Source organism: Thalassospira sp. ABL2_045, from assembly GCF_056161285.1.
Genome location: NZ_JBSWYV010000004.1, coordinates 229,218 through 336,055 on the forward strand (window position 1 = coordinate 229,218; position 106,838 = coordinate 336,055).

Consider the following 106,838-nt stretch of genomic DNA (forward strand, 5'->3'; position numbering starts at 1 on the left):
CTTGGGCTTGAACATGTACTTCAAGGTGAGCGCCATTCCCGAAACGAGTTCCGCGAGCAGGAAGCTCCGGGCCGTCCGATCTATAAATGACATCGTTTACCTCTCTCTTTCCGATGCGCGGCGATCAGGCCGGGACCTTGTCAAAAACAACGAGGAACGTGGCAACCAGCATGACCCAGGCGAATGACAGCGGCAGGAAGATTTTCCAGCCCAGACGCATCAGTTGGTCATAGCGGTAACGCGGGAAGGTTGCACGGACCCACAGGAAGATGAACAGAACCAAGCAGATCTTGAGAATGAACCAGATTGCGCCCGGGATGAATTCAAGGAACGGCAACGGCGCGCTCCAGCCCCCCAGGAACAGAACAGCGCACAGGCCGCTCATCAGGATCATGTTGGCGTATTCACCAAGGAAGAACAGCGCAAAGGTCATTGCCGAATAGTCGACGTTATAACCCGAGACCAGTTCGGCTTCCGCTTCGGGAAGGTCAAACGGTGCGCGGTTGGTTTCTGCCAGAATGGATACGATGAAGACGATGAACATCGGGAAGTGATACAGGAAGTTCCACTCCCAGATACCACCGACCTGTCCGCGGACAATGTCGCTGAGGTTCAGCGAGCCGGTCGTCAGCAGGACCGAGATGATGATCAGGCCAATCGAAATCTCGTAGGACACCATCTGGGCGCCGGAACGCAGCGCACCAAGGAAGGCGTATTTGGAGTTCGATGCCCAACCGGCCATCACGATACCGTACACACCCAGCGAAGAAATCGCGAAGATGTAAAGAATACCGACATTCAGATCGGCGAGAACCATGCCTTCGTCGAACGGAATAACCGCCCAGGCGATGATTGCCAGAATAAAGGTCAGCATCGGAGCGATAATGAACACGCCCTTGTTCGCGCTGCTCGGAATGATTGTTTCTTTTAGAAACAGTTTCAAACCATCGGCAAGCGGCTGCAGCAGCCCAAACGGCCCCACAACGTTCGGGCCCTTACGGAGCTGAATAGCACCGATAACCTTACGCTCGGCGTAGGTCAGATAGGCGACAGCACCCAGCAGCGGCAGGACAATCGCCAGAATTTTGGCGACGATCCAGACGAGCGGTTCAATATATCCGTCCCAAAGAAGTTCCATCGGTCAAACCGTATCTTTTGCGTTTCGTCCCAAAATTGGGACACCCCCTTGCGGGATGAGCGACGATCAGATCGTCGCTCCCCTTACTCAGGCAACCTTCTCGGCAGCCGCATCCTTGACAAAGGCCTCAGTACATTTGGCCATCGTCACCGATGCACGGCTGATCGGGTCGGTCATATAGAAATTGCGAACCGGCGATACGAAGCCATCGGACTTCATGTCGCCTGCCTTGCCGAAATCGGTCCATTCCGCCTTGGTCGGAACATTCAGCGACGCGAAGGTCGGGCTGAGTTCCACCATGCGTTCACGAACAGCATCGATATTGTTGTATGGCAGGGTCAGATCGAGCGCACCGGAAAGTGCACGGACAATCGCCCAGTCCTCACGCGCGTCACCAACCGGGAAGATCGCACGCCAGCCCTGCTGGGCGCGGCCTTCGGTGTTGACGTACGTTCCGTTCTTTTCGGTGTAAGCAGCACCTGGCAGGATCACGTCTGCGGCCTGTGCACCGGCATCGCCCATCGCACCCTGGTAAATGACAAATGCCTTTTCCAGTTTGCTCATGTCGACTTCGTCAGCACCCAGAAGGTAGACAACCTCGATATCGCCTTTGGCAGCGCCATCAAGAATGTCGTTGGTCGCAAGGCCGCCCTCACCCGGCACGAAGCCAAGATCAAGACCACCAACACGCGATGCCGCAGTATGCAGAACGTTAAAGCCGTTCCATTCACCGGCAACCATGCCGAATTTCTCGGCAATTGCGCGGGTCGCAGCGAGAACTGCCTCACCGTCTTCACGGCTGAGCGCGCCCATACCGACAATGATCATCGGCTTTTCAGCAGCTTCGAGAACCTTGGCGAAGTCGTTCTTGCCATCCAGAACTTCCTGGAGGGTGTCCGGACCGGCACCGAGATAATCGTTCTTGTAGGTCGGATCCCACTGTTCACCAATGATGCCGACTTTGAAATCGCCAGCCGTCGAACGCCAGCGCTTGCGCAGGCGGGAATTGATGATCGGCGCTTCGGCACGCACATTGGCACCGACGATCAGGCAGGCATCTGCCTCGTCAATGCCGGCAATGGTGCTGTTGAAGAGATAGGAAGCACGCGGGCCACCGATCTTCGAGCCGTCCTGACGACAATCAAGGTTCACAGAACCCAGCTTGCCCATCAGATCTTTCAGTGCCGTCATCGATTCACAATCGACCGTGTCACCGGCAAGTGCGGCAATCTTTTTGCCATCAAGCCCGGAAACCTTCGCCTTGATTGCAGCGAATGCTTCGTCCCAGCTTGCCGGCTGGAGCTTGCCATCCTTGCGAACATAGGGACGGTCAAGGCGCTGACGCTTCAGGCCGTCAATGGCGTAACGGGTTTTGTCCGAAATCCATTCTTCGTTGATGTCTTCGTGGGTCCGCGGCAGAACGCGCAGCACTTCGGACGTACGGGCATCGATACGAATATTGGATCCAACGGCATCCATAACATCGACGCTGTCAGTTTTCTTGAGCTCCCACGGACGCGCGGTGAACGCATACGGCTTGGAGGTCAATGCACCGACCGGGCACAGGTCAACCAGGTTGCCCGACAGTTCGGAGTTGATCGACGCTTCGATATACGGTCCGACTTCGGTGTCTTCACCGCGATAGACAGCACCCATGGTGCCGACACCGGCGACTTCTTCGGAGAAGCGAACGCAACGGGTGCAGTGAATGCAACGGGTCATGATCGTTTTGACGATCGGGCCCAGTTCCTTGTCCTTCACGGCACGCTTTTTCTCGGCGTAACGCGACGCGTCAAAACCATAGGCCATTGCCTGGTCCTGCAGGTCACATTCACCACCCTGGTCACAAATCGGGCAATCCAGCGGATGGTTGATCAGCAGGAATTCCATCACGCCATTGCGTGCTTTCTTGACCAGATCGGAATCGGTTTTGATCACCATTCCATCTGCCGCTGGCATGGCACAGGATGCGACCGGTTTCGGCGCACGTTCCATTTCCACCAGGCACATACGGCAGTTACCGGCGATTGACAGGCGTTCGTGATAGCAGAAACGCGGGATTTCCTTACCGGCCTCTTCACAGGCCTGAAGGACTGTCGCCCCGGCTTCTACTTCAACTTCAATACCGTCAACTGTTAGTTTCGGCATGTCTCAATCCCTCTCAACAGGCCTCTCTCAGGCCGCGATCCGTGCGCGATATTCCTTGATCCGACGTTCCATTTCGGGACGGAAGTGACGGATAAGGCCCTGAATTGGCCATGCAGCTGCATCGCCAAGCGCACAAATGGTGTGGCCTTCGACCTGTTTGGTCACATCCCACAACAGATCAATCTCATCGAGCGTGGCTTCGCCGCGAACCATGCGCGTCATCATACGCATCATCCAGCCGGTACCTTCACGGCACGGCGTGCACTGACCACAGCTTTCGTGTTTGTAGAATTCCGACAGACGCGCGATCGCGTAGACAATGTCAGTCGACTTGTCCATGACGATCACAGCCGCCGTACCAAGACCCGAGCCCACTTCACGCAGACCATCGAAGTCCATCAGAACGTCGTCGCAGACGTCTTTTGGCATCAACGGAACAGAAGAACCGCCCGGGATCACCGCAAGAAGGTTGTCCCAGCCGCCACGCACGCCGCCGCAATGCTTTTCGATCAGTTCCTTGAGCGGAATGCTCATGGCTTCTTCGACCGTGCACGGCTTTTCAACGTGACCGGAAATGGCAAACAGCTTGGTACCGTGGTTGTTTTCACGGCCAAAGCTTGAGAACCACGAACCGCCGCGACGCAGAATGGTCGGAACAGCGGCAATCGATTCAACGTTGTTCACCGTGGTCGGGCAACCATACAGACCGGCGTTGGCCGGGAATGGCGGCTTCAGACGCGGCTGACCTTTTTTACCTTCAAGGCTTTCGATCAGGGCGGTTTCTTCGCCACAGATGTATGCGCCAGCACCAAGGTGCAAGTAAATGTCAAAATCCCAACCCGAACCGCAGGCATTTTTGCCCACCAGACCGGCTTCATAGGCCTGGTCGATGGCAATCTGCAGGTTGGACGCCTCGTGATAGAACTCACCGCGGATATAAATATATGCCGCATGGGCGTTCATCGCGAAGCTGGCCAACAGGCAACCTTCGATCAGGGTGTGCGGATCATTACGCATGATCTCGCGGTCTTTACAGGTGCCCGGCTCCCCTTCGTCGGCATTCACCACGAGGTAGCTCGGACGACCATCAGATTCCTTGGGCATGAAGGACCATTTCAGGCCGGTCGGGAAGCCAGCGCCCCCACGACCACGCATACCGGATGCTTTCATCTCATCGATGATCCAGTCGCGGCCCTTTTCGATCAATGCCTTGGTACCATCCCAGTTACCACGGGACTGCGCGCCTTTGAGGCCGAAATCCTGGAAACCATACAGGTTGGTAAAGATACGATCCTTATCCTGCAGCATATCAGGCGTCCCCTTCGCTTGCATCAGCGTCCTGCGGGGCTGCACCGCAGCCACAGAATGCCTTCAGAACCTTCGGACCATCGATCGGCTCACACCCTTTGCGGCCGCTTTGCGGGCCGGCTTTCGGCTTCTCGCCCTTTTTGAGGGCATCAAGAATAGCCTTGGTGCTGTCCGCAGTCAGGTCTTCGTAATAATCGTCGTTAATCTGCATCATCGGTGCGTTCACACACGCGCCAAGGCATTCAACTTCGATCATGGTGAACTGACCGTCTTCGGTGGTTTCGCCAACACCGATGCCGAGTTCCTTTTTGCAGGTATCGACAACGTCAGCAGAACCGCGAAGCCAGCACGGGGTCGTAGTGCAAACCTGGATGAAGTTCTTACCCACCGGGGCAAGGTTATACATCGTATAGAAGGTCGCGACCTCATAGACACGAATGGCCGGCATTTCGAGCATGTCGGCAATGTAATCCATTGCGACGGTCGGAACCCAGTTACCCTCGGTCTGACGCTGTGCCAGATCAAGCAACGGCATGACCGCGCTCTGCTGGCGGCCTTCCGGATACTTGGCGATGATCTTCTTTGCCTTTTCCTGATTTTCAGGGGTAAACGCAAAGCTGGTCGGTTGAAGCTCTTTCGGAGCTGGTCTTCTCAAATGGCTCATCGGTCAATCTCACCGAACACGATATCTAGCGACCCGATATTGGCAACGACGTCGGCCAACATGTGACCTTTGGACATAAAGTCGAGGCCTTGGAGGTGCGGGAACCCCGGGGCGCGGATTTTGCAGCGATACGGACGGTTCGAGCCATCCGAAACAAGATACACACCAAACTCGCCTTTCGGTGCCTCGACCGGAGCATAGCATTCGCCAGCCGGAACGTGGAAACCTTCGGTGAAGAGTTTGAAGTGGTGAATAAGGGCTTCCATCGAACGCTTCATCTGCGCGCGCGACGGCGGTGCCACTTTGTTGTTTTCAACAATCACAGGACCATCAGGCATGTTTTTAACGGCCTGCTTGATGATGCTGAGCGACTGCCACATTTCCTCGAAACGGACCAGGAAGCGATCATAGCAATCGCCATTCTTGCCGACAGGAATGTCGAAGTCGAAATCTTCGTACGAGTCATAAGGCTGCGATTTGCGCAGATCCCATGCCATGCCCGACGCACGAATGTTCGGACCGGTGAAGCCCCAATCAAGGGCCTCTTCCGCACTGACGACGCCGATATCAACCGTACGCTGTTTGAAGATACGGTTACCAACCAGGACACGGTCAAAGTCTTTCATGAAGGTTTCGAACTGTTCAGCCCAGTCCGAAATATCATCAAGAAGGCCAGCCGGCAGATCGGCAGCAACACCGCCCGGACGGAAATAGTTGGCGTGAAGGCGCGCACCACAGGCGCGCTCGTAAAACTCCATGAGCTTTTCACGTTCTTCGAACGCCCAAAGCAGCGGAGTCATCGCACCAACGTCCAGTGCAAAGGTCGTCAGGTTCAGCAGGTGGTTCAGGATACGACCGATTTCCGCATACAGAACCCGGATATATTGCGCACGCTTGGGCACTTCGACGCCCATCAGCTTTTCAATGGCCAGGCAATATGCATGTTCCTGGTTCATCGGTGCGACATAGTCGAGACGGTCGAAATACGGGGTTGCCTGAATATAGGTCTTATATTCGATCAGCTTTTCCGTACCACGGTGCAGAAGACCAATATGCGGGTCGGAACGTTCGACGACTTCGCCGTCCATTTCCAGAACCAAACGCAGAACGCCGTGCGCCGCAGGGTGCTGCGGGCCGAAGTTCATGGTCATGTTTTTGATTTTTTGTTCGGACATCAGGCGTTGCCCTCCGCCTTTTCATCACCCGGAAGAACATGCTGGATGCCTTCCCACGGGCTTTCGAAATCGAAATTACGGAAATCCTGAACCAGTTTGACCGGTTCGTAGACAACACGTTTCTGTTCATCGTCATACCGCACTTCGACATACCCGGTCAGCGGGAAGTCCTTGCGCAGCGGATGACCCTCGAAACCATAGTCGGTCAGGATACGGCGGGGATCCGGATGATCGGCGAAGAAGATACCGTACATGTCCCAGGTTTCGCGCTCGAACCAGTCGGCGGCGCTGAAAAGTGAGACAGCACTTGGTACCGGAGTGTCTTCGTCGGTACGGACCTTCACACGAATGCGCAGGTTATGCTTCAGAGACAGCAGGTGATAGACAACATCGAAACGCTCGGAACGTTCCGGGTAATCGGCACCACAAACATCAATCAGCTGCTTGAACAAACAGCCGGTATCATCCCGAAGGAAGGTCAGAACTTTAAGGATATCATCGCGCTTGGCGACGATGGTCAACTCGCCGTAACGAATCTCGCTTTCGAGGATTTCGTTGGCCAGCTGGGACGCCACCAGATCTTTCAGATCGTTCAAAGCAGCGCTGTTATCGCTGAGCAGTTCGCTCATGCAAGCCCCCTATTACGGATCAGCGTGTCAGGACACCGGTACGGCGGATTTTCTTTTGCAGCTGCATCACGCCGTAAATCAGCGCTTCGGCTGTCGGCGGGCACCCGGGAACGTATACGTCCACCGGCACAACGCGATCACAACCGCGAACCACCGAATAAGAATAGTGATAGTAACCGCCGCCATTGGCGCACGAACCCATCGAAATAACCCAGCGCGGCTCTGCCATCTGGTCATAGACCTTACGCAGTGCCGGGGCCATTTTGTTGGTCAGTGTACCAGCAACGATCATCACGTCCGACTGACGCGGGCTTGGGCGGAAGACCAGACCGTAACGGTCAAGGTCATAACGCGACGCAGCGGAATGCATCATCTCAACAGCACAGCAGGCCAGACCGAAAGTCATCGGCCACAGGGAACCGGTGCTTGCCCAGCTGGCAAGTTTATCGAGATTGGCAAGGACAAAGCCCTTGTCGTTCATCTCGTCAAACACGCCCTTAAGCAGTGCATCCTGATCCGAACCGGGTGCCAGGGGTGCGCCTGTATTGGTGCTCACTCCCATTCCAAAGCTCCCTTCTTCCATTCGTAGATAAAGCCGACCGTCAAAACAGCCAGGAAGATCACCATCGATACAAAGCCGAACGTCCCGATATCACCGAGGGTCACAGCCCACGGGAACAGGAAGGCGACTTCGAGGTCGAAAATAATGAACAAGATTGCGACCAGATAGAACCGGACGTCGAACTTGATGCGCGCGTCTTCGAACGGCGCAAACCCGCACTCATATGCGGACAGTTTCTCAACATCCGGTGCCTGCTTGGCAAGAACCAGCGACGCGATGACGATTACCGCCGAAAGACCGACGGCGATCCCGATGAACACCAGGATCGGAAGATATTCCGAAAGAAGCTCTTGCATCTCTCTGACCTCTCAAGAACAGGCCTTTTGACCCGACCAGGTCCCCACCTGGCCCATTACGGCGCACCATAACGTATGCACCGCACAAGTTCCAGCCCTCAAGCGCGTTTAAGACGCTCAAAGAACGGAAACTTTCTAAATCTTTCTACCGTTTACTATCGTCCGATATCGGGCTGGACGTCGAGATGATCAAGACCCAATCGTGCGAAGCAGCATTAGCAACACATGAAAAGGCGACCGCGGAAAAGACAATTCGCCCTACAAAAGACAACAGATGATGGGTCATGGCGCGAGCGACGAGACTTGAACTCGCGGCCTCCGGCGTGACAGGCCGGCGCTCTAACCAACTGAGCTACGCCCGCTAAATGACCATCAATCGGCGCGCCTTTGTTAGACCACCCCCCAAACCAAGTCAAGCAGCTAGCAACGTTTTCAACCCATTCGACAATTGCGTCTGCACACATCACCCCCTGTGGGGCAATTTGACCCGGATTTGTACGGCATTAATCAATTCTGTACGTTTAGGCCACTTTATTGCGATGGGGCTTTGCAATGGGGTGTCAGCTTTTATAGAATTGTTGACAAATAACCCCTATCTTACGGTGCGATAGAGGCAGGTTCGGGAGTCAGGTTCCACTTCCGACCAGAGTCATTATGACGGAGAAGACCACCCGTGGGGCGCGTTAAAGAAGAATACAGATCACTTGCCGGACCTGAAAAGGCAGCGATTCTCATGCTTGCTCTTGGGGAAGAGCACGCAACCAAGATGTTCAGCATGATGGATGACGAGGAAATCAAAGAGATTTCCCAAACCATGTCGAGCCTTGGCACGATCAATTCCAATATCGTTGAGCGCCTTTTTGTCGAGTTCGCCGATCAGTTGTCCTCGACCGGTTCGCTTGTCGGTTCGTTTGATACCACCGAACGCCTGCTGTCCAAGGTTCTGTCCGAAGACCGTGTCAACGGCATCATGGAAGAGATCCGCGGCCCTGCGGGCCGTACCATGTGGGACAAGCTTAATAACGTGAACGAAGCGGTTCTCGCCAACTATCTGAAAAACGAATATCCGCAGACCGTGGGCGTGGTTCTTTCCAAACTCAAGCCCGCACATTCTGCGTCTGTTTTGTCGCTTTTGCCGGAAAACTTCTCGATGGAAGTCATCATGCGTATGTTGCGCATGGAAGCCGTTCAGAAGGAAGTCCTTGATAACATTGAAAAGACCCTGCGTACCGAGTTCATGTCGAACCTTGCGCGCGGCTCGCGTGGCGACAACCACGAACTGATGGCAGATATCTTCAACAGCCTGGACCGCCAAAGTCAGGACCGATTCCTTACTGCGCTTGAAGAACGTAACCGTGACTCCGCTGAGAAGATCAAGGCCCTCATGTTCACCTTCGAAGACCTTGCCCGTCTCGACAACAACGGTGTTCAGACGCTGCTGCGTCAGGTCGAAAAAGACAAGCTTGCCCTGGCACTGAAAGGTTCGACCGATCAGATGCGCGACCTGTTCTTCAAGAACATGTCCGAACGTGCCGGCAAGATGATGAAGGAAGATATGGATGCGCTTGGCCCGGTCCGCCTGTCGGACGTCGAAGAGTCGCAAATGATGATCGTCCAGCTGGCCAAGGAACTGGCCGCACAGGGGCAGATCGTTATCTCCGAAGGCGGCTCCGAAGACGAAATGGTCTTCTAAACCCGCTGGAGACCCAACCGCGCAAACACCAAAGGGACAGCCGCTGCTGTCCCTTTTTTTGTTTTGGCACGCACCCTGGCAAACGATCAGCCCGAGTCACCGATGCGAGGCACCCTGCCCTAGCCCAGAATGACGTTTGGCGTCGGGTCGGTAATCGAATTGATTTCCCAGCGCAGGCGGTTCTGGCCGCTGACTTCACGGAACTCTGCCGCGTTGTGGCTCCGCACCCCGGCGGTCGTGCGGACCTCGATCTTGCCGGTCATCTGGTAGCCCAGGGCGGTCAGACGGTCCTGATACTGATCCGGGACAAAGCCGCCACGAATTTCTACGGTGTTTCGCTCTGAATGGAAGAACATTTCCAGTATGCGTGATTGGCGACGTACAAAGACGAAGCTTTTTTCACGCATGATGTTACCGCGCTTCTCATAGACGATGTTAAACACCCCGCGTCCACTATAGGTCAGCTGGCGAACCCCCGAATCGCGCGTGAGATCGGCCAGAACTGCGGCGACCTTTTCCTGCTCCGCCTCGGCATCCAGACTTTGATCAAGCAGCCCCTGGGTGATGTTTGGCTGAACCAGCAACCCACGATAGCTCAGGCGATAATCACCATTGCGCTGCATCGAGAGATCAATAGTGAAGGCCTCTGGCAGATAGCAACTGGCAAGCACCAGTGGCAGGCACAAAACCAGCAACAGACGCCTCAACCTCGCCCAGACCGGCGCCACACGCGCCTGTGACGCCACATCGCGCAACGCGCAAGCAGTTTGAGACAAAGGACGGGCCGGCGTGCTGTTCATCTTGAAAGGTTCCGATTCTTTTGACCGAGAGATCAACAGTGCCCGCATGCCGACCAAGCGTCAACTTTTACAGGCGGTTATGAACCGCTTCGCTGCTGGCAAATCGACAAAGCCAGCAGGCTCATTTTCAGAGGATATCGGAATGATTGATCCGGCTGACCCGGAAATGAAAAAAGGCAGCCTTTAGGGCTGCCTTCATCATGGTGGGTGATGAGAGATTCGAACTCCCGACCCTCTCGGTGTAAACGAGATGCTCTAACCAGCTGAGCTAATCACCCTTTTGCAAACCGCACTGTTCTGCGGAAGCGGGGCGGAACTTACCATGGTTTTCCCAAAAAGCAATGCCCACTTTGCATAAAAATGTAACTTCTATTTCAGGGCGGATTATCGTGGGTGAATGGTCAACCAAAACCCGCTATTCGCACCTGATGTTACGCCATTTTCAGCGTTCAATTGCCCTTTGGCACATGCATTTGAAATGCCGTGGCAAGACGGGATGATTCGGCACGGGCTGAAAACAAAAAAGGCAGCCTTTAGGGCTGCCTTTATCATGGTGGGTGATGAGAGATTCGAACTCCCGACCCTCTCGGTGTAAACGAGATGCTCTAACCAGCTGAGCTAATCACCCTTGCTTTGGGAGTCACGGCTCCGAAGCGGAGCGGAACATAGCATGGTTTTCCCAAAAAGCAATGCCGGTGACACAGGTCACCGGCATTTATTTCAAAGAACTTCGTCAAACTTAGTTGACGGCGTCCTTAAGGCCTTTACCAGCCTTGAACTTCGGCTGTTTCGATGCCGGAATGTCGATTTCTTCACCGGTGCGCGGGTTGCGACCTTTTGAAGCAGCGCGAGCAGCGACAGCGAAGGTACCGAAACCAACCAGACGAACTTCGTCGCCGGATTTCAGAGAATCGGTGATGGAATCGAAAACAGCGTCAACCGCTTTTGCAGCGTCAGCTTTGGACAGATCAGCTTTAGCAGCTACACTTCCAACGAGATCGTTTTTATTCACTTCCTGGCCCCCTTGTTTGGACGTTCGGAGTTATGAGGAAATTTGGTTTGCCCCAAACCTGTTGCACGGGCAGTGTAAGCAGGTCGCAAACATCTCGTCAATGCGAGAGACGCAGTTTTCTGCGGTTTTTGACGTTTTTTTCGATTTTTTGCGCTTTACACCATTGCCGACATGTTCCTGCACCGATTCTTGGACAAAGTTATCCACAGAAAAAGGGGAACGACATGGTCGTTCCCCTTATTTTCTGCCGGTTATAACGGACTTTAGTGAGTCGTCACACCGCCGATATCCGATTCTTCGCCGTCCTTGGATTTGACAGCAACATCATCAACCTCTTCTTCCCACTCGATCGGGACAAGCGGATTGGCCAATGCGTGGCTGAGAACCTCGTCAACGTGGGAGACCGGAATGATCTCCATACCGCGTTTGACATTATCAGGAATGTCTTCGAGATCCTTCTCGTTCTCCTGCGGGATCAGTACGGTTTTCACCCCGCCGCGCAGTGCTGCGAGAAGCTTTTCTTTCAAACCGCCAATCGCAAGCACACGGCCACGCAGAGTAACTTCACCCGTCATCGCGACGTCTTTGCGCACCGGGTTTCCGGTCAGAACCGACACAACCGAGGTCACCATACCGACACCGGCCGACGGGCCGTCTTTCGGGGTGGCACCTTCTGGTACGTGAACGTGAATATCACGCTTCTGGAACAGGGTCGGCTTGATCCCGAAATCAACCGCACGCGAACGAACAAACGATGTCGCCGCCTGAATGGATTCCGTCATGACTTCACCGAGTTTACCGGTGGTTTTCATGTTGCCCTTACCCGGCACAGTGACAGCTTCGATCTGAAGCAGATCGCCACCAAACTCGGTATAGGCAAGACCGGTAACCACACCGACCTGATCTTCACCCTCGGTCTCGCCATAGCGGAACTTGCGAATGCCGGCATATTTGCCAAGGGTGCGCGGGGTCACACGAACCGTTTTCAGGTTTTCAAGCATGATACGCTTGGTTGCCTTACGGGCCAGTTTGGCCAGTTCACGTTCGAGGCTACGCACACCGGCTTCGCGGGTGTAATAGCGGATCAGATCCCGAAGCGCGTCATCCGAAATGCTCCATTCCCCTTTCTTCAGGCCGTTATCCTTGACCTGCTTGGGAATGAGGTGACGTTTGGCGATCTCGACTTTCTCGTCTTCGGTGTAACCGGAAATCCGGATGACCTCCATACGGTCCAGCAGCGGCTGCTGCATGCGAAGCGAGTTGGCCGTGGTCACGAACATCACATCCGAAAGATCGTAATCGACTTCGAGATAGTGGTCGTTAAAGGTCGAGTTCTGTTCTGGATCCAATACCTCGAGCAGGGCCGAGGCCGGATCACCGCGGAAGTCCGAACCCATCTTTTCGATCTCGTCGAGAAGGAACAGCGGGTTGGAATACTTCGCCTTTTTCATGCCCTGGACAATCTTGCCCGGCATGGACCCGATATAGGTCCGGCGGTGACCGCGGATTTCAGATTCATCACGCACCCCACCAAGCGACATACGCACAAAGCTGCGTCCGGTCGCATTGGCCATCGATTTACCCAGCGAGGTCTTACCAACACCGGGAGGACCCACCAGGCAAAGGATCGGACCTTTGACCTTTTTGGTACGCGCCTGAACCGCAAGATATTCAAGGATGCGTTCCTTGACCTTTTCCAGACCGTAATGCTCTTTGTCCAGAACCTTCTTGGCCTTTTTCAGGTCATGGGAAACACGCGAACGCTTGTTCCACGGAATGGACACCATCCAGTCAAGATAGTTGCGCACCACGGTGGCTTCTGCCGACATCGGGCTCATATTGCGCAGTTTCTTGAGTTCTGCCTGTGCCTTTTCCTTGGCTTCCTTGGGCATTTTGGCCTTGTTCAGCTTCTCTTCGAGTTCAGAAGCTTCATCCTTGCCATCTTCGCCCTCGCCCAGTTCCTTCTGAATGGCTTTGAGCTGCTCATTCAGATAGTACTCGCGCTGGGTTTTCTCCATCTGGCGTTTAACGCGGTTGCGGATTTTCTTTTCAACCTGCAACACGCCAATTTCGGATTCCATGAAGCCGAAAATACGTTCCAGACGGTCACCGACAAGCTTGGTTTCCAGAAGCTCCTGCTTTTCGGAAATCTTGAGCGACAGGTGGGAGGCCACCGTGTCGGCAAGCTTGGCCGGTTCTTCGATCTGATTGACCGAGACCAGAACTTCAGGCGGAATTTTCTTGTTGAGTTTGATGTACTGTTCAAACTGGGTGACGACAGAACGGGCCAGCGCTTCGAGTTCGCTGTCATCCTCGTCACTGTCTTCACGCACAGCGCCATAGGCCTGGAAGAATTCCGGGTTATCAACGTAGCCGGTAATGTCGGCCCGTTTTCCGCCTTCAACCAATACCTTGACGGTTCCGTCCGGCAGCTTGAGAAGCTGCAAGACAGTTGCGACAGTACCAATTTCATAGAGATCTTCGACAGCCGGGTCATCAAGACCGGCGTCTTTCTGGGTAACAAGCAGGATCTGCTTGTCTTCGCGCATCACATCTTCGAGCGCACGCACCGATTTTTCACGTCCCACAAACAGCGGAACAATCATGTGCGGGAACACGACAATGTCACGCAACGGCAGCACCGGGTATATTTCGCCACGCGCCAATTCGACCATTATGTTCTATTCCCTACTCTGAGCCGTAACGTTTCTGGGGTCCTGTCATAGGCCCCGCCAGCAACGCGAACATGTTTTAGATATTCGTTAGATAAGCTGAATTTCCCGCACCGCAATAGTTGCCGGTGCGGGAATTAGGTTCAGGCCGTGTTTTCAACACCTTCGCGGCGTTCAGCATGGATCAGCAACGGTTTTGCCTTTCCTTGAACGACGTCGGCATTGATCACGATTTCCTCGACACTTTCCATGGTCGGCAGATCGAACATGGTTTCAAGCAGGATGCCTTCCATGATCGAGCGCAGACCACGTGCACCGGTCTTGCGTTCGATCGCCTTGTCGGCAATCGCCTTGAGCGCGTCCGGCTGGAAGGTGAGTTTGACATCTTCCATATCGAACAGGCGCTGATACTGCTTGATCAGTGCGTTTTTCGGCTCGGTCAGAATCTGAACCAGAGCATCATTGTCGAGGTCTTCAAGCGTTGCCAGAACCGGCAGACGACCAATGAATTCCGGAATAAGACCGAATTTCAGAAGATCTTCCGGCTCCACATCACGCAGGACATCACCGGTGCGACGGTCATCAGCACTCCGCACATCGGCACCAAAGCCGATTGCGCTGCCTTTGCCGCGCTGGGAAATCACCTTGTCCAGGCCAGCGAACGCGCCGCCAACGATGAACAGGATGTTGGTGGTGTCGACCTGCAGGAATTCCTGCTGCGGATGTTTCCGGCCGCCCTGCGGCGGGACGGAAGCAACAGTGCCTTCCATGATCTTGAGCAATGCCTGCTGCACGCCCTCGCCCGAGACATCGCGCGTGATCGACGGGTTGTCGGATTTACGCGAGATCTTGTCGACCTCGTCAATATAGACGATGCCGCGCTGGGCGCGCTCGACATTGTAGTCAGCGGCCTGCAGCAGCTTCAGAATGATGTTTTCGACATCTTCACCCACGTAACCGGCTTCGGTCAGGGTGGTGGCATCTGCCATGGTGAATGGTACATCAAGAATGCGGGCCAGGGTCTGGGCCAGAAGCGTTTTACCGCAACCGGTCGGACCGACCAGCATGATGTTTGATTTCGCCAGCTCGATGTCTTCATTCTTGCTGGAATGGTGCAGGCGCTTGTAATGGTTGTGAACCGCTACCGAGAGAACTTTCTTCGCATGGCCCTGACCGATGACATAGTCATCAAGGACCTTGCAAATCTCTTGCGGAGAAGGCACCCCGTCTGCCGATTTGACGAGATGTGTTTTGTGCTCTTCGCGGATGATGTCCATGCAAAGCTCTACGCATTCATCACAGATGAACACGGTTGGACCGGCGATGAGCTTGCGAACCTCGTGCTGACTCTTTCCGCAGAAAGAACAGTACAGAGTATTCTTGGAGTCCCCGCTATTCGATTTGCTCATACAAACCCCAATTACGTTTGACGTTATCTTTTATCGCCATGTTAGCCGGTAAACGATACCGATCTCAACGTTTAATCTGCGTTTTTCGGCTTTATGGCGTCTCGTTTGATATGGGTTCGCCACCTTAGTTGCGAAACCCCCTGCTTTAATCACCCAAACGTTCGGATGGGCTGCAAGTTCCAAACAAACACGCCAAAGCCAGCGCATATACTTGTCTATGACTTAAAAGTGCCATGAAGCAAGACATAAAAAAACGCCCCGGCGTATCACCGGGGCGTTTTCACCAATCACAGCTAAGTGATCAGTCTTTCTTTTCATCACTTTCCGACTTCGGACGCGATGTCACGACCTCATCGATCAAACCAAATTCCTTGGCCTGATCCGGTGTCAGGAAGTTATCGCGCTCCATTGCGTCTTCGACGGTCTTGAGATCACGGCCGGTATGTTCGACATAGATCTCGTTAAGACGCTGACGCAGAGCCAGAATTTCACGGGCGTGAATTTCGATGTCCGATGCCTGACCCTGGAAGCCGCCTGACGGCTGGTGGATCATGACACGTGCATTGGGCAGGCAGTAACGCTTGCCTTTTGCACCGGCCATCAGAAGCAGCGAGCCCATGGATGCCGCCTGCCCCATGCACACCGTTGAGACATCACAACGGATGTACTGCATGGTGTCATAGATGGCGAGACCCGAGGTCACAACACCGCCCGGTGAGTTGATGTAAAGCGAAATATCCTTGTCCGGATTTTCCGATTCGAGGTGCAGAAGCTGCGCACAGATCAACGACGACATGCCATCATGGACCTGACCGTTGATGAAAACGATGCGCTCCTTGAGCAGCCGCGAAAAGATGTCATAGGCACGCTCGCCACGGCTGGTCTGTTCGACGACCATCGGCACAAGCGAATTCATCTGTTCTTCAATCATCAACTGCAATCTCCCTGCATGATCCTAAACCGTTTCCGGTCGGATTACTTGTCCTCGGATTTGTCAGCAGCTTTTTTAGCGGCCGGCTTTTTGGCTGCAGTTTTCTTGGCCGGGGCTTTTTTAGCCGGAGCCTTTTTCTCTGCTGCTTTTTTCGCCGGTGCCTTTTTGGCAGCCGATTTCTTCTTCGGAGCTTCTTCTTCCTCTTCCGGCTTCAGAAGTTCTTCGACCGAGACGGTCTTTTCTTCAACCTTCGCGAGTTCGATGATGTAATCAACGACCTTGTCTTCATATACAGGGCCCTGAAGCGCCTGCAAGGCCTGCGGGTTATTTTTATAGAATTCAATAACCTGCTGTTCCTGACCCGGATATTTCTGGGCTTCGGCAACGAGGACCTTGTTGACGTCTTCCTGAGTGACCTGGATGTCGTTCTCACGGCCGACTTCTGCCAGAAGCAGACCCAGAAGAACGCGGCGTTCTGCGATTTCGCGGAACTCGGTGGTCAGCTCTTCTTCGGACTTGCCTTTGGTTTCTTCGTCTTCCTGACCAGCTTCACGGGCCTGTTTGATCTGGCCGATGATGCCTTCCAGTTCGTTGTCTACCAGCGATGCCGGCAGTTCGAAGCTGTGGTTTTCAGCCAGGGCGTCGAGAAGCTGACGCTTCATTTTCTGACGGGAGACCGATTCGTATTCGCGACCAAAGTCATTGCGGATCGCGTCTTTAAGGGCATCAAGGCTGTCCTGACCGAGTTTCTTGGCCAGTTCGTCATCCAGCTCAGCCGGTTTCTTTTCCTTGATTTCCTTGACCGTGACGTCGAACTCGGCGTCTTTGCCGGCCAGTTCTGCTGCACCATATTCGTCCGGGAATTTCACTTTGACGACGATCTCGTCACCAGCGTTCACACCGGTCAGCTGATCTTCGAAACCTTCGATGAAGGAACCGGAACCAAGTTCGAGTTCGTAATCTTCGGCTTTGCCGCCTTCGAATGCTTCACCGTCGATTTTGCCCAGGAAGTCGATGACAACAACGTCACCAGCTTTGGACTTGCGCTTACGCTTGAGCGGCTCGGCTCTGCCCTGTGCGCTTGCGATGCGCTCGAGGGTTTCGTTCACCTTGCTGTCGTCAAGTTCAACAACTTCACGGGTCAGCTTCAGCTTTTTGAAGTCCATCGCTTCGATGGCCGGAATGATTTCGACAGCGATGTCGAATTCCAGATCACCACCTTCGTCGAATTTGGTGACTTCGATTTTCGGCTGAACAGCCGGACGCAGGTCATTGTCGTTCAGAACCTTGCCGGTGTTTTCGTTCACAGCGGCTTCAAGGACTTCACCCATGACGGCCTGGCCATAACGCTGACGCAGGAGTTTCGCCGGGATTTTACCCGGACGGAAGCCCGGCAGGCGAACCTGATCCTTGATTTCGTCAAGCTTGGCGACGACTTTTTCTTCGATGTGTGCGGCGGGCACGACGACTTTGAACTCGCGCGCCAGGCCTTCGTTTTTGGTTTCAGTAACCTGCATAGATAACTCTTTTGCTTGGTTCGAATAATGTCCGTTACGCGACGCAGTCCGGACGTCAGAAAGTCAATATGACTAAACGAATATGGTCTCGATCAAATTTTCAGCTGCTTATGGTACGGGTGAAGGGACTCGAACCCCCACGGATTGCTCCACTGGAACCTAAATCCAGCGCGTCTACCAGTTCCGCCACACCCGCACACAAGCATAGTAATCACTCCGGTCACACCGGAATGAGTGCGCCTTAATACAAACTTCGATCCGCTCATGCAAGCATCGCCTTTTCGACAATCGCAATCTTGTCGAAAATAACCGTCAAACCGGGCCCGAATTGAGGGTAATCAAGCGATTTCCGATATTGAATGGCTCAACGCAGAAGCCGTTTTACCGCACTGGAAACCGCAATCTTGCCCTGCCCGACATAACTTTCGTGGTTTTTTTCGATGGTGGAGAGGTCATAAAGATAGTTCACCATCATCCCGAACGACTGGTTCCAGCCATTTTCCTTGCCATTGCCGTTCCAGTTCAGGCGCTCAACCCGTGCACCGTTACTCAGATGAAAATGCGCCACCGGATCAAAGGCCGCCTCCATCCCCGGCCGCTTGGCATTCAACAAGTACCAGGCGGTCAGATATTCGATATTGGTCTTTGTGCGCTCTGACACGCCATCGGGGCTGATGGCCGGCGGCTTGGGGCCCATCAGATCATCACAGTCATTAAGCGCGGCCTCAATCGCCTTGGGCAGGCCAGTTTCATGGCCCTTGGCCATTGTATCAAGCTGGCGGTCCATCCAGCTGCGCAGGGCCGGGATTGGCGACAAGGTCGAGAATTGCTTGAGTTGTGGCAGATCACGTTGCAATTCGGCGACAACGCGCTTGATCAGGAAATCGCCAAAACTGATCCCGGCCAGCCCCGCCTGCGCGTTCGAGATTGAATAGAAGATCGCCGTATCGGCCTTGGGCCCGTTATCGCCGCCATCCGAAATGTCATCCCGGCTTTGGATCAGGACATCGACATTGCCGGCAATGCCGTTCACCAGCGCGACCTCGACAAAAATAAGCGGCTCGTCAGGCATGCCGGGATGGAAAAAGGCGAAGCAGCGCCGGTCGGATGCCAGACGGCGTTTCAAATCATCCCAGCTTTGAATGGCATGAACGGCTTCATAAGCGATCAGCTTTTCCAGAAGGGCCGCCGGGGAATTCCATGTGATGCGGCTCAGTTCCAGAAAGCCGATATCAAACCAGCTTGCCAGCAATGTCTTGAGGTCTCGTTCGAGAATGGCAAGTCCGGGGGCCTCTTTGCGCCACCGCAAAAGATCGGCTCGCAGATCAACCAGAAACTTCACACCTTGCGGTAAGGAATTGAATTCCTTGAGGATTGGTCGAAATGGCGGCACCAGGGCCGCACGCAATTCGGTTTCAAGCAATGCCTGTTCCGCCAGATCATCGGCCGCCGTCCAGTCGGACATCACCGCTGCCACCCGGTCGCGATCCACTCCGAATTCATTGACCAGAAGGTGCAAGAATTCGCGTTTGCCGGCATCATCAAGACGCAGGAAATCATGACCAAGGGTGGCCGCCCGGGCACGCGCCGAAACCGCCCCACCGCGCCCTGCCAGACAATCGGCGATCTGTTCGCGCCAGCGATCCTGACGGCTTTGGCTTTCATCAAAGCCAAGACCGCGCACCACCGGGCTATCGCGTAACTCGCGCCATGCGCCGCGCAGATTACCAAGCGTTCTGTCGAGAAATGTCTGAGACATGCCTGTCTCCCACTCCGATATCAGAAGAAATTCAAACCGTTTCCTCAGTGCATGATGCCCATATCATCACGCCATATCGTTTTTATATCGGGTCATTATACATCAAGTGCCAGCGTGGACAGAGACTTCTTGTCCAATTCGCCTCAGCCCATTTTGCGGGACGCCAGCCAAAGTTCACGCAACACCCCGGGAAGATGTTCGGGGATATCCTCGGCAATCAGGCCGGGGCCGATATCCGCCCCGCTTCTGGCATGCAGCCAAACACCCATGCAGGCCGCATCAAAGCTGTCCATGCCTTGTGCCATTAACCCGCCAATAATCCCGGCCAGAACATCGCCCGAACCGGCCGTTGCCAGCCACGGCACATCCACCGCACTGATCGCAGCCCGCCCATCGGGGGCGGCGATCACGGTATCGGCCCCCTTGATCAGAACGGTCGCCCCGCAGCGCTTGGCAGCAGCGCGCGCCCGACACAGCTTGTCCCTGGTGATATCGGGGAACAGCCGGGCAAACTCGCCTTCATGCGGGGTGAGCACGGTCGGGCCTTGCACGGCAAAGCACAAGGTAGACGGATCTTCGGCAAAACTTGTGAGCGCATCGGCATCAAGAACTGTCGCACGGCAAAGATGAAGCAATTTCAGGACTAGCGCACGGGTATCGTCCCCCACACCGAAGCCAGGCCCAATGACAAAGGCATTATGGCGGCAATCATTGACCAATGTATCCACCGCCGACATCGGGGCTGTCATGTTGCCCGGCGCGTCCGATGCATAAACCGGAAGAGCCCCCGCCTCTGCAACAATCGTCAGCAGCCCGACACCCGATCGTCTTGCAGCACGGGCGACAAGCCGGGTCGCGCCGGTCATAGCACTGCCGCCAAAGGCCAGAAGATGGCCGCGATGGTATTTGTGACCTTCAAGGCCCGGCCAATGGATTCCGGCCCGCCAGAGCACCGGATCGTTGCGCCAACAGGCCGGGGCAATATCAAGCACCGTCTGATCGGTAATGCCGATATCGCGCACCGCAAGTTCACCGCACATGAGACGACCGGGCAAAAGATAATGCCCCGGCTTTGCCCGACAAAACGTCACAGTCAGGTCGGCCTTGACGCCAACGCCCAGAACCATGCCGGTATTGCCATCAACCCCGGACGGCACATCGACCGAGACGACACTGCACGGGCTTGAATTGATTGTCGTGACCAGTTCGGCCAGTTCACCAGAAATCGCGCGGGCCAGTCCGGCACCGAAGATGCAATCGACCACCAGATCGGCACCCACCACTAGCGCAGGTGACAAACGTTCGGTCGCCCCGTCCCAGCGGGCGGCATGCAGAGCCGCATCACCCTTGAGATCAGCAACATCGCCCATCAGACCCAGGCGCACTGACCAGCCCTCGTCACGCAGCAGCTTGGCAATCGCAAAGCCATCACCGCCATTATTGCCGGGGCCACACAAAACAGAGACAGCGCGCGGCGACCAGTGGCGTATGATTTCCTCAAACACGGCACGTCCGGCATTTTGCATCAGCACGTCGCCGGGAACGCCGCCTTCGATTGTGCGGCGGTCGGCCTCATACATCTGATCGGTTGTGAGAATTTCAAACATTTCACCCCGTCATGCCTGTCGCGATCCCATCCTGTCGGCTAGCATTTAAAACAGGTCCAGTCGACTGTAGCCAATTAAATTTCACCCCACTATATTGCAGCCAAATTCGCAAGTCTGATAGTTGGCAGAAAGGCTGACACACAGATACGCCGCCCAAAAATTTTCGCAGCAAGGCTTTGCCCGCATGCATGTTGTCGTCATGGGCGCCGGGGTCATCGGGACAACGGCGGCCTGGTATCTTTTGCAAAATGGCCATCAGGTAACGGTGGTTGATCGCCAGCATGCCAGTGCGCAGGAAACAAGCTTTGCCAATGGCGGTCAGATTTCCGCCTGTCACGCGACGCCGTGGGCAAATGCCAACACCCCGAAACAGATTTTAAGCTGGCTTGGGCGCGAAGAAGCACCGCTTCTGGTACGGATGCGCTTTGACCCACAGCTGTTTGCATGGGGATTACGCTTCTTGCGCAACTGCACGGATGCGAGGGCCAGGATCAATCTGGAAAAGGCACTTCGGGTTGCGGTCTATAGCCGTGATTGCCTGCGGGCGCTGCGCGATGAACTTGATATCAATTACGATCACAGCACGCGTGGGATCCTGCATATCTGCCGCAATGAGCAGGACATGTTTGCGGTCGAAAAGGCCACCGCCCAGATGCAGGAATATGGCCTGAACCGGCGGCTTGTCACGCCTGAGGAATGCCGCGCCATTGAACCGGCCTTGCGTGATGCCACCGCCCCGATCATTGGTGGCAGCTTTACCCCCGATGATGAAAGCGGTGATGCGCAAAAGTTCACCGAAGCTCTCACACAGCATTGCATCGATAAAGGCGCATCATTTCAGTTCAACACCAACATCACCGGCTTGATCCACGATCAGAGCAAGATCACAGCAGTGCAAACCGATCGGGGTGAAATCAAGGCAGATGCCTTTCTGGTCTGTCTTGGCAGCTATAGCCCTCTTGTGCTTCGCCCGCTTGGTCTCAAACTGCCGATTTACCCGTGCAAGGGCTATTCGATCAGCATTGATACAACAGGCCATTCCGGCGCCCCCGAAACAGCCTTGATCGATGACAGCATAAAGATGGTGTATTCGCGCCTTGGCTCACAGCTTCGGGTTGCAGGTACGGCGGAACTAGATGGCTATGACCTGCGGATGTCGGAGCGGCGGAAACAACTGATTGTTGATAAAGCGCTGGAATTATTCCCGAATTCCGGTAGCCGCGCCAACATCCGCTTCTGGGCGGGTTTAAGGCCTGTCACCCCTGATTCTGCCCCTATTCTTGGGGGGACAAAGTATGATAATCTATACGTTAATACGGGGCATGGGACGTTGGGTTGGACAATGAGTTGCGGATCAGCAAAAGCAGTCGCCGATCTCATCAGCAACAAAAATCCTGACATCTCTCTGACGGGGCTTGGTATCGACCGCTTTTAGCGGCGACCAGATTATCATGGGATCACGGGCTGACATGACCAGCAACACTCCAATTGGTTCAACCAATGTGCCATTGGCCGATCAGGTTGTCCTGAACGCCCTGCCCTATGCGGCTGTCATTTGTGATCGCAGCGGTATTGTCCTGCAGTGTAACGAAGCCATCGCACGCATGATCGGCGTTTCGCGCGACCGCATGATTGGTCGCAAGGCCGGGTTTATTTCCAAAGGCCTGATGGACGATATCGAAGATGTGTTTTCGTCTGGCCGGACCTGGCGCGGGGATATCATTCTGGTCGGGGCGTCCAAGGAAAATCATGTCTGCGATCTGTCGATCGCCCCGCTTGAATATTTCCAGAACAATGAAACGCGCACCGCGGTTCTGATGACGCTTCTTGAAAATGATCGTCAGCAGCAGGCGGAACGCTCCCTGATGGAGCAAAACCGCAATCAGTCGGACGCCAACGCGTCGAAATCCGACTTTATCGCCAATATGGGCCATGAACTGCGCACGCCGCTGAATGCGATTATCGGCAACTCCGAACTGATTGCCCATGGCGTGCTTGGCGATCTGCCCGATGGCTATCGCGATTGCGGTCGTGACGTTTATGAAGCGGGCAAGCATCTGCTTGAACTGGTCAATAACGTGCTTGATGTTTCCAAGCTTTCCGCCGGGTCGATGACCTTGCAGCTTGAAGAAGCCGATCTGGGCTCCGTGATGCGAGATGCAGCCCGGCTTGTCGGCGATGACCTTTCACGGCGCGGACATGATCTGCAATTTGATCTGCCAGATGCGCCGATCCTGATGCAGTGTGACAAGCTGAAGCTCAAACAGATCCTGATCAATATCCTCAGCAATGCGGCAAAGTTCACGCCCGAGCATGGCAAAATCCGTCTTGGTCTGACGGCAACGGACGAAGACGTGAGCTTTGCGATCGAGGATAATGGTGTCGGCATGAGCCCGAATGACATTCCGCGTGCACTTGCCCGGTTCTCCCAGTTACATCCGTCTGGGGTTAAGGAAAGTGTCGGCACGGGTCTTGGCCTGCCACTGGCAAAGCTTCTGGTCGAGCTACATGGCGGACGGCTTAGCATCGAAAGTGCGGTGAGCAAGGGCACAACGGTGCGCATTACCCTGCCGCGCAAGTAACCAGCAAACTCACGCCACAATTTAAAAGACCCGCCGCGGTATTTCCGGGCGGGTCTTTTGCTTTATCTGGTGGTTGATCCGGACCTTATTGCGCGGCGGATTGGTTTATCTGATCGTGGCGTTCGACGACTTCGCGGGACCAGCGGCTTTTGATGTATGACAGGCTGGCAATGATTTCCTCGTCGCTCAGCACGCCCTCATAACCCTGCATGGCGGATTTATAGTCGCCCCCGGCCATCGCCGCGGGCCCATATTTGGTCAGCGCAAACAGAACCTCGTCGGGGTGATGCCACGTATGGCCGGTTTCATCATGGGGAGGTGCCGGAAGCATCCCGTCTGCCCCGCGTTCGCGCCAGTTGGGCTCACCTTGAAGCTTTGCGCCATGACAGGACGCACAATTGGCGTCATAGACCTTCTTGCCAAGGGCAACCAGTTTCAGGTCATCTGGGCGGAGTTCGACATTCGGATCGCCCCCATTGGCGCGCAAGAAAAAGCTGACGCCGCCCACGATGATGGCTACACCAATGAGCGCAGCCAGCGCCATAATGCCTTTATTGTTCAATTTTCTCTCTCATAGTCATTCGGGAGCCGCACCGTATTAGCGCGCAAGATCATTGATGATCGGGCAGTTCGGGCGATCGTCGCCATGACAGGACTGCACAAGATCCGACAAGGTATCGCGCAGGCTTTGCAGCTCGGCAATCTTGCGTTCGATCTCGTCGAGATGGGTTTTGGCGATTTTCTTTACATCGGCAGACGCCCGGTTGCGGTCCTCGTAAAGGGACAGCAAAACACGGCAATCCTCGACCGAGAACCCAAGCCCACGCGCGCGTTGCAGGAAACGCAGCTTGTGCAGGTCATCCTCGTCATAATCGCGATAGCCATTGGCAAGACGGCCCGGCGAGACCAGCCCGATATCCTCGTAATAGCGGATGGTTTTCGCCGGAAGGCCGCATTCGGTCGCTGCGTCGGAAATATTCATGGCTTATCCCCGTCCCTTTGCGTTCCAGCGCCGAAGTGTCAGCGAGTTCCCCACCACCGAAACGGAACTAAGCGCCATCGCCGCCCCGGCAATTGCCGGGCTGAGCACACCAAGGGCTGCCAGCGGCACCCCGACCACGTTATAGGCAAAGGCCCAAAACAGGTTCTGGGCGATCTTGCGCCGGGTGGCGATGGAAATATCAATCGCTGCCGATACCAATGCCGGATCAGACCGCATCAGGGTAATGCCCGCCGTTTCCATGGCAACATCGGTTCCACCGCCCATGGCAATGCCGACATCGGCTGCGGCCAGTGCGGGGGCATCATTGATACCATCACCGACCATGGCGACATGACGGCCTTCCTTGCGGAGTTTCTCGACCTCGGCGGCCTTGTCCTGCGGGCGAATGCGACCTTCACCCCGTTCAAGCCCCAGTTCACGCGCCACATGGCTTGCGACATCCTGACTGTCACCTGAGAGCATGATCGACGCGAAGCCACGTGCCTTGAGGTCTGCAATCGCCTGCTTGGCGTTTTCGCGAATGCGATCTTCAAGGGTCATGTAACCGGCAAAGGCATCATCGACCGCAATCAGGATGACGGTTCGCCCCTCACCCTCGTGGGTCTTGATCGCTTGTGCGGCGTCCCCCGTTGGCAGATCGATGCCCTGATCGGTCAGAAGGGCTTCGCTGCCAATCGCGACCTTGCGGCCATCGACCTCGGCCATGACGCCGGCCCCGGTTTTACCTTTGAAGTTACTGATGTCTGGCAGGGTTTGGCCTTCGTCACGGGCGAGCGAGACAATCGCGCGGGCCAGCGGATGTTCACTGGCCGCCTGAACTGCAGCTGTCAGGCGCAGAAGTTCATCGCGATCAATACCATTCGCGGCCTCGACATCGCGCACCGTAGGGGTGCCTTCGGTCAGCGTACCGGTCTTGTCAAAAATGACGGTATCGACGTTATGGGCCTGCTCAAGCGCCTCGAAGTTGCGGATCAGAATACCGTTGCGCGCCGCACTGCCCGTGCCGGCAACAAGGGCGGTTGGCGTTGCAAGGCCAAGCGCACAGGGACATGCGATCACCAGAACCGATACCGCTGCAACGATGGAGGCTTCTGCACCGAAGCCCGTAAACAACCAGGCCGCCAAGGTCACCAATGCGATGCCAACGACGACCGGGACAAACACCGCAGAAACCCGGTCCACCAGCTTTTGGACCGGGGCCTTGCCGGTCTGGGCCTGTTCGACCAGACGAATGATGCGCGAAAGCGTTGTGTCATCGCCAACTGCACGCACTTCGATATCAAGGCGGCCGGTGCCATTGACCGCGCCGCCAACAACAGCGTCGCCCGGCATCCGGGCAATCGGGCGGGTTTCACCGGTGATCAGGCTTTCGTCCAGCTCACTGTCACCCGCACGCACCGTGCCATCCACGGGCAGGCGTTCGCCCGGCAAGACACGGACGATATCACCGACCGTTAAGCTTTCGACAGCAACATCCTGTTCGCCTTCACCGTCAACCAGCTTACGCGCACGGCGCGGACGCAGCGCCATCAATTCACGGATGGCGGCCGACGCACCGCGTTTGGCACGTTCTTCCATGATCTTGCCAGCAAGGATCAGGGTCACAATCGCAGCCGAGGCCTCGAAATACAGGTGAGCCTGACCGGCATTGGCCATAATCATTTTATAGACGGAAAGGAAATAGGCGGCCGACGTCCCAAGGGCGACCAGCACATCCATATTGGCACTGCGATGACGAAGGGCTGCAAACGCACCCTTATAGAACCGCGCCCCGATACAGAACTGCACCGGTGTCGCCAAAACCAGCTCAACCCATGCCGGCAGGTGATAATTCACACCAAGGTTCATCCAGACCATCTGCAAGACCAGCGGTGCGGTCAGGGCAGCTGAAACGGCCAACAGGATCAGGGATTTGTCGACTTTCTTATTGGCCCCGGTATCAGCACCCTCTGAATCTCCCACCTCGGACGCCGGTCCATTGCGTGATGTTGCATGATACCCGGCATCCTCGATGGCCCTGATCACGCGGGCGTCGTTGACACTTTCAGACAGCGCCGAAACATCTGCGCGCTCAAGCGCGAAATTGACACTGGCCGTTGAAACACCCGGCAAGGCCGCCAGGGCCTTTTCCACCCGAAGCGCACAGTTGGCACATGACATGCCATCAACATCAAAGGACAGCTGATTTTCGACAACGCTGTAACCGGCATCATTGACGGCCTTTGCAAGGCTCGCCGCGTCGGTCTTGGTGCGATCAAAATGGACATTGGCCGAATTCAGGGCGAAGTTCACCGATGCCTCGGACACGCCATCGACAGCGGCCAACGCCTTTTCCACGCGGCCCGCACAGTTCGCGCAGGTCATGCCTTCGATCTGGAAGCTGACATCGTCATCATTTGCGGCCGCGGTTCCGGCGGAAGTGCCACCAGCGCCACCAGTTGGGGCATCGATTTGGTCGGTCCGGCTATCCATTTCACGTTACCTCAATACAGGAGTCTTTTTAAGATATGGGCGAACATAGAGCTTCCAGCAACTGGAAGGTCAAGCCGAAAAGACTCAGCGATGGAAAACCTTTGAAACCCGCCGACCGGGCAACAAAAAAGCCCCGGAACCGGTCCGGGGCTTTTGATAGATCAAATATCTGCAATCAGCCGTGCGGGGTGGGTTCACCGGCAGCACGGAACTGGATGTAGTTCGGCAGGCCCATCATATCGATCAGGCGGATCTGCTGTTCGATCCAGTAAGCGTGATCTTCCTCGCTGTCATCAAGCAGTCCGACCAGCATCTGGCGGGTCTGGAAATCGTCTTCTGCCTCGGCAATCTTGATCGCCTTTTTCAGAAGATTTATGACATGGTATTCGTGTTCGAGATCGTTTTTCATCATCTCGGGCACGGTTTTGCCGATCTTGATCGGTTCGCGCGAGGCAGTGTCGGGCACACCTTCAAGGAACAGGATACGCTCGATCAGACGCTTTGCGTGTTCGAGCTCCTCGTCCTTTTCGTGGTGCATGCGCTCATACAGCGAATGCAGGCCCCAATCAGCATACATTTCAGCATGCGTGTTGTACTGATCCGCCGCCGACAGTTCAGCAGTGAGCTGTTTGTTCAGCGCGGCGATGACCTTTTTACTACCCTTCATGGTGTAATACTCCTGATCTGATTAATCGCCGTCGCCTGAACGGCTCTGGATAAAGTTTGCAATCCCGACATTTTCGAGCTGCCATTCTTCGGTCTCAAGCCAATCGACATGCTCTTCCTGATCTTCAAGGAATTTCACAAGCAGGTCGCGGGTCACGAAGTCTTCGGCCTTTTCGCAGGCGGTGATGGCTTCGCGCAGCAGCGGCAGAGACGCCAGTTCAAATTTCATGTCACAACTGATGATCTCTTCGACGTTTTCGCCGATCATCAGTTTGTTGAGGTTCTGGAGGTTGGGAAGACCTTCGAGGAACAGAATGCGCTCAATCGTGTCGTCGGCGCGTTTCATTTCCTTGATCGAGAGCTTGTACTCATACTCGCCCATTTCTTCCACGCCCCAGTCCCGCAGCATTCTGGCGTGCAGGAAATACTGGTTAATCGCAGTCAACTGGTTGGTCAGAATGCGATTAAGGTATGTGATGATCTTGGGATCACCTTTCATCATGGCTCTCCTGATGTTTGGGCTACGCAGATAGTGGGAATCCCCCTTCTGCGTTTCAAGGGAAAAACGCGCCTTTGATTACCATTATCAATAATTTAGCCGATTTTTCTGAAATTTACCTCGCATCCTGAACGACTAAAAATCATTCGCACGGATTTGCCTGAGAATGAAAATCGGTTCGCCAAAATTGACCGCCGCAAAGATCTTTTGCCCGCGTGTTTTCGTACGACTCGTAACTGCCGTGCAATCGATTGAAGCAAAACATGAAGTCCCGCTTTCAAACCATTCGTTTCGTCCTTGGGGATCAACTGACCCCCGGGCTTTCCAGCCTTAAAGATGTCGACCCCAAGCGTGATCTGATCGTCACGGCCGAGCCGCGTGACGAGGCAACCTACGTTCCCCATCACCGCCAAAAGATCGTCCTGATCCTGTCGGCCATGCGCCATTTTGCGCAGGAACTACGCGATCAGGGCTTTGAGGTCGCGTATTTCGATTATCAGGACCGTCCGGTAACGTCTTTTACCGAGGCGCTCAAAGCAGCGATTGACGCGCATGACATCCAGCATGCCGTCATCACCCAGCCCGGTGAGTGGCGGGTAAGGCACGAAGTCGAAAGCTGGTCCGAGAAGCTTGGTGTTTCGGTTGATATCCGCCCCGATGACCGGTTCTTTGCCCCAATTCAAGCGTTTGAGGATTTTGCCAAGGGCCGCAAGGAATTGCGGATGGAGTATTTCTATCGCGGTTTGCGGCGCGAAACCGGCATTCTGATGGAGCCCGATGGCAAGCCGGTTGGTGGGCAATGGAACTTTGATCACGACAACCGCAAACGCCTGCCCGATGATGTCACCCCACCTGCCCCCAAGACCTTTGCGCCGGACAAAATCACAAAAGCTTTGCTGGATCGCGCCATGGATGATTTCCCCGATGCCCTTGGCGGTGTTGGATCCTTTGGCTGGCCGGTGACGCGCAAGGATGCCTTGATCGCGCTTGATCAGTTCATCACGCACCGCCTGCCCTGCTTTGGCGATTATCAGGATGCGATGACGGTCAGAAGTGCCACGCTGTATCATTCCCTGATCAGCCCATGCATCAATATCGGGCTTCTGTTGCCCGACGAAGTCTGCCGCGCGGCCGAGAAGGCCTATTATGACGGTAAGGCACCTTTGAATGCCGTCGAAGGGTTTATTCGCCAAATCCTTGGTTGGCGGGAATATGTTCGGGGGCTTTATTGGTATCTTGGCCCGGATTACGGCAAGGGCAATCATTTCAAGGCAAGACGCCCCCTGCCGGAGTTTTTCTGGGACGGGAATGTGCCGATGAACTGCCTGAAACAGGCGATTGGTGAAACGCTTGAAAATGCCTATGCCCATCACATCCAACGTCTGATGGTGATTGGCAATTTCGCGTTGCTGGCCGGGCTTGACCCACAAGAAGTCTGCGAATGGTATCTGGCGGTCTATGCCGATGCGTTTGAATGGGTCGAGCTGCCCAACACCTTTGGTATGGCGCTTTATGCCGATGGCGGCAAGATGGCGTCAAAACCCTATGCGGCGAGTGGCAAATATATCGACCGGATGTCGGATTATTGTCAGGGATGCCAATATAACCCGCGCAAGAATACCGGAGCAGATTCCTGCCCGTTTAACGCGCTTTACTGGCACTTCATGGATCGCAATACCGATAAGCTTGGCAACAACCCGCGCCTTGGCATGCCCTATCGCAACTGGGCGCGGATGAAAGACGATAAAAAGCGCGAACTGATTGATCAGGCCGACGCGTTTTTAAGCAAGCTTGACGCAGGCAAGCTTGATACCGGCCCGGCCCAGGATGAGCTGTTTTAGAGCCCGAAAACACAAAAAGCCGGACTGGGTCCGGCTTTAGCATTGGCAATCCTGAATTAACGGTTGCCTATATGGTGCGAGCGTTATGCAATCGCGTCACGGGCTGCTTTACGTGCAACGTCTTTGATCTGCCACGTGGAAATCCCGACATCATCGAGATCGCGCTTATCAAGACCGTAAAGTTCATTCGCAACCGAGCGTGCATAGGCCCAACGGCGAACAGCAACAAGAATACTGGACAGGAACATGTTGAACCTCCTTGGGTTACAATTTCGAATGCTGCCTTGGAGGTCGTCTCCAACTGTCTGGCGCATTCACTGACTTGCTTCGCGTTGCAATATGTCGAAATTGCATTTGATCCTCAACCACCAAAACATGCATATCATCTGTGCCATTTATTCACAGATATACAGATATCGGCTGACCATACCCGACAATTGGTGGCTGATGGTGGGGTTAAGTCTGATGTTTTAAGTTGAATTGTGCCTCTGCGCGAACAGTGCAGTGCAACATTTTTACTGAATCAAACAGCAAAAACGCCCCTACCCGTGATTTTTTGGACCGTTAACCGGGGCTAAAGGAAGAGCTGTTTCAAGGGCATGCACCTTCAAGGGGTCGGCAACCCCCTTGACCGCAAAGTCACCACAGCAGACGGTCGGGGCTTTGATGTGACTTGCCAGAACATCAGACATCAACAAGGGTGCTCCAATCTGTTTGGTCAGGCTTTCCAAACGGGCGGTGCGGTTCACGGCCACCCCCATCACGGTGAAATCAAGCCGATGGGTCCCGCCAACATTGCCATAGACCACTTCGCCATAGTGCAGCCCGACCCCAAACCGCAGCAAAGGTAAACCGGCCTGTAATCGGGTTTCATTGACTGTTTCGAGATCGACCAAAGCAGCCTCGGCCGCGCGCAGGGCATTTTCACAGACGGTTTCGGCGGTCTGGTCATTTTCCTGCGCAAAGACAATCAGCATCGCGTCGCCAACGAAACGCAAGATTTCACCGCCATGGGCGCGCACGGCGCGTTCAACTGTTTCAAAATAAACATTAAGACTATCAAGCAACTGCTCGACCGACAGGGTTTCGGTCAGAACCGTGAAATCACGCACATCACTGAACCAAAGGGCTGCGCGAATGGTTTCCCCGTCCCCGCGACGCATTTGGCCATGCATGACCCGTGCGCCGGTGCGCTCACCTAAATAGGTATCAAGCAGGGAATGCTCGATCCGTTTGGTGACATGCAGCTCAAGCACCACGCCAATATGATCAAGCAACCCGTCAAAACTTGCGATTTCGGAATCGTCGAACCCGTCCGCCTGTTCGGTGGCAATCGTCATCACACACCAACGCCCGCCACTGAACCGGACACGGGTACAATAATAATCCGTCAGCCCCATCCCGATCAGTTCGCCGACCAGCGGATGATGATCGACCGGGTTGACCTTGGCGAGCGGGATTCGAACCGGACCGCCATGCAGGTTCACCTCTTCGACCGGACTTCCGATATAGGCATCACTTTCGTGAATGCCGTGCGAGGCCTCCCACAAATGCGCCCCGTGATCGCGATCCCAGGTAAAAGACCAGACAGCGACTTGCGGATGAAGGGCCTGAATCGAACAGCGCATGCGCGCAATATGAAAGCCATTGGCGTTGAGCTGCGCCATCAACCCGTCGAAGAACGCGTTCGGGTCTTCAAGCAACCGACCTGTTGCCGCAATCCAGTCAATAACAGCTGCATTATTCCACATATCCGGGCCTTATTCCCCTTTGACAACGCAACAATCACGACGGATTTTCACACATTCATTCCAAACCGTCACAGCTTTAATGCACATAAACGCCCTAATTGTTTTTGCTGCCCTGCAATATAGTTAGGTTGTATATTACCAATTTTGTAACAGTTTGTTTCAGTTCGCAATCTGGAAACGCCCTGTTACAGTTTTGTGGATGCATTGCGCCCCCTCTCGCAGCATGTTGTCGCTGCAAATGGTTAAAAGCCAGGGAGGAAACCTAGATGTATCTGCGCAAAACCATCCTCGCCACTGGTGTGGCGTTTTCTGCACTCGCGACTGCAAGCTTTGCTCATGCCGAGCCGACCGCTGAAGTTCTGCACTGGTGGACTTCGGGCGGCGAAGCAAAAGCTGTCGCATCCCTTAAAGAAGATTTCGAAGCCAATGGCGGCACCTGGGTTGATAGCCCGGTCGCTGGCGGCGCTGGCGATGCAGCCATGACCGTTCTGCGTTCGCGCGTTCTGTCGGGCGATGCACCGGCTGCTGTTCAGCTTAAAGGTCCGGCCATTCAGGAATGGGCCGAACAGGGCGCACTTGCCGATCTGAACGACGTTGCTGCTGCTAAAGGTTGGGATGACGTGATCCCGGCTGCGATCCAGGACGTCATGAAGTATGAAGGCGACTATGTTGCTGTTCCGGTAAACGTACACCGCGTTGACTGGATCTGGGCAAACCCGGCCCTTCTGGCAAAAGTTGGTGTTGATTCCGCACCGACCACCTGGGACGAATTCAACGACGTTGCTGACAAACTGCAGGCTGCTGGCATTACGCCGGTCGCACATGGTGGTCAGCCGTGGCAGGACGCAACCGTATTCGAGACCGTTGTTCTTGGTCTTGGCGGTCCGGAATTCTTCCAGAAAGCTCTGATCGACCTCGACGAAGACGCACTGAACTCCGACACCATGAAAGCGGTGTTTGACCAGATGCGTAAAATCCGTGGTTATGTCGATGCCGACTTCCCGGGTCGTGACTGGAACCTTGCAACCGCAATGGTCATGAATGGCGAAGCCGCCATGCAGATCATGGGTGACTGGGCAAAAGGCGAATTCCTTGCTGCTGGTAAAGTACCGGGCGAAGACTTCATCTGTGCCGCCACCCCGTCGGAGCACGGTTACCTGTTTAACGTTGACAGCTTTGCCATGTTCAATGTTTCGGGCGACGACAAGGTCGAAGGCCAGAAACTGCTTGCCGAACTCATCGTTGGCGAGAAGTTCCAGGAAACCTTCAACCTGCTCAAAGGGTCGATCCCGGCACGTTCGGGCGTATCGCTTGATAAATTCGACGATTGCGCCAAGAAATCCGAAGCTGACCTTGAAGCAGCTCAGGAAGCTGGCGGGTTCCTTCCGTCCATGGCACACGGCATGGCGCTTCGCGGCCACCTTGCAGGTGCGATCGTTGACGTCGTGACCGCACACTTCAACTCCGACATGTCGTCTGACGAAGCCGTCTCGCGCCTGGTCGAAGCTGTTGAATTGGCCAAAGACTAATCTCATCTGATCAGAACAATCTGAGATATGAGCGATTTGCAGGCCCCGGATTTTCCGGGGCCTGTTTCCCAGTAATTTAACTTTTGAGGCAAAGGTAATGGGGGCTTCTCAAAGCACCGAAAGCAACCTGATGGCCAGCATTCAGCGTCATCTTTCCAAGATCGTTGTTGCGCCGTCCTTTGCTGCGTCCCTGTTTTTTGTCTACGGGTTCATCCTGTGGACCGGCTATATGGCGTTTTCAAAGTCGCGCATGCTTCCCGTCTGGGATTGGGCAGGCCTGCGACAGTATGAACGCCTGTGGCAGATGGAACGCTGGCATGTTGCCATTGAAAACCTGTTGATCTTTGGCGGTCTGTTTATTGTGACCTGCCTGTTCATCGGGTGCCTTCTGGCAGTTCTTCTTGATCAGCGTATTCGCGCCGAAGGTGCGCTTCGTACGATCTTCCTTTATCCGATGGCCCTGTCCTTCATCGTGACAGGTACTGTCTGGAAATGGCTTCTCAATCCGGGCCTTGGCCTTGAAAGCATGATGCATGACTTTGGCTGGACGAGCTTCAAGTTCGACTGGCTGGTCAATTCGGACATGGCGATCTACACGGTTGTGATCGCAGCTGTCTGGCAGGCATCGGGCTTTGTCATGGCAATGTTCCTTGCGGCATTGCGCGGCGTCGATCAGGACATCATTCGCGCGGCCTATATGGACGGTGCCAGCCTGCCCCGTATCTATTTCGGTATTATCATTCCGTCGATCCGCCCGGTCTTCCTGAGTGCGATCGTCGTTCTGGCCCACCTGGCGGTTAAAAGCTTTGACCTTGTCATCGCCCTTACCGGTGGTGGCCCGGGCTATTCATCCGATCTTCCGGCAACCTTCATGTACACGATGGCCTTCCAACGTAACCAGCTTGGTGTTGGTGCAGCCAGTGCGATGATGATGCTGGCGACCGTTATGGCAATCATCGTGCCGTATCTGTATTCCGAACTGCGCGGAGGCAAGAAAAATGGCTGATATTCAGACCTACAGCCACGACGCAGGCTGGAAACATACCGTTCTGCGCGGGTTGCTTTATCTCGTTCTGATCCTGTTTGCGGCCTATTATCTTTTCCCGCTGATCGTCATGATCGCGACCTCGTTGAAGTCGCTTGACGAAATTCGTGAAGGGTCGCTGATTTCGCTGCCGCGTGTGGTGACGTTTGATGCATGGAACTATGCATGGAACGAAGCTTGCGTTGGTGTCGAATGTACCGGGATCAAAATCTATTTCTGGAACTCGGTCAAAATGGCGATCCCCGCCGTTCTGATTTCGACCTTCCTTGGTGCGATCAACGGATATGCCCTGACCAAGTGGCGCTTTAAAGGGGCGAATATCGTTTTTGCCCTGCTGCTGTTTGGCTGCTTCATTCCGTTCCAGGTCGTGCTGCTGCCGATGTCACAGGTTCTTGGCAAGCTGGGTCTTGCAAGCTCCACCCCGGGCCTTGTTCTGGTCCATGTGGTTTATGGCCTGTGCTTCACCACCCTGTTCTTCCGGAACTACTATGTTTCGATCCCGGATGAACTGGTCAAGGCAGCCACCATCGACGGTGCCGGGTTCTTCACCATTTTCTGGCGCATCATTCTGCCGATCTCGACCCCGATCATCGTGGTCTCGGTCATCTGGCAGTTCACCCAGATCTGGAATGACTTCCTGTTCGGCGCTTCGTTTGCCTCTGGCGACAATGCACCGATGACCGTCGCACTCAACAATATCGTCAACACCACGACCGGCGTGAAACAGTACAATGTCGATATGGCGGCAGCATTGCTGACCGGCCTTCCGACGCTGCTGGTTTATGTCCTCGCAGGCAAATACTTCGTCCGCGGCCTGACCGCCGGTTCGGTGAAGGGATAAGCAAATGGCATCACTCACCCTCGATAAAGTTCGCAAGGCATTCGGCCCTGTCGAAGTTCTCAAGGAAATCAATCTGGCGATCGATGATGGCGAGTTTCTCGTCCTTGTCGGTCCGTCCGGTTGCGGTAAATCGACGCTTCTGAACCTGATTGCAGGTCTAGAAAGCTCGACCGACGGGGAAATCCGCATCGGCGATCGCGTCATCAACGACGTGCATCCCAAAGACCGTAACATCGCCATGGTGTTCCAGTCCTATGCGCTGTACCCGAACATGACGGTCCGCAAGAACATCACCTTTGGCCTCGAAATCCGTGGCGTCTCCAACCAGGAACGCGACAAGGCGGTGGCCGAAGTTGCCAAGCTGCTTCAGATCGAGCCGCTTCTGGATCGTAAACCGTCCCAGCTTTCGGGTGGTCAGCGTCAGCGTGTTGCCATGGGCCGTGCGCTTGTGCGTGATCCGGACATCTTCCTGTTTGATGAGCCGCTTTCAAACCTTGATGCGAAACTGCGTGTCGACATGCGTACCGAGATCAAGAAGCTTCATCAGCGTCTGGGCTCGACCATTGTGTATGTCACCCACGATCAGATCGAAGCCATGACCCTGGCATCGCGCATCGCGGTGATGAAGGACGGGATCTTGCAGCAGTTCGATACGCCGCAAAACATCTATGAGCGTCCGAACAACATGTTTGTTGCCGGCTTCATCGGCTCACCGTCGATGAACTTCATCAATGCCACGCTCAGCGAAGAAAACGGCAAGCTGGCCGTGACCATTCCGCGCGGTGATAATCCGATTGTCCTGCCGCTGTTTGAGGCACCGGAAAGCTATCATGGCTATGTCGGAAAGGATGTCGTGTTTGGCATTCGCCCCGAAGCCCTGACCCACAAGCGTACCGGTTCGGATGAGCCAGGCAGCCAGTATGTCAATTTCGACAGCAAGGTTGAAGTGATCGAACCGACCGGTGCCGACACCATGACCGTGATCGAAATCGCTGGTAAGGAAATCGTCGCACGTGTCCGTCCGGACCGCGCACCGACACCGGGCGAGAGCATGACGTTCTCGGCCGACATGTCTCAGATCAGTCTGTTTGACCCGGATACCGAGTTGCGGATCTGATCTGATTGGCGGGTGGTTCTGGGGGCCACCCGCCATTCTTCTTTTTGGGCCCTGCCCTTTTCGATCCTGTCTCTCGTGGACCTAAACCCGGCGCGTCAGAGACACAATCACTTCCAGACCTTTACCCGGCATATTGCGCAATTCAATGCGCCCGTCATGGGCATCAATCACGGTCTTGACGATCGAAAGCCCAAGACCACTGCCCCCGGTGCTGCGCGCCCGCGACCCTTCCACACGATAAAACGGCAAAAACACCTTGTCCTGATGCTCAATCGGGATTCCGGGCCCTTCGTCACGAATGGTGACGAGTACATTGTCGGCGGTCGCTTCAAGGCTGACATTGGCGCGATGACCGTATTTAAGCGCATTCTCGATCAGGTTGGTAAAGGCGCGCTTTAACGTGCCCGGGCGGCACGAAAGTCGGATACTGCGTTTGCCATCGAAACTGTGGGGTTCATCCCCGCCGCCGAACACGGTATGGACAGAGCTGAACTGCAACGGTTGCGGCCCGGCAAAGCTCACCGGGCGACCAAGGTCGGCATAATCATCACAGATGGCTTCAAGCACAGAGACAAAATCGACCGTGCGTTCTTCTTCCTTGGCAATCCAGTCACCCAGGAAATCAAGCGCGTCATTGAGAAGACTATCCATTTCATCAAGATCACGCAGCACGGTTTCGCGCAGTTCATCATTTTCAATGAATTCAGCCCGCAGGCGCAAACGCGTGCTTGGTGTGCGCAAATCGTGCGAAATCGCGGCCAGCATCCGGGTGCGATCGCCCAGCATGCGTGAAATGCGTTCCCGCAGATCGTTATAGGCCGCGGCCATCGACCGCGCTTCGGTCGGCCCGCGTTCTTCCACGGGTGGCCCGCTGACCTCATCACCGTGATCAATGATCGCCTGCGTCAGGCGTTTGAACGGCCCGGCCAGAAGGTCCGCCAAGCCTGCGAACACCACAAGGACGGCGGCGACCCCCATCAGGAACATCAGAAAGACAAGCGACGGGGACGCATAGTTCGACCAAAGCTCATCATGGCTGACCAGAATGCGCTTGCCCGATGGCATCAGGATTTCGACCTGTGCTTCCAGCCCCAAACGGGCGATTTCGCGTGACAGTTCGGCAAAGAACAGGCTGGGATTTTCAGTGGCCTCGATAATGGCGCGTTGCTCGGAACTGAGCCGCCCGCGTTCAAAATGCACCTTGACCGAGGTCGGCCAGCCGGTATTGGCCAGGCGTGCTGGCATGGCGATATGCTGGGCGGGCCTCGAAAACAGCAACAATGTCCCGACATCATCGGGTGGCAGGATGCGCATCGTCATCCCGTCACGGGCTGCGATATCGACAATGTTTTCTTCGAATTCCGGGTTTTCGGCGATCCGCACCAGCTCGCGGATGGTAAAGCCCAGCGTGTAGGCGCGGCCAATGCGCTCGTCGCGTTCGATGACGTAATAGGATGCCATGGCGCTCAGCACGGCAATGATCAGCCCGCCCAGCATCATCAGGATAAAGATACGCCCGCCCAGCGTGCGCGGCTTGTAGCGGCGCAGATAGTTGCTGAAATTTGCGAACATATCGGCCATGGGTGGCCCTAAAGCGTTTGGGTGTCAGCGCAGAACTGATACCCGATGCCGCGCACTGTCTTGATCAGTTTCGGGTTCTTGGCGTCTTTTTCAATCTTGCGGCGCAGACGGCTGATCTGGATATCAATGCTGCGATCAAACGGAAGCGAGCTTTGACCACGGACAATATCAACAAGCTGCTCACGCGACAGCGCCCGCTTGTTGTTTTTAACCAGTGCCAGAAGCAACGAAAACTCACCGGTCGAAAGGTGGACCGCCACATTATCGGCATCGCGCAATTCGCGGGAACCAATATCAAGCGTCCATTCCCCAAAAATGATCTTGTGGGCCGGGGTAACTTCATTATCCGATGGCGCCACCGTACCTGTTTCAAAACGGCGGAACACGGCACGAATACGTGCGAGCAATTCACGCGGATTGAACGGCTTGGTCAGATAATCATCCGCGCCCAGTTCAAGGCCGAGAATACGATCAGTATCCTCGCCCACCGCAGTCAGCATGACAATCGGCACCTTGGAGGTGCGGCGCACATCGCGGCAAAGAGCAAAGCCGTCCTCGCCCGGCAACATGATATCAAGAATCACCAGATCAATTTTCCAGTCGCGCAAGGCACGGTGCATTTCATTGCCGTCGGAAACGGTGGTAATGCGAAAACCGTGCTGCAACAGGAACTTTTTTAAAAGCTTCTGGATTTCCTGATCGTCATCAACGACCAGAATATGTGGTTCACGTCGCGTCGTCAGTGTCCCGAACTCCCCTGATTTTATCGGCCATGTCCCTGACCGTGGCCGGAGTTTAGTCTAATTCGACAACGGTTTGAACCATTTTACCATGTGGTGCCTAAAATCGAAAAAGCCGGGCAATGCCCGGCTTTCCCACATCAATAAATCTGTCCTGAATGTTGATTACTTCAGGTCGTAAACCTTGGTGCTGCCCGATACTTCGGATGCCACCACCAGCATGGCATTGCCGGTCGGGCTGTCCTTGGCATCAACGAACTGAAGACCTTCGGGCGCCAGTTCACCGGCGGTGTCATGTTCGGGATTGCCCGAGAAACGGCGATCACTGTGATAGGTTACGAACTGCGGGTTGGTCGGGTTGGTCAGGTCATAGACCATGAAACCGCCCTGACGTTCCAGACCTATAAAGGCGTATGGCGTGCCATTGACATAGCCACTGGCAATGCCTTCGGGTTCCGGGCCCTTGTCATCGGAGCGGTTATCGCGGCTGTAGTTTTCCGTATCCGAGGAATTGAAGACATTGGCGTAGTTTGCCGCCAGGAGCTGCTCAAACGCATCGCCACTGTCAAAGACCATCTCGCCATTGGCATCAAGCACTGAGAACGACCGCGCGCCGTAGCTATAGATGATATCCACATCACCATCAAAATCGATGTCCCCCTGTGCCGTGGTGGTTTTCAAACGACCAAGGTTTTCATCCTTTTGCAGGGTGCTTGCGGTCGGATAGGCCACCGGATCAAGGGTCAGTTTGCCAACGCGGGTTTCCTCGCTATAGCCGTCATAATCGCGGGCATCGCCCTCGTTCGCGATCAGGACCCAGTCCTTGCCATCGATGTTGATCGCATCGATGGTATCAGGCTGATACATGCCCATGACCGGCCAGGTACGGATATTGATCTTGCCGTCCTTGTCGCTGGCGTCAAAGGCATGCACCGAATGATCCTTGAAGCCAAGACCGGCAACGTGTTTGACCGTGGCGGCTTCGATATCAATGATCGCCACCGCATTGTTTTCCTGCAGCGAAACATAGGCGGTTTTGCTGTCCTTGGAGACCGCAATGTATTCCGGCTCCACATCCTGTGCGACGGTTGAGGTTCCCGGGTTCGAAGTGCGCATGCCATAAGGCAACGCACCGCCATTCAGGAAGTTGAAATCAACCGTGCGCACATCATCGGCCGACAGATTTTCTGCGCCACCGGCCATGGAAATGATCGAAACGGTTCCTTCCGGATCGTTGGTGAAGGCATCGTTCGGCTCACCCTCATTGGCTATCAGCACATATTTGCCATCCGGGGAAAACTTGATCATGTCAGGCAGCGCACCGACGGTGACCGCCGAAATGAAATTGCCTTCGGTATCAAAGAAAACAGCCTGACCCGCTGCCTGCTTGTCAGCGTTTTCGACTGCAACCGCAACAACACCATTCATGACGGCAACACTGTTGGCACCCTTGCCCCAGCTCGACAGATCCATCGCACCGATTTTGGTGAGCTCGGACGGGTTCGTCATATCAAGAATGTCGATCACCTTGTCCGCACCGTTCACAACAAAGACCCGCTGTGACACCGGATCGAATGCCGGAATTTCTGCCGCACTTTCATCCAGCATACCGGTGCGATATTCGCCCATCGGCACAATCGTGATCGGATGCGCGCCGGCATTGACCACATCGCCCGACATCAAGGTGTTTTCAGAAGATGTGCCGGCACAGGCACTCAGAAGCAAAGAAACAGCAGCCGTCGCCATCAGTGAAGAACGCATGTTTTCCCCCTTGGAATAACCGTCAACAAAGCCAGCAGCGTGATGATTTGCTGTAACGGTTTGATGACCCGGTGGTGACAGTTTCATAAATTTCTTGTGGCAAGGACTGCTCCAATCGCGCGGCTTTCCCGTATCGAGATGACAACACAAAAACACCACGGGTGGTTAGCGAACAGGAGTATCCCGATGCCAAGCATGTTGAACGTCAATATTGCCGTCATTGGTGCGGGCATGGCCGGGCTCAAGGCTGCCAGCACCTTGCATCGCATCGGCATGAACGTGACCGTGTTTGAAAAAAGCCGCGGGCTTGGCGGGCGTCTGGCATCGCGGCGGACCGAATTCGGCCATTTCAACCATGGTGCGCAATATGTCACTGCGCGCGATCCGGGCTTTAACGCATTCCTTCAGGAAGCAACCGAATTCAACGCCGCCCAGAACTGGTCGCCCAACCTGCATCGCGGCGTGAGCACCGGGACGGACCGCACCGACGGCACTGCTGCCACAGGAACGAATGATGCGCTATCGCCCATTGCCCGTCATGTCGGCAACCTTGCCGAGGAGCAATGGTATCAGGGTGCGCCGCAGATGAACAAACTGATCCGCCCACTGGTGGACAGCTTTCCGATCCAGAAGCAATATCGCATCGTTGGCATAGAGCCGGTCAATCAGCGTAGCTTCATGCTCCATGATGATCTGGACGGGTCATATGGGCCGTTTGACGGTGTCATTGCGACGGCCCCGGCCCCGCAGGCCGCAGAACTGCTCCGTCCACTCGCCCCGCGGTATGGCCCGATTGACGAGGTGGTTATGGCACCTTGCTGGGCCGTTATGGCAGCGTTTGAAAAACCGCTTCCGACCGGGTTTGATGCGATGCTGTATCCAAGTCGCGAAATCAGCTGGGCGGCACGCAGCACGCAAAGCAACGACATGTTCCATCGTCGCACGCCTGATCCATGGGTCCTGCATGCCAGCCCGGAATGGTCACGCGCCCATCTTGAAGATGACAAGGAACGCGTAATTGAAAAACTGCTCGACGCGCTGCGCAATGTCAGTGGTGCCAAACTGCCGGAACTGCATTCGGTGCAGGCGCACCGCTGGCGATATGCCCGAACAGAAGTCCCGCTTGGCATGAGCCACCTTAATGGCATGAACGGCCGCGTGATTGCCGCCGGCGACTGGTGCCTTGGTGCGCGGGTCGAGGCGGCCTGGCGCAGTGGGCGATCTGCCGCCCATTCGATGATTGAAACCCTGCTTGGATAACCCGACACCCTGGTCGCACTGATATGCCGAAAAATGCCAACGGACAGAACCGTGGCAAAGCGCATCTGCCACAGAAAATCTGCGTCACCTGTGCGCGCCCGTTTAGCTGGCGACGCAAATGGAAGGATTGCTGGGACGCGGTTCAATATTGTTCCGAACGGTGCCGTCGCCAGCGCAAGCAGGCCGCAAAACCCGCCACACAAGGCAATGCGTCATGATGTTTGATCAGCTCGACGAAGATCAGCCAACCTTTGCCATTCTGCGCCAGCGAGTGATTGATATGGCAGCCCAGCGCGGCGTGGAGAAAACCATCTGCCCGTCCGAAATTGCCAAATCATTCGGCTCCTATTGGCGTGATCTGATGCCGCGCGTGCATCAGGTGGCCGATCAATTGTGTGCCGAGGGCAAGCTGACATTTGAAAAGGGCGGCGTCAGCTACGGCCAACACTGCCCTTCGGGTCATTATCGATTGCGCATCGTCCCGGAAAAGGACGAGTAAGAAGGCTTAGCCGCGCAAGCCATGAAGGCGTTTTATCAGGCCTGCGGTCGATGCATCACGCGATCCTGCATCTTCCTTACCCTCAACCATCGGCAGCAGTTCCTTGGCAAGCTGTTTGCCAAGCTCAACCCCCCACTGGTCATAGGAATTGACGTTCCAGATGATGCCCTGAACAAAGATCTTGTGTTCATACATCGCAACCAGTCGGCCAAGCGTAAACGGATCAAGCTGCTTATAGAGGATCATGGTGCTCGGCTTATTGCCATCAAACACCTTTTGCGGGGCCAGCACATCGATCTCGGCCGGGCTTAGGTCACTGCCTGCAAGCTCTTCGCGGACTTCGGCCTCTGTCTTGCCGCGCATCAGCGCTTCGGCCTGTGCCAGGCAGTTTGAGACCAGCTTGTCATGATGGTTGGCCAGCGGATGCAGTGCATTGGCCGCGACAATGAAATCTACCGGGATCAGTTCAGTGCCCTGATGGATCAGCTGATAGAATGCGTGCTGACCGTTTGTGCCGGGCTCGCCCCAGATGATCGGGCCGGTTTCATAGGCAATCGGCTTGCCATCGCGGGTAACAGACTTGCCGTTACTTTCCATATCGGCCTGCTGCAGATAGGCCGGCAGGCGCGAAAGATGCTGATCATACGGCAGGATCGCCTGGCTCGATGCGCCCAGCACATTGCGATACCACACCCCGATCAGACCAAGGATCATCGGAATGTTGGTTTCAATCGGTGCGGTTTTGAAGTGATTGTCCATTGACTGCGCGCCGCGCAGCAATTCTTCGAACTTCTCATAGCCGACGGCAAGAATGATCGGCAGACCAATCGCCGACCACAGGCTGTAACGCCCACCAACCCAATCCCAGAAACCAAATGCATTGTCGGTATCGATGCCAAATGCCGCGACCTTGTCCAGTGCGGTTGAAACCGCGACGAAATGCTTGACAACGGCGGCTTCGTTTTTCAGCATTCCGACAAGCCAATCGCGCGCCGAATAAGCGTTGGTGAGCGTCTCGTCGGTGGTGAAGGTTTTGGACGCGATGATGAAAAGTGTCGTTTCCGCATCAAGGAACTTCAGCGTATCGACAATATGCGCGCCGTCGACGTTGGACACGAAATGGCAGCGAATACCATCAATGTGGTACGGGCGGAGCGCCTCATTCACCATCACCGGACCAAGGTCGGAACCGCCAATACCGATATTGACGACATCGGTGATTTTCTTGCCCGTGTGCCCCTTCCATTCGCCGGAATGCACCCGTGCGGCAAAGTCTTTGAGACGGCCGAGCACATCCTTGACGGCCGGCATGACATCGTCGCCGTCGACTTCGACCGGACCGCCATCAAGGTTCCGCAGGGCCGTGTGCAGCACTGCGCGGTTTTCCGTGACATTGATCCGATCACCGGCAAACATCCGGTCGCGCCAGTCTTCGACTTTGGCCGCCTTGGCAAGATCGACCAGAGCCGTCATGACGTCATCGGTGATCAGGTTTTTGGAATAATCGACAAACAGGTCATTAAGGGCCGCGCTATAGCGTTCAAACCGCGCGGGATCGTCGGCAAAGGCCTGACGCAGATTGAGTTTTTCGGAAACTTCCGCGCCCAGTTGATCGAGTTTTTCCCAGCTTGCGGTCATTTTATCAGCAGACATACCACCCTCGGCCCATTCAAATTCGTTCATCACAATGCGGTGCTTTGGCCAAAAGCCTAGCACGCGTTTCAAACCATGTGTGGGACAGTTTGCAGAATGTCGCGGCCATTGGGGTCCTGATACCGCGACATTCCTATTCCTAGCGACTTAGCGCGCCGAAAGAAAGTCTTCGACTTCTTTTTCGGTTGGCAATGCGTTGATCGCACCACGCTTGGTCGCGGTAATCGCCCCAACCGCATTGGCAAAGCGACACGCCGCTGCAAGCTTGTCCTCGGAACCAAGAAGTTCCGGGTCTTTAAGCAGACGCGACAGGAAGCCAGCCGTGCAACCATCCCCTGCCCCGGTCGCATCGACCGCGGTGATTTCAAAGGACGGCACAAAGCCATCAAATTCCGGGGTGATATAGCGCGATCCCTTGGGACCATAGGTCACGATCATCGCGCGCCACTGATCACACCACAGATCCTTGATGCCTTCTTCGAGGTCATCCTTGCCCGAGACAAAGGTGATTTCCTCGTCCGACATTTTGACGACATCAGCCTGACTGATCGCCAGTCGCAGGATTTCGCGGGCTTTTTCTTCGCTGGGCCAGAGTGGCAAACGCAGGTTCGGGTCACACGAAATGATCGCCCCGTTTTCGCGTGCGATCTTGATCGCCTCAAGCGTTGCGGCGCGTGGGTCATCGTCGATCATGCAAAGCGTTCCATAATGGAACAGATCGGTTGATTTCAGCATGTCCTGATCAAGATCGGCAATGCTGAGCAACATGTCCGCCGACGGGCTGCGATAGAAGGAAAACTCGCGTTCGCCATCAGCACGCAGGGAAACAAAGGCAAGCCCGGTGAGCGCCTCCTTGGTCAGCACAATGCCCGATGTATCGACATTATCGGCCTTAAGGGTATCGACCAGGAAATGGCCAAAGGCATCATCGCCGAGTTTGCCGATAAAGCCGGTTTCAATGCCAAGACGCTGCAGGCCCACAGCCGCATTTCCCGGCGCACCGCCGGCGGCCTTGGCAAAGGCCGGGGCATCGGCAAGACCGGTTCCGGTCACTGTCGGAACAAAATCAATCAGCAGTTCCCCAAGACAAACAGCTTTGGCTGTCATGACGTTTCTCCGTTCGCAATATCCGCAAACATGACGGATTATTTAGTTGTGGTCTGTGGGACCCACCGCCTTTTAAATCGATTCAATTGCCCACGCAAACCAAAACCCGATCAATTAGCCTGCGCATGGCCATCACGCGCTTTGCTTGCCGAGCGCGCGGCCAAACTCGACCTCGCGCGCGCGTTCGAGTTCCATCATCCAGCGTTCAAACATCGCATCGCGTTCAAGCTGGGCAGCATAGTGGCGTTGCAGGGCAGCCGTCAGACGGCCTTCACGGCCCAGAAGGTCATCGGCATAGGCAATCATGACCGAATTCGGCCAGGCAATCGGGCGCATTTCACGGATGGTGGCAAAGATGCTGTCTTCGTCGCGATCGGGTTCACACTGCGCCATCAGCGTGATCATGGCTGCGGTCGAACGCGATACGCCCATGTGGCAATGCACCAGCAAATGCCCATCGCGGCGGTCCGCACGGCTTTCAATCAGGGTTTCGCCATACGCAAGGATGGCTTCAACATCGGCCTTGGTCGGCGCCGGACGGCCTTCTTTGTCTTCGATCACGTCATGAAAGCGCAGGATTGTGCGTTCATGCGGGGCGTAATTGCCAAAGATGGTCGGGTCTTCGCGTTCGGGATCAAGCACGGACAGGACATGGGTGACACCATGGCTGCGATGGGTGGGCAGTTCGTCGATGCCACAGATGGTCAGGCGCGAAATTGCGATTGGTTTCATTTCCTTGGCTCCTAAGATCGTTTCTTTTTCTGCGAGCTATCAGAGCACAGGAAAATGAAAAAACAAGGGCCGGTATCACGAAATGATACCGGCCCTTTGAAAAATCGATCTGAAGTCGCAGATTACTTTGCGCGATTAACCGCATGAATGTTCAGCATTTCCCACGCCATGGTCGCCCCCGCAAGCGATGTAATGTCGGAAACATCATAGGGCGGGGAAACCTCAACCACGTCACTGCCAATCAGGTTCACGTGACCTCCAAGACCACGCAGGATCGAGACGGCCTGATGGCTGGTCAAACCACCAAGGACCGGCGTGCCGGTGCCCGGTGCATAGCACGGATCAAGGCCATCAATATCAAAGGTGATATAGGCCGGGTTATCCCCCACCGTCACCTTGATCTTTTCAACAATGGCGTCAATCGACATCGAATGAACATCCGGGCCATAAAGGATGTTGAACCCGTGGGTGGATTCATTATGGGTGCGAATGCCGACCTGAATGGATTTCGACGGATTGACGATGCCCTTTTGTGCGGCATGCCAGAACATGGTGCCGTGATCGATACGATCACCATCATCTTCCCAGGTATCGGAATGGGCATCAAACTGGATCAGCGAAATGCCATCGCCATACTTTTCGGCATGCGCCTTCAGGATTGGGTAAGTCACAAAGTGATCACCGCCAATGGTCAGCATCTTGGCACCGGACTGGACGATATCACGTGCGTGATACTCGATCATTTCCGGCAGTTTTTCCGGATGGCCCGGATCAATAACCATATCGCCATAATCAATCACCGCCAATTCGGCAAAGATATCACGCCCGGACGGGAAATGCGGTGCCCATGCAAGGTTGGTCGATGCCCGACGCACGCCCTGCGGGCCCAGACGCGTACCCGGGCGGCTTGAAGTCGCAAGATCATAGGGAATACCGGTCACCGCGATATCGATCCCTTTCAGATCACGGGAATAGCGGCGGCGCATAAACGACAACGCACCGGAATACATCGGCTCGCTGGTGTTTTGATGCACAGATTTTGCCGTGAAGGCGTTATCACCACCCTTGGTGTCAATGACCCCGGTGCTGCTCATATCGTAATCCTTCCCAATTCCTTGTCCCGTTCCCGGACGCTGCCCATCAGCAGTCAACAGGAAGCGGTTCCTCAAACGTTGCCCAGCGCAATCCAGGTTGATTTGACTTCACAATATTTGTCCAGCGCATGCAAGGAACGGTCACGTCCGGTACCGGACTGTTTGTAACCGCCAAATGGCATGGTGATCGATCCGCCGTCCCAGCAATTGACCCAGACAAGACCCGAACGCAGTTTCTTCGCGGTCAGATGCGCCTTGTTGATGTCACTGGTCCAGACAGCAGCGGCCAGACCATATGGCGTATCATTTGCGGTCTGAACAGCTGCTTTCCAGTCCTTGACGGAAATAACCGACAGAACCGGGCCAAAGATCTCTTCCTTGGCGATCGTCATGTCATTCTTGATGCCATCAAAGACGGTCGGCTCAACATAATAGCCACCAGATTCGGTGCGAACGCGCTTGCCCCCAGTGCGCAAAACGCCACCTTCGCTGGAGCCCTTTTCGATATAACCAAGAACGCGGTTCATCTGGCTTTCATCGACAATCGCGCCCATCTGGCTTTGCGGATCCAGCGGGTCGCCCGGCTGCATTTTCGCACCAGCAGCGATGACTTTCTCGATGAATTCGTCCTTGATGCTTTCTTCAACAATCAGGCGCGAACCGGCGGTGCAAACCTCGCCCTGGTTATAGAAAATACCGCCCGCAGCAGCCGCTGCCGCCGCATCCATATCCGGGCAATCAGCCAGAACGATGTTCGGGCTTTTGCCACCGCATTCAAGCCAGACGCGCTTCATGTTCGACTGACCGGAATATTGCAGGAACAGCTTGCCGACTTCGCCGGACCCGGTGAATGTCACGCAATCAACATCTTCATGCAGACCAAGCGCCTTGCCGGCCGTCGGACCAAAGCCCGGAACAACGTTCAACACACCTTCCGGCAGGCCAGCTTCGACCGCGATTTCCGCAACACGAAGGGCGGTCAACGGCGATTGTTCGGCTGGCTTGAGAATGATCGAGTTACCCATCGCCAGTGCCGGGCCCAATTTCCAAACCGCCATCATCAGCGGGAAGTTCCACGGCACCACAGCCGCGACCACACCGAGCGGCTCACGGGTGATCATGCCGATTTCATTCGGACCAGCCGGGGAGATTTCATCATAAATCTTGTCGATCGCCTCGGCGTACCAGCGGATGCATTTGTAAGACAGCGGAATGTCATCGCGCGCAGCAAGCGTGATCGGCTTGCCCATATCAAGGCTTTCAAGCAGGGCCAGCTCGGCCGCGTTCTTTTCAAGCAAGTCGGCAAAGTGAAGCAGGATCGCCTTGCGTTTTGCAGGTGCGGCTTCCGACCAGCTGCCTTTTTCAAACACGGCACGTGCAGACGCCACCGCGCGATTGACGTCTTCGACGTCGCATTCGGCAACCTTGGTCAGGACCGATCCATCACGCGGGCTGATGCAATCAAATGTCTTGCCCGAGGCCGCATCAACATAGGCGCCGTTGATGAAGGCCTTGTTGCGGAAATCAAGGGCTTTGGCCTGTGCACTCAGCTGTTCAAAATTCATCTGATTGGTCATCGTAAGGCTCCTGACGGATGGCGCGTTTGGATATTGTTCAAGGTTGATCGTTGCATAAAGGCATTGTGCCCCAACGATCTGTCATCAATATGACGGAGGCGTCGCCGCACTGACGACTTCACATTCCCCGTCACCGACATTTCGAAAACGATGCGGAATTTCCGCATTGAAGTAATAGGCGTCACCGGGGCCGAGCACCTTGACCCGTTCACCGACGGTGACCTCAAGCTTGCCGCGCACCACAACACCGGCTTCCTCGCCCTTCTGGACAATCAGGTTGTCACCGGTATCGCCGCCCGCGGGGTATGTTTCATGGAGCACGCGCAGGTTACGGTCCTTGCGCGATGCCCCGACAAGACGCATCGACATCGTCCCGTCGGAAAGTTCAACAAGGTCTTCTTTCTTGAAAAAGATTTCTTCACCGGTATCGAGATCGATGGTGAAGAAATCAATCAAGCTCATGGGAATGCCGGCCAGAACCTTGGCCAGACTATCAACAGACGGGCTGACCCGGTTCTGTTCAATCGTCGAGATCGTGCTGTTTGTCACACCGGCACGGCGCGCCAGTTCACGCTGCGACAGCCCGTACATGCTGCGCACCGCCTTCAGACGATCCCCTACCTTTTGCGACATTCCCGTCTTTTCCCTGTTGAACTTTATTGTTGTTTTGTTTGGTTAGACCGCGTCGAGATACCAGCGATATTCAAGCTGGGTCACCTCGGCGAAGAATTCGTCATATTCAGCGCGACGACAGATATCAAAGACTTCGACAAAGCGTTCGCCAAGATAGTCCTTGACGATATCGCCGTCGACAAACCGGTCGAGAGCGGAAATCATGCTGCGCGGGACAATCTTGCCCCCATGCTGCTCATAGCCATTGCCAACAGTCGGCTCGCCCGGATCAAGCTTGTTCTTAAGCCCGTGATGCATCCCGGCCAAAACACATGCCAGAACCAGATACGGGTTGGCATCGGCCCCCGATACACGGTGTTCAACGCGCGCGGCCTTCGGGCTGCCTGCCGGAATACGAAGGGCAACCGTACGGTTATTCAAGCCCCAGTTCGGCGACATCGGCGCATAGGCCTTGTTCTGGAACCGGCGGAAGGAGTTCGGGTTGGGCGCAAAGATCGCCATGCTTTCAAACATGCTTTCCTGCAGCCCGCCAATCGCAAAGCGCAGATTGTCCGAGACTTCCTCGTCACCGACCGGTGACAGAACGTTGTTGTCATCCTCGTCACGCAGCGACACATGAATATGCAGGCCATTGCCCGCCTGATCGGAATAAGGCTTGGCCATGAACGTCGCGGTTACCCCGTGATCCCAAGCGATCCCCTTGACCACGCGCTTGAGCTGCATGGCGTGATCAGCAGCCAACATCGGATCAGTCACGTGACCAAGATTGATTTCAAACTGCCCCGGGCCGGCTTCGGCAACGATGGTATCGGCCGGAATGCCCTGACGGTTGAGTTCCGCCACCGCGTCATGCAGGACTTTTTCAAAATCCTCGATCTGCTGCAGGCCATAAACCTGCACACCATCTGATGCGATCCCGCCGCCGAGTGGCTGAGGCGGTAGCGGTTCGGCGGTTTTTTCGTTCTGATCGGCGAGATAGAATTCAAGTTCAAGCGCAACGGTCGGATAGAAACCGTCAGCCGCCATGCGGTCCACAACCCCCTGCAAGACATTGCGCGGATCGGCAAAGAACCGGCTGCCATCAAGGTTATGCAGGCTCATCATCACCTGTGCGAGGGGCAACTCACCATATGGCACACGGCACAGGGTTCCCGGGATCGGTTTTGCCAGATTGTCCTGGTCACCGCTCGACCAAAGAAGGCCCGTACCTTCGGGGTTGTCACCGGTAATATCGACCAGGCACATGGAGCCCGGCAGGGTTACACCCTCGGTAAAGCTTTTAAGGAATTTCTGTTTGCTGATTCGCTTGCCGCGAAACACGCCGTTAATGTCGGGAATGAGCAACTCAACAAGTTCGACATCCGGATTTTCTTCAAAGAAACGTTGGGCATCTACCCTACTGTCTTCGACGAACGACTTGTTCATCGTCTTAATACTCCCAGAAAAGGCCTGTTCTTAATCGTTTGGCATCGTGCCGCGCCGAAATGCCCCGGTCAAGCCCCTTCGTTCGATATATCGTGCAAATCGTGCAACGCACAATTTCCCAGGCCAACAGCAAACCATCACACCTGAATGCGCTATATCAACCGGTGGATAACAAAAACCAGCCTTGAATTCCTCAAAAATATTGTCGAAAAATCCTCTTGCAAAGGTGTTCGAAAAAACGAACACTGGCATCAGATGTTCAACATATCGCACGAAAGCAGAGCAGCCCCGCTGTCAGGAGACGTTATGAATAATTTCGACAAAACCGCCTATTGGCAAGATATTGATCAGGCTCACCACATTCATCCGTTCACCGATACGGCGGACCTGAACAATCGTGGCACCCGCGTCATCACGCGTGCCGAAGGCGTCTTTATCGAAGATTCCAACGGCAATCGCTATCTCGATGGCATGGCGGGTCTGTGGTGTGTGAATATTGGCTATGGCCGCAAGGAACTGGCAGAAGCCGCCTACAAGCAGATGCAGGAACTGCCGTACTACAACAACTTCTTCCAGTGCGCGAACACCCCGGCGATCGAGCTTTCTAAGGTTCTTGCCGAAATCACGCCTGATGGCCTGAATCATGTGTTCTATGCCAACTCCGGCTCGGAAGCGAACGACACCGTTGTCCGCATGGTTCATCAGTACTGGAACCTTAAGGGTAAACCGGAACGCACCCACATCATCAGCCGCAAGAACGCCTATCACGGCTCCACCGTTGCCGGTGCGTCGCTTGGCGGCATGTCGGGCATGCATTCCCAGGGCGGTGCGCTGGTGCGCGACATTGTGCATATCGATCAGCCGTACTGGTACGGCGAAGGTGGCGACCACACCCCGGAAGAATTCGGCCTGATTGCGGCGCGCAAGCTTGAAGAAAAGATCGAGGAAATCGGTGCAGACCGCGTTGGCGCCTTTATCGGCGAACCGATCCAGGGTGCCGGTGGCGTGATCATTCCGCCGTCAACCTACTGGCCGGAAATTCAGCGTATCTGCAAGAAATACGACATCCTGCTGATCGCTGATGAAGTCATTTGCGGCTTTGGCCGTACCGGCGAATGGTTTGGCAGCGACACCTTCGGCATTAAGCCGGACCTGATGCCGATGGCCAAGGGCATGTCATCAGGTTACCTGCCGATTTCGGCTGTCATGGTTGGTGATCGCGTTGCCGATGTCCTGATCAATGACTGCGGTGAATTCACCCACGGCTTTACCTATTCCGGTCATCCGGCCTGTGCGGCGGTGGCGCTTGAAAACATTCGCATCATGCGCGAAGAAAAAATGGTCGAACGCGTCAAGGACGAGATCGCCCCGTATTTTGCCAAGGCGCTTAAAACCCTTGAAGACCATCCATTGGTCGGTGCGGTTGAAACGGTCGGCCTGATTGCCGGTATGCCGCTGGTCGATGACAAGAAAACCCGCAAAGGTTTTGATAATCCGGGAACGGTCGGCACCATGTGCCGTGATGCCTGTGTTGCCAATGGCGTGATTATGCGTGCGTGCGGTGATCGCATGGTGCTGTCTCCGCCGCTTTGCATCACCAAGGAAGAAATCGACGAGCTGATCAAACGCGCGCGTGCCGCCTTTGACGAGACCGCGAAGAAAATCGGCAAGATGTAATCCGGTTTTGATCGCATCGACTTAAGAAAATACCCGGCATGAGCTATCATCGCCGGGTATTTCGATTACAGACAAGACCACTCCGCCCCACATAAGACCAACGCCCCAAAAGAGCCCACCATGCTAAAACGCATCTATCAACCCGCCGCCTATCGCACTGACACCCTGCCTGACAGCTATTGGGTGGAAAGCGCATCCCCCCTTCCCGCCTGTGAAACCCTGCCCGAAGAAGGTCAGCTTAAAGCCGATATCGCCATTATCGGTGGCGGCTATTGCGGCCTGTCGGCGGCCTTGGAACTGGCAAAAAATGGTGCGGACGTTGCGGTATTTGACGCCGGTCGCTCCGGATGGGGCGCATCCGGGCGCAATGGCGGTTTTTGCTGCATGGGCGGCAGTGGCAAGGGATTTGGCGCACTGGCAAAGACCTTTGGCAATGACGCGGTCAAGCAGTTTGCCCATCACCAACGTGACGCCATCAATCTGGTTGATCGCCGTCTGAGCGACTGGAACATTGATGCGGATCGCCATTCGAACGGTGAAGTGGTTCTGGCCCATAAACCCAATCGAGTGGCGGAGCTTAAGCACGAAGCCAAGGAACTCGCGCATTTTACCAACATCAAGACCGAGTTTCTTGATCGTGATGCGCTTACGGAACGCGGCCTTAATGCGGCGGAAACCTATGGCGGTTTGCATGTCAAAGCGGGCTTTGGCATCAACCCGATGAAATATGTTGCCGGCCTGCATGAACAATGCGTGCGTGCCGGTGTTCGGATATTCGAACAGGCCACCATCGAGCGGTTCGAGGAAGATGGCGATATCTATCGCCTGCATGCTGGCAACACCAAGATCCGTGCCAACAAGATCGTTATTGCCACCAATGGCTATAGCGCGGAAAACCTGCCGGACTGGATTGGCGGGCGTTTGATGCCGGTCTTTTCCGGCATCCTGATTACCCGCCCGCTTCGCAAGGACGAGTTGGCAAATCAGGGCTGGACGAGCGATCTGATGGCGTTTGATAGCCGCATCCTGCTGCATTATTTCCGCAAGCTTCCCGATAATCGCTTCCTGTTTGGTGGACGCGGCGGCATCACCGCAACGCCCAAGGCCTTTGCGGCGGGCAAACGCGACCTTCTTGATAACTTCAAACGCATGTTCCCGGCCTGGCAGGATGTTGCCTTTACCCATCACTGGAACGGACTTGCCTGCCTGTCACAAAGCTGGCGGCCTTATATCGGACGGGTTCCGGGGCATCATGATGTCTGGACGGCCCTTGCCTGGCATGGCAACGGGGTTGCGATGGCAAGTCTGGGTGGCAAGCTTTTGGCGGAACGGATGCTGGGCATCAGTGATGATGAGGATATCGGGGCTGTGATGACCACCCCGATGGGCAAATTCCCGATGCCGGCCTTGCGCCGTGTGGCGCGGTCGGTCGGGTATCGCTATTACGGCCTGCATGACCGGTTTGCCTGATCTGTTTTGATCCCCAAAGTGATCTGTTTGCGTTCGACGATAAAGTGACATATGTCATGTCGAGTGATCGCTTTATGACTTAAAGCCATTTCAGTTGACGCGCAGAACAGGCCCAAACCCATGTCCGAAAAACAGCCAACCCTTGCCGAAATCAAGGAACGTCGCGAAATCGCAACGCACCGCATCAAGGAAGATACCGGCATTGATACGGACATGATCAAGAACATCGTGCATGGCTTTTACGCCAAGGTGCGCGGTGACGAACTTCTTGGCCCGGTGTTTGAGGAAAAAGTCGATAACTGGGACCATCACCTTGATCGCATGGTCATGTTCTGGTCATCGGTTGCACTTGCGACCGGACATTATGACGGCCGCCCGATGCAAAAGCACTTGCCGCTTAAAATCACCCGACATCATTTTGATCGCTGGCTGCAACTGTTTGCCCAGACGCTGTCGGAATATTGCGATGAACCGGCTGCCAAGCATTTCATGGAACGTGCGCTTCGCATTGCGTCGAGCTTTGAAATCGGCATCGCCGCGCATAATGGTGTGATCCTGTCCAAGGGTGAACGCTATGATCCCGTATCAAATTGGGAACCAAACTGATCCCCGAACGTTACGTCATCAAGGCTATTTAACCACGTGCTTCCGAGACGGGGGCATGCAGCCTTTTGTCAGCTACGTTGACAAATTGAATCGATTGCGATTTCATTTGGTTATGGGAAATGCTGGAAGACTGCGAAAATACAGTACTGATCGCGACGTCAAAAAGACGCGCCGCAATGCGGCACCCGGCATTCAAAAAATCGGATACATCTGGCGTAACACCCCTGCCCCTTCTGGTTCGGGTGACGCCGTGCGTTTTATGGAACCGTCAGCAGCCGTTTTGCTTTCAGTCTCCCGATCCGGTTTCCCAAAACATTCACGACGAGACTTGAGACGCCGAAACGGAGAGCCTGCACATGTGGTCAGTGATCACTCTTATTGTCATTTTGCTGATTGGTGTAATCGCCTACACCCTCTATGGCCATCGCCATCACCTAACCCCGAGCAAGGGCAAAAAGATCAACCTCTCAGAGCGCCCCAATAGCGCGCTTCTGATTGTTGACCTGCAAGAGGATTTCACCAACGCGACCGGCAAGAATGCCTATGCCCCGGATATGGTCGAAAAACTGATTTCCGCGATCAATGGCCTGGTGGAAACCGCCAATGCCAACGGATCGCCGGTGATTTCGATCCGCCAGACATTCCGTGGCTGGTACATGAACTTCCTGATGAAACTGCTCAATGATGGTCGCGGCAGCCCGACATCCAAGGGACTTGATCTTGACGCGCGCCTGAATGGCGACATCGACCATGACATCGTCAAGTCCCGCGCCGACGGCTTTAGCGAGCCGGAACTTGATCGCGTTCTGGACCGCCAGAAGGTTGGCAAGCTGATCATTGTCGGTCTGGATGGGGATTACTGCGTGAATGCAACCATGCAGGCCGCCCTGAACCGCGGCTATGACGTTTCACTTAGCGATGCCACGACGCTGGCCCTCAAACCTGACAGCTGGAAGAAAACCAAATCGAAACTGACCGCACGCGGTGCATCAGACGGATTGGACGTGGCAGCAACGACGCCCGTCCCCGACAATGACGAGAATTCGGATCGCGCTGATGAGCGTGCGCGTGAAAGCGAAGACCGCAGGCGCGATACGGCGTAAATCGCGGCTGCGGCGTCGTCTTAAAGCTTGTCGCGGATCGAATACCACAGCATGGCGGCAACCAGCATCGGGAAGCGCAACATCTTCCCGCCCGGGAAGACTGGCGTTTTGATATTGGCCATCACATCAAAGCGTTCCATGGTGCCGACGACCGCATCGGCCATGATCTGCCCGGCCAGTGTCGCCATCGCCACCCCGTGACCGGAATAGCCGGTCGCGGTGAAGATGTTGTCATCAACCTTGGCGAAAAACGGCATGCGGTTCATGGTAATTGCCAATGTCCCGCCCCAGCCATAATCAATCTTCACGTCTTTGAGCTGAGGATAGACCTCCAACATATGCGGCGAAACAAACGCCTTGATGTCTTTGGGGAAGGTATAGCCATAGGTTTCCCCACCGCCAAACAGCATGCGTTTATCGGCACTGAGCCGGTAGTAGTTGATCACGAACTTTGAATCCGCCACCGCAACATCATCGCGGATCAGTTCGCGCGCCAGATCATCGCCAAGCGGTTCGGTGGCGATGACGAAATTGTTGATCGGCATGACCCGTTTCGCCACCCGATCTTCCAGTGCGTCAAGATAACCATTGCAGCCAAGGATCATCTTGTTGGCCGTCACAACTGCACCATTTGCAGTTTTGACCGTGACCTTGCCCCCATGATTTTCATAGCCGGTAACGACTGCCTCTTCGAAAATTCGCGCCCCTGCTGCGCGTGCGGCATCCGCCAGACCGAGTGCAAAGTTCAGCGGATGCAAATGCCCCGCTCCCATATCAAGCGATCCGCCATGATAAAACTCGGTTCCGACCATCTCGCGCATTTCAGCGCGGTCAACAGAGCGGATATCTTGATAGCCATATTCGGTCTGAAGCTTTTCGGCATAGGCATGGGTATCTTCGACAAAGCGCGCACGATGGTCGGCATGCAAGATGCCCGGTTTCCAGTCGCACTTGATGTCGTGCTTGACGATCAGGGCTTTGACGATGTCCTTGGATTCTTCGGCGATATCCCAAAGTTTGCGGGCATCATCGCGCCCGACCATCTTTTCAAGTTCATCCTGTTCGCGGCGCTGGCCCGATCCGACCTGCCCGCCATTACGCCCAGACGCACCCCAGCCAACGCGATGGGCTTCGAGCAAAATCACGTCATAGCCGCGCTCTGCCAGATGCAGTGCCGATGACAGCCCCGTAAAACCACCGCCGATCACCACAATGTCGCAGGTCTGATCCCCTTCAAGCTTGGTAAACGACGCAGTCGTATTGGCCGTCGCGGCGTAATAGGAGTCAGGATATTGGCCTGCCCGGTCATTGGCGGTCAGCAAATTCGGGGTGAACATGAGGAACCCTCACATTTGTTATTGGGGCGCATTGAATGTGGGCTTATCCTGCCCAATCCGCGCGCCCTATCAAGGAAAAACTGCCGATTTTCGGGCCCCAAACCCACTTTTCACCGATTATGCCAATACCAACCAAGCAAGAGATTAAGGATTGCGTAAAGCGGCCAACAAAGCGCGATACCTGCAGCGGTTATTTCCGCGAATTTCGCACTGCAGCACTTTTAAAATCAGAGTCTTATGGCTTTTGACTGACCGCTTCGACAATGCGAATAGATGTTTTGGTCGCAGTACAGCCGCCACTCGCCGTATAGCGCAGACTGGGATGCATCATGTTGCCAATCTTGACGGTCCGCGCATGACGGGGCCGATGACGGAATTAAGCAGACTGATTTCTTCCATGGCAGTACTTTTTTGTTGAGCGCTGTATGTCACGGGATTTGTGTACATATGCCATGCTCCAATAATTGAGTGGGAGCAAGACTCGAAAGTCTCTGGTAGACCAAGTTCTTAACCGTCGATTTCAGAGGGTAAAGGAGATAGCTCACCCTCAGACTTTTCAACATTGCTCCAGAGTTTTTCGTAAATCGCAGTCGCTGCCAACGAAGCACCAATACCCACAGCGAAACTAAGAATAAGCCCACCTAAGTATAGATGTATTTTATGCCACCACTTTGGTTCGTACGTAGGTGCCCACGTAACGTTATTGCAACTTAAACACTTAATTTTTGTACCGTAGTTGATGTTTGTTATATCGAGCTTTTCCTCGCAGTTAGGGTTGGGGCATTTAACCTCCCTAATTACTCTTTGCTCTACAGTGAGGGGATTATCAGGAATCGTTTGAGGAAGGCTCGTTGCCCCTGTCATGCATCCCCCCCCTTATGAGCCCCAAACGACCACCGACCAACCAGTCGTTCCGTGGATCGAAACGCAAGAGGATTGCCATTATGCTCCCTTGTTAGGAACACAAATTTCTCTAAATCGTTGTATACGCCAACTATAATAGGCCCTAGTGAACGCTCAACCGCGTCATCGTCTGCGACCCCCTCTTCCACAGCTTGAGCAACCTGTTCAAAGAAATTCAGAACGCTGACTAAAGCATGATAATGCTCTCTATTTTTAACGAAGAGGTCTGCGTACCTTTCTGCCTCCAGATACACTATCTCCCTCGCACCCAGAGAACTATATACGTTCAGTAGGACCCGCATATAGTCATGCTCTGTCCAAGTCTGAACTAAGCTAATTGCGTATTTTATGCGCTCTTTTCGTTCATAGCGTCGGTAAACAGCTGAGGCTTGCGTAGCAAGAAACAATAGTACTACCGCTATCATCATATTTGATGACGCCGCTATCAGCTCTGTTGGTCCCATTCTCTCGACTATATCAATCATACAACCACAACCTATTACGCGCCCCAAGAGAATACATTTAGACCAACCTAATGCAACCCAAAAGAGCGGTCACCACCATTAGCACCCTCAGGGTGGAGCCTTCATGCAAGAGATTTGGCTATTTCCACAATTCAACTACCGCTGTTTGGTTTCCCATTCCGGATGCACGAAATAGGGTGCATTCGACGGGGCCAGCGGCGTTTTGCCACGAATAATGTCGGCTGCCTTTTCACCGACCATGATGGTCGGCGCATTAAGGTTACCGGTCACAATTGTCGGCATGATTGAACTGTCGACCACGCGGAGGCCTTCAACGCCATGTACACGGGTATTCTCGTCCACCACTGACATCTCATCACTGCCCATCTTGCACGAACAGGACGGGTGGTACGCACTTTCGGCGTGATCGGCGACCCAGGCATCGATCTGCTCATCGGTCTGGATATCCTTGCCCGGGGCGATTTCACCACCACTGAGATCGGCAAAGGCTTCCTGAGCAAAGATTTCACGGGTCAGACGGACTGACGCACGCATTTCTTCCCAATCTTCCGGGTGGCTCATATAGTTCGGATCAATGATCGGACGGTCCTTCGGATTAGCGGATGCCAGACGGACCGTGCCGCGCGACTTGGAACGCATCGGGCCGATATGGGCCTGGAAGCCATCCTTTTCTGCCGCCTTGGAGCCGTTATAGTTAATCGCAGCCGGCATGAAGTGGTATTGCAGATCGGGATGTTTCACGCCCGCCCTGGAACGGATAAATCCGCCTGCCTCGAAATGGTTGGTCGCGCCAAGGCCGGTTTTGAACAGATACCATTCAACCCCGATCTTGAGCTTGTTCCACCAATCGAGCTTGCTGTTGAGGCTGATCGGTTTGGTGCATTCCATCTGAACATACAGTTCCAGATGGTCCTGAAGGTTTTCACCGACACCGGGCAGATCATGGACAACATCAATGCCATGTTCACGCAAATGCGCCGCCGGACCAATGCCCGACAGCATCAGAAGCTTGGGCGAGTTGATCGAACCAGCCGAGATAATCACTTCGCGATCAACGACCGCACGCTTGAGCTCACCTTCATGAGTGAAGTCGAGACCAATGGCACGTTTTCCTTCGAAAACAACGTTTTGTGCCAGCGCCTTGTGGTAAACTGTCAGGTTCGGGCGCTTCATCGCCGGATGCAGATAGGCGCGTGCGGTTGACCAACGGCGGCCCTTATAGACCGTCATGTCCATGGTGCCGAGACCTTCCTGGCGATAGCCATTCTGATCCGGGGTGAATTCATATCCGGCCTGCTGACCGGCCTTGATCCATGCTTTGTGCAAGTCGTTCTGGCACGCACCGGTGGTCACATGCAGCGGGCCATCGCCACCATGATACTCGTCACCTTCGGTGTCTTCGTTGCGCGTATTGGCGCGGCGGAAATATGGCAGGCAGCGCGCATAATCCCACTCCTTGAGTGCTGCGTCCTCTTCGGCCCAGCGATTGTAATCAAGGGCATGACCACGCACATAGGCCATGCCATTGATCGAGCTTGAACCGCCATAAACGCGTCCGCGCGGGGTTTCCATGCGGCGGTTATTGAGGTTGGGCTGCGGCGTTGTCCAATAAGCCCAGTTATAGGTTTCCGACTGCATCGGATAGGACAATGCAGTCGGCATATGAATACGCCAGTCCCACCAATGATCCTTCGGTCCGGCTTCGACAACCAGTACCTTGACTTCAGGGTCTTCGGTCAGTCGGTTGGCAAGCACAGCCCCTGCCGAACCGGATCCGACAATCACATAATCATAGTTTTCAGTGGTCGTTGGGGTCGTCATTTCTGATCCCTTGTTTGGTCGTGCTGTGTGGGCAGCCGGTGAGTGTTTGGCGACATTGGTTGATCCAGGGCCAGGCCCCGGGCTCGAGGCCCCTTAGTAAGGGGCCTCGACATCGCCGGTTTCGACATAAACGGATTTGATGCGGGTATAATATTCAATCGCCGCACGGCCGTTTTCGCGGCCAACGCCCGATTTCTTCACGCCGCCAAACGGCATCTCGATCGGGGTAATGTTATAGGTGTTGATCCAGCAGGTGCCGGCCTCAAGACGGGCAACGACGCGATGGCCGCGCGACAAATCCTTGGTGAATACACCCGCTGCCAGACCGTATTGGGTGTCATTGGCACGTTTGATCGCCTCGTCTTCGTCGCTAAAGGTCAGGACCGACATCACCGGACCAAAGATTTCCTCGCGGACAATGGTCATGTCGTCAGAGCAACCGGTAAAGACGGTCGGGGCAACAAAAAGGCCACCTTCTGGCATGCCCTCAGACACGGCATGACCACCGAGAACGCATTTCGCACCCTCGGCCTTGCCCTTTTCGATATAGGACATGACCTGTTCATACTGCGCCTTGGTTACGATCGGACCAACCTGGGTTTCAGGTTTTTCCGGATCGCCAAGCACCAGATCCTTGGACCGCGCGATCAGCTTTTCAATGAAGGCATCGGCAACGCTTTCATGAACGAACACCCGCGTCCCGTTCGAGCAAATCTGACCTGACGAATAGAAGTTAGCCATCTGCGCGCCGGAAACAGCATTATCGAGATCGGCATCTTCAAACACGATCATCGGCGATTTGCCGCCGAGCTCCATGGTGACGGCCTTCATGCCGCCCGCAGCAACGGATGCCACCTTGGCACCGGTCGCAGCCGAACCAGTGAGCGAAATCTTGTCAACGCCCGGATGTTCAACCAACGCAGCACCGCTTTCACGTGCGCCCTGCACAACGTTGTAAACACCATCGGGAAGACCGGCTTCCTGAAGGGCCTCGGCCACGGCAATCGCGGAAAGCGGGGTCGTTTCGGACGGTTTGTAAACAACCGCGTTGCCACATGCCAGTGCCGGTGCGGCCTTCCAGCAGGCGATCTGGATTGGGTAGTTCCATGCGCCAATCGCGCCACAGACGCCAACCGCTTCGCGGCGGGTATAGGCGAAGTTCCCGGCAAGATCGATATGTTCGCCCGCAAGGCTTCCGGCAACACCGGCGAAATATTCAAGGCATTCAACACCGGAAACCACATCAACGATTTCAGTTTCCTGAATGGCACGGCCGGTATCACGGGTTTCAACCAGGGCCAGTTCATCATTACGATCACGCAGGATTTGGGCGGCCTTGAACAACACACGGGCCCGTTCAGCAGCCGGGGTGTTTTTCCAGATTTCAAACCCGGCACGCGCCGCCTTGACCGCGGCATCGACATCAGCAGAAGTGCTTTCATTACCCTTGGCCAAAATCGTATTGGTCGCGGGGTTCAGCGTAACCATTTCCGCGCCCGACCCTTGGGTTTTCTTGCCGTTGATGAAATTCTGGATTTGATAAAGGCTCATCTTAAAACTCCTGCTGGCTGCACGTTTGGTCGGCAGCCTTGAACGTTTCTATGGTTCGATTGCATTTAACGGCTTGGCGAATTCGCCAGATACATGCGCACGGTGCCCAGCACCATTTTGCGCGCCCCGGCGATATCCGATTTGCCGTGTGACAGGCCGGTGCGCACCCAGATTCCGTCCACCATGGCGGCGATTACGGCTGAAATGTCATCGGCGCATTCTTCGGTCGTCAATTGGCGCAGCTCATGACGCAGGTTCGAAGCAAGGCGCTGAAAATAGATCGTGTTCAGTCGGCTCAAGGCTTCGGAGAACGGCACCTGCGCCCAGAAGGACAGCCACGCCACGGTGACCTGCGGGGTGAACTGTTCTTCATTGAAGTTGGTGTTGATGATGGCTTCAAGACGGTCTATCGGCGTTTTGGCGGTTGCCAGACGCACCAGATAGTCCTTGCGCAAATCCTGCATCAGGGATCGCATAGTTGCTTCGAGCAACGCGTTCTTGCCGCCAAAATAATGCGAAATAATACCCGACGACATCCCGGCAGCCTTCGCGATACGGGCGATTGTCGTATCGGCGAATCCGTGCTGGTGAATGGTTTCAATCGTCGCGTCGATCAACTGCCTGCGGCGAACAGGCTGCATACCAACCTTGGGCATTAAGTCATCCAATCCTCTGCGTTGCGAGGGGTTTAGAACCGCTTCATCGGGATAAAACGCAGTTTTTAATCCTTCGCAATTGACGTAACCAGAATATGCTGTAATTTAATTGAACAATCAATCAATAAAAACACGCCGATTTGGGCGGCGCGTTTCTCGGGGGTTTGAACCTTTGCTGCGCGGCCATTCGGCTGTTTTTGTGATTATTCCGGCCCATCAATTGCGTTCGGGGGAACGTGACTGATGGCTCTGGGCGAGTGTTGGCGACATGTTTGTTGCGTTGATGTTCGTCTGGCCTCCGGAACCGAGAGTCTTCTGACGGCCGACCTCATCTGGGCGTCAGTAACATTAGGTTTATACAAGGGAGAACCAGAAGCATGACCAATCTTTCCACGTTCGGCCGCCTTCTTGGCAGCACCATTATTGCAACCACCCTTCTGGGTGCTGCGGGTGCCAAAGCCGCCGATAGCGATGCCTGCAAAACCGTGACCTTCTCTGATGTTGGCTGGACCGACATCACGGCAACCACGGCAACTGCATCGGTTATCCTCGAAGCGCTGGGCTATACCGCTGAAACCGAACTTCTGTCGGTTCCGGTTACCTATACCAGCCTTGCCAATGGCGACGTCGACGTCTTCCTGGGCAACTGGATGCCGACCATGGCAGCTGACATTCAGCCCTATCTCGATGCAGGCACGGTTGTTTCCACCGGTGCAAACCTTGAAGGTGCGAAATACACCCTGGCTGTCACCCAGAATGCCTTTGACGCGGGTCTGAAAGACTTCGCCGATATCGCCAAGTTCCATGACGAACTCGACGGCGAAATCTATGGCATCGAGCCGGGCAATGACGGCAACCGCCTGATTCAGGACATGATCGATAGCGACCAGTTCGGTCTTGGCGAGTTTGAACTCGTTGAGTCCTCCGAACAGGGCATGCTGGCCGAGGTAAAGCGCAAATCCTCGCGCGATCAGTTCATCGTCTTCCTCGGTTGGGAACCGCACCCGATGAACGCAAAATACGATATGGCCTATCTTGATGGTGGCGATGACGTATTTGGCCCGAACTTTGGCGGTGCCACCGTTCACACCAACCTGCGTGCAGGTTACACCGACGACTGCCCGAATGCGGGTAAATTCGTCACCAACCTTGAATTCAGCCTCGCCATGGAAAACGAAATCATGGATGCAATCCTGAACGAAGGAACCGATCCGGCCGAAGCCGCAACCGCATGGCTGAAAGCCAATCCGGAAGCTGCCTATGCATGGCTTGACGGTGTGACCACCTTTGACGGTGGTGACGCAGAAGCCGCCCTTAAAGGCGACCTTGGCCTTTAAGCCACAGGCTTGATTTTACCGATGCGCCCAAAGCCGAATACTGGCCAACGCGGGCGCATCGGTTGTATTTTTCTTAATTCTCATTGAACGGATATTTTCGCATGGAATGGCTCACGGAAACGAAGATTCCGCTGGGACAGTGGATATCGTCCCTGATGGATGCGCTGAACGAACATGCCGATTTCGTGTTCTATACCGTCTCGGATGTTCTTGAATTCATTATCGAAAACACCATCGATTTTCTGGTATGGCTGCCGGCTCTTCTGATCATTGCGGTCTTCGGGGTACTTGCCACTGTGTTACACAAATCATGGAAGCTGACGGCCTTTACGGTCCTGTCGCTGTTGCTGGTGGTCAATCTTGGCTACTGGGAAGAAACCATGGAAACGCTGGCACTCGTCCTTTATGCGACGCTGTTTTGCATGTTGATCGGTGTGCCGCTTGGCGTGGCATCCGCCCACCGCCCGTGGCTGTATCAGGCAATGCGGCCGGTTCTTGATCTGATGCAGACGATCCCGACATTCGTCTATCTGATCCCGACCCTGATCCTGTTCGGGCTTGGTGTTGTACCCGGTCTTATTTCGACCGTGATCTTTGCCATCGCGGCTCCGATCCGCCTGACCCATCTTGGGATTTCCAATACCCCCAAGGCGCTTCTGGAAGCCGGGGAAAGCTTTGGCTGTACGCCGCGCCAGTTGCTGTTCAAGGTGGAGTTGCCATCGGCCATGCCATCGATCATGGCGGGGCTGACGCAATGTATCATGCTGTCGCTCTCCATGGTGGTGATTGCCGCCCTTGTCGGTGCGGATGGTCTGGGCAAGCCGGTTGTGCGCGCGCTGAATACCGTGAATGTCGCGCAAGGGTTTGAAGCCGGTCTTGCGATTGTGATCCTTGCCATCGTGCTTGATCGCATCTGCCGTCGTGACAACAACGAAACTTCGGGGCAGTGATCATGAGCAATGCTGTTGAATTCGATAATATCGACGTGATCTTTGGCAATCGTCAGGCAGAATCCCTTAAGCTGCTCGACGAAGGCAAAACCCGCGAAGAGATTGCGGCAGCCACCAACAATGTACTTGGTGTTGCCGATGTCAGCTTTGACGTCCCTGAAGGCGAAATTTGCGTCCTGATGGGGCTTTCGGGATCGGGCAAATCATCGCTTCTGCGCTGTGTGAACGGGCTCAATGCGGTATCGCGCGGATCGCTTCGCGTTCGGGCCGGTGAAGACATGGTCGATGTCACCAGCTGTGATTCCACAACGTTGCGCAATCTTCGGCGCAAAAGTGTCGCCATGGTCTTCCAGCAATTTGGCCTGTTCCCGTGGCGCACGGTTGAAGACAATGTCGGCTTTGGTCTTGAACTGGGTGGCATGGGGCCTGCGGAACGCCATGATATCGTGCGCGAAAAGCTTGCCCTTGTCGGGCTCGATCAATGGGCGACCAAATATGCCCACGAACTGTCGGGCGGCATGCAACAGCGTGTCGGCCTTGCCCGCGCCTTTGCCACCGATGCGCCGATCCTTCTGATGGATGAGCCGTTCTCGGCCCTCGATCCGCTGATCCGTAACCGTCTGCAGGACGAGTTGCTTGATCTTCAGGAAAAGCTCAACAAGACCATCCTGTTTGTCAGCCATGACCTTGATGAAGCCATGAAACTTGGCAATTCGATTGCCATCATGGAAGGCGGTTATGTCGTGCAGCATGGCACGCCCGAAGACATCGCCCTGCGCCCGGCAAATGATTATGTGGCCGACTTTGTTGCCCATATGAACCCGGTCAATATCCTGCGCGGTCGTGCGATCATGCATCGCATCAGTCGTGATCAGAAAGCCGGCGTTGGTGAGCTGATGCTTGAAGATGCCACCATCCGCGTGACCTTGCAGGACGGCGTTGTACGATCTGCCAATAATGGCGAACGCGGCGAGCTCAAGCTGATCAATTATGATGGTACCCTGCCCAGCGAACTGGATGCGACCGACAACTCGATTGTCTTTGTCGCACGGGATGATGTGCTGCTGAAGGATCTGATTGATATGCGCTCTATCACCCAGAACCCGGTCATCCTGACCCGCGATGGTAAGGTATCGGGCACACTGGGCCGCAAGGAGTTCTTTGACAGTCTGACCCAGACGTCCTCTGTGGCGGATTGATCATCGGCGAATAAAACTCATCGATAGAAAGGCGGCCTTTATTGAGGTCGCCTTTTTTGTCTCACAAACGCCCCTTGTTTGCGTCCTTCTGTAAACAGCGTGTGATGAGAGGTAACGATGGCGCAACTAACCGATTTGCAATTACGGGGCCTGGCATCTGCTGAGCTTGGCGCGGGTGTCGAGCTGGATGCGGATTTTGTAGATCCCTACCCTGATGCGGCGTGCTGGGGATGGGCATTGTGTGGCGGCCCCAGTGCCCATGGCAATGCCGAACCGGCCGAGATTTTTGACCGTGCCATTGCCCGCAATGCGGCGGGCATCATGACCGGGCTTCGTGACGGGTTTGCCGATTGGGTCCATGTGGCATTTCATGCCAATGCCGCGGCGAACAATCAGGCCGCCGTCATTGCCGAGAATTTCAACCGCGCGATCATTGAGCTTGATGAAAATGCCGAACGGGCCTGTCGTCTGGCCTTTGCCAAGCTGTGCATCATCGTCAATGGTCTGACCCCGGCCGTTGCCCCGACCAACTACAAAATCGTCATGGCATCGGATCACTGGTATAGCTGGGAACACTGGTCGCTGGGGCTTTGCAACAATATCGCCGCCCCGGAAAATCCGGCATGGCAATATACCCAGCGCGATGCGGGCGTGAACCCGGTCAACACCCGATCAGACGAGGTCTGGGGTGATCATCCGATCCTGACGGAGATCTATGTTACGGAATTGCATGACGGGCATCTGACTTATTTGCAGCATGCCCAAGGCTGGCCCGCAGCAGTGGCACCCTCGGCAGGCGATCCACCACCGTCGCCCCATCCAGGTCCACTACCATCGCCGGATGATCCACCGCCCCTGACCCTGCCACCGGCAAGTGGCGATGACAGTGTGGCACCTGCGAGCGGTGCAGACGCAAGCTCAACGACCAGCAGCCCATCATCAGGCGACGATCAGGTCACTTGACCGGAATCATCCACCCGTGACCGGCGGAAACAGGGCGATTTCGGTGGCCTTGGTGAGGTCGGTTTCGGGGGTGGCGTATTCCTGATCAACGGCGACGCGAATGATCGCCGGATCCGCCAGGGCGTTGGCGAAGTTTTCGCCGCGTCCAGGCAGCCATGCCAGAAGATCGGCAACGTTCGAGATGGTTTCGGGAAGATCAATATCTTCCTCGGCAAAGCCGATGCGGTCCTTGACCCACGAAAAATAGATCAGCTTCATTTCTTGTCCTGACAGCAAACTTCAATTTGCCCGCATGCTTGCGCAAGACCCTGCCCGCTGGCAAGTCCCAATGACGTGATTGGGGCAACTATGGATAAACAAAATAACCACTCGGGGCCGCATCAAGGCGTGCGGTCAGGTTTTCGATAAAGAACCGTTCGGCCCGGCTGAGCGACATGCGCGGGTTGGTCACAAGGTAAATATCAATCGCCGGCGGCTCGATATAGGGCGGCAGGCGCCAAAGCTGACCCCGTTCGGTTGCACTTTGCACAACGTGAATCGGCAGTGGCCCGATGCCCAGCCCGGCATTGATCAGACGCCGGACTTCTTCAAGGTGCGGACTGACCGCGACGACCTTGCCCTTCATGCCTTCCTGCGCGCGCAGAACTGCTACCGGGGCCAGTGCATCGCTTAGCTGGTCGGTTGCGAAGGACACAAAGGCCTCGCTGCGCAAATCGGCCAGTGTCAGATCCTTTTTGCCAAACAGATGATGGGTCGGGCCACAAAAGAAGCCGAAATGTTCGCGATAAAGCCGGCGATATTCCAGTCTCGGATGGCGTTCTTTGACGAGACAAATGCCAAAACTGGCCTGCTGTGAAAGCACCTGATCAACCACATTGACCGAGGTCGCGACATCGATTTCATAGGTCACTTCCGGATGGGCACGATTGAATTCAAAAAGCGCATCATCAAGCGGCGGAAAGACGACGTGACTGGCCAGCCACATGTGCAAATGCCCGGTCAGCTGATTGCCGCTGTCTGACATCACGTCCGACAGACGGCGGATCGCACCGCAGATTTCACGACATTCATGATAAAGCGCCAATCCCTGCTCGGTGACTTCGAACCGGCCACGTTCACGGTCAATCAGGCGCGCGCCAATCTGATCTTCAAGCCGTTTCAGCGCGTTGCTGACACTGGGCTGGCGCAACAACAGCCGGTTGGCCGCCCCGGTAATCGAGCGTTCCTCGACAATAACGGTGAAGGTATGGAGCAAATTCCAGTCGAACTGGCGACGCATTAACTCGTTCATCTTGCGGGCCTTTTTGCATGTAGCGATCAAACGCATAGTTATCGGCTATGAGTTCTATTCTACTTATCTATTTGCGCTATATGCAAGTCTGGGTTGGAATAGCTCCAACATATTCTTCACGGCCAAATAACCGGGTGCGGCATTGACCGCAGACAATAACGGGAGGCACAAATGGCCGCAGATATCGCCGGAGCCCGCAGGACTCCGTGGTTACTGCTATCACCATCACTGGCAACCATCAGCCTGCTGCTGATCGTGCCAATGCTGTTCATTGTCGTTTATTCATTCTGGTTGCGTACGTCGACCGGCGCGGATCAGGTCGGCTTTTATCTGGATAACTGGATTGAAGTGCTGGGTGATCGTTTTTATCGTGACATCCTGTTCCAGACCATTCTGATCGCCTTTTACACCACGGTTATTTGCGCGCTTGTCGGCTATATCCCGGCCTATTTTGTTGCCAATACACGCATGAAGTCGAAGGCGTTTTTGTTGCTGTTGCTGATGCTGCCCTTCTGGATCAGCTACATCATCCGCACCATGTCGTGGATCAACATTCTGGGCACATCCGGCGCACTGAATACGATTTTGTTATCGATGGGCATCATCGATGACCCGATCCAGATGCTTTATAACCAGCAGACCGTGGTTCTGGGCCTTGTGCATTATCTGCTGCCTTTCATGATCCTGAACGTCTATGTCAGCCTGGATGGCATCGACAAGAACCTGACCGAAGCGGCCCAAAGCCTTGGCTGCACGGGTTTTCAGGCCTTCCGCGAAGTCACTCTACCGCTATCGCTCCCGGGGCTGGCAGCCGGATCTTTGCTGTGCTTTGTGCTGGCTGCGGGCACCTATATCACCCCGATCGTTCTCGGCGGGCCGCGTGATGCCATGTTCGCCAACCTTGTGTTTGAAGCCATCGTGACACAGCTCAACTGGCCGCTTGGCTCCGCGCTTTCGCTCGTCCTGCTGGCCCTTCTGGGGGCACTGGTCGTCATCTACACCCGCTATCTCGGCATCGATCAGATCGCCAAGAGCTTCAAATAAGGGAGAGATATGATGATGTCCGGTTGGTCAGCAATCCGAATTGCCACGATCCTTGTTTATCTGTTCCTGTTTGCGCCGGTGGCGGTTGTCATCCTGTTGGCCTTTAACGCCAATCAGTTCGGCAGCTTCCCGATCGAAGGTTTTTCCTTCCGCTGGTTTGAAGCGCTTTGGAACAATGATGCCATTGTGCGGGCTTTCAAGACGTCGCTGTTGCTTGGCGTGCTCACAGCAGCCATTTCCACGACGCTTGGGACCCTCGCAGCACTTGCCATGGTCAGATACGATTTCCCGGGAAAACGGACTATTTCAACCCTTTTGGTTGCCCCAATCCTGATCCCGGAAGTCGTTCTGGCCGTGGCACTCCTGCTGTTTTTGCAGTTCCTGTCCATGCCCAAAAGCTTCGGGCTTCTTTTGATGGGCCATGTGGTCTTTACCCTGCCCTTTGTGGTGCTGGTGGTTCAGGCGCGGCTTGTCTCCATCCGCCGCGATGTCGAAGAAGCCGCCATGAGCCTTGGCGCAACCCCGGTGCAGACCTTCTTTGAAGTGACCTTGCCGCTGATGTTGCCTGCCGTCATGGCCGGGATGCTGTTTGCCTTTACGATTTCATTTGATGACATCACCGGCACCCTGTTCTGGAAGCCGGGCGGTGTTGAAACCGTCCCGACGCAGATCTTTGCCATGCTGCGCAACTCCATCAGCCCGGAAATCAACGCCCTTGGTGCTGTGATGGTGATCTTCACCATTGCCCTGCCGCTGGTTGCGGCATCGATTGCGCGCGTCATGGCGATGCGCAAGGCCGGGGCATCAAAATAGACAGAGCAAACAACGAAGATTTTTGCAAAACGCGGGTCACCGCCAAGAACAAAAACAACACGACAAATTCAACGACCAAGAACAAGACCGATCAACGGATATATCGTTTTATCAGGAGGCCTTAAATGGACGATACCAAACGTTATGAACGCCTACTTACCCGTTTCCGCGACGGCGACATCAGCCGTCGTACTTTCCTGACCGCACTGGGTGCAGCCGGTGTTACTGCCGGCATCACCGGCGGCCCGATGGGCATGCTGGCCCGCAAGGCGATGGCAGCAACCCCGGAACAGGTCCGTTTTGACGGCTGGGGCGGCGTTGTTTCCGAAGCATTCGAGAAACATGCCTTTGCGCCCTACACCGCGAAAACCGGCATTGATGTGGTTTCGGGCACCTTTGGTGGTGCGGATGAATATATCGCGCGTGTCAAAGCCAGCCAGCCGGGTGAATTCAACCTCGCCCATCTTTCGGGCGTGTTTGACTATGCGCGTTATCACGGCCTGGAGCTGACTTCGGAACTGAACGAAGCCAATATCCCGAACCTTGCAAATGTGATCCCGACCCTGGTCGAGCCGCTGCGCAAGATCACCGGCGGTACGATTTCGGCGGTTCCGTATGACTATGGCACCACCGGCATTGCCTATAACCGCAAATATATCAGCGACGCCGAAGCCAAGGCCAAGGGTGCGAAGCTGATGGTCGATGAAGCCTATAAAGGCAAAATCGGCGGCTGGGGCGAATGGAAAACCCGTATCTGGTACGGCGCGCTTCAGTCCGATCAGGATCCGAACAACATCAAGGACATCGATGCGGTTTGGGACATGATCCGTGCACACCGTGACCTGGCACTGAAATACTGGTCCTCGGGCGCGGAACTGATGAGCCTTCTGGCCGAAGAAGAAATCTATGTCACCGAAGGCTGGTCTGGCCGCATCAAGGCGCTGCAGGATCAGGGCCATGACATTGGCTATCTTGATCCGGCTGGTGGTCTTGGCTGGCAGGAATGCCTGTTCGTGCTGCGTGGCAGCCCGATGGCCGCCTGTGAAGAGCTTCTGAACTTCATGCTGGAACCGGAAGTGGCGATCGCCGTCGCCGAAGGTCAGAGCTATCCGCCGGCCCTTGATCCGCAGAAGATCGATCTGGGTGAAATCATCCCGACCCTGCCGGCATTTGACCCGACCGGTACGCTGTCCTCGCTCAGCTTCTTCGATCCGGCGTATTGGAACGAAAACGAAGGTGAATGGTCGAAAACCTTCTCTCGTGTGCAGCGCGGCTACTAAGCCCCGCCTGCATATCGGAAACTGTGTTCTGGCCCAACGCGTTGGGCCAGAACACCTTAGCCGCCAGTCGTCAGGTGCGGCCCCATTCAGACAGGGACTTTAACAATGGCAGACACAAACAACGCCGTTGAACTGCAAAATGTCGTCAAACGGTATGGTGAATTCACCGCAGTGAAACGCATCGATTTGACCGTTCCCGACAACAGCTTTGTGACTTTCCTTGGCCCGTCGGGCTGTGGCAAGACGACAACGCTGCGCATGATTGCGGGTCTGACCGACATTACCGAAGGCGATCTGATGATCCGCGGCAAACGGGTCAACAGCCTGCCGATCCACAAGCGTAATCTGGGCCTTGTGTTTCAGAACTATGCCCTGTTCCCGCACAAGACGATTTTTGACAACATCGCCTTTGGCCTGAAATACCGCAAGGTTTCCAAGGCCGACATTGCAGACAAGGTCAACAAGGCACTTTATCTTGTTCAGTTGCCCCATGTCGCAGACCGTTACCCCAATCAGCTTTCCGGTGGCCAGCAGCAGCGCATTGCGCTGGCGCGTGCGATTGTGATTGAACCCGACGTCTTGCTGCTTGATGAACCGCTTTCGGCCCTTGATGCCAATCTGCGCGAAGAAATGCGTGTGGAGCTTAAACGCATTCAGCGCGAACTTGGTGTTGCCACGGTCTTTGTCACCCATGACCAGTCCGAAGCCCTTGCCATGTCTGACAAGCTGGTTGTCATGAATAACGGCTTTGTCGAACAGGAAGGCGCACCCGAAGAAGTTTACAACAATCCGGCATCGGCCTTTGTTGCGGATTTCCTTGGACATTCCAATATCATTGCTGCCAACCTTGGCAGCCCGGATGCCGCCTTTACCAAGGTCGCGCTTGAAAGTGGTGAAACATTGCTGACCACTGACGAGCAGACCGTAAAGGCCAAAGGATCGAAAGACGTTCGGGCCGTGATCCGGGCCGAAAAAATTGATCTTTCCGAACAGAACGGCGCCACCGATGGTGTGATTGCCATTCCCGGCAAGGTCAAAACAGTTGACTATCTGGGCCAACAGGCCCGTTACTTTGTCGAGGCCAATGGCCGCGACTGGCAGGTCATCAATCCGATTGATACCCACCCCCATCAGGAAGGGGCGGATATATTCATGCATATCGCCGCCCGTAATTGTGTGTTGTTACCCGGCCATCAGGACTGATCGTCCCTTTGCAGCCGGTTCAGGAGAGCCACCAGAAATGACGCATGCCCCCAAAAGCTCTGTCGGACATAACCGGGAGTCCCGTCTGTTTTATCAAAGCCGGTCCCGCCGCCCGCTGATCGACCGATCAGAAGGCGTCTATATGTGGGATGTGGACGGCAAACGCTATATCGATGCGTCGAGCGGTGCCATGGTCAGCAATATCGGCCACAGCGACCCGCGCGTTGTTGCCGCCATGATGAAGCAGCTTGAAAAGGCAAGCTTCGCCTATCGCCTGCATTTCGAAAATGACGCGGCCGAAGATCTGGCCATCCGTCTTGCAGAACGTGCACCGGGCGATCTTGAACGCGTGTTCTTTGTTTCGGGCGGGTCCGAGGCGGTTGAAAGCTGCATCAAGCTTGCCCGCCAGTACGCACTTGCCAATGGCGAGCCACAGCGCACGAAAGTCATTTCACGTTTTCCAAGCTACCATGGCGCCACACTGGGCGCGCTGGCCGTCACCGGCTATACGCCGATGCATGCGCCATTCGCGCCGATGATGGTTGATCAGCCGAAAATTCCGGCCCCGACATGTTATCTGGATCGCGATGATCTGAGCGATCATGAGCGCGGCATCAAATATGCCAATATGCTTGAAGCCGAAATCATCAAACAGGGTCCGGAAACCGTTCTTGGTTTCATCATGGAACCGGTTGGCGGGGCTGCGACCGGTGCACTCGTTGCCCCGGACAGCTACTATGGCCGCATCCGCGAGATTTGCGATCAGTACGGCATTCTTCTGATCTATGACGAGGTCATGACCGGTGCCGGTCGTACCGGCAAATATTTCGCTGCAGAACATTGGGGCATCACGCCCGATATCCTGGCGGTGTCCAAAGGTCTGGCTGCGGGTTATGCACCGCTCGGTGCGATGATTGCGCCTGATCGTATCGTTGGTCCGGTTCTCGATAATGGCGGGTTCATTCACGGCTATACCTATGCCGGGAACCCGTTGGCGTGTGCTGCCGGCAATGCCGTCCTTGATGTGATTGACGAGGACAATCTGCTTGAAAATGCCGCGACCAATGGTGCGGCACTCAAGGATGAATTGACCAAGCTTGCCGAAGACTTCCCGATGATCGGTGATGTCCGCGGCAAGGGATTGTTGCTGGCCATGGAACTGGTCAAGGACCGCAACAGCATGGAACCGCTTGAGCCCAAGCATATGGCAGCAGCCCGCCTGGTGGATATCGCCTATGACATGGGGCTGATCATTTACTGGCGCCGCACACGTGGCGGTTATCGCGGTGATCATGTCATGATCTGCCCGCCGATGATCATCACCAAGGAGCAGTTTGACGATATTCTGGTGCCGCTGCGCAAGGCACTGACGGAACTACAAGACGAACTCGTGATCGCAGGAGCCTTCGCATGAGCCGCAAAGTCATCATCACCTGTGCGGTTACAGGATCGGTTCATACGCCGTCCATGAGCCCGAACCTGCCGGTGACCCCCGATGAAATCGCCCAGCAGGCGATTGATGCCGCCAATGCAGGCGCATCGATCCTGCATCTGCATGCACGTGATCCCGAAACCGGTTTTCCAAGCCCGGATCCGGATGTATTCATGCAGTTCCTGCCAAAGATCAAGGCAGCGACCAATGCAGTGATCAACATTTCCACCGGTGGCGGCATGAACATGAATGTGCGTGACCGTATCCGGGCTGCGCGCGAAGCCGCACCGGAAATGGCGTCGCTTAATATGGGTACGATGAATTTCGGCCTGTTCCCGGCGCTTGGCGGACGTACCGAATGGAAACATGACTGGGAACCGGAATTCCTTGAAAGCAGCCGTGACTTTGTTTTCAAGAATACGTTTTCAGACATCGAAACCATTCTGGCCGATCTGGGTGAAGCCAATGGCACCCGGTTCGAGTTCGAATGCTATGACGTTGGCCATCTTTATACCCTGGCGCATTTTGTTGATCGCGGCCTGATCAAGGGGCCGATCTTCATTCAGTTCGTGTTGGGCATTCTGGGCGGCATCGGGGCCGATCCCGACAACCTGGCCCATCTGAAACGCACTGCAGACAAGCTGTTTGGCGATCAGTACCAGTTTTCTGTTCTGGGTGCGGGACGCCATCAGATGCCGCTTGGCAGCATGTCGGCCGCCATGGGCGGCAATGTGCGGGTCGGGCTTGAGGACAACCTTTATATCAAAAAGGGCGAACTCGCGCCGGACAACGCATCGCAAGTGCGCAAAATCCGCGAAGTGCTTGACGGGTTGTCGCTTGAAATCGCCACCCCGGACGAAGCGCGCGCAATTCTCGGCCTGAAAGGCGGCGACAAAGTCGCCTTTTAGGAACGGGATCAGACAACCGAACGACGACGCCACAACCGTTTGACCACATGATGTGAAAGGCGGCAACGATGATGCATGCCTATTTCTCAGACGATCAGCTTCGCCATCACGGCAAGACCTTCATTGTCGCGGGCGAGAAAAAGCCGATCCCCGAAGTCCCGGAACGTGCGGAAATTCTGCACCGTGCGGTCGCGCGTCTGGGTCTTGATCTTCATGCCCCCGATGACGCTGGACTGGCCCCGATTGCCGCCATTCACGATGCGCAATATCTGAACTTCCTGCAGACCATTCATGATGAATGGCAGGATGTCGGCGGGGCCGAGCAGGTCATTCCAAACATCCACCCGTTTGATCGCAATGGCCCCTACCCGCGTCACCCTGCTGGGAAGGCTGGCTTTCACCTTGGCGATACGTCCTGCCCGGTCTCAACCACCACATGGCATTCGGCCTATGCCAGCGCGCAAACCGCGATTGCCGCCGTCCGTCATGTTCGTGATCAGGGTGCCAACACGGCCTATGCCCTGTGCCGTCCGCCCGGGCACCATGCGAGTAGCAATATCGCAGGCGGCTTTTGTTATCTGAATAACAGTGCGATTGCCGCCCAGGAGCTGCGCACCAAGTATGATCGTGTGGCGATCCTTGATGTCGATCTGCACCATGGCAACGGCACCCAGCATATATTCTATGACCGCTCAGACGTCATGACCCTGTCGATCCATGCCGACCCCATGGATTTCTATCCATTCTATTGGGGGCATGCCGAAGAATGCGGCGAAAAGGACGGACTTGGTTTTAACCATAATCAACCCCTGCCGCTTGGCAGCGGTGATGATGTGTTCCTCGATGCGCTTGATCGGTCGATGACCAAGATTGATGATTTCGGTGCGCACGCGGTTGTCATTGCGCTTGGCCTTGATGCATCACGCGATGATCCGTTTGGCGGACTGACAGTCAGCCCCGATGGTTTTGCCCGGATCGGCGAAAAAATCGGCACCCTTTCCTGCCCGACGGTTCTCGTGCAGGAAGGTGGTTATGTTAGTGAAACTCTTGCAGAAAACCTTTATCAATTTATCAGCGGCTTTGGCGCTACCACCAAGACCAACACGATTTAAGAAGGCCCCACATGACCCATTCAGACATCCTGATTATCGGCGGCGGCATCGCCGGAATGTCAGCAGCATTCTTTTTGGCCAAGGCGGGTAAATCCGTCACCGTTCTCGAACGTGAAGACCAGCCGGGCTATCATAGCACCGGTCGGTCTGCGGCCCTTTATAGCGAGACCTATGGCCCGAAAATCATCCGCAAGATGTCAACCGCCAGCCGGGCCTTCTTCATCACGCCCCCGGACGGGTTTAGCGAAAACCCGATCCTGACCCCGCGCGGCATTATCATGACCGCAGCACCGGGCGAAGAAGCCCAATTGGATGCCATTCTGACCGAAGGCCGGGCGAACGGTGCGAACTTTGTTGAACTGACGCCAGCTGAGCTTAAGGAAATCATTCCGGTTATCCATACCGACCGGGTCGCCAAGGCGGCCCATGAGCCGGATGCCATGGACATTGATGTGCATGCGCTTCACTGGGGCTTTATTCGCCAGTTCAAAGCACTTGGCGGTACGGTCATCACCAAGGCCTATGTCAGCGAGGTGAACAAATCAAACAGCAAATGGCAGGTCACACTGGCGAAGGGTGATATTTACAGCGCTGATATCGTCGTCAATGCTGCGGGGGCCTGGGCTGACGACATTGCCACCAAGGCCGGCATCAAACCGCTTGGCATTGTGCCAAAACGCCGTACGGCAGTGATGGTCGATGTGCCGGCAGACGTGAAACCGCATGGCTGGCCGCTGGTCGCAAGCCTTGATGAAACGCTTTATTTCAAGGAAGACGCTGGTCGTTTGCTGGTGTCACCGGCCGACACAACGCCGACCGAACCGCATGACGTGCAGCCCGAAGAACTTGATATCGCGATTACCATTGATCGCCTGATGACGGCGACCAGCATCGAGGTGCGCCGCCCCGGTGAAAGCTGGGCCGGATTGCGCAGCTTCTTTGCCGATGGGGATCCGGTATCAAGCTTTGATCCGGCAGATGACAGTTTCTATTGGCTGGCGGGCCAAGGCGGTTACGGCATTCAGACCGCCCCGGCAATGGGCGAATATGCCGCAAGTATCATCACCGGAAACGGTGTCCCGCCGCAGATGGAAAAACTTGGCATTACAACAGATGCCCTGTCCGCCACCCGCCCCACCCTTGTCAGCGGCAAATAAGCGTCGGCATCGACCGATCAGGAGAAAGACCAATGAGCCAGTTTGATCGTGCAGCCTTGCGTGAAGCTGTATCAAAGCGCACCCAAAGTGCGATTGATGATTTGTCCGCGCTGGTGCGCCATGAAAGCCTGCTTGGTAACGAAGCATCTGCACAAGGTTGGATTTCCGACAAGTTTGCTGCCATGGGCCTCGATGTCGAACGGGTCAAGATTGATATCGATGCCTTACGCGATCAGCCGGGCTTTTCCCCGCCGGTGATTGACGGTTATGACGGGCGTGAAAACGTTATTGGCCTGCACCGTCCGCAAAACCCGACGGGCCGCAGCCTGATCCTCAATGGTCATATGGATGTTGTCCCGACCGGCCCCGCCGAACAATGGCGCCATGGGCCTTTCACCCCGCATGTCGAGGATGACTGGATTTACGGCCGTGGTGCGGGTGATATGAAGGCCGGTATCATCGCCTATTGCCAGGCAATTCAGGCGCTGCACGATATCGGGCTTGAACCGGCCGCCCCGGTTACCCTGCAATCGGTGATCGAGGAAGAATGTACCGGCAACGGAGCGCTGGCCTGCCTGCATGCCGGGTACAAGGCCGACTGCGCTATCATTCCCGAACCGTTTAACCAGACCCTGATGACCGCCCAACTTGGTGTCATGTGGTTCCAGATCCATGTATCGGGCAGCCCGGCGCATGTTCTTGATACCTCGGCGGGCAGCAATGCCATTGAGTCCGCCTTTGGGTTCTTTGAAACCCTGAAGGAAGTCGAGGAAATCTGGAACCATCCGACCCATCGCCACGGCGCGTTTGGTGCGCATGTCCATCCGGTGAACTTCAATCTGGGCAAGATTGAAGGCGGCGAATGGGCATCCACCGTACCGCCAGTTTGCACGGCGGATATCCGTGTTGGTTTCTATCCGGGCATGGAACTTGAAAAGGTCCGTGAAACCATCGAGGCCGTCAAAAAAAGCGCGCTTGAAAACCACCCGGCCTGCAAAGGGGCCAAGATCGAGATCACCTATCGCGGTTTCCAGGCCGAGGGATGCGAGATGGATATTAATCATCCGATGATGTCCATGATCGGCGACATTCATCAGGAAGTGACGGGCAATGAGATCAAAAACCTTGCCTCGACCGCGACGACCGATGCGCGCTTCTTCCAGATCTATGGCAACATCCCGGCCACCTGTTATGGTCCCAAGGCCGAACGCATTCACGGGATTGATGAACGGGTTTCGATTGCCTCGATGATGGAAGTCACCGAGGTGCTTGCCCTGTTCATTGCCGACTGGTGTGGCGTGCAAAAGCATGCTAGCTAATCGTCATTATTAAATAAATTATCCAATTGAATCCGAAGGAGAACTTCATGAGCATTCAGCGTCTTCACACCGGCCCGCGCATGAGCCAGGCCGTTGTCCACGGCAACACCATCTATCTGGCCGGTCAGGTTGGTAACCCCGACAGCGACATCACCAACCAGACCAAGGAATGCCTTGAAAAGGTTGATACCCTTCTGGCTGAATGTGGCTCAAACAAGGAAAACATCCTGTCGACCACCATCTGGCTTGCCGACATGAAAGACTTTGCTGCGATGAACGCAGTTTGGGATGCATGGGTCCCGCAGGGTCACACCCCGGGTCGCGCGTGCGGCGAAGCAAAGCTTGCCACCCCGGATTACCTGGTTGAATTCATCGTGATCGCGGCCAAGCCGTAAGTCGCTTTGACACATCAGAAAAAACGCCTGACACGGGAAACCGGTCAGGCGTTTTTCATTTGTAGGGCAATCTGAAACTATTCCCGGTCCTCTCGGGTGACGATCAGCGATGTGGCTTCTAGCGTTCTGTGCACCGGGCATTTATCGGCAATCTCGACCAAACGTTTCCGGGTAGCGTCATCCAGATCACCGGTAAACCGAATGATGCGCTCGAACCGATCAATCTTGCCGCCTTTTGCCGTATGCTGCTCACCACATTCCGCGCAATCATCGGCGTGAACTTTCTGATGCAGGACTTCGGCCCGGATAGAATCAACATCGATCCCCTTATGGTCGGCATACATCCGGATCGTCATCACCGTGCAACTGCCAAGGGCGGTCGACAGATAATCATAGGGCGATGGCCCGCTATCCAGCCCGCCGACCTTTTCCGGTTCATCCGCCAGCAGACGATGTGCGCCCGCCAGCACCATTGACTGGAACTTGCCCAAACCGGTTTCACGCACGATGACACCTTCGCTGACCTCCGGTGTACTTTCCTTGGCATCGGGCAGATAGCGTTTTGCCCATGCGGCAATCACGGACGCGGCGTACTGCGCATCATCGGGATCGCGCAGCAAATGATCGGCCTGATCAAGCGAGACAAAGCTTTTGGGGTGCTTGGCGGCATCAAAAATCTTGCCGGCATTTTCAATCCCGACCGTCTGATCAAGCGGCGCATGCATGACCAGAAGCGCCTTTTTCATCTTCGCCACCTGCGAAGACAAATCATAACCACCAAGGTCATCAACAAACTGCTTTCGGATCACGAACGGTCGACCGCCAAGACACACTTCTGCCTCACCCTTTTCGTGGATATCATCAAGATGATCGGCAAAGTTATGCGTGACATGCGCGACATCCGATGGCGCGCCAATCGTTGCGACTGCGGCTGCCTCCTTGATGCGGTCCGCCACGGCCAGCACCGCCGCACCGCCCAGGGAATGCCCGATCAGAAGTTTAGGGGCTTCGAATTCTTCGCGCAGGAAGTCGGCCGCGCGTTCGAGATCATCAAGGTTTGAGGTGAAGTTGGTCGAAGCAAAATCGCCGCCCGAGCCGCCCAAACCGGTGAAATCAAAGCGCAGCACGCCGATGCCTTCGACTGTCAGCGCCTCGGCAATTTTGCGGGCCGCGATCAGATCCTTGGTACAGGTGAAGCAATGCGCAAACAGGGCATAGGCCTTGACCGGCCCGGTCGGCAGATCAAGCCGTGCGGCCAGTTCGGCACCATGCGCCCCTTCAAATGTCAGCTTAATCGGTTTTCCGGGCATCTTAATCCTCCTGACCTTTGCGGGGTAAAATCATACTGCTATTTCAAATCACTGCCGATAGGATCGCATACAGGGTCGCACAGTAACACGGACAGTTCAGTGATGATTGTTCAAACCGAACGCACAATTTTGCGAGAAGCAAATCATGATGATGCGCCGTTCATTCTTCGATTGCTGAATGAACCGGGCTGGCTTCGGTTTATCGGTGATCGTGATGTTCATGATCTCGAGGCCGCGCGCAACTACATCGATCAACGTTTTCGCGAGATTTATGACAAGCTCGGCTTCGGGATGTGTGTTGCGCTGGAAAAACAAACCCAAAGCCCGATTGGCCTGATTGGCTTTGTAAAGCGCGAGACACTGGATGCCCCGGATATTGGCTACGCCGTGGCCGAGGCCCATCAGGGCAAAGGCTATGCCTATGAAGTCTGTTCCGCGCTGATTGATCATGGCTGGAACGCTTACGGGTTCGAGACGATTTATGGCTATTGCCTGCCGGACAATGTTGCTTCTGTGCGCATGCTCGAAAAGCTTGGCCTGACCTATCTGCGTGATCAGGATGTCAATCAAACCGGCGAAATGTGCAGGCTTTATAGGGCAACCCGGCCGTAAAGGCACATGGCACCCGCAAAACAAAACCCCGCAGTCTGATGATGCGGGGTTTTGAATTTCTAATTGCGCCGAATGCCGATCTTGCGCCCGACCCCGGACGGAGTTGGCAAATCCGCGTGGGCTTCCTTGATCTTGTTGAGCGTTTCCATGATGTCATCAGGGAACGAGGCCGATCGCCGTTCCTGCATATTGATATGCATGGTGATGATTTCATTGGTCGCGGCCAGCCAGCCCTCAGCGCCATGACGCATTTCGTGATACATGTGAATGCGCTTCTGGTCGCAATCAAGAACCTGGGTATGGATCACATAGGGATCACGTTCATGAATTTCGCGATCATAGGTCACATGCATTTCAAGCCCGAAGGTCGATCCGCCGCGCCGTTCGGGATAGGTATATCCCATCCCCACCGCATCCAGAAACGCCATCGATCCCAGATCAAATGCCACCACGTAATAGCCGACATTCATATGGCCATTGAAATCAATCCATTCGGGTTTGATATGCCCGCGAAAAGCTTCAAGTGGTTCGGGCGCAAACAGATCGGTGCTGATCATTTTTCGACGGCCTTTACCACCGCGACGGCTGCAACGAAATCTTCCAGCGAATGGCCAACCGATTTGAACACGGTGCATTCGCCGTCCGTTTCGCGGCCCTTGACCTGCCCGCGCGTCAGACCAAACAGATCGCCAATGATGTCGGATTTGGCAATGGCGCCGCTATCAATCGCCTGAACCACGTCACCGCCTTCGGCACTGGCCCCCTCGAAACTATCGACATAGATGCGGCATTTGGCCATGACCGCATCATCGGTTTCCCGCATGGTCGGCTTGAACGCGCCCACCAGATCAACATGGGTACCTTCGCGCAGCCAATCGCCACGCACCAGCGGTTCGGTCGAAAGGGTCGCGCACGAAATCAAATCGGCGGATTTACATGCGCCCTCCAGATCGTCCGTGCCCTTGGCATTGAAACCAAGTTCGGAAATCTCGGTGGCGAGTTTGGATGCCTTGTCGGCGTTGCGGTTCCAGATGGTGACGTTTTTGATCGGGCGGACCGATGCATGGGCCTTGATCAATTGCGGCGCCATCGCGCCGGATCCGACCATCACCATGTCACTGGCATCCTTGCGCGCCAGATAATCACAGGCCAGCGCGGACGCAGCGGCCGTGCGCCGTGTGGTCAGTTTGGTGCCATCAATGACAGCGGACGGCTGCCCGGTCACGGCATCCAGCAACACATAGGTTCCGGAAACCGCCGGCAGATTGCGCGCCGAGTTACCCGGCACAACAGCGGCGATTTTTACACCTGCCGCGCCATCCTTTTGCCAGGCTGGCATGATCAGGAAGGTTGCGTCATCCTCATTGCTGCGTTCCATGTTGAAATGACTGCGCAATGGTGCTTCGCAGCCTTGTTCAAACCCGTCGCGAAGGGCTTCGACCAGATCGCGGGGCGAGACAAATTTTTCGATATCGTCGGCAGTAATGAAACGCATGAGCCTTCCTGTAGAACTGTTTTTCATTTCAGTGCGGTAGCAGGCGTATTTTATACCACGTCGCAGCCCGCGCGTCACAGGAAGACCAGTAGTTTTTTATGCTGTTTTGAAGGGAAATCAGCGCGATTTACGGCAGCAAAAACCGTTTCAGCGTACCAAACAGCGACCCAGTGCCCAGAAACAGTTCCTCAAGCACGGTAAAGTGGTTCGCACCCCACGCCTTATAGACCGAAACCTTAAGCCCGGCACTGCCGCAATAGGCACCATAAGCATCGCTTTGACGCACGAATTCCGGGCTTTCATTGCCACCCACCACCACCATCAGGCGGGCATCCAACGGCACGGCATCAAGCATCGGTGAATTGTCCGCTGCCGATGCTTCATCAAGACGGATATCTTCGTTCAGCGTTGTATGGCGCACAGGTTCAAGATCGAACACACCGGAAATCGGCACGATCGCCTCAAACGGCATTTCGTCGCCAAGCGTTTCTGACCAGTCATGGGTGGCAAGGCGTGCGACAATCTGCCCACCGGCGGAATGTCCCGAAATCGAAATCCGGTCACGGTCGCCGTTAAATTCCTCGACATGCTGATAGATATAGGCGATGGCGCGCACCGCTTCTTCGGTAATCTCAGCCACCGTCACATCGGGACACAGATCATAATTCGGGCAGATGACTGTAAAGCCAGCCGCCACCAGATCACGTGCGACAAAGGCATAGTCCTTTTTGTCCTGACTGCGCCAATAGCCGCCATGGAAAAACACATGCACAGGGGCCCCCGGATCGGATGCCAGGAAGACATCCATGGTTTCCTTGGGTCCCTCGCCATAACGCACATCAATCTTGCCACCAAGCTGGCTTCTCGTCTCGTCGGACAGTTTCACGAACCGTTCAAAATGGGTCATGAAGTCCGGCACGGTTTCGCGCGGATTATATTGCCATTCAAGCTCTGCTGCAGTGAAACCGCCCCAAGCCATCAACACCTCGGATATCAGGGTTCAGATCAATTGTTCCCAATGATCTTTCTTCAGTTTTCTCCGGTTTGCAATCACTTCAAACGTTTGCACTGTTTTTCAACGTATGGCTGTAGTGTCGATAAACAAATGGCATGCACCAGTGACGCGTAGGCTTCCTAGTAATCAAGCCTGTACTGAACGCCAGCCTTGCTGTCGATTTCGGTGGTTTCGCTGGTGACACTGATGTTCGGGGTGACTTCAATTTCGACTTCGACACCGCTTGACCCCGGGGTGGATCCGGCCTTGGTACCGACATAGACGCCTTCGGTCAGGTATTTGCCGACCTTGACCTCTGGCCCGTCTTCACCGCCGCCAACACGCAAGACATCCGCACCGATAAAGCGTCGGATGCTTCCCACCACATCAAGGCCCGTGCCGCCGCCAGACAGTTCATTGAGCGCACTTGCCAACTGAACGGCTTCGACTGCAGACAGGCTGCCTTGTGACTTGCCAAACAGGACCTGCGACAGGATTTCGTCTTCGGGTAGCGACGGATTGGAAGACAACACAAGTTCAGGGTCACTTGACGGCCCCTGGAAACCAGCCGTCACGACCAGATCTTCGGTGGAATAGACCCCTTCGATATCGAGCATCGGATCCGGCGGTGACGCACCGGCAAAGGTAATCTGGGAATCCCGAATGACAAAGGTCTTGCCGATCACATCAAGCTGCCCACGGAGCGCGGACAATTGCCCGCTGATGCGCGGATCATCGGTGGCACCGGAAATATCAAGCCGCCCGCCCCACTCGGAATCAAGTCCCTTGCCCCGCACAAACAGGCGTCCCGGAATGTCTACCGTGACATCCAGATTGCCAACAAATCCCCCCTCAGCGTCGTCGGTTTCCTCGGTGGCTTCGGTGTCGGACGCATCAGGCAGGTTTTCAATTTCAATCGTCGGTACTGATTCCGGCAGAGCCAGGGTCAGATCGACTTCGCCGCGCAGAACCGACACTTTGCTTTGAATATCCGCCTCGGACTGTGAGCCGGTCACGCTGGTTTGCACATCGGCCCAGAATTGCAGTTCATCCTTGCGCGACAGGGCAACGTTGCGCAGATCAGCAGAGACGTCATAACGTACCTCTCCGCCATCAAGCAGATCAAGATCGACAGATGCCTCCGCTGCGCCATTGCCGCCGTCGGTTGCCGTAAAGGACGGGATGGAAAGGCCTGCCTGGTCAAAGGTGCCCTCAAGCGCCATCTGATCAAGGATGGTCCCGTATTCAAGGTTTTCATAGTGACCGCCGGCAAGGGATACGTCCCCGTTCCAGCGCACATCACCAAGCGTCCCGCTGACATCCAGCGCGAGCTTGATCTTGCCTGACACCTGATGATCCGGGGCCGGAACATAGGGCCAGAACTCGGCAATCTCTCCATTCAGACGTACGCGCGCCGATACCGGTGCTGAAAGGTCCGGGCTGAATTCCTGCTCAAGGACAGAAATGGCAAGCGGAACGGTGCCCTCCGCCGTCAGGGCATCGATATCGCCATTGCCAAGCGACGCCTGGCCGTTAAGTGTTCCGTCCGCAAGCGTGATATCAAGCAGCATTTCAAACGGCTTCAGATCGGCAACCGCCTTGGCCGTGATGCCTGAAATCCGGCCTTTGACCTCTGCTGTTGGCAAATTGCCGCGGGTTTCACGCAAGCGCGCATCGAGATTTGCCGTGCCGCTCAGCCCGTCATATCCGGAAATGCGGCCCCACGGGCCAAGATCAACGTCATTGAGATGAACCTCGCCGGAAATCGATCGTTGCTGGGCTTCCTGATCAAGGTTTGCCACCAGATGCCCGGTTCCAACCGTCAGGTCGGCAACAAGCTGCTGACGGCCATTTGCCCGCAAGACAAATTCCAACGGTTTGCGAAGCGCGATGCTCTGATCCCCGATGTTGGCATCAAACTGGCTGGCGGTGACGTTGATATCATCGCCAAGGGCGACATCCGCAACCAGATCTGTCGAAATCGGCACGTTGCCCTGATAAAGCCCGGCACCGTCCATCGTGATCGCAAGCGCATCCAGACCGCCTTCGACATCAAGGGCGACTTCATCAATCGCGATGGCACCGGTGATGATGTCACGCCCGTTCAGTTTGGCAGATATTTCCGGCGCGTCGAACGCGTTAGCAATCGTGGCATCAAGTTCGACATCCTCGATCATGGTCGGATTGGCATTATCGGTTTCGGCCATCCGAAGCCCCTTGGCAGATGCAGAGGCCGTAATGGTTTGACGGTCATTGTCCGGACGAAGCGCAATATCAGCAACCAGGGTCCCATTACCAAACCCGACACCAAACTGATCAAGCAGCTCGGCATCAAGGTTTGAAAGCGCAATATCACCGTGCATCGGAACGTTGTAATCCGGCAGGGTGATGTCACCAGAAAGCGCCAGATGCTGCCCATTAAGAGCGATGCCTTCAACGCGCAATTCGTCAGTTGGCAAGACGACATTGGCGGCAAGCTTGAACGCCCGGCTTTCCCACATGAAGTCCGCAGCATTGCCAAGCGACAAAACAGACTGTTCAGACCATGACATCTCGCTTGTCAGCACGATGTCCGAGAAGCTTTGCCCCGCGACATCAAGGCTTGGCACGCTGAGCTCAATCGTGCCCGGTGGGGCCGACAAGGCACCATCAAGGTTGGCCGTTAAGGTTGCCGGTTCAATTTCAAGACCAAGGTCGGGTGGCACAACACCCGGTGCGATATCGAGCTTGCTTTCAAGTGCCAGTTTCTCGAACGCGTCGGTGATATTCAGCTTCAGCGGGCCGTTAATCATCGCTGTTTGGAGGGCTATTACATCCACACTTAGATCAAGATCGGGCGTGAGCGCGACATTGCCTGTAATACGCGGTGCCTGCCCGATAATACGATCAAGATCCGAAATCCCGAATGCGGCCTGACTGGCGGAGACTTCAAGACCAGTTTCAAGGCCCTGTGCGTCCGACCATGTCAGATCGGGCAAGGCCACCTGCCCGCGCCCACTCAGATCAAGCCCCGAAATCGGTGCAAAAATCGCCAGATCACGGATTTCGGCCACAAGGTTTGAGGTGGAAACCACCAGATCTTCGTTCACATCCGCCTGCCCGCGCAGGGTGATGTCGGGTACGTTTATGGCCATATCCCGAACCGAGATATTGGCAAAATCCGGCGACATTTTCGCATCAAGGGTCAGGCTTTGTTCTGCACCAAGAAATGCGTCAAGCCCCGGATCATCCCAATTTGTCCCGGATGTCGACAAAGCCACGGCCGCCTGGACGGGGTCGTCAATGTCGTCCGTCGCAGGCCTATCACCCTGCAGGGTGACATCATCAATCTGGGATATGGGGGTTTTGACATCACGGCCATTGACGCGCACCGCAAGACCAGGCATCGCCAGATTGCCATTGGCTTTTACCGAAAGCCCAAGCTCCGACCAGGTTACTGCCCCATCCAAAAGCTCGGCCATTTCCGGATCAATATCGGCATTGATATCCGCCGTGATCTGGCTTTGATCAAGATCGATTGCGGTTGTGCCAGACAATGACAGGGCATTTGCCATCGCAATCGAAATGCGATCAAGAGCAAGGGTTTGGTCACCCTGATCAAATGCCCCGCCAATGCCGAGTTCGATGTTCTTGTGGAGGTTTTCCGGCAACTGTTCGGTAATGCGTTCCTGCGGGACAAGCCCGCCATCAAGGGCAAAGGCCAGAACATCTGATGACAGCTGCACGCCGATATCGCTTTGAAGCGATGCATAGCCGTCCGCTGAAAAATCAAGCGTCCCGCTCCAGTCATCAGCGGGGCCATCCCCCCGCAGCGCAACAGTAATATCGGTTGCGACACTCGGATCAACACCCGCCAAGGTCATGACCAACCCGTCGCGACCCAAGGCGCCATCAATCTCGGCAGACAGCCGTTCACGTGGCCCGTCAAAATCCAGATCCAGCTTGAGGCGATCCGTGCCGCCATCGCGGGGCTGCAAGTCCAGAAATGCTGTTGCAGACAGATTGCTACCAACCTTTGCCCGACCGTCGAGGGTATATAAAAAGCTGTTGCCCGTGATCTGATCAACGATGGCGATTTCGCCAAGATCAAGATCATCCAGCGCCACGGAAAGCGGCATGGAAAAACCACCACCGGACTGATCGTCTTCTTCGGGCGTTTCGGGCGCAGTACCATCTGGCAAAATGATATTTGCCGAAGCCACACCTACACGGTTGATCTGCAACTGACCGCCCAGAAGTGCCATTGGCGACCAATCGAACGCGACGTCATTGACATCAACATGCAGCCCGTCCGACGGCCGATCCATTATGAGGTGATCAAGCGTCAAACCGGTCCACAGACTGCCATCGATCCGGCCGAGTTCAAACGTACTGTCAGTCGCGGTCGAGACCGTTTCATTAATCATCGGGGTCGCCATGCGCAGGACCGGCCCCGTGCCGGCGATGGCAATCAGACCGGCAAGACCAAGTACAGTTCCGCCCAGGCCATAGGCGGCATAGCGCAGCCATTTCTTGGTGGATGGGCGCGGCTTGGAAGGCTTGGGTTCAATCGGTGACGACGTGTCAGACCTGGTCAAAATGCCTGCCCCAGACTGATATAGAATTGGAAATCATCATCAATGTTTTCGCGTTTATCAAGCGGCACGGCGACATCAAAGCGCAATGGACCGACCGCCGTGTAATAGCGGAAGCCAAGGCCGGCTGCCCATAGAAGACTGATGTCTTCGGGTTCAGACCGTGCATAAACATTCCCGCCTTCAATGAATGGCACGACGCCAAAGCTTTCGGTCACACGCGCCCGGAATTCGGCGCCAACTTCCAGTACGGATCGGCCACCCAGCGGATCATGTTCATCATCAAGCGGTCCGACCTTTTGGTATTCGTAACCGCGGATCGATCCGCCGCCACCAGAATAATAGCGTTTGTTCGATGGCAGACTGCCGCGTTCCTCGCCGATAATCGTGCCGGTGCGCGCACGCGCCGCAAAGACGTAGTCACCATCGTCGTCAAACGCCAGATATTGCGACCCGGCCAAAGAGACAGACGTGAAATTGGTGTCCTTGTCTGTCAGACCCATATAGGGCGAAACATTGATTTCAAAGCGGTTGCCCTCGGTCGGGTCAAGCGGATTGTCGGTATTGTCATGGCGCAGAATACCGCGCAGACCGGCAAGATAGAATTGCTCGTTCGGGGAATCTGAGCCGGTAAGATCGGAATATTCCGCCGTCACGCCAAAGGTGGTCGTCCAGTTTTCCCAAAGCGGACGTTCAATACCGACAAAGCTGTCAACCGTTGAGCCCTTATAGGCATCGGTGTCGTTGTTTTTGGCATCCGCCTCGGCAACAAAGGACTGACGGCGTTCCAGGAATTGCGGCTTCTTGAATTCGGCCGACATGCCCTGTTCAAGGCTTGAAACATCAACACCAAGCCGCAGCTTCTCCCCCCTGCCAAACAGGTTGCGGTGTTCCCAAAAGGCATTGGCCCCCGGCCCATCCGCGATCGAGAAGTTCACCCCGCCACCGATCGAGCGCATTTTGCGCTCAACCACATCAATTTCGACAGGCACTTCACCATTGTCATTTACCGGTCCGGCGACTTTGACAATCACACTGTCAAACAAGTTGCTTTGCGCCAGATCCCGGCGCGTGGTGCGGACCTGGTCGGGATGATATTGTTCGCCCGGCTCCCAGCTGTGATAGCCCGCGATAAAATCAGGATCGACATCCTCTGCCCCGTTCACCGTGATATCGCCAAACTTTGCCAGTGGCCCGGTATTGAAGGCGTAATTGATCGTGATCGTTTTTTGCGCGGTGTCGGCCAGAATGGTGCGTTTTCCCGCCTCAACAAGCGGATAACCCTGTTCGCGCAGGATATCGACGCCGTATTGTTCGCCCAGAATGATCGGCTCCGCCGTGGCGCGCTGACCGATTTCAAGACGGGTCTTTTCGAGTTCCTCGTCAGTCGCGTGGCGCTCGACCACCCGATCCGGACGGGTGATCACAAGATTGACGGCCGCAATCAAATAAGGCGTGCCGACATCGACAGTATAGGTCAAAACCAAGGGTGTTGGTTGAACCGTCGTTGTTTCAAGCGTGTCATCGCCCGCGTGCCCATCGACAGTATCTTCGCCAGCACCCTGGGCTGGCGTATCGGTTTCGGGCGCATCCTCTGATGGGCTGATTACAGGCTTTTCCTGGATATCAAAGGTGATCTGGCCGTCGTAAAAACCGCTGGATCGCAGCACCGCCTGAAAGCGTTCGATATCGTCTTCGGCACGACGCTGCAATCCGGCACGCGACGCGGTCGGGCGCGATTGCAGACGCTGTGCGGTACTGACCGAATTCAATGCCGCAATCAGGTTTTCTTCCTGCGTATCAATGCCGGTAATTTCGACGTCATAGGGAATGGTGGTTTGAAGATCGTTTTGAACGACGTCGCCGCCGTTGCCGTTACCGTTGCCCAGCCCCAGCAACCCGCCGCCTTCCTCGTCGGATGCGCATGCCGAAAGCATCGTGCCCGCCAGCAAGAGCGGGACAATAGCAGCACGGCGCCCGAAAGCCGGGAAAGTGCGAAGGATGTTCTTATTCAAACCATCGTGCCCTTGATCGGCCCGCCTTTCTGGCGGGTCATGACTGAACTTGTTTCGTTTGGACCTTGTTTTCCATATAGGTGCAAACGATCAGGATTATTAAATGTTTCAAAACAGCCTTTTGAAAACACCATATTTTTATTCGACGCATTGGTCGAGTGCGACCTGTGCCATGATCCATGAAAAAATGGCATGGCTATGAACGATAAATGCGCTTGTGAGATTTCAAGATTGAGCGTACCGGGAGTTGAAAGCAACAAGATTGCTTCACCCCACCGCAGGAGGTCCCCGCAGTGACTTCGACCCGAACCGATACTGTTATCATCCGCAATGCCATCTGTGCCGATCTTGATGGGCTTTGCGCCCTTGAGACCGGCAATTTCGACAGCGATCTGATCTCGCGCGCATCGTTTTCGCGCTTCCTGCGCCAAGCCAGTGCGCGTCTTCTGGTCGCCGATGCCGGTGATGCCGATCATCCTGATATTGTCGGGTATGGCTTGCTGTTGCTGCGTGCCAATGCGGTGACCGCGCGGATTTACTCACTGGCGATTGCAAAAGACTGGCGCGGCAAGGGTTTGGGGACGCAACTCCTCGCCGGGCTTGAAAACCTTGCGATGGATGCGGGATGCACGTGCATGCGCCTTGAAGTGCGTACTAGCAACAAAACCGCGCGCAACTTGTATGAACGACACGGCTATGCTCGAATTGCCGATCTTCCAGGCTATTACGAAGATGGCGGCGATGGCATCCGGCTTGAGCATGCGCTTTATGACGGCGAAGGCACTGTCACGCCAGCCGTTGCCACCGGCGCGCCGCTGATCCTTGTTGACCGTCTGTCGGATCAACGCTTTGCCGTATCAGGTGCGCGGGTTGTGCGGGTGCGCGACTATCTCGCCCTTGATCACGGGGTGCGTAACCGGCGTGTGATCAACCTGTGCCAGTCTTATGAGTATCTGTCGCGTGGCTATTATTGCAGCCTTCTGGCTGCGGCCCGGGCAGAGCGCGTCATTCCCGAGGCTGATGTTCTTTTGGATCTCAACTGGAAACGCCTGCAGAAAACCGCGCGTGCGGAACTGAGCCCGCAAATCATCGAGGCATTGGAAAAATCAGGCCAGACACCCGATCAGGCGCCAGAATATATCGACGTCTATTTCGGGCGCACGGCGAACAAGAAGTTCCGTCAGATTGGCGAACGCGCCTTTGATCAGTTCCGCTGCCCGATCCTGCGTTTGCATCTTAATCCGCAGGACCGCAGGATTTTGCGTGAAATCGAAGCCCCGTCGATCAACCAGCTTGATGACAGCAACCTTGCCGAGTTCGAGGCCGCCTTGCGTGCCTATCTCCGTGGTCGCGTGCGCAAACAGGGCAACGTCACCCCGCCGACCGCCCTTGTCGCCATTCTACATGACCCGGACGAAGTCCTGCCGCCATCTGATAAGGAAGCGCTTGCCAATTTCGTGCAGGCCGCATCCGACCTGGGGGCCAAGGCCGAACTGATCACGGCGAAGGATTTCCATCATCTTTCGGAATTTGATGCGCTGCTGATCCGCGAAACCACCGCCCTTGATCATCATACCTATCGCTTTGCCAAGCGCGCGGTAAAGGAAGGCATTCCGGTGATTGACGATCCGGACTCGATGCTGCGCTGTACCAACAAGGTCTATTTGGCCGAATTGCTGCGCACACACCGTATCCCGGCGCCCAAAAGTGCGATCTTTGACAAGCGTCGCATTGCCGAAATCGGCCAGCAATTCAGCTTCCCGTCGGTTCTGAAGGTGCCTGATGGTTGTTTCTCGCGCGGGGTGCGCAAGGTCAAATCGCCTGAACACCTCAATGAAGTTGCGACCGAGATGTTCAAGAATTCCGAACTTCTCGTCATTCAGGAATATGTCGAAACCACCTTTGACTGGCGAATTGGTGTTCTGGGCGGTGAAGCCATCTTTGCCAGCCGCTACTTCATGGCGCCAGGCCACTGGCAAATCGTCAAACATGAAGATGACGGCAAAAGCTTTGAGGAAGGCGGGTTTGAAACCCTGCCGGTCGAAGAAGCACCAGCTGACATCGTTGCGACAGCCCTTGCCTCTGCCCGCCTGATGGGCGATGGCCTTTATGGTGTGGACGTCAAGGAAACACCCTATGGCCCGATGGTGATCGAGGTGAATGACAACCCCAATATCGATGCCGGGGTCGAGGATGTGGTTCTGGGCATGGATTTGTATCGCCGGATCATTGCGCATCTTCTTGGCAAGATCGCACGACCATAAACTGATCACAGCGGATCGCAGACGAAGAGAAAGGCCGGGTATTTACCCGGCCTTTTTGTGGATAAAGACAGCGGCTTGCAGTTTGTCACGGCCATAGCGTGCCATCAGATCGAATTCGTGGCGCAGAATGGGCACGGACAGGCAATCGCTTCCGGTAAAGGGCTCATGGTCCTCGCCAATGTCAGGATCGCTGATATAGACAAACCGCTCATCAAAGCCCGACACCACCACCCAATGCGGGATCTTGTCCCCATAAATGCGGTACTGGCTGATCAGGACCAGTGCCATTTTGCCTTGTTTGGTGCGCTCTTCGATCTCGGCAATGCCAAACGGGCCGGTTGTGACCGGAATGCTGGCATCAAGCGCCTGACGGGCAAAGTCGTAATGCACCAGTTCGACCACTTCGCGGTTTTTGGGTTTGCGTACAGTATCGACAAAAAGCGGCCCATCGCGGCTGCTGAGTACTTCGGCGTCAAAGCCGCGCTTATGCGCTGCCAGCGCCAGCCCAAGCGGGCCGCACCCGCCATGCCCGGATGTCATGAAGATCGTAGTGGCTTCACGCCACAGCGCGATTTCAAGATTGCGATCAAGTGCGATATCCGGATCAAGAGCATTCATCGCCATCATCAAGGCCGCCGGACCACAGGTAAATGGCAGGGTCTGGTGATAGAAATGAATGGGTGATGGCAGGTGCATCGCGTTTGGCACCAGGACCTTTTCCATACGAACGGCATTGCTGTGATCAGGATAGTAATCCGGATAAAGGGCAAATTCCCGGTACCCGTTTGCCGCAAACAAACTGATCGCATCCGGATTTTTCTGACTGAATTCAAGACGCAGGACCGGCGCACCGAAATCAAGGCTGAGCTCTTCGGCCTGTGCGATCAGGGCGCGACCGATCCCCTGCCCGCGCTGATCGGGTGACACCGCCATGGAATAAAGGCGCGCGAGCGCAACATTGCGGCGGAAGATCACCAACGCATAGCCAACAACGGCACCATCCGCGGTTTCCGCCACGGTCAAGCGTGCGGTTTCACTGCCGATAAAGCGCTTGAAGGCACGCCGGTTTAGTCGGTCGACATCAAAAGAGTCGTTTTCGATGTCGCACAGCACAGCAAGATCATCGCTGTTCGAAGGTCGAAATCGGATATCGGGGAGTTGGTCTGCGTTTAATGCCATCGCACTATCACTTGATAAACCCATGCCAGTCCGGGCATGCGCGGATATATCGTCATGAAACGCAAAAAAGGAATAGTGCAATTTATGCGATGCTCACTGCGTTTTTTTGCACAGCAACACACCGCATAACCTGCAAATTCAGATCGCCTAGCCGCGCGTCGCGATCCGCGGTGCCAGCGGGGACATGTCATATCCGGCATCGGCCGCGGCCTTGATGATGTCACCTGCCGGCATTTGCCCGGCATTGGCCAGCGACCAAAGAATGGTGCAGCGCGTGCCGCTGCGGCAATAGGCAAAGACGGGCTTTTCGGCAGCCGCCAGATTGGCCGCGAACGCATCCGCATCCGCATCGGATACATTGCCACTTGCGACCGGCTGGAAAATTGCCTTCATACCGGCTGCCTCGGCCTTGGTCGCAATTTCAGAGAATGAAGGTTGTCCCGGGTCTTCATCATCAGGTCGATTGCAGATGATGGTCTTGAACCCGGCTGCGGCGATTTCGTCAATCGCCTCAATCGGCATTTGCGGAGATACAGTCAGTTCATCACTCAGGCGTTTCATTTTTATATTCCGTTCGTCGTTGCTGGTCGCCGTGCCCGATTGATCGGGTTTTTACAGCACGTACACTCAGCATACCGCACAGAGTTGCGGATACCAGCATAACGTTCACACAACAACAAACCGAACGGAATATTGCGATTTCAAAAGCCATTTATGGCCTTATTTGGAAAGCGGGCAGGTCCGAATTCCGAACAGCGTATAAAGCGGGCAGAACCGAAACGCTGCAGTCACCAGCATGACAACACCAGCAGCAATCATCACCCAGCCATAAACGCCATACGCCATACCACCGTCTTCCGGGGGCGCCGAAACAAACGGCAAAGCCAGCAAAACAACGCCAGCGACGGCACGAACAAGACGGTCCAGAGTTCCAACATTTGCCATGAATTCCTCCTTGGGAAAGGCGATCAATTGTTTTTAATACATAACATTATGAACTATTGTTTTTCATTGATAAGAATCAATACGCAAGCCCGGCTCATGCAAATATCGACAATGCCCACACACCCTATTGCCTTTGCCATTTGACCGTGCAAAAACCGATTAAAATCAAAACACTCAGGAAGACGTTCATGTTTGGTCAGCCATCGATATTGCAGCAGAAAGGCACCGGATGCTGTTTGCCGGAAACCGCTAATTCGGGAGACACGGTATGATCACCATCCGCCCCTTTCAAAACAGCGATGCCCCTGCCCTGATTGACGTTTTCAGGCGCGCGGTTCACGAACTGGGCTCAGGCGCATACGGCCCCGACCAAACCAAGGTATGGTCCGAACTTTGCCCAACGCCAGAGCAATGGATCGACATCATGAATGATGGCCGAACAACCTTCATCGCCGTTGATGAGAAAAACCAGCCCGTGGCGTTTTCCGATCTGGAATCAGATGGCCATATCCGGTTTCTCTATGCCAGCCCGGATATCTCTGGAAGCGGTGCGGTCACCACGCTTTATGCCACGCTTGAGGCCGAGGCCGTAAAACAGGGCATCGGCAAGCTCTATTGCGAGGCAAGCGAGCTCGCCAAATCCTTCATGCTCAAACAGGGGTTCTCGGTGGTTGAACGCCGTGATTTTGAACTGTGCGGGGTGCCGATCCACAATTACGCAGTTGAAAAACGCTTGCGGCCCCGGCCCAAGGCGGAATGACACCATCAAAAAAGGCTGCCGGTTGGCAGCCTTTTTGTTTGCTTAGTCGCGCAGTCCGCGACGTGCTGTGCCCAACACCCGATCAATGAACAGATCGGCCTGTCCGATATAGTTCACCGGATTGCGGACATGTTCCCAATCAACCGGCGCATCGGTCAGTTTCGGTAACTCGTCAAACAGATTGCTTTGATTGGCCGCCGACTTGGCCACCGCTTCCTTGACCAGCTTGTCTGCGGCATCTCGCCCGATATGATCGGCAAGGGCAAATGTCGCGGCCTCTGCCAGCATTGCACCCCGTGACAGCTCCAGATTTTGCGCCATTCGATCCGTATTGATCTTGAGATCGGGCACCATATCCACTGCCTGCGCAAGCGCCGCACCAGTAGCCGTGATCATTTGTGGCAGGGTCAACCATTCCAGAAGCCAGCTTGCCCCGCAGCGTTCATGATCATGCAGTTGTGCTTGGGAAAAGGTACCCAGCTGCCCGGCATTAAAGCGCGCCAGGGTCACCAGCATTTCCGCCTGCACCGGATTGGATTTGTGCGGCATGGTCGATGATCCACCGCCCTTTCCGGGCTGGACTTCGGCAATTTCGGATTGCGCCAGCAGAACCAAATCCTGCCCCATTTTGCCAAGCGCACCGGTCAGTGCCGTCAGTTGGCTGGCAAAATCGACGAGGCCGTCACGCTGCGCATGCCAGGGCATATCAGCCAGGGGCAGATCAAGTTCCTCGGCCAGATTGTTTTCAACATCAGCGGCCTTTGCCCCGATGGAAGCCAACGTCCCCGCAGCCCCGCCAAACGAAACGCGAAGCAAATCAGACGCCAGGCTTTCAATCCGGCGATCAATCCGAACAAGTGGTGCCAGCCATCCGGCGGCCTTAAGACCAAAGGTGGTCGGAACCGCCTGCTGGGATCGGGTACGACCAATCATCACCGTCTTGCGATGGCTATCGGCATGGGCTGCAAGCACCTTGGCCAATTTGCGAATGCGACGACGAATGATCGCAATCGCATCACGCAGCTGCAGGACAAGAGCCGTATCCACCACGTCCTGACTGGTGGCACCGAAATGAACATATCGTGCATCTTCGCCACCAATTTCGCCCTTCAACGCCTTGACCAGTGCCGGCACCGGAACGCCTGCACTGGCGGTCGGTCCCGCAAGCGTTGCCGGATCCGGATTGAAATCGCGGCACACATCGGCAATGCGAACGGCACTTTCTTGCGGAATCGCGCCTGCGCGTGCCTCCGCCGCTGCAAGGGCCGATTCAAAAAGCAGCATGGATGAAATCTGTGCCCGGTCTTCAAACAGCGCGGCAATTTCCGGATCGGAAAACAGATCCCCAAGCAGGGCAGAGTCAAAGGGTGAAACGCTCATCAGGTATCATCCACCGTTCAAACAGGTGTGAATTCAAGTCGATAGTGTCGCGCCAGCAACCATATTGGTCAATAACGCAAAAAGAAGCCGCTGCCCGTCAACCGGCACAGGGGCACCTTTAAAAGATCAATCCGCCATCAGCCTTACACAGCTTCAAGCGCAATCGCGATGCCCTGACCAACGCCAATGCACATGGTCGCCAGCGCACGTTTGCCACCGCTACGTTTCATCTGCAGGGCTGCGGTGCCGGCAATACGCGCACCGGACATGCCCAGCGGATGACCAAGGGCAATCGCGCCACCATTGGGGTTCACACGTGCGTCGTCATCGGCGATGCCAAGATCGCGAAGTGTCGCCAGCCCCTGTGATGCAAAGGCCTCGTTCAATTCGATCACATCAAGCTCGTCGGTTGACCAGCCAAGGCGTGCGAGAAGCTTCTTGGATGCCGGGGCCGGGCCAAAGCCCATAATGCGCGGCGCCACACCGGCGGTCGCCCCACCAACAACGCGTGCAATCGGGGTCAGGCCATATTTCTTGACCGCTTCCTCGGATGCGACGATCAGCGCTGCTGCGCCGTCATTGACACCCGATGCGTTACCCGCCGTGACCGAACCGCCTTCACGGAACGGGGTCGGCAGTTTGGCAAGTTTTTCGGCCGTGGTGCCCGGACGCGGATGTTCGTCCTTGGAAACAACAACCGGGTCGCCTTTACGCTGCGGAATGGTCACCGGAGTGATTTCCTCAGCCAGATTGCCATTCTCCTGTGCGGCGACGGCATTGTCCTGCGAACGGGCAGCAAAGGCATCCTGATCTTCGCGCGAGATGTTGAAATCCTCGGCAACGTTTTCGCCGGTTTCGGGCATGGAATCCACGCCGTACTGTTTCTTCATCACCGGGTTCACAAAGCGCCAGCCAATGGTGGTGTCATAGATTTCGGCATTGCGCGAAAAGGCCGAAGACGCCTTTGGCATGACAAACGGCGCCCGGGACATGCTTTCAACGCCGCCGGCAATCATTAGGTCTGCTTCGCCCGATTTGATCGCACGCGCGGCAATAATGATTGCATCCATGCCCGAACCGCACAGACGGTTGACCGTTGTGCCAGTAACCGTTTCCGGCAGACCAGCCAGAAGCGATGACATACGCGCAACGTTACGGTTGTCTTCACCGGCCTGGTTCGCACAGCCAAAGACGATGTCGTCAACAGCGGCAAAATCCAGATCCGTGTTACGGTCCATCAGCGCTTTCAGCGGAATGGCACCAAGATCATCGGCGCGCACTTGTGACAGGCTGCCACCAAAGCGGCCAATCGGGGTGCGGATGTAATCGCAAATATATGCGTCAGCCATTTCTAAGATCCTTTTTATTGCTCTTACTGCTGGTCCCCATGGGCCTTGGCGGTACGAGCATGCAGTTCACGCAGAACCTGCAATTCTTTCTCGGACGGGATCGCAGTTTCGGCGACTTCGTCGGCGAACTCAACATCCCAACCGGTATTTTCGATGATTTCTTCGCGGGTTACGCCCGGATGGATCGAAGTCACAACGAATTGCTTGCCCACCGGATGCGGTTCCATGATGCAAAGATCGGTAATCAGACGCGACGGACCTTTGGTATCAACGCCGTAAGACGCGCGGTCATCACCGCCCTTGCCATGACCAAGCGATGTCACGAAATCGATCTTATCGACAAAGCCGCGTTTGCTTTGCTTCATGACAAGGAAGACTTCACCACAGCTGGTCGCGATTTCCGGCGCACCACCGCCGCCCGGCAGGCGGACCTTGGGGTTGTCGTAATCACCGATCACGGTGGTGTTGATGTTGCCATACTTGTCAAGCTGGGCCGCACCAAGGAAGCCAACCGAAATCTTGCCGCCCTGCAGCCAGTAACGGAACATTTCCGGCACGGCTACCGTGTTCACAGCGGTTTCGCAAAGCTCGCCATCACCAATCGACAGCGGCAGAACGTCCGGCTTGGTGCCGATGGTGCCACTTTCATAAATCAGGGTAATGTCAGGCGCATGGGTCAGGCGTGCGAGGTTACACGCTGCCGACGGCATCCCGATGCCAACAAAGCACACATCGTCGTTTTTAAGCGCGCGTGCGGCGGATACCGTCATCATTTCAGTCGGGGTATATTCAACCATAATTTTTCCTCCGCTTAGCCTTTGTTTGCTTCACGCTTGGCCGCGAAATCTTCGGGACCGCCATTAATGACATGCTCTTCGAGCCAGGCCTGGAACGCTTCGCGATCACGGGCAATCGGGTCCCATGCCTTATAGAATGCGTTGTCACGGCTGTAATAGCCCTGCGCGTAGGACGGATGCGCCCCACCCGGAACTTCGACAATCGCCGTTACCGCCCAGTTGGGCAGCATGACGGCATTGGGCGAGATATCACCGAAATCATCGACAATCTCTTCGACCGTGATGATGGATTTCTTCGCCGCCAGCACAGCTTCTTTCTGCACACCGACAATGCCTTCAAACAGGATATCGCCTTTTTTGTTGGCCTTTTGGGCGTGCACAACGGTGACATCCGGGCGGATCGCCGGAACAGCTGCCAGGCTTTCGCCGGTGAACGGGCATTCGATGAATTTGATATTCGGGTTCACACGCGGCAGTTCCGCCCCGCGATAGCCCTTGAACACCGCACAAGGCAGGCCAGCAGCCCCCGCGTCATAGGCATTGGCCATCGCCGCGTGGCTGTGTTCTTCGATCTCAAGCTTGGTCGGCCATGCCTTTTCATAGGCATCGCGCAGACGGTGCAGCGAGCCAACACCGGGGTTACCGCCCCAGGAAAAGACCAGTTTTTTCGCACAACCCGCACCGATCAGCTGATCATAGATCATATCGGGGGTCATACGGATCAGGGTCAGATCCTTGATGCCCTGACGAATGATTTCGTGTCCGGCAGCATGCGGGATCAGATGGGTAAAGCCTTCCATCGAGATGGTGTCGCCATCCTTGACGCAGGATGCGACCGCCTCTTTAAGCGACATGAAACGTGCAACCACGGCAAAACTCCTGTGGTATCAATCAAAAAAATTTACGAGTGCGAGAAAGGAGGTCGATGGCTGCGACCGCTGGCTTTCCCCAAAGCAGCCGACGCAGCCATCGGACCAGATCGACTTACACGTCGAAGAACACGGTTTCCCGGTCCCCCTGCATGTGAATATCGATCCGGTATTCAATCCCCGTCGGGGTTTCGACACGCTTGGCAATCAGGGTGTCGCGACGATCTGCCGGGACTGACTGCAAGACTGGATCCTTTGCATTGCGGTCTGCTTCATCGTCGAAATAGAAACGGGTAAAGGCGTGAACCAGCATGCCGCGCATAAACACGATCACGTTGACAAACGGCGCCTCGGCGTCTTCGACAACACCCGGCTTTACCGTGTCAAACCAGAAGCGCAGCTTGGCATCCGTTCCCGTGCCGCAACGGCCAAGGCCGCGGAACCCGGTTTCAGAAACATCAACCGGCTTTTCGCTGTAAACGCCATTGGCATCGGCCTGCCAGATTTCGATCATCGCATCATTGACCGGATTGCCTTCGCCATCAAAAACGGTGCCGGTGATGCGGATATGTTCACCCGCCGCATCTGGGCCTGCAACAGTCGGATCGGCGATATCGGTGAAGTCGTATGCGTACTGGCCTGCGGTCAAGCCATAGGCGAAATACGGACCAACCGTCTGTGAGGGGGTTTCACCATAAGCCATGACTTAATTCTCCATCGGGGTGCCGTTGCGTCCGCGCAGGACAATGTCGAACTGATAACCAAGGGCAAAGCCTTCCTCAGTCTTGTCGATCGAGAATTTGGCAATCAGGCGTTCGCGCGCTTGCGCGTCCTCGGTACCAAGGAAAATCGGATCGAGATCCAGCAGCGGATCACCCGGGAAATACATCTGGGTGACAAGGCGGGTGGCAAAGCCCGGACCAAACAGTGAGATATGGATATGGTTCGGACGCCATGCATTGAAGTGGTTGCCCCACGGATAGGCACCCGGCTTGATGGTATAGAACTTATAATTGCCCTGATCATTGGTAAAGCAACGCCCTGATCCTCGGAAATTGGGATCGAGCGGCGCATCATGCTGATCAACCTTGTGCACATAACGACCGGATGCGTTTGCCTGCCAAATCTCAACAAGGGTGTTGGGCTGCGGGCGACCATCGGTATCCATCACACGGCCATGCACGACAATGCGTTCACCAAGCGGCTCGCCATTGACGACACCGTTTTTGGTCAGATCGAAATCCATTTCACGCACGCATGCCGGGGCAAAGCGCGGACCGGTGCCTTCGGTCAGGCCAGACTTGATGGCAAGCGGTGCCTGGCTTGGCCCGCGCAGCAGGGTCGATTTGTAACCGGGTGCGATATAGGGGGCGTGGGAACCCCAGTCACGCGGCTTGAAGGTGGACATGAGACTACTCTCCCTTGGATGCCGCGTCGATCTCGGCATAGGCTTGTTTGGCGATGCGGAACGCCGTATTGGCGGCGGGAACGCCGGCGTAAACCGCAACATGCATCAGGGTTTCACGGATATCATCGCGCGTTGCCCCGGTATTCAAGGTCGCCCGGATATGCATGGCGAGTTCTTCTTCATGGCCAAGCCCTGCAAGCAGCGCGATGGTCACGATCGAACGTTCACGCTTGGTGAACGCGTCACTCGTCCAGACACCATTCCAGACATTCTCGGTGATATAGCGCTGAAAACCTTCGTCGATTTCCGTGATGTTCTTGGATGCGCGATCCACATGTGCATCGCCCAGAACGGAACGGCGGGTTTTCATGCCAACGTCATACCGGCTCTCAGACAAGGTTCTTCTCCTTGGTAAATCGGTCGATCAACCGGGTCAGCAATTCAGGGGTTTCGATACATGGCAGATGCCCGACCCCGTCAATCAATTCGAATTCGGCACCGGGGATGGCAGATGCCATGGCGCGCACCACATCGGGCGGCGTTGCCAGGTCTTCCGATCCACAGATACATAGGGTTGGAACAGCGATTTTTCCCGCCGCATCGCGCAGATCACCATCGCGCAGCGCGATGCAGGTCCCGACATAGCCTTCGACCGTGGTGCGAACCAGCATGTCGCGATACATCGCGGTTTCAAGCACCCGTTCCGTGCGGAAGGTCGGCGACAGCCAGCGTTCGATAATCGCATCGCCCATGGATGCAATCCCGTCGGCCTTGATGGCCTCGATCCGGGTGTTCCAGCTGTCATAATCGCCAAGCTTGGATGCCGTATCACACAGGATCAGGCCACGCACACGACCGGGCACCAGTTCAGTGACTCTCTGGGCGATCAGACCGCCGACCGACAGGCCGCAAATGATCACCTGATCCAACCCAAGATAATCAAGCAACCCGATCAGATCATTGGCATGCAGCGAAACGTCGTACGGCGCATCACCAATCCCGGAAAGACCATGGCCACGCTTGTCATACGTTACGATGTTAAAGCGTTCGGACAGCGTCCCGACAACATCGTCCCAGATGCGCAGATCAGTACCCAGAGAATTTGCAAAGACCAGCACCGGACCGTCTTTCGGCCCCGACTGGCTATAATGAATGTGTGTCCCGTTGACCGGGGCGACTTGCAGACTCATTATCGTTTCCACCCTGCTTGTTTGGCCTTACATTCGCAGATGGTTTTGGTTATGTAAAATGAGGAATTGCGTATTTTGCATAACTATATAATTATACATCAGACACCCATCGGAACATTCTAAACTGCTGACATGTAGGGCTGCATGCTAGATCAACGCATCAAATTCCGTCATCTGACCTGCTTTCTGGAGGTCGCGCGCCAACGCAGCGTCGTCAAGGCTGCCGATACGCTGTCCATTACCCAGCCGGCCGTGTCGAAAACCATCCGCGAACTCGAAGAGCATCTTGATGCGCGCCTGTTTGACCGATCAAAGCGTGGGGTCACCCTGACCGATTTCGGCAAGGTGTTCTTGCGTTATGCCGGGGCCAGCGTCACGGCCCTGCGTCAGGGTGTCGACAGCATCAGCCAGGTGCGCATGCATGGCGGGCTTTCGATCAATCTGGGCGTATTGCCCACCGTGGCCGCAAGTGTGATGCCCAACGCCATTCGTCATTTCAAAACCCTTAGCCCCGATACCACGGTCAAGGTCGTGGCGGGTCCGAACGTGATGTTGATGGGGCAATTGCGCGTGGGGGAACTTGATCTTGTGGTCGGGCGATTGGCCGAGCCAGATCAGATGTCGGGCCTGTCGTTCATTCATCTTTATTCAGAACACATCTCGCTGGTCGCGCGGCCGGGGCACCCGTTATTGGCCGACAAGAACCCGGACATTACCCGCATTCGCGAATTCACCGTTCTCGTGCCGCCCAAACAGGCGATTATTCACCCGACCGTCGACAAGATGCTGATTGCGCATGGCATCGGCGCCCTGCCCGACCGTATCGAAACCGTTTCGACATCTTTCGGCCGCGCTTTCACGCGTGAAACCGATGCGATCTGGATTATCTCGAACGGGGCGGTTGCATCCGATATTGTCGAGGGACATCTTGTCGAACTGCCGATTGATACCAGCGATACCTTTGGTCCGGTTGGCCTGACCACCCGAATTGATTCGCCGATTTCCCCGCCGGTTGAAATGCTGATCAATGCCGTGCGCGAAGAAGCATCCCGTCATCACAGCGAACAGGCAGGGGCAAACACATAATCATTTGGTTATGGATATGTGCCTACATATCATTATACATAACCATCACGTACCTATTAGATTGCACTTAATTCGGCATGGCTGAAATGCGTCAAACGCAGGTCATGCGATAAAAAAAACAATAAAAACAAGACCAAGAACAACAAAAAGAACTCTTGGACAACTTCGTACGCTAGATGCGCATCGTGGCTGAAACGCTTGTCGGCGCAATGAACGCGACAAGACGTTCATAAGGAGGAAGAGAATGAAACAGATCACCAAAATGCTTGCCGGTGCTGCTGTCGCGACCATGGTGTCGTTCGGCGCACACGCACAGGAAGTCACCTTGACCGTCCACCATTTCCTGGGTCCGAAGGCACCGGCCCAGTCCAAAATGATTGAACCGTGGGCAAAGAAGATCGAAGAAGAATCAAACGGCCGCATCAAGTTTGAAATCTTTCCGTCCATGTCGCTGGGCGGCAATCCGCCGGAACTGTATCGCCAGGTTCGTGATGGCGTGGCTGACATCGTCTGGACACTGCCGGGATACACCCCGGGCGTGTTCCCGCGCCTTGAAGTGTTTGAACTTCCGGGGATTCATCTTGGCGATGCACGCGCAACCAACCTTGCGATGTGGGATCTGAAGGAAGAATACGCCGAAGACCTTAACGACATCCACCCGCTTGCTGTTCACGTGCATGCCGGTCAGGCCATTCATCTAACCGAAAAAGAAGTCCGCACCGTTGACGATGTCAAAGGCCTGAAACTCCGCACCCCGACCCGTACCGGTTCCTGGGTGATTGAATCCTGGGGTGCAGAACCGGTTGGCATGCCGGTCCCGGCCCTGCCGCAGGCGATGTCGCTCGGCGTCGTTGATGGCGGTCTGGTGCCTTTCGAAGTTGTGCCGCCGCTGAAACTGGCTGAATTGATTTCCTATTCCGTTGAAGGCGAAGGCGTGAATTCGCGCTTTGGCACCTCGACCTTCCTGTTCGCGATGAACAAGGACCGTTACGAGAGCCTGCCTGATGATCTCAAGGAAATAATCGACCGCAACTCGGGCCGTGATTTTGCAGCCCAGATTGGTGACGTCTTTAACGGCGTTGAAGAAGTTGGCAAGCGTATGGTCAACGAAGGCAAGGGCCAAGTTGTTCAACTGACCGCAGCCGAAAAAGCAACCTTTGACGATGCAGCCGCATCTGTCGTTGATCGCTGGATCGAAGAATCCAAATCAAACGGCATTGATGGCGCGAAACTCGTCGAAGACGCGAAAGCTGCCGTTCAGGCTCATACCAAGTAACAGTTTCAAGTTACTGGTAAATATTGTGGGGTCACGTATCATGCGATGCGTGGCCCTGTTTTCCCGCTAGATTGCCCGCTAGATTGTTAGAGATATGAAAAACGTGCTCTACAAGGCTGCCTCATGGCTTGCCGTTGCCGGTGGCATGCTTGCCCTGCTGATCGCGATTGTAACGATTGTCAACGTTACCGCCTTTGGTCTGGACAAGATTGCCCGACTGTTCGATGCCAATGTCCCAGCCATTATCGGCTATGAGGACTTTGTCAGCATGATCGTCAGTTCGGCCGCCCTGATGTTTTTCCCGTATTGTCAGGCGCATCGCGGTCATGTCGCGGTTGATGTCTTCATCAAAATGTTTCCCGACTGGTTTTCGCGCGTTGTTGACGCGATTTCCGGCATACTGATGACCTGTCTGGCGCTGTTCCTTGGATACATGATGGTCAATGGCCTGATCGAGGTTCGTGGCGACAACACCCTTTCCGCAATTCTGGGCTGGCCGATCTGGCCGTTCTATGTTCCGGGCATCATTGCGATGTTCCTGTGGGCCGCAATTGCCGGAAGTCAGATTTTCGAAAGAGAAGCCGATGTCTGAACGTGAATTGATCGGCCTTGGTGGCCTTGCCGTTCTCTTTTTCATTCTTGCCCTGCGCGTTCCGGTCGGCCTTGCCATGGTCGGCGTCGGGATCGGCGGCAACTATGTGCTGAGCCTGTTTTTCCCGTTCCTGCGCTTTGACCCCTATCTGCAGCAATTCAAATCCCTGCTTTACGGGATTGTCTCGAACTATGAACTGTCGGTCGTTCCGCTATTTGTTCTGATGGGCTATCTCGCAAGCCAGGCCAACCTGTCGCGTGATCTATTCCAGGGCGTCAATGCCATGCTGGGTCGGTTCCGCGGTGGTGTCGCCATGGCAGCCATCGGTGCCTGTGCCGGTTTTGGCGCGGTATGCGGATCATCGCTTGCAACCGCATCGACCATGGGTAAGGTCGCCCTGCCCGAGCTTGACCGTCTGAAATATTCGCCGCGTCTGGCCACCGGCACGCTGGCAGCGGGCGGTACGCTGGGGATCCTGATCCCGCCGTCGGTTGCACTTGTAATTTATGCGGTGACGGTTGAGGCCTCCATCATTCAGATGTTTCAGGCCGCGATCATTCCGGGCCTGATTGCCGTTCTGTTCTTTATGGCGGTGATTGCCATTCAGGTGCGCCTGAACCCGTCACTGGCCCCGAAACCCGAACCGATGCCAGCCGCCGAACGCAAGGAAGCCTTGCTGCGCCTGATCCCGGTGATGGTGATCTTTGGTTCGATCATTCTGGGGCTCGGTGCCGGTCTGTTTACGCCGACGCCTGCGGCCGGTGTGGGTGTGTTCGCCATTCTGGTGTATGGCGCCTATATGAGCTGGAAAGGCAAAGGTGGGCTGACCTGGAAGGGCCTGCGTCAGTCGCTTAAGGATACGGCGATTACGTCTTCGATGATCTTCTTCATCCTTCTGGGTGCGGAAATCCTCAAGGGCTTCTTTAGCCGCGCGAACCTTCCGGCCTATATGGCCGAAGCTGCCGCGACCAGTGGCTTTGACCCATGGCTTGTCATGGTTCTGATGCTGCTGGCCCTGATCCTTCTGGGCTGCTTCATGGAAAGCCTGTCGATGATCGTCGTGGTGATCCCGTTCTTCTGGCCGGCCCTTGTTGACATCAACGGTGGTGACTGGGCTACGGCCGCGACTGCGGCCTATGGCATGGGGACCGAGGACCTTAAGATCTGGTTTGGTATCCTGGCCCTCATTGTCGTGGAATTGGGTCTGATCACGCCGCCTGTGGGCTTGAACGTGTTCATCATCAATGCCCTTGCCAAGGGTGTTCCAATGACCCAGACCTTCCGCGGTGTCATGCCGTTCTTCGGTGCGGAGATCATCCGAATTCTGTTACTGATCTTTGCGCCGATAATAACGCTGTTTGTGCCAACCATCCTTGGCAATTAGCGAAGATCATTTGTTTTGCAAAAGCCCGCCCGTTATCGTGGCGGGCTTATACTTTGAGAGGCAGAAGGATTTGTTATGATCCTTCTGCCTCTTTTGTTTGAACGGGTGGTGGCCACCACCCGTTCACGGTGCACAGAGCGGTTGAGCCCTTGCGGGCAGGACCCTTGACGGTCGTGAAAAAGCAGAACCCTCTGAGCACCCTGAGGCTTCGTCGAACCGCTGAGAGAGCTTTTACGCTCGTGTATAAGAGGGACAAAGCCAATGACTTATACTACGCGTTTTGTGGGGATCGATATATCGAAATCCACCTTTGATATTTGCCTGTTACCTGAAAACCGGACAAAAACTTTTGCCAATACGCCCTCGGGCATTGCCAGCTTTCTTGGTTGGCTTGCCGGGTATGAGGATGTTGAGCGTATCCTTGTTGAACCGACAGGAGGCTATGAACGATCAATTGTTGAAGCCTTACTGGCAGCACGCCGGCCCGTTGCAAAGGTGAATGCGAAATATATCCGCCAGTTCGCCCGCGCCAGCGGCCAACTGTCCAAAACCGACCGGA

At 55.3% G+C, this 106,838-nt stretch carries 97 protein-coding genes and 4 tRNA genes (1 of these 101 only partly in view); 38 read left to right on the plus strand and 63 right to left on the minus strand.

The annotated features are described in order from the left end of the window. From nuoI to ACXAIA_RS08760, 10 genes are all read right to left on the minus strand, one after another. Nucleotides 1-93, minus strand: partial view of an NADH-quinone oxidoreductase subunit NuoI gene (nuoI, locus tag ACXAIA_RS08715; protein ID WP_044826786.1) — the beginning only. It extends 396 nt beyond the left edge of the window; the window shows 93 of its 489 coding nt (coding positions 1-93); its start codon is at nt 91-93; its stop codon lies beyond the left edge, outside the window. Between the two features lie 31 nt (nt 94-124). Next, nucleotides 125-1,138, minus strand: a complete 1,014-nt coding sequence (gene nuoH, locus ACXAIA_RS08720) for an NADH-quinone oxidoreductase subunit NuoH (protein ID WP_475345829.1) — start codon at nt 1,136-1,138, stop codon at nt 125-127. Between the two features lie 87 nt (nt 1,139-1,225). Further along, on the minus strand, nt 1,226-3,286 hold the full coding sequence (gene nuoG, locus ACXAIA_RS08725) for an NADH-quinone oxidoreductase subunit NuoG (RefSeq protein ID WP_475348985.1): 2,061 nt from the start codon (nt 3,284-3,286) through the stop codon (nt 1,226-1,228). A 27-nt stretch (nt 3,287-3,313) separates the two neighbouring features. Further along, a complete protein-coding gene (gene nuoF / locus ACXAIA_RS08730) occupies nt 3,314-4,594 on the minus strand; it encodes an NADH-quinone oxidoreductase subunit NuoF (RefSeq protein ID WP_062955238.1) in 1,281 nt (426 codons plus the stop codon). Between the two features lies 1 nt (nt 4,595). Then, nucleotides 4,596-5,258, minus strand: coding sequence for an NADH-quinone oxidoreductase subunit NuoE (gene nuoE, locus ACXAIA_RS08735; protein WP_475348986.1), 663 nt, complete (start codon nt 5,256-5,258; stop codon nt 4,596-4,598). Continuing rightward, on the minus strand, nt 5,255-6,433 hold the full coding sequence (locus ACXAIA_RS08740; RefSeq protein ID WP_475348987.1) for an NADH-quinone oxidoreductase subunit D: 1,179 nt from the start codon (nt 6,431-6,433) through the stop codon (nt 5,255-5,257). Before ACXAIA_RS08740 ends, nuoE begins: the two co-directional genes overlap by 4 nt. Further along, on the minus strand, nt 6,433-7,062 hold the full coding sequence (locus tag ACXAIA_RS08745; RefSeq protein WP_475345824.1) for an NADH-quinone oxidoreductase subunit C: 630 nt from the start codon (nt 7,060-7,062) through the stop codon (nt 6,433-6,435). Before ACXAIA_RS08745 ends, ACXAIA_RS08740 begins: the two co-directional genes overlap by 1 nt. Before the next feature lie 19 nt (nt 7,063-7,081). Further along, complete coding sequence (locus ACXAIA_RS08750) at nt 7,082-7,624, minus strand: NuoB/complex I 20 kDa subunit family protein (protein ID WP_044826791.1); 543 nt, start codon at nt 7,622-7,624, stop codon at nt 7,082-7,084. Beyond that, a complete protein-coding gene (locus ACXAIA_RS08755) occupies nt 7,615-7,980 on the minus strand; it encodes an NADH-quinone oxidoreductase subunit A (RefSeq protein WP_008891231.1) in 366 nt (121 codons plus the stop codon). Before ACXAIA_RS08755 ends, ACXAIA_RS08750 begins: the two co-directional genes overlap by 10 nt. Before the next feature lie 285 nt (nt 7,981-8,265). Continuing rightward, nucleotides 8,266-8,342, minus strand: a tRNA-Asp gene (locus ACXAIA_RS08760). Between the two features lie 311 nt (nt 8,343-8,653). Between ACXAIA_RS08760 and fliG the strand changes: the two genes are divergently transcribed. Continuing rightward, nucleotides 8,654-9,673 carry a flagellar motor switch protein FliG gene (gene fliG / locus ACXAIA_RS08765; RefSeq protein ID WP_475345823.1) on the plus strand — a complete coding sequence of 340 codons (1,020 nt, stop codon included), beginning with the start codon at nt 8,654-8,656 and terminating at the stop codon, nt 9,671-9,673. A 119-nt stretch (nt 9,674-9,792) separates the two neighbouring features. Here the strand turns inward: fliG and ACXAIA_RS08770 are convergent, their stop codons facing one another. Further along, complete coding sequence (locus tag ACXAIA_RS08770) at nt 9,793-10,473, minus strand: hypothetical protein (RefSeq protein WP_475348988.1); 681 nt, start codon at nt 10,471-10,473, stop codon at nt 9,793-9,795. On the opposite strand from ACXAIA_RS08770, the gene ACXAIA_RS08775 reads away from it, so the two are divergent. Continuing rightward, nucleotides 10,463-10,660 carry a hypothetical protein gene (locus ACXAIA_RS08775; protein ID WP_475348989.1) on the plus strand — a complete coding sequence of 66 codons (198 nt, stop codon included), beginning with the start codon at nt 10,463-10,465 and terminating at the stop codon, nt 10,658-10,660. The genes ACXAIA_RS08770 and ACXAIA_RS08775 overlap by 11 nt on opposite strands. Before the next feature lie 14 nt (nt 10,661-10,674). Here ACXAIA_RS08775 and ACXAIA_RS08780 read toward each other — a convergent pair. The 10 genes from ACXAIA_RS08780 to ACXAIA_RS08825 form a co-directional block, all read right to left on the minus strand. Further along, nucleotides 10,675-10,751, minus strand: a tRNA-Val gene (locus tag ACXAIA_RS08780). A 273-nt stretch (nt 10,752-11,024) separates the two neighbouring features. Next, nucleotides 11,025-11,101 (minus strand) — tRNA-Val (locus ACXAIA_RS08785). A 111-nt stretch (nt 11,102-11,212) separates the two neighbouring features. Next, nucleotides 11,213-11,485 carry an HU family DNA-binding protein gene (locus ACXAIA_RS08790; RefSeq protein WP_008891813.1) on the minus strand — a complete coding sequence of 91 codons (273 nt, stop codon included), beginning with the start codon at nt 11,483-11,485 and terminating at the stop codon, nt 11,213-11,215. A 263-nt stretch (nt 11,486-11,748) separates the two neighbouring features. Beyond that, nucleotides 11,749-14,160: an endopeptidase La gene (gene lon, locus ACXAIA_RS08795; protein WP_475348990.1), complete on the minus strand. Its 2,412-nt coding sequence runs from the start codon at nt 14,158-14,160 to the stop codon at nt 11,749-11,751. Nucleotides 14,161-14,300: 140 nt separating this feature from the next. After that, the gene (gene clpX / locus ACXAIA_RS08800; protein WP_475345819.1) at nt 14,301-15,566 is read right to left on the minus strand and encodes an ATP-dependent Clp protease ATP-binding subunit ClpX; all 1,266 of its coding nucleotides are present in this window, start codon (nt 15,564-15,566) and stop codon (nt 14,301-14,303) included. 301 nt (nt 15,567-15,867) lie between these two features. Continuing rightward, a complete protein-coding gene (gene clpP / locus ACXAIA_RS08805) occupies nt 15,868-16,497 on the minus strand; it encodes an ATP-dependent Clp endopeptidase proteolytic subunit ClpP (RefSeq protein ID WP_167717870.1) in 630 nt (209 codons plus the stop codon). 44 nt (nt 16,498-16,541) lie between these two features. Continuing rightward, a complete protein-coding gene (tig, locus tag ACXAIA_RS08810; protein WP_475348991.1) occupies nt 16,542-18,014 on the minus strand; it encodes a trigger factor in 1,473 nt (490 codons plus the stop codon). A 111-nt stretch (nt 18,015-18,125) separates the two neighbouring features. Then, nucleotides 18,126-18,210 (minus strand) — tRNA-Leu (locus ACXAIA_RS08815). 168 nt (nt 18,211-18,378) lie between these two features. Continuing rightward, the gene (locus ACXAIA_RS08820; RefSeq protein ID WP_475348992.1) at nt 18,379-19,773 is read right to left on the minus strand and encodes a malonyl-CoA decarboxylase; all 1,395 of its coding nucleotides are present in this window, start codon (nt 19,771-19,773) and stop codon (nt 18,379-18,381) included. A gap of 143 nt (nt 19,774-19,916) precedes the next feature. Then, the gene (locus ACXAIA_RS08825) at nt 19,917-21,380 is read right to left on the minus strand and encodes an NAD(P)H-hydrate dehydratase (protein ID WP_475348993.1); all 1,464 of its coding nucleotides are present in this window, start codon (nt 21,378-21,380) and stop codon (nt 19,917-19,919) included. Nucleotides 21,381-21,501: 121 nt separating this feature from the next. Between ACXAIA_RS08825 and ACXAIA_RS08830 the strand changes: the two genes are divergently transcribed. Next, on the plus strand, nt 21,502-22,815 hold the full coding sequence (locus ACXAIA_RS08830) for a D-amino acid dehydrogenase (protein ID WP_475348994.1): 1,314 nt from the start codon (nt 21,502-21,504) through the stop codon (nt 22,813-22,815). A gap of 34 nt (nt 22,816-22,849) precedes the next feature. Next, a complete protein-coding gene (locus ACXAIA_RS08835; protein WP_475348995.1) occupies nt 22,850-23,962 on the plus strand; it encodes a sensor histidine kinase in 1,113 nt (370 codons plus the stop codon). A gap of 85 nt (nt 23,963-24,047) precedes the next feature. Here ACXAIA_RS08835 and ACXAIA_RS08840 read toward each other — a convergent pair whose 3' ends face one another. From ACXAIA_RS08840 to bfr (ACXAIA_RS08860), 5 genes are all read right to left on the minus strand, one after another. Continuing rightward, nucleotides 24,048-24,524, minus strand: coding sequence for a c-type cytochrome (locus tag ACXAIA_RS08840; protein WP_475345813.1), 477 nt, complete (start codon nt 24,522-24,524; stop codon nt 24,048-24,050). Between the two features lie 36 nt (nt 24,525-24,560). Beyond that, nucleotides 24,561-24,944, minus strand: coding sequence for a Cu(I)-responsive transcriptional regulator (gene cueR / locus ACXAIA_RS08845; RefSeq protein ID WP_475345812.1), 384 nt, complete (start codon nt 24,942-24,944; stop codon nt 24,561-24,563). Nucleotides 24,945-24,947: 3 nt separating this feature from the next. After that, nucleotides 24,948-27,437, minus strand: a complete 2,490-nt coding sequence (locus ACXAIA_RS08850; RefSeq protein WP_475348996.1) for a heavy metal translocating P-type ATPase — start codon at nt 27,435-27,437, stop codon at nt 24,948-24,950. A gap of 175 nt (nt 27,438-27,612) precedes the next feature. Beyond that, entirely contained in the window at nt 27,613-28,104 is a 492-nt protein-coding gene (bfr, locus tag ACXAIA_RS08855) for a bacterioferritin (protein WP_044826803.1), read from the minus strand. A 21-nt stretch (nt 28,105-28,125) separates the two neighbouring features. Then, nucleotides 28,126-28,602, minus strand: a complete 477-nt coding sequence (bfr, locus tag ACXAIA_RS08860; RefSeq protein WP_044826901.1) for a bacterioferritin — start codon at nt 28,600-28,602, stop codon at nt 28,126-28,128. A gap of 263 nt (nt 28,603-28,865) precedes the next feature. Here bfr (ACXAIA_RS08860) and ACXAIA_RS08865 point away from each other — a divergent pair, with 263 nt between their 5' ends. Next, nucleotides 28,866-30,443 (plus strand): cryptochrome/photolyase family protein, encoded by a 1,578-nt coding sequence (locus ACXAIA_RS08865; protein ID WP_475348997.1) that lies wholly within the window; start codon nt 28,866-28,868, stop codon nt 30,441-30,443. A gap of 83 nt (nt 30,444-30,526) precedes the next feature. Here the strand turns inward: ACXAIA_RS08865 and ACXAIA_RS08870 are convergent, their stop codons facing one another. Both ACXAIA_RS08870 and ACXAIA_RS08875 read right to left on the minus strand, forming a co-directional pair. Beyond that, nucleotides 30,527-30,691, minus strand: coding sequence for a DUF1127 domain-containing protein (locus ACXAIA_RS08870; RefSeq protein WP_230233676.1), 165 nt, complete (start codon nt 30,689-30,691; stop codon nt 30,527-30,529). A 294-nt stretch (nt 30,692-30,985) separates the two neighbouring features. Beyond that, on the minus strand, nt 30,986-32,194 hold the full coding sequence (locus tag ACXAIA_RS08875) for an adenylate/guanylate cyclase domain-containing protein (RefSeq protein WP_475348998.1): 1,209 nt from the start codon (nt 32,192-32,194) through the stop codon (nt 30,986-30,988). Nucleotides 32,195-32,460: 266 nt separating this feature from the next. Here ACXAIA_RS08875 and ACXAIA_RS08880 point away from each other — a divergent pair, with 266 nt between their 5' ends. The 4 genes from ACXAIA_RS08880 (at nt 32,461) to ACXAIA_RS08895 (ending at nt 36,726) form a co-directional block, all read left to right on the plus strand. After that, the gene (locus tag ACXAIA_RS08880) at nt 32,461-33,723 is read left to right on the plus strand and encodes an ABC transporter substrate-binding protein (protein ID WP_475348999.1); all 1,263 of its coding nucleotides are present in this window, start codon (nt 32,461-32,463) and stop codon (nt 33,721-33,723) included. 97 nt (nt 33,724-33,820) lie between these two features. Beyond that, nucleotides 33,821-34,729, plus strand: a complete 909-nt coding sequence (locus ACXAIA_RS08885; protein ID WP_475345807.1) for a carbohydrate ABC transporter permease — start codon at nt 33,821-33,823, stop codon at nt 34,727-34,729. Next, a complete protein-coding gene (locus ACXAIA_RS08890; protein ID WP_044826806.1) occupies nt 34,722-35,609 on the plus strand; it encodes a carbohydrate ABC transporter permease in 888 nt (295 codons plus the stop codon). Before ACXAIA_RS08885 ends, ACXAIA_RS08890 begins: the two co-directional genes overlap by 8 nt. Before the next feature lie 4 nt (nt 35,610-35,613). Continuing rightward, nucleotides 35,614-36,726: an ABC transporter ATP-binding protein gene (locus ACXAIA_RS08895; protein ID WP_475345806.1), complete on the plus strand. Its 1,113-nt coding sequence runs from the start codon at nt 35,614-35,616 to the stop codon at nt 36,724-36,726. Nucleotides 36,727-36,807: 81 nt separating this feature from the next. On the opposite strand, the gene ACXAIA_RS08900 is transcribed toward ACXAIA_RS08895, so the two are convergent. The 3 genes from ACXAIA_RS08900 to ACXAIA_RS08910 form a co-directional block, all read right to left on the minus strand. After that, nucleotides 36,808-38,307 carry a sensor histidine kinase gene (locus tag ACXAIA_RS08900; protein WP_475349000.1) on the minus strand — a complete coding sequence of 500 codons (1,500 nt, stop codon included), beginning with the start codon at nt 38,305-38,307 and terminating at the stop codon, nt 36,808-36,810. 8 nt (nt 38,308-38,315) lie between these two features. Further along, nucleotides 38,316-39,050 carry a response regulator gene (locus tag ACXAIA_RS08905; protein ID WP_062954505.1) on the minus strand — a complete coding sequence of 245 codons (735 nt, stop codon included), beginning with the start codon at nt 39,048-39,050 and terminating at the stop codon, nt 38,316-38,318. A gap of 162 nt (nt 39,051-39,212) precedes the next feature. Beyond that, on the minus strand, nt 39,213-40,808 hold the full coding sequence (locus ACXAIA_RS08910; RefSeq protein ID WP_475349001.1) for a choice-of-anchor I family protein: 1,596 nt from the start codon (nt 40,806-40,808) through the stop codon (nt 39,213-39,215). Nucleotides 40,809-40,994: 186 nt separating this feature from the next. Here ACXAIA_RS08910 and ACXAIA_RS08915 point away from each other — a divergent pair, with 186 nt between their 5' ends. From ACXAIA_RS08915 to ACXAIA_RS08925, 3 genes are read left to right on the plus strand one after another with little or no spacing between them, the layout of a single operon-like run. After that, a complete protein-coding gene (locus tag ACXAIA_RS08915) occupies nt 40,995-42,068 on the plus strand; it encodes an NAD(P)/FAD-dependent oxidoreductase (RefSeq protein ID WP_475349002.1) in 1,074 nt (357 codons plus the stop codon). A gap of 23 nt (nt 42,069-42,091) precedes the next feature. After that, nucleotides 42,092-42,286: a DUF2256 domain-containing protein gene (locus ACXAIA_RS08920; RefSeq protein WP_475349003.1), complete on the plus strand. Its 195-nt coding sequence runs from the start codon at nt 42,092-42,094 to the stop codon at nt 42,284-42,286. Beyond that, nucleotides 42,283-42,567: a DUF3253 domain-containing protein gene (locus tag ACXAIA_RS08925; RefSeq protein WP_475349004.1), complete on the plus strand. Its 285-nt coding sequence runs from the start codon at nt 42,283-42,285 to the stop codon at nt 42,565-42,567. Before ACXAIA_RS08920 ends, ACXAIA_RS08925 begins: the two co-directional genes overlap by 4 nt. 6 nt (nt 42,568-42,573) lie before the next feature. On the opposite strand, the gene pgi is transcribed toward ACXAIA_RS08925, so the two are convergent. The 7 genes from pgi to ACXAIA_RS08960 form a co-directional block, all read right to left on the minus strand. Further along, nucleotides 42,574-44,250 carry a glucose-6-phosphate isomerase gene (gene pgi / locus ACXAIA_RS08930; protein ID WP_475349005.1) on the minus strand — a complete coding sequence of 559 codons (1,677 nt, stop codon included), beginning with the start codon at nt 44,248-44,250 and terminating at the stop codon, nt 42,574-42,576. Nucleotides 44,251-44,367: 117 nt separating this feature from the next. Continuing rightward, a complete protein-coding gene (locus ACXAIA_RS08935) occupies nt 44,368-45,327 on the minus strand; it encodes a PfkB family carbohydrate kinase (RefSeq protein ID WP_475349006.1) in 960 nt (319 codons plus the stop codon). A gap of 132 nt (nt 45,328-45,459) precedes the next feature. Continuing rightward, nucleotides 45,460-46,059: a tyrosine phosphatase family protein gene (locus tag ACXAIA_RS08940; protein ID WP_475349007.1), complete on the minus strand. Its 600-nt coding sequence runs from the start codon at nt 46,057-46,059 to the stop codon at nt 45,460-45,462. Nucleotides 46,060-46,181: 122 nt separating this feature from the next. Continuing rightward, nucleotides 46,182-47,153, minus strand: coding sequence for an agmatinase (speB, locus tag ACXAIA_RS08945; RefSeq protein ID WP_475349008.1), 972 nt, complete (start codon nt 47,151-47,153; stop codon nt 46,182-46,184). 71 nt (nt 47,154-47,224) lie between these two features. Next, the gene (locus tag ACXAIA_RS08950; protein ID WP_475349009.1) at nt 47,225-48,730 is read right to left on the minus strand and encodes an aldehyde dehydrogenase; all 1,506 of its coding nucleotides are present in this window, start codon (nt 48,728-48,730) and stop codon (nt 47,225-47,227) included. Nucleotides 48,731-48,814: 84 nt separating this feature from the next. Continuing rightward, nucleotides 48,815-49,363, minus strand: coding sequence for a cupin domain-containing protein (locus ACXAIA_RS08955; RefSeq protein ID WP_062954488.1), 549 nt, complete (start codon nt 49,361-49,363; stop codon nt 48,815-48,817). Nucleotides 49,364-49,405: 42 nt separating this feature from the next. Beyond that, nucleotides 49,406-50,788, minus strand: a complete 1,383-nt coding sequence (locus ACXAIA_RS08960; protein WP_475349010.1) for a glutamine synthetase family protein — start codon at nt 50,786-50,788, stop codon at nt 49,406-49,408. A gap of 306 nt (nt 50,789-51,094) precedes the next feature. Here ACXAIA_RS08960 and ACXAIA_RS08965 point away from each other — a divergent pair, with 306 nt between their 5' ends. The 4 genes from ACXAIA_RS08965 (at nt 51,095) to ACXAIA_RS08980 (ending at nt 55,644) form a co-directional block, all read left to right on the plus strand. Beyond that, complete coding sequence (locus tag ACXAIA_RS08965) at nt 51,095-52,465, plus strand: aspartate aminotransferase family protein (protein ID WP_475349011.1); 1,371 nt, start codon at nt 51,095-51,097, stop codon at nt 52,463-52,465. 120 nt (nt 52,466-52,585) lie between these two features. Further along, nucleotides 52,586-53,935 carry an NAD(P)/FAD-dependent oxidoreductase gene (locus ACXAIA_RS08970; RefSeq protein ID WP_475349012.1) on the plus strand — a complete coding sequence of 450 codons (1,350 nt, stop codon included), beginning with the start codon at nt 52,586-52,588 and terminating at the stop codon, nt 53,933-53,935. Nucleotides 53,936-54,055: 120 nt separating this feature from the next. After that, entirely contained in the window at nt 54,056-54,541 is a 486-nt protein-coding gene (locus ACXAIA_RS08975; protein WP_475349013.1) for a group III truncated hemoglobin, read from the plus strand. Nucleotides 54,542-54,897: 356 nt separating this feature from the next. After that, nucleotides 54,898-55,644 carry a cysteine hydrolase family protein gene (locus tag ACXAIA_RS08980; RefSeq protein WP_475349014.1) on the plus strand — a complete coding sequence of 249 codons (747 nt, stop codon included), beginning with the start codon at nt 54,898-54,900 and terminating at the stop codon, nt 55,642-55,644. Nucleotides 55,645-55,664: 20 nt separating this feature from the next. On the opposite strand, the gene ACXAIA_RS08985 is transcribed toward ACXAIA_RS08980, so the two are convergent. The 5 genes from ACXAIA_RS08985 to betI form a co-directional block, all read right to left on the minus strand. Next, nucleotides 55,665-56,981: an NAD(P)/FAD-dependent oxidoreductase gene (locus ACXAIA_RS08985; protein WP_475349015.1), complete on the minus strand. Its 1,317-nt coding sequence runs from the start codon at nt 56,979-56,981 to the stop codon at nt 55,665-55,667. An 860-nt stretch (nt 56,982-57,841) separates the two neighbouring features. Further along, nucleotides 57,842-58,369, minus strand: a complete 528-nt coding sequence (locus ACXAIA_RS08990) for a DUF4760 domain-containing protein (protein ID WP_475349016.1) — start codon at nt 58,367-58,369, stop codon at nt 57,842-57,844. A 135-nt stretch (nt 58,370-58,504) separates the two neighbouring features. Then, nucleotides 58,505-60,190, minus strand: coding sequence for a choline dehydrogenase (gene betA / locus ACXAIA_RS08995; RefSeq protein ID WP_475349017.1), 1,686 nt, complete (start codon nt 60,188-60,190; stop codon nt 58,505-58,507). Nucleotides 60,191-60,283: 93 nt separating this feature from the next. Then, nucleotides 60,284-61,741 carry a betaine-aldehyde dehydrogenase gene (betB, locus tag ACXAIA_RS09000; RefSeq protein WP_475349018.1) on the minus strand — a complete coding sequence of 486 codons (1,458 nt, stop codon included), beginning with the start codon at nt 61,739-61,741 and terminating at the stop codon, nt 60,284-60,286. Between the two features lie 65 nt (nt 61,742-61,806). Beyond that, complete coding sequence (betI, locus tag ACXAIA_RS09005) at nt 61,807-62,397, minus strand: choline-binding transcriptional repressor BetI (RefSeq protein WP_475345787.1); 591 nt, start codon at nt 62,395-62,397, stop codon at nt 61,807-61,809. Nucleotides 62,398-62,774: 377 nt separating this feature from the next. Here betI and ACXAIA_RS09010 point away from each other — a divergent pair, with 377 nt between their 5' ends. From ACXAIA_RS09010 to ACXAIA_RS09025, 4 genes are all read left to right on the plus strand, one after another. Next, nucleotides 62,775-63,734 carry a choline ABC transporter substrate-binding protein gene (locus ACXAIA_RS09010; protein ID WP_475349019.1) on the plus strand — a complete coding sequence of 320 codons (960 nt, stop codon included), beginning with the start codon at nt 62,775-62,777 and terminating at the stop codon, nt 63,732-63,734. Between the two features lie 101 nt (nt 63,735-63,835). Then, on the plus strand, nt 63,836-64,684 hold the full coding sequence (gene choW / locus ACXAIA_RS09015; protein WP_475349020.1) for a choline ABC transporter permease subunit: 849 nt from the start codon (nt 63,836-63,838) through the stop codon (nt 64,682-64,684). 2 nt (nt 64,685-64,686) lie between these two features. Continuing rightward, nucleotides 64,687-65,883 carry a choline ABC transporter ATP-binding protein gene (choV, locus tag ACXAIA_RS09020; RefSeq protein WP_475349021.1) on the plus strand — a complete coding sequence of 399 codons (1,197 nt, stop codon included), beginning with the start codon at nt 64,687-64,689 and terminating at the stop codon, nt 65,881-65,883. A gap of 117 nt (nt 65,884-66,000) precedes the next feature. Beyond that, nucleotides 66,001-66,846, plus strand: a complete 846-nt coding sequence (locus ACXAIA_RS09025) for a hypothetical protein (RefSeq protein ID WP_475349022.1) — start codon at nt 66,001-66,003, stop codon at nt 66,844-66,846. 6 nt (nt 66,847-66,852) lie between these two features. On the opposite strand, the gene moaD is transcribed toward ACXAIA_RS09025, so the two are convergent. Together moaD and ACXAIA_RS09035 are read right to left on the minus strand one after the other, a co-directional pair. After that, nucleotides 66,853-67,104 carry a molybdopterin converting factor subunit 1 gene (moaD, locus tag ACXAIA_RS09030; RefSeq protein ID WP_475349023.1) on the minus strand — a complete coding sequence of 84 codons (252 nt, stop codon included), beginning with the start codon at nt 67,102-67,104 and terminating at the stop codon, nt 66,853-66,855. An 88-nt stretch (nt 67,105-67,192) separates the two neighbouring features. Next, nucleotides 67,193-68,137, minus strand: coding sequence for a LysR family transcriptional regulator (locus tag ACXAIA_RS09035; RefSeq protein WP_475349024.1), 945 nt, complete (start codon nt 68,135-68,137; stop codon nt 67,193-67,195). 171 nt (nt 68,138-68,308) lie between these two features. Here ACXAIA_RS09035 and ACXAIA_RS09040 point away from each other — a divergent pair, with 171 nt between their 5' ends. The 10 genes from ACXAIA_RS09040 to ACXAIA_RS09085 all read left to right on the plus strand — a co-directional run bounded on the left by ACXAIA_RS09040 (nt 68,309) and on the right by ACXAIA_RS09085 (nt 78,800). Then, nucleotides 68,309-69,181 (plus strand): ABC transporter permease, encoded by an 873-nt coding sequence (locus tag ACXAIA_RS09040; protein WP_475349025.1) that lies wholly within the window; start codon nt 68,309-68,311, stop codon nt 69,179-69,181. Nucleotides 69,182-69,190: 9 nt separating this feature from the next. Continuing rightward, nucleotides 69,191-69,994: an ABC transporter permease gene (locus ACXAIA_RS09045; RefSeq protein ID WP_475349026.1), complete on the plus strand. Its 804-nt coding sequence runs from the start codon at nt 69,191-69,193 to the stop codon at nt 69,992-69,994. A 125-nt stretch (nt 69,995-70,119) separates the two neighbouring features. Further along, complete coding sequence (locus tag ACXAIA_RS09050; protein ID WP_475349027.1) at nt 70,120-71,274, plus strand: extracellular solute-binding protein; 1,155 nt, start codon at nt 70,120-70,122, stop codon at nt 71,272-71,274. 105 nt (nt 71,275-71,379) lie between these two features. Beyond that, the gene (locus ACXAIA_RS09055; RefSeq protein ID WP_475349028.1) at nt 71,380-72,477 is read left to right on the plus strand and encodes an ABC transporter ATP-binding protein; all 1,098 of its coding nucleotides are present in this window, start codon (nt 71,380-71,382) and stop codon (nt 72,475-72,477) included. A gap of 37 nt (nt 72,478-72,514) precedes the next feature. Continuing rightward, complete coding sequence (locus ACXAIA_RS09060; protein WP_475349029.1) at nt 72,515-73,891, plus strand: aminotransferase family protein; 1,377 nt, start codon at nt 72,515-72,517, stop codon at nt 73,889-73,891. Then, on the plus strand, nt 73,888-74,817 hold the full coding sequence (gene kce / locus ACXAIA_RS09065; protein WP_475349030.1) for a 3,5-dioxohexanoate:acetyl-CoA acetone transferase: 930 nt from the start codon (nt 73,888-73,890) through the stop codon (nt 74,815-74,817). The genes ACXAIA_RS09060 and kce overlap by 4 nt, the downstream gene beginning before the upstream one ends. Before the next feature lie 68 nt (nt 74,818-74,885). Beyond that, complete coding sequence (locus ACXAIA_RS09070; RefSeq protein WP_475349031.1) at nt 74,886-75,929, plus strand: histone deacetylase family protein; 1,044 nt, start codon at nt 74,886-74,888, stop codon at nt 75,927-75,929. Between the two features lie 11 nt (nt 75,930-75,940). After that, nucleotides 75,941-77,086, plus strand: coding sequence for an NAD(P)/FAD-dependent oxidoreductase (locus ACXAIA_RS09075; RefSeq protein WP_475349032.1), 1,146 nt, complete (start codon nt 75,941-75,943; stop codon nt 77,084-77,086). Between the two features lie 32 nt (nt 77,087-77,118). Then, nucleotides 77,119-78,405, plus strand: a complete 1,287-nt coding sequence (locus ACXAIA_RS09080) for a M20 family metallopeptidase (protein ID WP_475349033.1) — start codon at nt 77,119-77,121, stop codon at nt 78,403-78,405. 47 nt (nt 78,406-78,452) lie between these two features. Beyond that, the gene (locus ACXAIA_RS09085; RefSeq protein ID WP_475349034.1) at nt 78,453-78,800 is read left to right on the plus strand and encodes a RidA family protein; all 348 of its coding nucleotides are present in this window, start codon (nt 78,453-78,455) and stop codon (nt 78,798-78,800) included. 77 nt (nt 78,801-78,877) lie between these two features. Here ACXAIA_RS09085 and ACXAIA_RS09090 read toward each other — a convergent pair whose 3' ends face one another. Next, the gene (locus ACXAIA_RS09090) at nt 78,878-80,110 is read right to left on the minus strand and encodes a bifunctional alpha/beta hydrolase/OsmC family protein (protein ID WP_475349035.1); all 1,233 of its coding nucleotides are present in this window, start codon (nt 80,108-80,110) and stop codon (nt 78,878-78,880) included. Nucleotides 80,111-80,212: 102 nt separating this feature from the next. Here ACXAIA_RS09090 and ACXAIA_RS09095 point away from each other — a divergent pair, with 102 nt between their 5' ends. Next, nucleotides 80,213-80,722 (plus strand): GNAT family N-acetyltransferase, encoded by a 510-nt coding sequence (locus tag ACXAIA_RS09095; RefSeq protein WP_475349036.1) that lies wholly within the window; start codon nt 80,213-80,215, stop codon nt 80,720-80,722. Between the two features lie 59 nt (nt 80,723-80,781). Here the strand turns inward: ACXAIA_RS09095 and ACXAIA_RS09100 are convergent, their stop codons facing one another. The 6 genes from ACXAIA_RS09100 to ACXAIA_RS09125 form a co-directional block, all read right to left on the minus strand. After that, complete coding sequence (locus ACXAIA_RS09100; protein WP_475349037.1) at nt 80,782-81,279, minus strand: thioesterase family protein; 498 nt, start codon at nt 81,277-81,279, stop codon at nt 80,782-80,784. Then, the gene (gene lhpI, locus ACXAIA_RS09105; RefSeq protein WP_475349038.1) at nt 81,276-82,217 is read right to left on the minus strand and encodes a bifunctional Delta(1)-pyrroline-2-carboxylate/Delta(1)-piperideine-2-carboxylate reductase; all 942 of its coding nucleotides are present in this window, start codon (nt 82,215-82,217) and stop codon (nt 81,276-81,278) included. The genes ACXAIA_RS09100 and lhpI overlap by 4 nt, the downstream gene beginning before the upstream one ends. Before the next feature lie 127 nt (nt 82,218-82,344). Continuing rightward, entirely contained in the window at nt 82,345-83,196 is an 852-nt protein-coding gene (locus tag ACXAIA_RS09110; protein WP_475349039.1) for an alpha/beta hydrolase, read from the minus strand. Between the two features lie 155 nt (nt 83,197-83,351). Then, nucleotides 83,352-87,788 carry a translocation/assembly module TamB domain-containing protein gene (locus tag ACXAIA_RS09115; RefSeq protein WP_475349040.1) on the minus strand — a complete coding sequence of 1,479 codons (4,437 nt, stop codon included), beginning with the start codon at nt 87,786-87,788 and terminating at the stop codon, nt 83,352-83,354. Further along, a complete protein-coding gene (locus ACXAIA_RS09120) occupies nt 87,785-89,800 on the minus strand; it encodes an autotransporter assembly complex protein TamA (RefSeq protein ID WP_475349041.1) in 2,016 nt (671 codons plus the stop codon). The genes ACXAIA_RS09115 and ACXAIA_RS09120 overlap by 4 nt, the downstream gene beginning before the upstream one ends. Next, nucleotides 89,797-90,060, minus strand: coding sequence for a hypothetical protein (locus tag ACXAIA_RS09125; protein ID WP_475349042.1), 264 nt, complete (start codon nt 90,058-90,060; stop codon nt 89,797-89,799). Before ACXAIA_RS09125 ends, ACXAIA_RS09120 begins: the two co-directional genes overlap by 4 nt. A gap of 33 nt (nt 90,061-90,093) precedes the next feature. On the opposite strand from ACXAIA_RS09125, the gene ACXAIA_RS09130 reads away from it, so the two are divergent. Beyond that, complete coding sequence (locus tag ACXAIA_RS09130; RefSeq protein WP_475349043.1) at nt 90,094-92,064, plus strand: GNAT family N-acetyltransferase; 1,971 nt, start codon at nt 90,094-90,096, stop codon at nt 92,062-92,064. A 42-nt stretch (nt 92,065-92,106) separates the two neighbouring features. On the opposite strand, the gene ACXAIA_RS09135 is transcribed toward ACXAIA_RS09130, so the two are convergent. The 3 genes from ACXAIA_RS09135 to ACXAIA_RS09145 all read right to left on the minus strand — a co-directional run bounded on the left by ACXAIA_RS09135 (nt 92,107) and on the right by ACXAIA_RS09145 (nt 94,188). Continuing rightward, complete coding sequence (locus ACXAIA_RS09135) at nt 92,107-93,243, minus strand: GNAT family N-acetyltransferase/peptidase C39 family protein (protein WP_475349044.1); 1,137 nt, start codon at nt 93,241-93,243, stop codon at nt 92,107-92,109. A 147-nt stretch (nt 93,244-93,390) separates the two neighbouring features. Continuing rightward, a complete protein-coding gene (locus ACXAIA_RS09140; RefSeq protein ID WP_475349045.1) occupies nt 93,391-93,804 on the minus strand; it encodes a protein tyrosine phosphatase family protein in 414 nt (137 codons plus the stop codon). Between the two features lie 159 nt (nt 93,805-93,963). Further along, entirely contained in the window at nt 93,964-94,188 is a 225-nt protein-coding gene (locus tag ACXAIA_RS09145; RefSeq protein ID WP_475349046.1) for a YgaP family membrane protein, read from the minus strand. Between the two features lie 268 nt (nt 94,189-94,456). On the opposite strand from ACXAIA_RS09145, the gene ACXAIA_RS09150 reads away from it, so the two are divergent. Then, nucleotides 94,457-94,948, plus strand: coding sequence for an N-acetyltransferase family protein (locus tag ACXAIA_RS09150; RefSeq protein ID WP_475349047.1), 492 nt, complete (start codon nt 94,457-94,459; stop codon nt 94,946-94,948). A 42-nt stretch (nt 94,949-94,990) separates the two neighbouring features. Here the strand turns inward: ACXAIA_RS09150 and pcaB are convergent, their stop codons facing one another. The 8 genes from pcaB to pcaD all read right to left on the minus strand — a co-directional run bounded on the left by pcaB (nt 94,991) and on the right by pcaD (nt 101,941). Beyond that, nucleotides 94,991-96,328: a 3-carboxy-cis,cis-muconate cycloisomerase gene (pcaB, locus tag ACXAIA_RS09155; RefSeq protein WP_475349048.1), complete on the minus strand. Its 1,338-nt coding sequence runs from the start codon at nt 96,326-96,328 to the stop codon at nt 94,991-94,993. A 143-nt stretch (nt 96,329-96,471) separates the two neighbouring features. After that, complete coding sequence (gene pcaF / locus ACXAIA_RS09160) at nt 96,472-97,677, minus strand: 3-oxoadipyl-CoA thiolase (protein ID WP_475349049.1); 1,206 nt, start codon at nt 97,675-97,677, stop codon at nt 96,472-96,474. A gap of 23 nt (nt 97,678-97,700) precedes the next feature. Beyond that, a complete protein-coding gene (locus ACXAIA_RS09165) occupies nt 97,701-98,474 on the minus strand; it encodes a CoA-transferase subunit beta (protein ID WP_475349050.1) in 774 nt (257 codons plus the stop codon). Nucleotides 98,475-98,488: 14 nt separating this feature from the next. Then, a complete protein-coding gene (locus ACXAIA_RS09170) occupies nt 98,489-99,343 on the minus strand; it encodes a CoA transferase subunit A (RefSeq protein ID WP_475345755.1) in 855 nt (284 codons plus the stop codon). 115 nt (nt 99,344-99,458) lie between these two features. Beyond that, nucleotides 99,459-100,046, minus strand: a complete 588-nt coding sequence (gene pcaG / locus ACXAIA_RS09175; protein ID WP_475349051.1) for a protocatechuate 3,4-dioxygenase subunit alpha — start codon at nt 100,044-100,046, stop codon at nt 99,459-99,461. Nucleotides 100,047-100,049: 3 nt separating this feature from the next. Further along, complete coding sequence (gene pcaH, locus ACXAIA_RS09180; RefSeq protein WP_475349052.1) at nt 100,050-100,751, minus strand: protocatechuate 3,4-dioxygenase subunit beta; 702 nt, start codon at nt 100,749-100,751, stop codon at nt 100,050-100,052. Between the two features lie 4 nt (nt 100,752-100,755). Further along, nucleotides 100,756-101,148 carry a 4-carboxymuconolactone decarboxylase gene (gene pcaC, locus ACXAIA_RS09185; RefSeq protein ID WP_152630574.1) on the minus strand — a complete coding sequence of 131 codons (393 nt, stop codon included), beginning with the start codon at nt 101,146-101,148 and terminating at the stop codon, nt 100,756-100,758. Then, complete coding sequence (gene pcaD / locus ACXAIA_RS09190) at nt 101,141-101,941, minus strand: 3-oxoadipate enol-lactonase (protein WP_475349053.1); 801 nt, start codon at nt 101,939-101,941, stop codon at nt 101,141-101,143. The genes pcaC and pcaD overlap by 8 nt, the downstream gene beginning before the upstream one ends. A gap of 144 nt (nt 101,942-102,085) precedes the next feature. Here pcaD and pcaQ point away from each other — a divergent pair, with 144 nt between their 5' ends. The 5 genes from pcaQ to ACXAIA_RS09215 all read left to right on the plus strand — a co-directional run. Continuing rightward, on the plus strand, nt 102,086-103,027 hold the full coding sequence (gene pcaQ / locus ACXAIA_RS09195) for a pca operon transcription factor PcaQ (RefSeq protein WP_475349054.1): 942 nt from the start codon (nt 102,086-102,088) through the stop codon (nt 103,025-103,027). A 244-nt stretch (nt 103,028-103,271) separates the two neighbouring features. Then, complete coding sequence (locus tag ACXAIA_RS09200) at nt 103,272-104,303, plus strand: TRAP transporter substrate-binding protein (RefSeq protein ID WP_475349055.1); 1,032 nt, start codon at nt 103,272-103,274, stop codon at nt 104,301-104,303. Nucleotides 104,304-104,397: 94 nt separating this feature from the next. Continuing rightward, complete coding sequence (locus ACXAIA_RS09205) at nt 104,398-104,895, plus strand: TRAP transporter small permease (protein WP_475345749.1); 498 nt, start codon at nt 104,398-104,400, stop codon at nt 104,893-104,895. After that, a complete protein-coding gene (locus ACXAIA_RS09210; RefSeq protein ID WP_475349056.1) occupies nt 104,888-106,279 on the plus strand; it encodes a TRAP transporter large permease in 1,392 nt (463 codons plus the stop codon). Before ACXAIA_RS09205 ends, ACXAIA_RS09210 begins: the two co-directional genes overlap by 8 nt. 261 nt (nt 106,280-106,540) lie before the next feature. Beyond that, nucleotides 106,541-106,838, plus strand: a 298-nt coding sequence (locus tag ACXAIA_RS09215; protein WP_475349057.1) for an IS110 family transposase, incomplete at its 3' end; no start/stop codon positions are given.

Excerpts from the sequence above, each read along its gene's own strand:
- ACXAIA_RS08880 (WP_475348999.1), top strand. The coding sequence starts at position 32,461 with ATGTATCTGCGCAAAACCATCCTCGCCACTGGTGTGGCGTTTTCTGCA.
- ACXAIA_RS08950 (WP_475349009.1), bottom strand. The coding sequence starts at position 48,730 with ATGACCAATCAGATGAATTTTGAACAGCTGAGTGCACAGGCCAAAGCC.
- cueR (WP_475345812.1), bottom strand. The coding sequence starts at position 24,944 with ATGAATATTTCCGACGCAGCGACCGAATGCGGCCTTCCGGCGAAAACC.
- nuoE (WP_475348986.1), bottom strand. The coding sequence starts at position 5,258 with ATGAGCCATTTGAGAAGACCAGCTCCGAAAGAGCTTCAACCGACCAGC.
- ACXAIA_RS09010 (WP_475349019.1), top strand. The coding sequence starts at position 62,775 with ATGACCAATCTTTCCACGTTCGGCCGCCTTCTTGGCAGCACCATTATT.
- ACXAIA_RS09060 (WP_475349029.1), top strand. The coding sequence starts at position 72,515 with ATGACGCATGCCCCCAAAAGCTCTGTCGGACATAACCGGGAGTCCCGT.
- ACXAIA_RS09140 (WP_475349045.1), bottom strand. The coding sequence starts at position 93,804 with ATGAAACGCCTGAGTGATGAACTGACTGTATCTCCGCAAATGCCGATT.
- ACXAIA_RS09135 (WP_475349044.1), bottom strand. The coding sequence starts at position 93,243 with ATGGCATTAAACGCAGACCAACTCCCCGATATCCGATTTCGACCTTCG.
- ACXAIA_RS09085 (WP_475349034.1), top strand. The coding sequence starts at position 78,453 with ATGAGCATTCAGCGTCTTCACACCGGCCCGCGCATGAGCCAGGCCGTT.
- pcaQ (WP_475349054.1), top strand. The coding sequence starts at position 102,086 with ATGCTAGATCAACGCATCAAATTCCGTCATCTGACCTGCTTTCTGGAG.
- ACXAIA_RS09150 (WP_475349047.1), top strand. The coding sequence starts at position 94,457 with ATGATCACCATCCGCCCCTTTCAAAACAGCGATGCCCCTGCCCTGATT.
- ACXAIA_RS08975 (WP_475349013.1), top strand. The coding sequence starts at position 54,056 with ATGTCCGAAAAACAGCCAACCCTTGCCGAAATCAAGGAACGTCGCGAA.
- ACXAIA_RS08910 (WP_475349001.1), bottom strand. The coding sequence starts at position 40,808 with ATGCGTTCTTCACTGATGGCGACGGCTGCTGTTTCTTTGCTTCTGAGT.
- ACXAIA_RS08915 (WP_475349002.1), top strand. The coding sequence starts at position 40,995 with ATGCCAAGCATGTTGAACGTCAATATTGCCGTCATTGGTGCGGGCATG.
- ACXAIA_RS08755 (WP_008891231.1), bottom strand. The coding sequence starts at position 7,980 with ATGCAAGAGCTTCTTTCGGAATATCTTCCGATCCTGGTGTTCATCGGG.
- ACXAIA_RS08865 (WP_475348997.1), top strand. The coding sequence starts at position 28,866 with ATGAAGTCCCGCTTTCAAACCATTCGTTTCGTCCTTGGGGATCAACTG.
- ACXAIA_RS09035 (WP_475349024.1), bottom strand. The coding sequence starts at position 68,137 with ATGAACGAGTTAATGCGTCGCCAGTTCGACTGGAATTTGCTCCATACC.
- ACXAIA_RS08970 (WP_475349012.1), top strand. The coding sequence starts at position 52,586 with ATGCTAAAACGCATCTATCAACCCGCCGCCTATCGCACTGACACCCTG.
- ACXAIA_RS09165 (WP_475349050.1), bottom strand. The coding sequence starts at position 98,474 with ATGGTTGAATATACCCCGACTGAAATGATGACGGTATCCGCCGCACGC.
- clpP (WP_167717870.1), bottom strand. The coding sequence starts at position 16,497 with ATGATTGAAGAACAGATGAATTCGCTTGTGCCGATGGTCGTCGAACAG.
- ACXAIA_RS08825 (WP_475348993.1), bottom strand. The coding sequence starts at position 21,380 with ATGTTTGAAATTCTCACAACCGATCAGATGTATGAGGCCGACCGCCGC.
- ACXAIA_RS09050 (WP_475349027.1), top strand. The coding sequence starts at position 70,120 with ATGGACGATACCAAACGTTATGAACGCCTACTTACCCGTTTCCGCGAC.
- ACXAIA_RS08835 (WP_475348995.1), top strand. The coding sequence starts at position 22,850 with ATGACCAGCAACACTCCAATTGGTTCAACCAATGTGCCATTGGCCGAT.
- tig (WP_475348991.1), bottom strand. The coding sequence starts at position 18,014 with ATGCAGGTTACTGAAACCAAAAACGAAGGCCTGGCGCGCGAGTTCAAA.
- ACXAIA_RS09145 (WP_475349046.1), bottom strand. The coding sequence starts at position 94,188 with ATGGCAAATGTTGGAACTCTGGACCGTCTTGTTCGTGCCGTCGCTGGC.
- ACXAIA_RS08940 (WP_475349007.1), bottom strand. The coding sequence starts at position 46,059 with ATGAAACCAATCGCAATTTCGCGCCTGACCATCTGTGGCATCGACGAA.
- choV (WP_475349021.1), top strand. The coding sequence starts at position 64,687 with ATGAGCAATGCTGTTGAATTCGATAATATCGACGTGATCTTTGGCAAT.
- ACXAIA_RS09110 (WP_475349039.1), bottom strand. The coding sequence starts at position 83,196 with ATGGCTTGGGGCGGTTTCACTGCAGCAGAGCTTGAATGGCAATATAAT.
- pcaD (WP_475349053.1), bottom strand. The coding sequence starts at position 101,941 with ATGAGTCTGCAAGTCGCCCCGGTCAACGGGACACACATTCATTATAGC.
- pcaF (WP_475349049.1), bottom strand. The coding sequence starts at position 97,677 with ATGGCTGACGCATATATTTGCGATTACATCCGCACCCCGATTGGCCGC.
- bfr (WP_044826803.1), bottom strand. The coding sequence starts at position 28,104 with ATGAAGGGTAGTAAAAAGGTCATCGCCGCGCTGAACAAACAGCTCACT.
- ACXAIA_RS09090 (WP_475349035.1), bottom strand. The coding sequence starts at position 80,110 with ATGCCCGGAAAACCGATTAAGCTGACATTTGAAGGGGCGCATGGTGCC.
- ACXAIA_RS08750 (WP_044826791.1), bottom strand. The coding sequence starts at position 7,624 with ATGGGAGTGAGCACCAATACAGGCGCACCCCTGGCACCCGGTTCGGAT.
- bfr (WP_044826901.1), bottom strand. The coding sequence starts at position 28,602 with ATGAAAGGTGATCCCAAGATCATCACATACCTTAATCGCATTCTGACC.
- ACXAIA_RS09045 (WP_475349026.1), top strand. The coding sequence starts at position 69,191 with ATGATGATGTCCGGTTGGTCAGCAATCCGAATTGCCACGATCCTTGTT.
- ACXAIA_RS08960 (WP_475349010.1), bottom strand. The coding sequence starts at position 50,788 with ATGAACAAGTCGTTCGTCGAAGACAGTAGGGTAGATGCCCAACGTTTC.
- lon (WP_475348990.1), bottom strand. The coding sequence starts at position 14,160 with ATGGTCGAATTGGCGCGTGGCGAAATATACCCGGTGCTGCCGTTGCGT.
- nuoG (WP_475348985.1), bottom strand. The coding sequence starts at position 3,286 with ATGCCGAAACTAACAGTTGACGGTATTGAAGTTGAAGTAGAAGCCGGG.
- clpX (WP_475345819.1), bottom strand. The coding sequence starts at position 15,566 with ATGAGCAAATCGAATAGCGGGGACTCCAAGAATACTCTGTACTGTTCT.
- ACXAIA_RS09055 (WP_475349028.1), top strand. The coding sequence starts at position 71,380 with ATGGCAGACACAAACAACGCCGTTGAACTGCAAAATGTCGTCAAACGG.
- lhpI (WP_475349038.1), bottom strand. The coding sequence starts at position 82,217 with ATGCGTTTCATTACTGCCGACGATATCGAAAAATTTGTCTCGCCCCGC.
- pcaB (WP_475349048.1), bottom strand. The coding sequence starts at position 96,328 with ATGAGCGTTTCACCCTTTGACTCTGCCCTGCTTGGGGATCTGTTTTCC.
- ACXAIA_RS09095 (WP_475349036.1), top strand. The coding sequence starts at position 80,213 with ATGATTGTTCAAACCGAACGCACAATTTTGCGAGAAGCAAATCATGAT.
- ACXAIA_RS08935 (WP_475349006.1), bottom strand. The coding sequence starts at position 45,327 with ATGACAGCCAAAGCTGTTTGTCTTGGGGAACTGCTGATTGATTTTGTT.
- ACXAIA_RS09210 (WP_475349056.1), top strand. The coding sequence starts at position 104,888 with ATGTCTGAACGTGAATTGATCGGCCTTGGTGGCCTTGCCGTTCTCTTT.
- pgi (WP_475349005.1), bottom strand. The coding sequence starts at position 44,250 with ATGAACGAATTTGAATGGGCCGAGGGTGGTATGTCTGCTGATAAAATG.
- ACXAIA_RS08955 (WP_062954488.1), bottom strand. The coding sequence starts at position 49,363 with ATGTCGCAAAAGGTAGGGGATCGTCTGAAGGCGGTGCGCAGCATGTAC.
- moaD (WP_475349023.1), bottom strand. The coding sequence starts at position 67,104 with ATGAAGCTGATCTATTTTTCGTGGGTCAAGGACCGCATCGGCTTTGCC.
- nuoF (WP_062955238.1), bottom strand. The coding sequence starts at position 4,594 with ATGCTGCAGGATAAGGATCGTATCTTTACCAACCTGTATGGTTTCCAG.
- ACXAIA_RS08965 (WP_475349011.1), top strand. The coding sequence starts at position 51,095 with ATGAATAATTTCGACAAAACCGCCTATTGGCAAGATATTGATCAGGCT.
- ACXAIA_RS08990 (WP_475349016.1), bottom strand. The coding sequence starts at position 58,369 with ATGATTGATATAGTCGAGAGAATGGGACCAACAGAGCTGATAGCGGCG.
- ACXAIA_RS09205 (WP_475345749.1), top strand. The coding sequence starts at position 104,398 with ATGAAAAACGTGCTCTACAAGGCTGCCTCATGGCTTGCCGTTGCCGGT.
- ACXAIA_RS08770 (WP_475348988.1), bottom strand. The coding sequence starts at position 10,473 with ATGAACAGCACGCCGGCCCGTCCTTTGTCTCAAACTGCTTGCGCGTTG.
- choW (WP_475349020.1), top strand. The coding sequence starts at position 63,836 with ATGGAATGGCTCACGGAAACGAAGATTCCGCTGGGACAGTGGATATCG.
- ACXAIA_RS09025 (WP_475349022.1), top strand. The coding sequence starts at position 66,001 with ATGGCGCAACTAACCGATTTGCAATTACGGGGCCTGGCATCTGCTGAG.
- ACXAIA_RS08870 (WP_230233676.1), bottom strand. The coding sequence starts at position 30,691 with ATGTTCCTGTCCAGTATTCTTGTTGCTGTTCGCCGTTGGGCCTATGCA.
- betI (WP_475345787.1), bottom strand. The coding sequence starts at position 62,397 with ATGCCCAAGGTTGGTATGCAGCCTGTTCGCCGCAGGCAGTTGATCGAC.
- ACXAIA_RS09040 (WP_475349025.1), top strand. The coding sequence starts at position 68,309 with ATGGCCGCAGATATCGCCGGAGCCCGCAGGACTCCGTGGTTACTGCTA.
- ACXAIA_RS08885 (WP_475345807.1), top strand. The coding sequence starts at position 33,821 with ATGGGGGCTTCTCAAAGCACCGAAAGCAACCTGATGGCCAGCATTCAG.
- pcaH (WP_475349052.1), bottom strand. The coding sequence starts at position 100,751 with ATGTCCACCTTCAAGCCGCGTGACTGGGGTTCCCACGCCCCCTATATC.
- ACXAIA_RS08900 (WP_475349000.1), bottom strand. The coding sequence starts at position 38,307 with ATGGCCGATATGTTCGCAAATTTCAGCAACTATCTGCGCCGCTACAAG.
- ACXAIA_RS08985 (WP_475349015.1), bottom strand. The coding sequence starts at position 56,981 with ATGTTCACCCCGAATTTGCTGACCGCCAATGACCGGGCAGGCCAATAT.
- betB (WP_475349018.1), bottom strand. The coding sequence starts at position 61,741 with ATGAGCCTTTATCAAATCCAGAATTTCATCAACGGCAAGAAAACCCAA.
- ACXAIA_RS09200 (WP_475349055.1), top strand. The coding sequence starts at position 103,272 with ATGAAACAGATCACCAAAATGCTTGCCGGTGCTGCTGTCGCGACCATG.
- betA (WP_475349017.1), bottom strand. The coding sequence starts at position 60,190 with ATGACGACCCCAACGACCACTGAAAACTATGATTATGTGATTGTCGGA.
- ACXAIA_RS09070 (WP_475349031.1), top strand. The coding sequence starts at position 74,886 with ATGATGCATGCCTATTTCTCAGACGATCAGCTTCGCCATCACGGCAAG.
- ACXAIA_RS08920 (WP_475349003.1), top strand. The coding sequence starts at position 42,092 with ATGCCGAAAAATGCCAACGGACAGAACCGTGGCAAAGCGCATCTGCCA.
- pcaG (WP_475349051.1), bottom strand. The coding sequence starts at position 100,046 with ATGGCTTATGGTGAAACCCCCTCACAGACGGTTGGTCCGTATTTCGCC.
- ACXAIA_RS08895 (WP_475345806.1), top strand. The coding sequence starts at position 35,614 with ATGGCATCACTCACCCTCGATAAAGTTCGCAAGGCATTCGGCCCTGTC.
- kce (WP_475349030.1), top strand. The coding sequence starts at position 73,888 with ATGAGCCGCAAAGTCATCATCACCTGTGCGGTTACAGGATCGGTTCAT.
- ACXAIA_RS08925 (WP_475349004.1), top strand. The coding sequence starts at position 42,283 with ATGATGTTTGATCAGCTCGACGAAGATCAGCCAACCTTTGCCATTCTG.
- ACXAIA_RS08875 (WP_475348998.1), bottom strand. The coding sequence starts at position 32,194 with ATGTGGAATAATGCAGCTGTTATTGACTGGATTGCGGCAACAGGTCGG.
- ACXAIA_RS08980 (WP_475349014.1), top strand. The coding sequence starts at position 54,898 with ATGTGGTCAGTGATCACTCTTATTGTCATTTTGCTGATTGGTGTAATC.
- nuoH (WP_475345829.1), bottom strand. The coding sequence starts at position 1,138 with ATGGAACTTCTTTGGGACGGATATATTGAACCGCTCGTCTGGATCGTC.
- ACXAIA_RS08820 (WP_475348992.1), bottom strand. The coding sequence starts at position 19,773 with ATGTCTCAGACATTTCTCGACAGAACGCTTGGTAATCTGCGCGGCGCA.
- ACXAIA_RS08890 (WP_044826806.1), top strand. The coding sequence starts at position 34,722 with ATGGCTGATATTCAGACCTACAGCCACGACGCAGGCTGGAAACATACC.
- ACXAIA_RS08745 (WP_475345824.1), bottom strand. The coding sequence starts at position 7,062 with ATGAGCGAACTGCTCAGCGATAACAGCGCTGCTTTGAACGATCTGAAA.
- ACXAIA_RS09075 (WP_475349032.1), top strand. The coding sequence starts at position 75,941 with ATGACCCATTCAGACATCCTGATTATCGGCGGCGGCATCGCCGGAATG.
- speB (WP_475349008.1), bottom strand. The coding sequence starts at position 47,153 with ATGAGCAGCACCGGGGTCATTGACACCAAGGGTGGTGATAACGCCTTC.
- ACXAIA_RS09080 (WP_475349033.1), top strand. The coding sequence starts at position 77,119 with ATGAGCCAGTTTGATCGTGCAGCCTTGCGTGAAGCTGTATCAAAGCGC.
- ACXAIA_RS08740 (WP_475348987.1), bottom strand. The coding sequence starts at position 6,433 with ATGTCCGAACAAAAAATCAAAAACATGACCATGAACTTCGGCCCGCAG.
- ACXAIA_RS08850 (WP_475348996.1), bottom strand. The coding sequence starts at position 27,437 with ATGGATAGCCGGACCGACCAAATCGATGCCCCAACTGGTGGCGCTGGT.
- ACXAIA_RS09100 (WP_475349037.1), bottom strand. The coding sequence starts at position 81,279 with ATGATCAGCACCGATCTGTTTGCGCCCGAACCACTTGAAGCTTTTCGC.